The 115,343-nt window shown below is 71.4% G+C and carries 92 protein-coding genes and 1 pseudogene (2 of these 93 running past the window's edge); 55 read left to right on the top strand and 38 right to left on the bottom strand.

Features of this window, described 5'->3' with window-relative positions; translation table 11 throughout:
- From ACQVFL_RS16525 to ACQVFL_RS16510, 4 genes are all read right to left on the bottom strand, one after another.
- Positions 1-1,285, bottom strand: partial view of a hypothetical protein gene (locus tag ACQVFL_RS16525; RefSeq protein ID WP_431726904.1) — the 5' end (the start) only. It extends 1,328 nt beyond the left edge of the window; the window shows 1,285 of its 2,613 coding nt (coding positions 1-1,285); it begins with the start codon at positions 1,283-1,285; the stop codon falls past the left edge of the window.
- 27 nt (positions 1,286-1,312) lie between these two features.
- The gene (locus ACQVFL_RS16520) at positions 1,313-2,584 is read right to left on the bottom strand and encodes a DUF4407 domain-containing protein (RefSeq protein ID WP_396696923.1); all 1,272 of its coding nucleotides are present in this window, start codon (positions 2,582-2,584) and stop codon (positions 1,313-1,315) included.
- 165 nt (positions 2,585-2,749) lie between these two features.
- On the bottom strand, positions 2,750-3,898 hold the full coding sequence (locus tag ACQVFL_RS16515) for a M14 family zinc carboxypeptidase (protein WP_396698413.1): 1,149 nt from the start codon (positions 3,896-3,898) through the stop codon (positions 2,750-2,752).
- 402 nt (positions 3,899-4,300) lie between these two features.
- The gene (locus ACQVFL_RS16510) at positions 4,301-5,773 is read right to left on the bottom strand and encodes a hypothetical protein (RefSeq protein WP_431726903.1); all 1,473 of its coding nucleotides are present in this window, start codon (positions 5,771-5,773) and stop codon (positions 4,301-4,303) included.
- 261 nt (positions 5,774-6,034) lie between these two features.
- Between ACQVFL_RS16510 and ACQVFL_RS16505 the strand changes: the two genes are divergently transcribed.
- The 3 genes from ACQVFL_RS16505 (at position 6,035) to ACQVFL_RS16495 (ending at position 9,420) form a co-directional block, all read left to right on the top strand.
- Positions 6,035-6,994, top strand: a complete 960-nt coding sequence (locus tag ACQVFL_RS16505) for a TIGR03557 family F420-dependent LLM class oxidoreductase (protein WP_431726902.1) — start codon at positions 6,035-6,037, stop codon at positions 6,992-6,994.
- Positions 6,995-7,156: 162 nt separating this feature from the next.
- Positions 7,157-8,203, top strand: coding sequence for an NAD(P)-dependent alcohol dehydrogenase (locus ACQVFL_RS16500; RefSeq protein ID WP_431726901.1), 1,047 nt, complete (start codon positions 7,157-7,159; stop codon positions 8,201-8,203).
- A 110-nt stretch (positions 8,204-8,313) separates the two neighbouring features.
- Positions 8,314-9,420: a PQQ-dependent sugar dehydrogenase gene (locus ACQVFL_RS16495; RefSeq protein WP_431726900.1), complete on the top strand. Its 1,107-nt coding sequence runs from the start codon at positions 8,314-8,316 to the stop codon at positions 9,418-9,420.
- Positions 9,421-9,480: 60 nt separating this feature from the next.
- On the opposite strand, the gene ACQVFL_RS16490 is transcribed toward ACQVFL_RS16495, so the two are convergent.
- Both ACQVFL_RS16490 and ACQVFL_RS16485 read right to left on the bottom strand, forming a co-directional pair.
- Positions 9,481-10,938, bottom strand: a complete 1,458-nt coding sequence (locus ACQVFL_RS16490) for a pentapeptide repeat-containing protein (RefSeq protein WP_431726899.1) — start codon at positions 10,936-10,938, stop codon at positions 9,481-9,483.
- Between the two features lie 68 nt (positions 10,939-11,006).
- On the bottom strand, positions 11,007-11,867 hold the full coding sequence (locus ACQVFL_RS16485) for a LysR family transcriptional regulator (RefSeq protein ID WP_396698425.1): 861 nt from the start codon (positions 11,865-11,867) through the stop codon (positions 11,007-11,009).
- Between the two features lie 134 nt (positions 11,868-12,001).
- Between ACQVFL_RS16485 and ACQVFL_RS16480 the strand changes: the two genes are divergently transcribed.
- Positions 12,002-12,967 (top strand): bile acid:sodium symporter family protein, encoded by a 966-nt coding sequence (locus tag ACQVFL_RS16480; RefSeq protein WP_431726898.1) that lies wholly within the window; start codon positions 12,002-12,004, stop codon positions 12,965-12,967.
- A gap of 53 nt (positions 12,968-13,020) precedes the next feature.
- On the opposite strand, the gene ACQVFL_RS16475 is transcribed toward ACQVFL_RS16480, so the two are convergent.
- A complete protein-coding gene (locus tag ACQVFL_RS16475) occupies positions 13,021-15,453 on the bottom strand; it encodes a glycogen debranching N-terminal domain-containing protein (protein ID WP_396698429.1) in 2,433 nt (810 codons plus the stop codon).
- Between the two features lie 125 nt (positions 15,454-15,578).
- Here ACQVFL_RS16475 and ACQVFL_RS16470 point away from each other — a divergent pair, with 125 nt between their 5' ends.
- Both ACQVFL_RS16470 and ACQVFL_RS16465 read left to right on the top strand, forming a co-directional pair.
- A complete protein-coding gene (locus tag ACQVFL_RS16470) occupies positions 15,579-16,361 on the top strand; it encodes an alpha/beta fold hydrolase (protein WP_396698431.1) in 783 nt (260 codons plus the stop codon).
- Between the two features lie 92 nt (positions 16,362-16,453).
- Positions 16,454-16,891 (top strand): DUF7144 family membrane protein, encoded by a 438-nt coding sequence (locus tag ACQVFL_RS16465; protein ID WP_431726897.1) that lies wholly within the window; start codon positions 16,454-16,456, stop codon positions 16,889-16,891.
- On the opposite strand, the gene ACQVFL_RS16460 is transcribed toward ACQVFL_RS16465, so the two are convergent.
- The 5 genes from ACQVFL_RS16460 to ACQVFL_RS16440 all read right to left on the bottom strand — a co-directional run bounded on the left by ACQVFL_RS16460 (position 16,860) and on the right by ACQVFL_RS16440 (position 25,123).
- Entirely contained in the window at positions 16,860-18,479 is a 1,620-nt protein-coding gene (locus ACQVFL_RS16460; RefSeq protein WP_396698435.1) for a hypothetical protein, read from the bottom strand. The two genes, ACQVFL_RS16465 and ACQVFL_RS16460, sit on opposite strands and share 32 nt — an antisense overlap.
- Before the next feature lie 145 nt (positions 18,480-18,624).
- Complete coding sequence (locus ACQVFL_RS16455; protein ID WP_431726896.1) at positions 18,625-22,014, bottom strand: beta-L-arabinofuranosidase domain-containing protein; 3,390 nt, start codon at positions 22,012-22,014, stop codon at positions 18,625-18,627.
- A 204-nt stretch (positions 22,015-22,218) separates the two neighbouring features.
- On the bottom strand, positions 22,219-23,685 hold the full coding sequence (locus ACQVFL_RS16450; RefSeq protein WP_431726895.1) for an FAD-dependent oxidoreductase: 1,467 nt from the start codon (positions 23,683-23,685) through the stop codon (positions 22,219-22,221).
- On the bottom strand, positions 23,682-23,951 hold the full coding sequence (locus ACQVFL_RS16445; protein WP_431726894.1) for a (2Fe-2S)-binding protein: 270 nt from the start codon (positions 23,949-23,951) through the stop codon (positions 23,682-23,684). The genes ACQVFL_RS16450 and ACQVFL_RS16445 overlap by 4 nt, the downstream gene beginning before the upstream one ends.
- The gene (locus ACQVFL_RS16440; protein ID WP_431726893.1) at positions 23,948-25,123 is read right to left on the bottom strand and encodes an NAD(P)/FAD-dependent oxidoreductase; all 1,176 of its coding nucleotides are present in this window, start codon (positions 25,121-25,123) and stop codon (positions 23,948-23,950) included. The genes ACQVFL_RS16445 and ACQVFL_RS16440 overlap by 4 nt, the downstream gene beginning before the upstream one ends.
- A 173-nt stretch (positions 25,124-25,296) precedes the next feature.
- Here ACQVFL_RS16440 and ACQVFL_RS16435 point away from each other — a divergent pair, with 173 nt between their 5' ends.
- From ACQVFL_RS16435 to ACQVFL_RS16420, 4 genes are read left to right on the top strand one after another with little or no spacing between them, the layout of a single operon-like run.
- Complete coding sequence (locus ACQVFL_RS16435; protein ID WP_396698445.1) at positions 25,297-26,157, top strand: dihydrodipicolinate synthase family protein; 861 nt, start codon at positions 25,297-25,299, stop codon at positions 26,155-26,157.
- A gap of 19 nt (positions 26,158-26,176) precedes the next feature.
- Entirely contained in the window at positions 26,177-27,187 is a 1,011-nt protein-coding gene (locus ACQVFL_RS16430) for a proline racemase family protein (protein WP_396698447.1), read from the top strand.
- 17 nt (positions 27,188-27,204) lie between these two features.
- Complete coding sequence (locus ACQVFL_RS16425; RefSeq protein WP_431726892.1) at positions 27,205-27,396, top strand: aldehyde dehydrogenase family protein; 192 nt, start codon at positions 27,205-27,207, stop codon at positions 27,394-27,396.
- A complete protein-coding gene (locus ACQVFL_RS16420; protein WP_431726891.1) occupies positions 27,393-28,073 on the top strand; it encodes a GntR family transcriptional regulator in 681 nt (226 codons plus the stop codon). Before ACQVFL_RS16425 ends, ACQVFL_RS16420 begins: the two co-directional genes overlap by 4 nt.
- A 58-nt stretch (positions 28,074-28,131) precedes the next feature.
- On the opposite strand, the gene ACQVFL_RS16415 is transcribed toward ACQVFL_RS16420, so the two are convergent.
- The 11 genes from ACQVFL_RS16415 to ACQVFL_RS16365 form a co-directional block, all read right to left on the bottom strand.
- Positions 28,132-29,874 (bottom strand): ABC transporter ATP-binding protein, encoded by a 1,743-nt coding sequence (locus ACQVFL_RS16415; RefSeq protein WP_431726890.1) that lies wholly within the window; start codon positions 29,872-29,874, stop codon positions 28,132-28,134.
- Positions 29,871-31,553 carry an ABC transporter ATP-binding protein gene (locus ACQVFL_RS16410; protein ID WP_431726889.1) on the bottom strand — a complete coding sequence of 561 codons (1,683 nt, stop codon included), beginning with the start codon at positions 31,551-31,553 and terminating at the stop codon, positions 29,871-29,873. Before ACQVFL_RS16410 ends, ACQVFL_RS16415 begins: the two co-directional genes overlap by 4 nt.
- A gap of 139 nt (positions 31,554-31,692) precedes the next feature.
- Entirely contained in the window at positions 31,693-32,610 is a 918-nt protein-coding gene (locus tag ACQVFL_RS16405) for an ROK family protein (RefSeq protein ID WP_396698457.1), read from the bottom strand.
- A complete protein-coding gene (locus tag ACQVFL_RS16400; protein ID WP_431726888.1) occupies positions 32,607-34,067 on the bottom strand; it encodes an argininosuccinate lyase in 1,461 nt (486 codons plus the stop codon). Before ACQVFL_RS16400 ends, ACQVFL_RS16405 begins: the two co-directional genes overlap by 4 nt.
- Before the next feature lie 64 nt (positions 34,068-34,131).
- Positions 34,132-35,079: an amidohydrolase family protein gene (locus ACQVFL_RS16395; RefSeq protein WP_396698461.1), complete on the bottom strand. Its 948-nt coding sequence runs from the start codon at positions 35,077-35,079 to the stop codon at positions 34,132-34,134.
- Positions 35,080-35,081: 2 nt separating this feature from the next.
- On the bottom strand, positions 35,082-35,945 hold the full coding sequence (locus tag ACQVFL_RS16390) for a creatininase family protein (protein WP_431726887.1): 864 nt from the start codon (positions 35,943-35,945) through the stop codon (positions 35,082-35,084).
- Positions 35,942-37,729 (bottom strand): ABC transporter permease, encoded by a 1,788-nt coding sequence (locus tag ACQVFL_RS16385; RefSeq protein ID WP_431726886.1) that lies wholly within the window; start codon positions 37,727-37,729, stop codon positions 35,942-35,944. Before ACQVFL_RS16385 ends, ACQVFL_RS16390 begins: the two co-directional genes overlap by 4 nt.
- On the bottom strand, positions 37,726-38,799 hold the full coding sequence (locus tag ACQVFL_RS16380) for an ABC transporter ATP-binding protein (RefSeq protein WP_431726885.1): 1,074 nt from the start codon (positions 38,797-38,799) through the stop codon (positions 37,726-37,728). Before ACQVFL_RS16380 ends, ACQVFL_RS16385 begins: the two co-directional genes overlap by 4 nt.
- A 133-nt stretch (positions 38,800-38,932) precedes the next feature.
- Entirely contained in the window at positions 38,933-39,976 is a 1,044-nt protein-coding gene (locus ACQVFL_RS16375) for an extracellular solute-binding protein (protein WP_396698467.1), read from the bottom strand.
- A gap of 19 nt (positions 39,977-39,995) precedes the next feature.
- Complete coding sequence (locus ACQVFL_RS16370; protein WP_396698469.1) at positions 39,996-41,159, bottom strand: ROK family protein; 1,164 nt, start codon at positions 41,157-41,159, stop codon at positions 39,996-39,998.
- 297 nt (positions 41,160-41,456) lie between these two features.
- A complete protein-coding gene (locus ACQVFL_RS16365; protein ID WP_396698471.1) occupies positions 41,457-42,350 on the bottom strand; it encodes a LysR family transcriptional regulator in 894 nt (297 codons plus the stop codon).
- A 135-nt stretch (positions 42,351-42,485) separates the two neighbouring features.
- Here ACQVFL_RS16365 and ACQVFL_RS16360 point away from each other — a divergent pair, with 135 nt between their 5' ends.
- Both ACQVFL_RS16360 and ACQVFL_RS16355 read left to right on the top strand, forming a co-directional pair.
- On the top strand, positions 42,486-43,346 hold the full coding sequence (locus ACQVFL_RS16360; protein WP_431726884.1) for an aldo/keto reductase: 861 nt from the start codon (positions 42,486-42,488) through the stop codon (positions 43,344-43,346).
- 120 nt (positions 43,347-43,466) lie between these two features.
- Positions 43,467-45,389: a glycoside hydrolase family 5 protein gene (locus tag ACQVFL_RS16355; RefSeq protein WP_431726883.1), complete on the top strand. Its 1,923-nt coding sequence runs from the start codon at positions 43,467-43,469 to the stop codon at positions 45,387-45,389.
- 217 nt (positions 45,390-45,606) lie between these two features.
- On the opposite strand, the gene ACQVFL_RS16350 is transcribed toward ACQVFL_RS16355, so the two are convergent.
- The gene (locus ACQVFL_RS16350) at positions 45,607-46,182 is read right to left on the bottom strand and encodes a DUF5872 domain-containing protein (protein ID WP_431726882.1); all 576 of its coding nucleotides are present in this window, start codon (positions 46,180-46,182) and stop codon (positions 45,607-45,609) included.
- A gap of 99 nt (positions 46,183-46,281) precedes the next feature.
- On the opposite strand from ACQVFL_RS16350, the gene ACQVFL_RS16345 reads away from it, so the two are divergent.
- From ACQVFL_RS16345 to ACQVFL_RS16285, 13 genes are all read left to right on the top strand, one after another.
- A complete protein-coding gene (locus ACQVFL_RS16345; protein WP_431726881.1) occupies positions 46,282-46,920 on the top strand; it encodes a M23 family metallopeptidase in 639 nt (212 codons plus the stop codon).
- A gap of 48 nt (positions 46,921-46,968) precedes the next feature.
- A complete protein-coding gene (locus ACQVFL_RS16340; RefSeq protein ID WP_396698481.1) occupies positions 46,969-47,430 on the top strand; it encodes a hypothetical protein in 462 nt (153 codons plus the stop codon).
- A gap of 180 nt (positions 47,431-47,610) precedes the next feature.
- Positions 47,611-49,146 (top strand): ABC transporter substrate-binding protein, encoded by a 1,536-nt coding sequence (locus ACQVFL_RS16335; protein WP_396698483.1) that lies wholly within the window; start codon positions 47,611-47,613, stop codon positions 49,144-49,146.
- An 18-nt stretch (positions 49,147-49,164) separates the two neighbouring features.
- The gene (locus ACQVFL_RS16330) at positions 49,165-50,109 is read left to right on the top strand and encodes an ABC transporter permease (RefSeq protein ID WP_396698485.1); all 945 of its coding nucleotides are present in this window, start codon (positions 49,165-49,167) and stop codon (positions 50,107-50,109) included.
- Entirely contained in the window at positions 50,106-51,038 is a 933-nt protein-coding gene (locus ACQVFL_RS16325; RefSeq protein ID WP_431726880.1) for an ABC transporter permease, read from the top strand. Before ACQVFL_RS16330 ends, ACQVFL_RS16325 begins: the two co-directional genes overlap by 4 nt.
- A gap of 157 nt (positions 51,039-51,195) precedes the next feature.
- Positions 51,196-52,188 carry an ABC transporter ATP-binding protein gene (locus tag ACQVFL_RS16320; RefSeq protein WP_431726879.1) on the top strand — a complete coding sequence of 331 codons (993 nt, stop codon included), beginning with the start codon at positions 51,196-51,198 and terminating at the stop codon, positions 52,186-52,188.
- Positions 52,185-53,219: an ABC transporter ATP-binding protein gene (locus tag ACQVFL_RS16315; RefSeq protein WP_431726878.1), complete on the top strand. Its 1,035-nt coding sequence runs from the start codon at positions 52,185-52,187 to the stop codon at positions 53,217-53,219. The genes ACQVFL_RS16320 and ACQVFL_RS16315 overlap by 4 nt, the downstream gene beginning before the upstream one ends.
- Before the next feature lie 90 nt (positions 53,220-53,309).
- A complete protein-coding gene (locus ACQVFL_RS16310; protein ID WP_396698493.1) occupies positions 53,310-53,756 on the top strand; it encodes an RrF2 family transcriptional regulator in 447 nt (148 codons plus the stop codon).
- Positions 53,757-54,042: 286 nt separating this feature from the next.
- A complete protein-coding gene (locus ACQVFL_RS16305; protein ID WP_431726877.1) occupies positions 54,043-55,065 on the top strand; it encodes a sulfate ABC transporter substrate-binding protein in 1,023 nt (340 codons plus the stop codon).
- A complete protein-coding gene (gene cysT / locus ACQVFL_RS16300) occupies positions 55,062-55,910 on the top strand; it encodes a sulfate ABC transporter permease subunit CysT (protein WP_396698497.1) in 849 nt (282 codons plus the stop codon). Before ACQVFL_RS16305 ends, cysT begins: the two co-directional genes overlap by 4 nt.
- Positions 55,903-56,739: a sulfate ABC transporter permease gene (locus tag ACQVFL_RS16295; RefSeq protein WP_396698499.1), complete on the top strand. Its 837-nt coding sequence runs from the start codon at positions 55,903-55,905 to the stop codon at positions 56,737-56,739. The genes cysT and ACQVFL_RS16295 overlap by 8 nt, the downstream gene beginning before the upstream one ends.
- Entirely contained in the window at positions 56,736-57,746 is a 1,011-nt protein-coding gene (locus tag ACQVFL_RS16290) for a sulfate/molybdate ABC transporter ATP-binding protein (protein WP_396698501.1), read from the top strand. The genes ACQVFL_RS16295 and ACQVFL_RS16290 overlap by 4 nt, the downstream gene beginning before the upstream one ends.
- A gap of 248 nt (positions 57,747-57,994) precedes the next feature.
- Positions 57,995-59,266: an acyl-CoA dehydrogenase family protein gene (locus ACQVFL_RS16285; RefSeq protein WP_396698503.1), complete on the top strand. Its 1,272-nt coding sequence runs from the start codon at positions 57,995-57,997 to the stop codon at positions 59,264-59,266.
- Positions 59,267-59,298: 32 nt separating this feature from the next.
- Here ACQVFL_RS16285 and ACQVFL_RS16280 read toward each other — a convergent pair whose 3' ends face one another.
- From ACQVFL_RS16280 to ACQVFL_RS16270, 3 genes are read right to left on the bottom strand one after another with little or no spacing between them, the layout of a single operon-like run.
- On the bottom strand, positions 59,299-60,144 hold the full coding sequence (locus ACQVFL_RS16280) for an ABC transporter permease (RefSeq protein ID WP_396698505.1): 846 nt from the start codon (positions 60,142-60,144) through the stop codon (positions 59,299-59,301).
- Positions 60,141-61,130 (bottom strand): aliphatic sulfonate ABC transporter substrate-binding protein, encoded by a 990-nt coding sequence (locus ACQVFL_RS16275; RefSeq protein WP_396698507.1) that lies wholly within the window; start codon positions 61,128-61,130, stop codon positions 60,141-60,143. The genes ACQVFL_RS16280 and ACQVFL_RS16275 overlap by 4 nt, the downstream gene beginning before the upstream one ends.
- Positions 61,127-61,951, bottom strand: coding sequence for an ABC transporter ATP-binding protein (locus tag ACQVFL_RS16270; protein ID WP_431726876.1), 825 nt, complete (start codon positions 61,949-61,951; stop codon positions 61,127-61,129). Before ACQVFL_RS16270 ends, ACQVFL_RS16275 begins: the two co-directional genes overlap by 4 nt.
- A gap of 327 nt (positions 61,952-62,278) precedes the next feature.
- On the opposite strand from ACQVFL_RS16270, the gene ACQVFL_RS16265 reads away from it, so the two are divergent.
- The 3 genes from ACQVFL_RS16265 to ACQVFL_RS16255 all read left to right on the top strand — a co-directional run bounded on the left by ACQVFL_RS16265 (position 62,279) and on the right by ACQVFL_RS16255 (position 64,854).
- Positions 62,279-63,175, top strand: coding sequence for a DUF1684 domain-containing protein (locus ACQVFL_RS16265; protein WP_431726875.1), 897 nt, complete (start codon positions 62,279-62,281; stop codon positions 63,173-63,175).
- The gene (locus ACQVFL_RS16260) at positions 63,172-63,711 is read left to right on the top strand and encodes a flavin reductase family protein (protein ID WP_431726874.1); all 540 of its coding nucleotides are present in this window, start codon (positions 63,172-63,174) and stop codon (positions 63,709-63,711) included. The genes ACQVFL_RS16265 and ACQVFL_RS16260 overlap by 4 nt, the downstream gene beginning before the upstream one ends.
- Positions 63,712-63,891: 180 nt before the next feature.
- A complete protein-coding gene (locus ACQVFL_RS16255) occupies positions 63,892-64,854 on the top strand; it encodes a helix-turn-helix domain-containing protein (RefSeq protein WP_431726873.1) in 963 nt (320 codons plus the stop codon).
- Between the two features lie 15 nt (positions 64,855-64,869).
- Here ACQVFL_RS16255 and ACQVFL_RS16250 read toward each other — a convergent pair whose 3' ends face one another.
- The 3 genes and pseudogenes from ACQVFL_RS16250 to ACQVFL_RS16240 all read right to left on the bottom strand — a co-directional run bounded on the left by ACQVFL_RS16250 (position 64,870) and on the right by ACQVFL_RS16240 (position 67,886).
- Entirely contained in the window at positions 64,870-65,829 is a 960-nt protein-coding gene (locus ACQVFL_RS16250; protein WP_431726872.1) for a carbohydrate kinase family protein, read from the bottom strand.
- Between the two features lies 1 nt (position 65,830).
- Positions 65,831-66,790 (bottom strand): annotated as a pseudogene (locus ACQVFL_RS16245) (glycosyl hydrolase family 32); the annotation flags it as partial.
- Between the two features lie 10 nt (positions 66,791-66,800).
- Complete coding sequence (locus ACQVFL_RS16240) at positions 66,801-67,886, bottom strand: LacI family DNA-binding transcriptional regulator (RefSeq protein ID WP_396698520.1); 1,086 nt, start codon at positions 67,884-67,886, stop codon at positions 66,801-66,803.
- A gap of 372 nt (positions 67,887-68,258) precedes the next feature.
- Here ACQVFL_RS16240 and ACQVFL_RS16235 point away from each other — a divergent pair, with 372 nt between their 5' ends.
- The 4 genes from ACQVFL_RS16235 (at position 68,259) to ACQVFL_RS16220 (ending at position 72,565) form a co-directional block, all read left to right on the top strand.
- Positions 68,259-69,620, top strand: coding sequence for an ABC transporter substrate-binding protein (locus ACQVFL_RS16235; RefSeq protein ID WP_396698522.1), 1,362 nt, complete (start codon positions 68,259-68,261; stop codon positions 69,618-69,620).
- 104 nt (positions 69,621-69,724) lie between these two features.
- Entirely contained in the window at positions 69,725-70,588 is an 864-nt protein-coding gene (locus tag ACQVFL_RS16230) for a carbohydrate ABC transporter permease (protein ID WP_396698524.1), read from the top strand.
- Entirely contained in the window at positions 70,585-71,412 is an 828-nt protein-coding gene (locus tag ACQVFL_RS16225) for a carbohydrate ABC transporter permease (RefSeq protein ID WP_396698526.1), read from the top strand. The genes ACQVFL_RS16230 and ACQVFL_RS16225 overlap by 4 nt, the downstream gene beginning before the upstream one ends.
- A 4-nt stretch (positions 71,413-71,416) precedes the next feature.
- Positions 71,417-72,565: a serine hydrolase domain-containing protein gene (locus ACQVFL_RS16220; RefSeq protein WP_431726871.1), complete on the top strand. Its 1,149-nt coding sequence runs from the start codon at positions 71,417-71,419 to the stop codon at positions 72,563-72,565.
- A 50-nt stretch (positions 72,566-72,615) separates the two neighbouring features.
- Here the strand turns inward: ACQVFL_RS16220 and ACQVFL_RS16215 are convergent, their stop codons facing one another.
- Both ACQVFL_RS16215 and ACQVFL_RS16210 read right to left on the bottom strand, forming a co-directional pair.
- Complete coding sequence (locus ACQVFL_RS16215) at positions 72,616-73,224, bottom strand: DUF998 domain-containing protein (protein WP_431726870.1); 609 nt, start codon at positions 73,222-73,224, stop codon at positions 72,616-72,618.
- Between the two features lie 277 nt (positions 73,225-73,501).
- Positions 73,502-74,815 (bottom strand): hypothetical protein, encoded by a 1,314-nt coding sequence (locus ACQVFL_RS16210; protein ID WP_396698532.1) that lies wholly within the window; start codon positions 74,813-74,815, stop codon positions 73,502-73,504.
- Positions 74,816-75,447: 632 nt separating this feature from the next.
- Here ACQVFL_RS16210 and chvE point away from each other — a divergent pair.
- The 4 genes from chvE to ACQVFL_RS16190 all read left to right on the top strand — a co-directional run bounded on the left by chvE (position 75,448) and on the right by ACQVFL_RS16190 (position 80,813).
- On the top strand, positions 75,448-76,584 hold the full coding sequence (gene chvE, locus ACQVFL_RS16205) for a multiple monosaccharide ABC transporter substrate-binding protein (protein ID WP_431726869.1): 1,137 nt from the start codon (positions 75,448-75,450) through the stop codon (positions 76,582-76,584).
- A 97-nt stretch (positions 76,585-76,681) separates the two neighbouring features.
- Positions 76,682-78,220 (top strand): multiple monosaccharide ABC transporter ATP-binding protein, encoded by a 1,539-nt coding sequence (gene mmsA, locus ACQVFL_RS16200; RefSeq protein WP_431726868.1) that lies wholly within the window; start codon positions 76,682-76,684, stop codon positions 78,218-78,220.
- The gene (mmsB, locus tag ACQVFL_RS16195) at positions 78,217-79,467 is read left to right on the top strand and encodes a multiple monosaccharide ABC transporter permease (protein ID WP_396698538.1); all 1,251 of its coding nucleotides are present in this window, start codon (positions 78,217-78,219) and stop codon (positions 79,465-79,467) included. The genes mmsA and mmsB overlap by 4 nt, the downstream gene beginning before the upstream one ends.
- A gap of 95 nt (positions 79,468-79,562) precedes the next feature.
- On the top strand, positions 79,563-80,813 hold the full coding sequence (locus tag ACQVFL_RS16190; protein WP_396698541.1) for an ROK family protein: 1,251 nt from the start codon (positions 79,563-79,565) through the stop codon (positions 80,811-80,813).
- A gap of 161 nt (positions 80,814-80,974) precedes the next feature.
- Here ACQVFL_RS16190 and ACQVFL_RS16185 read toward each other — a convergent pair whose 3' ends face one another.
- Complete coding sequence (locus tag ACQVFL_RS16185) at positions 80,975-82,618, bottom strand: glycoside hydrolase family 27 protein (protein ID WP_396698543.1); 1,644 nt, start codon at positions 82,616-82,618, stop codon at positions 80,975-80,977.
- Positions 82,619-83,614: 996 nt separating this feature from the next.
- On the opposite strand from ACQVFL_RS16185, the gene araB reads away from it, so the two are divergent.
- From araB to araA, 7 genes are all read left to right on the top strand, one after another.
- A complete protein-coding gene (gene araB, locus ACQVFL_RS16180; RefSeq protein ID WP_396698545.1) occupies positions 83,615-85,297 on the top strand; it encodes a ribulokinase in 1,683 nt (560 codons plus the stop codon).
- Positions 85,294-85,986: an L-ribulose-5-phosphate 4-epimerase gene (locus tag ACQVFL_RS16175; RefSeq protein WP_396698547.1), complete on the top strand. Its 693-nt coding sequence runs from the start codon at positions 85,294-85,296 to the stop codon at positions 85,984-85,986. The genes araB and ACQVFL_RS16175 overlap by 4 nt, the downstream gene beginning before the upstream one ends.
- A gap of 127 nt (positions 85,987-86,113) precedes the next feature.
- Positions 86,114-87,118, top strand: coding sequence for an ABC transporter substrate-binding protein (locus ACQVFL_RS16170; protein WP_396698549.1), 1,005 nt, complete (start codon positions 86,114-86,116; stop codon positions 87,116-87,118).
- 186 nt (positions 87,119-87,304) lie between these two features.
- Positions 87,305-88,846, top strand: coding sequence for a sugar ABC transporter ATP-binding protein (locus ACQVFL_RS16165; protein ID WP_396698551.1), 1,542 nt, complete (start codon positions 87,305-87,307; stop codon positions 88,844-88,846).
- Positions 88,843-89,907, top strand: coding sequence for an ABC transporter permease (locus ACQVFL_RS16160; protein WP_431726867.1), 1,065 nt, complete (start codon positions 88,843-88,845; stop codon positions 89,905-89,907). The genes ACQVFL_RS16165 and ACQVFL_RS16160 overlap by 4 nt, the downstream gene beginning before the upstream one ends.
- Positions 89,908-90,063: 156 nt before the next feature.
- Positions 90,064-91,053, top strand: coding sequence for a galactofuranose ABC transporter, permease protein YjfF (yjfF, locus tag ACQVFL_RS16155; protein WP_396698555.1), 990 nt, complete (start codon positions 90,064-90,066; stop codon positions 91,051-91,053).
- A 27-nt stretch (positions 91,054-91,080) separates the two neighbouring features.
- Positions 91,081-92,583, top strand: a complete 1,503-nt coding sequence (araA, locus tag ACQVFL_RS16150) for an L-arabinose isomerase (protein ID WP_396698557.1) — start codon at positions 91,081-91,083, stop codon at positions 92,581-92,583.
- A gap of 94 nt (positions 92,584-92,677) precedes the next feature.
- On the opposite strand, the gene pip is transcribed toward araA, so the two are convergent.
- Positions 92,678-93,646, bottom strand: a complete 969-nt coding sequence (pip, locus tag ACQVFL_RS16145) for a prolyl aminopeptidase (protein ID WP_431726866.1) — start codon at positions 93,644-93,646, stop codon at positions 92,678-92,680.
- A gap of 43 nt (positions 93,647-93,689) precedes the next feature.
- Between pip and ACQVFL_RS16140 the strand changes: the two genes are divergently transcribed.
- The 3 genes from ACQVFL_RS16140 to ACQVFL_RS16130 all read left to right on the top strand — a co-directional run bounded on the left by ACQVFL_RS16140 (position 93,690) and on the right by ACQVFL_RS16130 (position 98,054).
- On the top strand, positions 93,690-94,244 hold the full coding sequence (locus tag ACQVFL_RS16140; protein WP_396695836.1) for a MarR family winged helix-turn-helix transcriptional regulator: 555 nt from the start codon (positions 93,690-93,692) through the stop codon (positions 94,242-94,244).
- A gap of 333 nt (positions 94,245-94,577) precedes the next feature.
- Positions 94,578-96,665, top strand: a complete 2,088-nt coding sequence (locus ACQVFL_RS16135; protein ID WP_431726865.1) for a family 43 glycosylhydrolase — start codon at positions 94,578-94,580, stop codon at positions 96,663-96,665.
- Positions 96,666-97,064: 399 nt separating this feature from the next.
- On the top strand, positions 97,065-98,054 hold the full coding sequence (locus tag ACQVFL_RS16130; RefSeq protein WP_396695832.1) for a LacI family DNA-binding transcriptional regulator: 990 nt from the start codon (positions 97,065-97,067) through the stop codon (positions 98,052-98,054).
- Between the two features lie 79 nt (positions 98,055-98,133).
- Here ACQVFL_RS16130 and ACQVFL_RS16125 read toward each other — a convergent pair whose 3' ends face one another.
- The gene (locus ACQVFL_RS16125; protein ID WP_431726864.1) at positions 98,134-99,510 is read right to left on the bottom strand and encodes an endo-1,4-beta-xylanase; all 1,377 of its coding nucleotides are present in this window, start codon (positions 99,508-99,510) and stop codon (positions 98,134-98,136) included.
- A gap of 582 nt (positions 99,511-100,092) precedes the next feature.
- Positions 100,093-101,436 carry an extracellular catalytic domain type 1 short-chain-length polyhydroxyalkanoate depolymerase gene (locus ACQVFL_RS16120; protein ID WP_431726863.1) on the bottom strand — a complete coding sequence of 448 codons (1,344 nt, stop codon included), beginning with the start codon at positions 101,434-101,436 and terminating at the stop codon, positions 100,093-100,095.
- A 749-nt stretch (positions 101,437-102,185) separates the two neighbouring features.
- Here ACQVFL_RS16120 and ACQVFL_RS16115 point away from each other — a divergent pair.
- Genes ACQVFL_RS16115 through ACQVFL_RS16095 form a run of 5 tightly spaced genes read left to right on the top strand, consistent with a single transcriptional unit; the run spans position 102,186 to position 108,073 of the window.
- Entirely contained in the window at positions 102,186-103,247 is a 1,062-nt protein-coding gene (locus ACQVFL_RS16115) for a sugar ABC transporter substrate-binding protein (protein WP_431726862.1), read from the top strand.
- Positions 103,244-104,785 (top strand): sugar ABC transporter ATP-binding protein, encoded by a 1,542-nt coding sequence (locus ACQVFL_RS16110; protein WP_431726861.1) that lies wholly within the window; start codon positions 103,244-103,246, stop codon positions 104,783-104,785. The genes ACQVFL_RS16115 and ACQVFL_RS16110 overlap by 4 nt, the downstream gene beginning before the upstream one ends.
- Entirely contained in the window at positions 104,778-105,815 is a 1,038-nt protein-coding gene (locus tag ACQVFL_RS16105; protein ID WP_396695822.1) for an ABC transporter permease, read from the top strand. Before ACQVFL_RS16110 ends, ACQVFL_RS16105 begins: the two co-directional genes overlap by 8 nt.
- 60 nt (positions 105,816-105,875) lie before the next feature.
- Positions 105,876-107,201: an enolase C-terminal domain-like protein gene (locus ACQVFL_RS16100; protein ID WP_396695820.1), complete on the top strand. Its 1,326-nt coding sequence runs from the start codon at positions 105,876-105,878 to the stop codon at positions 107,199-107,201.
- Complete coding sequence (locus tag ACQVFL_RS16095; protein ID WP_431726860.1) at positions 107,198-108,073, top strand: amidohydrolase family protein; 876 nt, start codon at positions 107,198-107,200, stop codon at positions 108,071-108,073. The genes ACQVFL_RS16100 and ACQVFL_RS16095 overlap by 4 nt, the downstream gene beginning before the upstream one ends.
- 15 nt (positions 108,074-108,088) lie before the next feature.
- On the opposite strand, the gene ACQVFL_RS16090 is transcribed toward ACQVFL_RS16095, so the two are convergent.
- Positions 108,089-108,784, bottom strand: coding sequence for a FadR/GntR family transcriptional regulator (locus tag ACQVFL_RS16090; protein ID WP_396695816.1), 696 nt, complete (start codon positions 108,782-108,784; stop codon positions 108,089-108,091).
- A gap of 215 nt (positions 108,785-108,999) precedes the next feature.
- Between ACQVFL_RS16090 and ACQVFL_RS16085 the strand changes: the two genes are divergently transcribed.
- The 4 genes from ACQVFL_RS16085 (at position 109,000) to ACQVFL_RS16070 (ending at position 114,976) form a co-directional block, all read left to right on the top strand.
- The gene (locus ACQVFL_RS16085) at positions 109,000-110,025 is read left to right on the top strand and encodes a zinc-dependent alcohol dehydrogenase (RefSeq protein ID WP_431726859.1); all 1,026 of its coding nucleotides are present in this window, start codon (positions 109,000-109,002) and stop codon (positions 110,023-110,025) included.
- On the top strand, positions 110,022-110,783 hold the full coding sequence (locus ACQVFL_RS16080) for an SDR family oxidoreductase (protein ID WP_431726858.1): 762 nt from the start codon (positions 110,022-110,024) through the stop codon (positions 110,781-110,783). The genes ACQVFL_RS16085 and ACQVFL_RS16080 overlap by 4 nt, the downstream gene beginning before the upstream one ends.
- Before the next feature lie 231 nt (positions 110,784-111,014).
- A complete protein-coding gene (locus tag ACQVFL_RS16075; RefSeq protein ID WP_396695810.1) occupies positions 111,015-111,593 on the top strand; it encodes a hypothetical protein in 579 nt (192 codons plus the stop codon).
- 386 nt (positions 111,594-111,979) lie between these two features.
- Positions 111,980-114,976, top strand: a complete 2,997-nt coding sequence (locus tag ACQVFL_RS16070; RefSeq protein WP_431726857.1) for a glycoside hydrolase family 95 protein — start codon at positions 111,980-111,982, stop codon at positions 114,974-114,976.
- 74 nt (positions 114,977-115,050) lie between these two features.
- Here ACQVFL_RS16070 and ACQVFL_RS16065 read toward each other — a convergent pair whose 3' ends face one another.
- A protein-coding gene (locus tag ACQVFL_RS16065; protein ID WP_431726856.1) for a hypothetical protein crosses the window boundary here: on the bottom strand, positions 115,051-115,343 show its 3' end. The gene runs 340 nt beyond the window's last position; only the last 293 of its 633 coding nucleotides appear in the window; its start codon lies off the right edge, out of view; it ends in the stop codon at positions 115,051-115,053.

Below are 115,343 nucleotides of genomic sequence, written 5' to 3'. Positions count from 1 at the left end.
CGGCCAGCTCCCGGTCCGGCCGGTACGGCAGGCGATGCACGTCGATCGCGTGCAGGAGGCTGGCCAGGGCGATCCGGTCCGGGCGCTGGCCGGTCAGCTCGTACCCGGTGCGGGCCAGGTCGCGGAAGCCGGGGTCGGTCCGGGCGAGTTGGTCGACGGTGACCGCCCCGGTGGGCGCGGCCGGTGGGGTGAGCAGGTCGAACATGGTGCCCACCACGAGTACCGAGTCGGCCAGCTCGGCCTTGCTGCGACCGTGCCCGGCCAGCAGCGCCAGGAACCTGGTGGCGACCTCGGTGCCGGGCCGTTCCGCCCGTACGGTGATGAGGATGGTGTGGGTGTCGCGCAGCAGGGCGGCCGAGAGGAAGTCGTCGCGGGCGGCACCGCGCGCGTTGAGGCCGGGGAAGTCGAGGAACTCGACCTCCTGGACGCCGGCCAGCCGGTCGACCGGCCACCGGTCCGCCGGCACCGAGACCTGGAGCGTGATCCGCCCCAGCAGGGGAAAGATCTCCCGAAGCACCGTCGCGGTCAGTTCGGTGTGCGCCGGGAGGGGGATCGCCGGTGGACGGACCGGATAGGACGACGGTGGTCTGCGGGCGCCGCCGATGGTCAGTCCCTCGGCGTACGCGCCCAGGTGCAGCGGACGTGACGCCCCGGCGTTCGTCGGGTGCACCAGTTCCCCGGCCCGGTCCAGGGCGTCACGGATGCGCAGCAGCTCCCACGCCGAGTCCCGGATGGCCAGGACGCTGGACTCGGGAAGGGTGCCCTCGGGATGCTCCGGCCAGACGTACCGGCGGCACCACGTCTCGAAGGTCGTCCAGCCGTCCCGCACCGGGTGGTAGTGGCGCAGCGTCGACACGTCGACGGGCAGGTTGGTCTCGGCGACCGTGTTGCAGATCTTGTTGAGGATGAAGGCCGCGCCGGCCGACACCTGTGCCGCCGACAGCAGGCTCACCGAGGCGGACGTCACCTCCACCGGTGAGCCCGGTGGCCCGGCACTGAGCCGTACGGCGGTGACGTTGCCGGTCGTCGCCTCCGTCGACACCGGGAGCAGCTCCGGACGACCGAGCAGAGTGCCCAGCAGAAGGGACTTGCCGGCGCTGTACTCACCCACCACGCCGATGGTCACCGGGGCCAGGCAGGCGTTCTCCAGCTCGTAGGTCCGGGCGATCAGGTCCTTGTGCAGTTCGAGGAGTTCGGCGGGCCCGGTGGCGGTCTGCGTTTGGGCGCGTACCCGCTCGGCCCATCGTCGGTACCCGTCGATCCGGTCCTGTGTGGTGTGCGACATCGGCATCTCCGCTTCGGGTGGGGCTGGTCAGCCGCCGTTCCTGAGGTGACCCAGACGGGTCGACTTGCGGTAGTTCTCCTCCTCGCGGGCGAGGTCGTAGAGGGTGTTGGCGCGTACCTGGTCGAGGTCGGCGACCTGGTCGACGGAGTCACGGCCGGCTTGCAACCACCGCGTGGTGCGATACGCCGACAGCTCGGCCTGGGCCCGGACCCGGCGGTCGTAGAGGGTCGGCGGGGCGAGCAGCTTGAGCGAGACCGGCAGCAGGTCGATGGCGAGCAGCGTCACCCGCAGGACCCAGGGGATCGCCACCACCAGCAGGTTGTCGCGGTTGTCCTGGAGGAATCGGTGCAGCGCCCGCTCCTGGGTGATCCACCCGCGGTCGGCGGTGATCGCCGCGACGCTCGCGTCGATCCTGCTCTGCCGGTCGCTGCGCAGCTTCTCGATGCGCTCGTCGAGGGTGGCGTTGGCGGTGGCGACCTCATCGCGGGTCTGCCGGGCGACCTTGCGCAGTCGCCGCAGCTCCGTCTCACGCTGCTTGGCGACCTGACCGAAGCCGGGCCGTCCACTGCCGCTGGACCCGTCCGCCTCGCCGGCCAGGGCGTCCGCCGCCTCGGTGACCGCCTGTTCGGCCGCCGTGACCCGGTCGTCGTTCGCCTGCTTCTCGGACCGCAGCGCCGCGATCTGGGTCGTCTCGCCCCGGGAGTCGACCTGCTGCGCCACCCGGACCTGGTCGGTGTGGCTGCGGTCCAGCTCGCGGCGGATCTCGGACTGGAAGAGCAGCAGCAGGACGGCCTCGGTGACCAGGAAGGCGGCACCGACGGCGATGACCACCCGGAAGCCGTACTGCGGTAGTCGGCGACCGCGCCGCGACCACCAGCCGGCGCGCCGCGTGGCGGATCCGGCGTCGACCTGACGGAGGTCGCCGTAGCTCGGCTCGGCCATGATCGAGCGATCGGCCCAGAAGATCAGCACACCCCAGCCGACGGCGAACGGGATCAGCGCGACGGTGAACCCGCCCCGGATCACGGACCCGAACAGGGCGAACATGACCGCCGACAGGGTCGCGATCAGCACGATGAACACGCCGATGCCGACGTAGCGGTACCGCTCCAGCCGGGTCTCGACGAGGGTGCGGTCCACCCCCGCGCACCACAGGAACAGCCAGGTGAACGGATTACGCCCGGCCGCCCGACCCGGCCGGGCGGCCTCCGTGGGTGGCGGTGCGGCAGTCGTCGCCGCACGCAGCGCGTCGCCGCTGTCCGGGCCGCGCCGCCATCTGTTGCCCCATCTCGTCACCATGACCGCGCCACTCCCCACGACGGGCCTGCACCGCACCGGCCGGTGCCGGCGGTCGACAGTGTGTGGGTCTCACCGGTGCGCAGTCCCGATCAGAAAGCGGGATGTGCGGTCTCAAGAGGCGTCGCCCCGGCCCACCGGGCCGGGGCGACGGTGGTCGTCCGAGGGTCAGCTCCGCGGGACGTTCATCCGCGCGGGGATCAGGTCGTACCGCGCGGGGTCGATGTCGTCCAGTGTGCCGTCGGTGATCGAGTCGACGATGCCGAAGAGTCCGTCCTCGACCTGCTTGGTCAGCATGCCGTGCTGCTTCTGGCCCCAGGACTGGGTCTGGCCACGCGTCTCGAACAGGATGGTGGCGCTGCCGCGCAGCGCGAACGAACCGAGCGCGGTGCCGGGCAGGTTCGTGTTCTGCGGGTAGAGCGTCACCTTGCTCTGCGGGGAGTTGCCGGACTGGAGCGCGTCGTAGACGGCGACGTTCACCCGGCGGGAGGCGTCGTAGTCGAACTTCGGCCAGTTGCCGTGCTGCGCGGGGTCCGTGATGAAGCGCCCGGAGATGGACAGCGTGGTGTAGTCGTCCATCCCCACACCGGTGTAGCAGGCGGCCTGGTTGTGCAGGTCGGCGAAGACGTCGACGGTGCCGAACTCCCGCTCCAGCGAGCGGTAGACGTCGCGGGCGGTCTGGGCCTCCGGGGTGATGTACCAGCCGACCGAGGCGCTGTTGCCCGGGAAGTCGGCGGACCGGGGCACGTAGTCGAGGTCGGGGTTGAAGTCGCGGTTCACGTCGAACCCGCCGACCCGGGTGTTGTAGTTCCAGGCGGTCCGGGCGTCGGTCAACTGCGGGAAGTCGGCGACGACGTCGGCCCAGGTGCGGGCGTTCTGCCGGATGTCCAGTTCGCTGCCGTCGGGGTTGAGCTTGGGGATGGCCACCACGGTGACCGCCTTGCGGATCTCCGCGGACCGCTTCGAGTTGTTGCCCAGCGTCCGCAGGGCGTCGAGCACGGCGGCCGTACCGTGCATCTCGTTGCCGTGGATCTGACTCTGGATCAGCACGACCGTGTCACCCTCGCCGACCCGGGCGGTCCAGATCTCCCGGCCGTGGTTCGAGTGGCCGGCCACGTCGACGCGGACCTTGCCGTTGCTGGTGTGTTCGATCTGTCGAAGGCTGCGGCGGAGTTCCTCGTGGCTGATGAAACCCTGGACCGACTTGTTGCCGGTCTCGTTTCCGCAGTGCGATTCGAGGGGTTGGGCGACGGCCGGTCCGGTGAGTGCCACCACGGCGCCGGGAGCGCCGATGAGTAGTGCGGCGGCAACCGCCACAGAACGCTTGACCCGACGTGTCGGTGATGCCGGCATGGCTGGGCGCATGAATGTCCTCCACAGTGATCGGGTGGATCTAGTCCGTCACCTAAGCACAGGTCAGGGCCGCTAGCAATGCGTCGAAGAGGAATCGGCCACTGATTGCGGCCGAATGTCTGGACAGTATTTTCGGCAGCGTCTCGGTCAATTGTCGAAAGGGGCCTGCACGTGGCGCTGGGCAATCTCAAGAGTTCCTCAACAGACGCTCGGGTGGCCGTCTCCCGGTTCCTTGGCCGACTATTTTCGCGCGCACGTGCACGGGTGCCCGGTAGGTGGTTCGACAATTGTCGGACATTGGCTCGGCAATTGCCGGAGCCGTTGCCCGTGATCGTGTCCGACGTCTCGACAGGTGTCGCAGAAGACTCAGTCGCCGGACGGTTTCGGCGTGCTGCAGAGCGTGGTGCCGGGCGGGATGACCTCCTCGGCGCTGTGGATGCGGTACGGCGGCGGCCCCAACCGGCCGGACGGGTTGATCGGCGTGACGTTCAGCAACCGCAGGAACTTGTTGATCACCTTCGCCACCGGGGCCAGGATCGTGTAGCCGATGCCGTACGAGGCCCAGACGCCGATACCCACCCCACGGCACACCGCCAGCGGCGCGCCCAGCGCCGACCCGATCGTCGTCCCGTAGGCCGTGGACACCTCGAAGAAGAGACCGGCCTTGAGCACGAACGCGCTGAATCCCAGGTCGAACCGGACCCGGTGCTCGATGAGCAGCCCCATCACGCCGACCGGCACCCCGCGTAGCGAGTTGATCAGGCTCTCCTTGCGATGGAAGTTCTTGCTGACCTGCGGGCCGAACGTGCCGCCCGCGTACCCGTAGCCGAGCGAGCCGGCCAGGGAGAACTCGCCGTTGCCCTTGACGGTCCCCGCCTTCGCGCCGAAGGCCGTGGTGACCTTGACCGTCTGGCTGATCGTCAGCGCCAGCGGCACGCCGATCACGGTGCCCATCGGGATGGCGAACTCGACCGGGATCGGCAGGACCGCCTTGAGGTTGTGCCCGTTCCGGATGCCCGCCTCGAAGGTGTACCGGACCCCGAAGCCACCGGCGATCGACAGCTCGGCCCGGCTCACGCTGCCGCCCCTGATGTCCAGGTGGAAACTCGCCCTGGGCTGGTCGAAGGTGAGCGCCGCCCTGCCGGACAGCTTGGTGCCGTCGCGGTCGTAGTGGAAGCTCACCTCGGCCCCGCCGTGCAGGCTGACCCCGGTGGAGAAGTTCGCCACCACCGTCGTGACCTCGCCGCCGCCCCGGACCGGTGCCGGCTGTGCCGGCCGGGGCGGCAGCGGCGCGGGCCGCAGCGGTCCGTGGCGACCGGCCCGACCCGACGGGCTGGCCAGCACCGCGTCGGCCTCCTCCTCGTCGAGCGCCCAGATCGGCTCACCGGCCCGGTAGGCGACCGGGTCGTCGATCGCGATGTCCTGTCGGGCCAGCGTGCCGTCGCGGATCACGTCGGTGACGGTCACCGGCCCGATCGTGACCAGCAGGTCCCCACCCTCGCGCCGCAGGTCGAGCACCCGGCCGACGCCACGCCCCGTGACGAACATGACCTTCCCGGGCGCGAGGTCGTCGGCGCGGGGCGCGGCGGCGTCGATGCGCCAGGTGAGGCCGTCGGCGGTCACCGAGCGCACCGCGCGGCCACCGCCGCCGACGAGCACCACGTCCGGCTGGTACGTCAGGTCGGGGTGCGGCACCGGCGCCATCCCGTACCGCAGTGCGGACTCGCCGTACGGGTCCTCGTGCGTCACACCGAAGGGGTCGAACGGTGACCTGCCGGTGCAGGCCGTGGCAGCCAGCAGCAGTACCACCGTGAGGACGACCGGGACAAGCTTGCGCACCAGGGACTCCTCGCCGCCGGGGGACACGACCCGCCGTTCCGACCGCCGACCGGCGGCGTGGTCCGGTCAGGTCGGGTCAGCGGCGGTGCGACCGACCATAGGGTCCGGTTGGCGCGGAGGAATCCGGAGTTTCCCCACCTACCGGGATCACCGACGGAGGGTGGGTCGTCGGCATCCGGGGCGTGTCCCGAAACCCCCGCCCGGTCGGCCGGACAGTGCGACAGTGGTCGAGGGAGCACGGGTCGCAGGGCGGGGGAGTCGATGCGGATCGGATACAAGCTGGCCAGCGAGGGGTTCGGGCCGACGGAGATCATCCGGCAGGCGGTCCGCGCCGAGCAGGTCGGGTTCGACTTCGTGGAGATGAGCGACCACTTCCACCCGTGGCTGGACGACCAGGGCCACTCCTCGTTCACCTGGACGGTGCTCGGCGCCGTCGCCGCGCGTACCGACCGGATCGGTCTGGCCACCGGAGTGACCTGCCCGACGGTGCGCTACCACCCGGCGATCATCGCGCAGGCCGCCGCCACCCTCGCGATCATCTCCGACAACCGGTTCACCCTCGGCGTCGGCGCCGGTGAGCGCCTCAACGAGCACGTCGTCGGCCAGGGCTTCCCCAGCGCACGCGGGCGGCACGAGCGGCTGCGCGAGGCGCTGGACATCATCCGGCTGCTCTGGTCCGGCGGCTACCACTCGTACGAGGGCAAGCACCTGCACCTGGAGGACGCGCGGGTGTTCGACCTGCCGGACCGTCCACCGGTCATCGCGGTCGCCGCCAGCGGTGGCGCGTCGGTGGCCATCGCCGCCGAGCTGGGCGACGGGCTGTTCGCCACCGAGCCGGTCGCCGACCTGGTGCAGACCTACCAGCGGATGGGCGGTCAGGGACCGCGCTACGCGGAGGTCCCGATGGCCTGGGCCACCGACGAGGAGCAGGCGGTGCGGGCCGCCTGGGAGACCAGCCGCTGGGCGGTGACCGGCTGGAAGGTGATGAGCGAACTGCCGAACCCGGTCAACTTCGAGGCCGCCGCGCGGACCGTCACCCCGGACGACATCCGCGCGCAGTTCGCCGTCGGCCCCGACCCGGACACGTACGTCCAGGCGGTCCGCACCTACGTCGACGCCGGCTTCGACCACATCGTGCTGCAGAACGCCGGCCCCGACCCGGACGGGTTCCTCGACTTCTTCCGCGACGTCCTGGCCGAGCGCCTGCGCGCAATCGGCTGACCGCCGCGCTGCCGTGCGCGCGCCGCGTACCCGCCTCGTCGCGGGCTGTCGCGGCGCGTCGTCGTGCTCTGCCCCGGTGCGCAGGCGCGGCTAGGCTCGATCATGCCGCCCTCGCCGCACCCCGTACGCGGCCTGCGTCGACCCGTCCTACCTGGGAGAGCTGTGACCCTCGTCAGCGCCTACACCGCCTCGTCCGCGACCGCGCCCCTCGCCCCGGGTCAGATCCGTCGGCGGGAGGTGGGACCGCGCGACGTGCTGATCCAGATCGCCTGGGCGGGAATCTGCCACTCCGACATCCACACCGTGCGCGGCGACTGGGGCACCGTGCCGTACCCGCTGACCGTCGGGCACGAGATCGTCGGCGTCGTCACCGAGGTCGGTGCGGAGGTGACCCGGCACGCCGTGGGCGACCGGGTCGGGGTCGGCTGCATGGTCGACTCGTGCCGGGAGTGCGCCAACTGCCAGGCCGGTCAGGAGCAGTACTGCCTGCGCGGGTTCACCGACACCTACAACGGCACCGACCGGGACGGCTCGGTCACCCAGGGCGGCTACTCGACGCACATCGTGGTGGACGAGCACTTCGTGCTGCGGATCCCCGAGTCGATCCCGTTCGAGAAGGCCGCGCCGCTGCTCTGCGCCGGCATCACCACGTACTCGCCGCTGCGGCACTGGAAGGCCGGTCCCGGCCGCCGGGTCGCGGTGGTCGGCCTCGGCGGTCTCGGCCACATGGCGGTGCAGCTCGCCGCCGCGATGGGCGCGGAGGTGACGGTGCTGTCGCAGACGCTGAACAAGCGCGACGACGGAATCCGCCTCGGTGCCGCGCACTACCACGCCACCAACGACCCGGAGACCTTCACCCGGCTGCGGTACGGCTTCGACCTGATCGTCAACACGGTGAGCGCGCAGATCGACCTGGAGGACCACCTCAACCTGCTCGCCCTGGACGGCACGCTGGTCACCGTCGGCGCGCCGCCGGAGCCGATGCCGGTCCGCATGTTCACGCTCTTCGACAACCGGCGGTCGCTGGCCGGGTCCACCATCGGCGGGATCCGCGAGACCCAGGAGATGCTCGACCTCTGCGCCGAGCGGGGGATCGCCCCCGAGGTGGAGGTGATCGAGGCCGCCCAGGTCAACGACGCCTGGGCGCGGGTGCTCGCCGCCGACGTCCGCTACCGGTTCGTGATCGACATCTCCACCCTGGCCTCGTGACCCGAGCGGTCGTCGACCGCACCAGCCCGGGTCTTTTCCTCAATTTTCGCCACCGCCTGGTTCGCTGCTCGCAGAACCGGGACGACGCAGCAGACCGTTGAAGGAGACGAATGCGATACCGAGTGTGGGCCGGATCGGCCCTGGCCGTACTGCTGGTGGCCGGGACCGCCGCGTGCGGCGACGGTGACACCGACGCCACCGGCCCGAGCCCGGTGGCCACCAGTACGGCGAGCAGTTCCCCGTCGGCGACCCCCGACCTCGACGCGGGGGAGGAGCTGGCCCGGGGCATCGACGTGCCGTGGGGCCTGGCGTTCCTGCCCGGCGGCGACGCGCTGGTCGCCGAGCGCAACACCGGCCGGGTCCTGCGGATCTCCCCGGGTGGCGGCACGCCCGACGAGGTCACCACGGTGCCCGGCGTGACCGCCGGTGGCGAGGGCGGACTGCTCGGGCTCGCCGTGTCACCGGACTTCGCCGACGACGATCTGGTCTACGCCTACTTCACCGCCGCCGACGACAACCGCATCGTGCGGTTCCGGCTCGACGGCGGCCAGCCGGAGGTGGTCTTCTCCGGCATCCCCAAGGCCGGCTTCCACAACGGCGGACGCATCGCCTTCGGACCCGACGGCATGCTGTACGTCGGCACCGGCGACGCCGGGGACACCGGCAGCTCGCAGGACCCGGCCAGCCCGGCCGGCAAGATCCTGCGGCTGACGCCGGACGGCGAACCGGCACCCGGCAACCCGACCGCCGGTTCCCCGGTCTACAGCCTCGGGCACCGCAACGTGCAGGGCCTGGCCTGGGACCCGGAGGGTCGACTCTTCGCCACCGAGTTCGGGCAGAACGACGTCGACGAGGTCAACCTGATCGAGGCCGGGCGTAACTACGGCTGGCCCGAGGTCGAGGGCGAGGGCGACACCGCGGGCGGGCGCTACACCAACCCGCTGGTCACCTGGTCCACCCGGGAGGCGTCGCCGTCCGGCATGGCGATCACCGGCGGTAACGCCTACGTCGCGGCGTTGCGCGGCGAGCGGCTCTGGGTGGTGCCGCTCGACGGCGACCGGCTCGGTGAGCCGTCCGCGCGGCTCGACGGGTACGGGCGGCTGCGCACCGTGCAGGTGGCCCCGGACGGGGCGCTCTGGGTCACCACGTCCAACACCGACGGGCGCGGCGACGTCCGAGACGGCGACGACCGGGTGCTGCGCTTCCCGGCCCGCTGACCCGTGACCCGGCGGGGCTCGGCGGCGGCACCACCACCGCCGGGCCCGCCGGATGCGGTGTCAGGCCACCGCGCCGTGCAGGACCACGTGATCCGGCGGCGCGGTGCCGAACACCACGTCACCGTGGAAGACTGCCCGCCCCGACGGCCCGTCCAGGGTGAACGAGACGTGGTCGAACCGGCTGCCGTCGAGTCGGGTGGTGCCGTGGAACTGGGCCCCGGTGAAGTCGACGTACTCCGCCTCTCCGCCGCGCAGGTCGAGGTCGACCAGGGTGGCGCCGCAGAGCCACAGGTGCACCCCGCGCCACTGTCCCGGGCCGGGCCGTAGCCGGTCGGCGAGCAACCGCTGCGCCAGCCGCCGTTCCCGCAGCAGGGCGTCCTGGCCGGCGGTACGGGCCTCGGCGTCCACCGGGAACGGCACCGGCACCCGCAGGAAGGCGCAGAACGCCGCCACGATGGGCTGCCGCAGCTCGGGCCGGTCGTCCCCGAGCCGGGCCAGGATCCGCAGCCCGGCCGCACGCACCACCGGGTCGGCGTCGGCCAACTGCCGGGAGTAGGGCGTGACCGAGGCGTCCGGCGTCAGGGGACCGCCCGTGGCGACCACCGCCCAGCCGAACGGCCACTCCGACTCGCCGTCGTCGGTCCCGCCGGCCCAGTGGGCGCCGGTCAGGTCGCTACCCGGATGGGCGAGGTGGACCCGCCCGGCGAACCGGGCACCGGCGAAGGACGCCCGCGCCCCGAACCGGGCGTGGTGGAACCAGGCCGGGCCGTCGAAGCGTACGTCCCGGAACGAGACGTCACCGGCGAACCGCGCGCCGTCGCCGCCCTCCTCCCAGTCCTGGTAGTCCTCGATCAGGACCGCCACCGGCCAGTGCGGGTCGTCCTCGTTGGGCTCGTCCCACGGTGCCGGGGTGATCTCGTCCACCGTGTCCCACGCCTCGTCCTCCTCCCACCAGGTCTCGGCGCCCCGGCCGAACCAGGCCATGCCGGCGAAGACGGCGCCGGTGAAGTCCGTCCGTGCCCGGAACCGGGTCCGGCCGAAGGCGGCGTCGCCGCCGACCCGCAGGCCGGTGAAGGTGGCGTCGTCGGCGAAGACCGCCCGTGCGAAGGACACGTCGGTGTCGACGGCGGCGCCCTCGAAGGCGGTGACCCCCGCGAACCGGGTGTCGGCGAACCGGGCCGCCCACAGCCGACAGGCCCGGAAGTCCGCGTCGTGCAGCGTCGCGCCGGACAGGTCCACACTGATCCCGTCCCAGGGCGGGGTCCTCGGGGCCGGGCCGGAGCCGCGCAGCCGATCGGTGAGCAGGCGCAGCGCCGTACGACGTTCCTCGGCGTCGTGGCCGTCCGGCGCGGGCGCGGTCCGCAGCCACGCGCAGATCGCGTCGGTGATCGGCTGTCGCCGTGCGGGGTCGGTCGCGCCGAGGGCGACCAGTGCCTGCGCCGCCGCGAACCGTGCGCCGGGCGCGGTGGTGGTGAGCCGTCGCACCGCCTCGCGGTACGCCGTCGAGGTGTCGTCCACGGCGCGAGCCTAGTACGGCGACGCCCGTCGTGATCATGGTCGACCGGGCTGCGTCGCTGCGGCGCCGCTCAGGACGCGGATGCGGTGCGGGCGCCCGCGGTCAGGATCGCCTCGGCCAGTGCGGCCACCGTGTCGGCGGGTGCGCCGTCGCGGTGCAGCAGGACGAACTCCACCTCGCCCAGCGGCGGCAGCCGGTGTCCGGTCGGGGCCGGCACCAGACCGGGCGGGACCAACTCGGCGGAGTGCGCCATCACCCCGAGACCGGCGCGGGTCGCCGCCACCAGCCCGCCCAGGCTGGTGCTGGTGCAGGCGAGCTGCCAGGCACGACCGGCCGCGCCCAACGCGTCCAGGGCCTGCGCGCGGGAGATGCTGGGCGGTGGGTACGCGACCAGCGGCACCGGCTCGTCCGGACCGAGCCGGTGACCGGGGGCGGCCAGCCAGATCAGCCGGTCCCGCCAGACCAGCCGACCCCGGTCCTGCCCGACCAGGCGCTTGGCGAAGACCACGTCCAGTTGCTGCGCGTCGAGCCGGTGGTGCAGGGTGCCGCTCAGGTCGACGGTCAGCTCCAGGTGCACCAGCGGATGCCGGTGCCGGAAGTCGCGCAGCACCCGGGGCAGGTGGGTGGAGATGAGGTCGTCGGAGACGCCGAGCCGCAGTCGGCCGCGTACCGGCCCGGTGGCGAAGTGTCGTCGGGCCCGGTCGCCCGCGTCCAGGATGTCCCGGGCGAAGGTCACCATCGCCTCGCCGTCGACGGTGAGTTCGACGCTGTGCGTGTCCCGGACGAACAGCGGTCGGCCGGTCTCGGCCTCCAATCGCCGGACGTGCTGACTCACCGTGGACTGGCGCAGGCCCAGTCGGGCGGCGGCCCGGGTGAAGCTCAGGGCCTGGGCCACCGCCAGGAAGCTCCGCAACTGCACCGGGTCGTACACCCGGCGAAGCTATCACGTTCCGTGATCACAGTCAGCATGATGATCGCCTTTCCCACTGATCCATCCGGGCCGACAATGGTCGGCAGCCGCCGAGACGCGCCGGACGGCGCGGGCGACCGGAGGGGAGAGAGGCGATGCGCTGGCCCCGTCGGCTGCCGATCGACCCGTTCATCGCGGCGCTGTTCGGCACCGTGGCGTTGGCCGCCCTGCTCCCGCTGCGCGGCACGGCCGCCGAGGCGGGACGGGTGGCGGCCCAGGTCGCGGTGGCGTTGCTCTTCTTCCTGCACGGCGCCAAGATCGCCCCGAGGGCGGCGCTCGCCGGTGCCCGGCACTGGCGGCTGCACGCGGTGGTGCTGCTCGCCACGTTCGTCCTCTTCCCGCTGCTCGGACTCGCCGCCGCGCCGCTGCGACCGGCGGTGCTGACCCCCGAGCTGTACCAGGGGCTCCTCTTCCTCTGCGCGGTGCCGTCCACGGTGCAGACCTCGATCGCGTTCACCGCCATCGCCCGGGGCAACGTGCCCGCGGCGGTCTTCACCGCCTCCTTCTCCAACATCGCCGGCATCGCCCTCACCCCGCTGCTGGTCACCCTGCTGCTCCAGAGTTCCGGCGAGGTACGCGTCGACGCCGGCTCGATCGGCACGGTGGTGCTGCAACTGCTCGTGCCCTTCGTCGCCGGGCAACTGTCCCGCCGCTGGACCGCCGGCTGGATCGAGCGGCACCGTGCACTGACCGGCCGGGTCGACCGGGGCGCGATCCTGCTGGTGGTCTACTCGGCCTTCAGCGCCGGCGTGGTGGCCGGAGTCTGGGACGAGGTCTCGCCGGGGCGGTTGGCCGCCCTGATCGCCGTCGTCGCCGGGCTGCTCGCGCTGGTGCTGGGGCTGCTGTACGGCGGTGGCCGGCTGCTCCGCTTCGACCGACCCGACCGGGTGACGATCCTGTTCTGCGGAGCCAAGAAGAGCCTGGCCACCGGGCTGCCGATGGCCGCCGTGCTGGTGCAGCCCGAGGCGCTCGGCCTGCTGGTGCTACCCCTGATGATCTACCACCAGATCCAACTGGTCGTCGGTGCGTGGATCGCCCGCCGCTGGGCCGACCGGATGTAAGGAAGGGCACCCTGCTAACGCCTCGTGTATAGCAGGGGTCCCCTCCTTACACCTCAGGGCGTCCGGCGCGCACGGAACGCGCGGCCCCGGCCCAGCGCGTCGGTGTACCCCCACCGGCCGGGTATGTCGAGCAGCTCGATCTGGCCCATCTGCTCCGGCACCCCGGCCTCCACCGCCAGGTGGTTCGCGTACGGCTCCAGGCCGAGCAGCGTCCGCACCAGCATCAGCGGCGTACCGCTGGACGGGGCGTACGGGCTGTCGGCGAGCCCGTACGGCACCGGGACCTTGGTGACGGCCCGGTCGTAGCCGGTGAGGTACGCGGGCAGCCGACCGTCGAAGTAGCGGCTCGCCTCCAGCATGCCCTCGGCGATGCGCGCCGCCTCCCGCCGGAACCCGGCCCGGCACAGGCCCCAGGCGATGATCGAGTTGTCCCAGGGCCAGACCGCTCCGGTGTGCCGCCCGAGCGGGTTGTAGCCGGGTTCGGTCTCGGCCAGCGTGCGGATGCCCCAGCCCGACCAGAGGCCGGGACCGAACAGGTGCCGCACCACGTCGTCGCGCCGCGACCTCGGGATCATGTCGCTCCAGAGCAGGTGGCCCATGTTCGAGGCCAGCCCGTCCACCGGTCGGCCGTCGGCGGACAGCGCCACCGCGTAGTGGCCCCGGTCCGGCAGCCAGAAGTCCCGGTCGAAGCGGCCCTGCAACTCGGTCGCCTCGCGGTCCAACCGGTCGGCCCACGCCGGGTCCCGCCAGAACAGGCGCGCCATCCGGGCGGCCCGCCGTTTGGCGTCGTAGGTGTAGCCCTGGACCTCGCAGGTCGCCTGGGGGAACCCGGCCGGGCGACCGTCGGCGAAACAGATCGCCTCCGCCGAACTGCGCCAGGTGCCGCCCACCTGCTCGGTGCGGCCGGTCTGACACCCGGCCCAGACGTACCCGGTGCGCAGCGGATCGGCGGGACCGTCGAGCCAGTCGATGGCCGCCCGCACCTCGTACTCGTACCCGCGGACCAGGTCGGCGTCCCCGGTCCACCGTTCGTACTCGTCGAGCAGGATGACGAAGAGCGCGGTGGTGTCGACGGCGGTGAAGTTGGCCGATTCGGGGGTGTCGTTGAAGGCGGCCGAGTCGCCGTACCGGCACTCCTGGACGATCTTGCCCGGCTGCTCACCCCGGAACGGGTCGTCCCGCGCGCCCTGGGTCAGCGCCAGGATCCGCAGCGTCCGGGCGGCCCGTTCCGGCAGGACGGGCAGCGCCTGGAAGCTGCTGATCAGGCTCTCCCGCACCAGCAGCGTCATCGACCAGGGCAGGCCGGTGGCGGGCAGCGCGTCGAGGTAGTTGAGGCCGGGGTAGTGCAGCGCGGCGAGGTCGGGCACGGACCGCTCGTACGCCTGTTGCAGCGGCGCGTAGTCGGCGCGCAGGCGGGGTGCCGACTCGGTCAGCCGGGTGATGTCGTTCAGGAGCCGGGTGTCGGGACTTCCGGTCGAACTGTTCAGCCGCTCCCGCAGGTCACGGCTGTGCAGGTCACGGACGAGGGTGAGCACCCGTAGCCGGGTGCTCCAGGCGCTCTTCGCGTCGATCGTGACCGTGAAGGTCAGACCGTCCTCGTCGATCACGGCCGGTTCGCTGGCCGTGACCACGGTCTCCCGGTGCAGGCTCTCCCGCTTGTAGTGCAGCCGCAACGTGTCCCGCTCCACCGTCGCGACCACCGGTCGGTCCCGGCGGAGCCCGCTACGGACCTCGGGGACCTCGGCGAAGTCCGCGGCGACCGCCAGCCGCATGGTGTAGCGCTTCGCGGTGGGCGCGTGGTTGAGCAGGGTGATCTCCTCCTGGAACTCCTTGTCCACCCGGCGTCGCCGCATGACCGAGGTGGTCGCGCTGACGTAGTGGGTGGGCTCGCCGGGCACCAGCCCGAAGCGGGACTCCCAGGTGTGCACCGCGTCGTGGGAGAGCACCGAGAGTTGCTCCCCGTCGAGGGTCAGGTCCCAGGTCGACAGGAACCGGGTGTCGAAGAAGTAGAGGCCCATCGGGGTGGTCGGCGTGGTCCCGACGTTCCCGTTGGCCTCGCTGATCACGAACAGGCTGCCGGCGAAGATGCGGGTGGCCTGCTGGAGCCCGACCAGACCGGGCTCGGCGAAGGTCGTGCCCGGTGCGACCGGCTCGACGGCCCCGCTGTAGGCGGCCACCGGCAGCAGGCGGCGGAACAGGTGCATCAGGACGAGGTCGCCCTCGACCGAGAGCACGCCCCGGAACAGCATGGAGACGAAGTGGTCGTGGCCGGCGAGCAGACGCTCGAAGGAGGCCCGACTCATCTCCACCCGGCAGTCGGCGTGGGTGCCGTCCCGGTGCGCGTGGGCGCGGCCGTCGGCGAGCGTGACGAACCAGGTGTCGTCGCCGTCGAAGTCGAAGCGGAGCACCCCGGTGGGGGTGGTGGGCAGGCGGCCGGGCGGAGTCTCGGCGAGGCTGGCGAAGAAGCTGTCGAGCAGTCCGTCCACCTGCCCCTCCCCGTGTACCGCCGCGCCGGCAATGCAGTAAATCGGACATACAACATATAATTGTGTCCTGGTGTGCGGTCGTGCTTCAGTGGAAGTACGGCCACATCAGTCGGGGAGGTGCGACGGTGGACGGACGGATCGCGGCAGGAATGCACTACCGCACGTACGGGCCCGGACGGGGCGGCACGTTCCTGCTCGTCCACGGCTGGTGCGGCGACCACACGTACCTGGAGCCGGTGGCCCGGCACCTGGCCGCCCGACCGGCCCGGGTGATCGCCGTCGACATGCCCGGCCACGGCGACAGCCAGCCCTCGCCCAACGGGTACGGCGTCGACCAGATGGGCGGTCACCTGCGCGCCCTGGCCGAGGCGCTGGACCTGCGCCGGGTCACGGTGATCGGGCACAGCCTCGGCGGGGTCTGGTCGTTGGCCGCCGCAGCCGCCGACCGGAGTCGGTTCACCGGCCTGGTGCTGCTCGACTCCGCGGTGGCCGGGCCGCCCGGGGCCGCCGACGCGATCGGCGAGGTGGCCGAATCCCTGCGCGACGACACGTCAGGTGCGGCGCGGGAGCAGATCGTCCGCTCGTACTTCCGGCCCTACTCCGAGCCACGCCTGGTGGAGCGGGTGGTCCGGGCGATGGGCCGACCCGCCACCCGGATCGCCTACGAGCCGATCGCCGGACTGGCCGCGTACGTGCGGCAGGGCGGCGACGTGGCGGCGCTGACCACCTGGGCCCGGCCGCTGTTGATGGTCGGCACCGACGCACCGTTCGCCGACTACGCGCACCTCAGCCGACTCGTCCCCGAGTCGCACATCGGGCAGACCGCCGGCTCCGGGCACTTCGTGCAACTGGAGGTGCCGGCACAGGTGAACGCCATGCTCGACCGCTATCTGGAGATCACCCGCTGAGCGCGCCGCACACGGGACGAGGTCGGCGGACGCCGGAGCGGACCGCGCCGACCGGACGGCCACGCCACGGTCCGGCGCACGACGGGGGAGCGGTGACGACGCACGACGTACGCAGACGGGCGCTGCTCCTGGCCGGGGTGCTGCTCGGCGCGGCCGGGATCTTCGACGCGGTGGCGGCCGGCGCCGACCTCACCGGCGACCGGTACGTCTCGATCGGCGCCGGCGTCGTCCACCAGCACGACATCACCGGGTGGGTCTGGCTGCGCCTGGCCGCCGGGGTGGGTACGGCACTGGCCGGGGCGCTCGTACCCCTCGGCCGCCGCTGGTCGGCGCTGCTCGCGCTGGCCGCGGTGGCGGTCTTCGTCGTGCTGCACCTGCTCCTGTTCACCTACCACCCGGTGCAGACGGTGCTGGTGCTCGGGCCGGCGCTGGCCGCCGCCCGGCTGATCCTCCTGCACCGCGCCCCGCTGACCCGTCGACCCGTCGAGTCAGGCCGGGTCAACGGGTCGGCAGGCAGACCTTCCCGGTGAAGGCGGGGTCCGGCTGCCGGAACCCCGCCCAGGCCGGGTTGGCGGCGATGGCCAACGGCGGCGCCTGCCACGCGGCACCGAGCCGCTGCAACAGCGGGTACTCGTCGCGCTCCTGCCGGATCGGTTCGCCGGACAGGAAGGCGACCAGCCGGTCCTCGACCAGGGCGCGGTTCAGCAGGCCGCCGTGGACCCCGGGCATCTGGAACACCGGGATGTCGGAGTAGTCGCCGGGTGGCGCCTCGGCCGCGGTCGAGGTGGGGACGAAGGCGACCATCCGTACGCCCGGCACCGGGCACATGAGCTGGTTGCGGTAGAACGGCGCGTTGTCGACCAGCGAACGGATGAACGGCTCGTCCGGTCCGGTGCCCTTGTGCAGCACGCCGAACATGAGCCGCAACTGCCATCCGGTGACCACACCCCAACCCCGGTCCTGGTGTGGCGGCGGATAGTAGGCGCGTCCCGCGTTGATCAGCGGGCTGAACATCGCCAGCGCGTCGACCGCCGGATGGGCGCCCTCCTGGAGGTAGGTACGGGCGACCATGGCCCCCTCACTCTCACCGATCAACGCGATCGGCCGACCGGTACGCCCGTGCAGCCGCTGCACCTGCTCGCCGAGCAGCCGTACGCTCTGCGCCACCGAGATCGTGGTGTCCCGCGGCCCGTACGGCAGGGGCGTGCCGTCCGGGTCCAGTCCCCGGTAGGAGAACCGCTCGACGCGGTCGTCGACCGGCGCCTCGCCGCCGTACGCGGAGCCGTAGCCGGCCAGGACGATGACCGCCTGCGGCACCTCCGGGGGCAGCGGATGATCGAGCACCACCGCCTCGGCCCGCAGGTCCTTGCCGGGGACCGCGTGCACCAGCGGCGGGATGAGCAGCGGCACCGCCAGGGCGAGCACGGCCGCGACCGGGGTCGCCGGCAGCCACGCCAACCGGACCCGGGGCGTGCACAGGGCGGCGTGCACCGTCCGGTCCCACAGCAACCCGTTCACCACCCCGGCGGCGGCGGCGACCGGCACCGTCCACCAGCCCGGCACGCTCCAGCAGACGGCTCCGGCCATGGTCAGCACCACGAAGTTCAGCAGAGACCAGCCGACCAGGGACAGCGACGGCAGGCCACGCCACCAGGGTCCCACCACGGCGGCCCGTTGCAGGAACGGCGCCAGCAGGAACATCGGCAGCAGCGAGGCCAGCAGCACCCAGGACAGCGCCACCACCGACGCGGCCACCGAGATCAACGCCCACGGTGCCACGATCACCGCCACCAGCAGGGCCAGCCCCAGACTGCGCCGCAACAGCCATCGCACCGGTGGCCGGGGCACCCCGTCCGGCCAGGCGAGCACCACCAGCACGGTGTGGAACACACCCCGCGCCGCCACCAGCACGCCCAACCAGAGCAGGAACTTCGGCCAGGACTCGTGGTAGACGTACAGCCACCGCAGGTCGTGGTAGGTGTCGTACGGCCAGACCGCCGAGGTCTGCGGCGCGAGCCCGGTGGCGGCGACGAAGCCCAGGGCGACCAGGACGGTGGCCTCGACGGTCGGCGGCACGGCGGTGAGCAGCAGCAGTCCCGCCCGCCTGCGCTGCCGCATCCCGCCTCCCCCGCCGTCTCCTCCCTGGCAGACTCCACCGGGAACGGCCGTCGTGTCGGGCAGTTCGGCAACTTCGCGGCGCGCAGGCGCCCGGCAGACCGGGTGACGACGCCCCGGCGGGCGCCGCCACCCGGCAGGACACGCACTAGTCGAGCGCCGGGTACGGGGCCTCGACCTCGGTGGTGATCTCCTCGCCGTCGACGGTGCCGGTGATCCGCACGCTGGCGGTGCCGGCCGCTACCGCCGTGCTGCGCGTGTTGAACTGCTGGAACGCGGTCCGGCCCGGGGCGACACCGGTCACCGTCCGCGAGCCGAAGGCGGTGACCAGCTCGATGGTGAGCGGCACCTGGTCGGCGTTGCGGGCGGAGACGGAGAGGTACGCGTTGGTGCCGACGCGCTGCGTCTTCGCGGTCACCTCCACCTCGAACGAGGACCCGGGGTCGAGTTCCGTCCTCGCCCGGGCGGCGTCGGCGACGATCCGGTCGCGTTGCGCGGCGGTGAAGACGTCCGCCTCGACGAACGCGTCGGCGAGGCGGGTGACGGCCGTGACGAACTGGCCGTGGCCGGCGAACGGCGCCTCGTCCCAGAGCAGGTCGAGGAAGGTCGGACCGTCGGTGCCGGGTGACGGCACGCCGGTGACCGGGACGTCGTACGCGGGCAGGCCGTCGTTGCGCTTGTGGTTGGGCACGCCGGTGTCGATAGCGCCGAACACGACCGTCGGTTCGACGCGCCGGAAGTACGACGAGACGGCCTGCGTGTCGGCGATGTAGTACGGCCGCAGGGTGAACCCGTGCGTGGCGAAGAGCTGGTCACCGGCGGCGGTGCTGCTGCTCGGGGTGATGGCGGCCCGGCTGTAGTCGCCGTCGCGCTTGAGATGGCGGTACAACGACAGCTCCCGGAACGCGCCGCCGCCGGGGTTGCCGAGGATCTGCATCAGCACCGGTCCCCAGAACACGGCCTGGGTGTCCGGGCGGTCGATGGCGCGTTCCACGCGGAGGCTGAACGGCATCCGGATGTCGACCGTGTCGCCGGAGCGCCAGGTGCGGCTCAGCGTCAGGTAGCTGCCCGGGGTGGCGGTGTGCGCGTGCGCGACCCCGTTGACGCTGACCTGGAAGCCCTTGCGCACCCAGCCCGGCACGCGCAGCTTGAGATCCAGTGGGCCGTCGCCGTCGACGGTCAGCCGGACGTGGTCCTGACGGGGGTAGTCCGTCTCCTGCACGACCGTGAGGTCCCTCTCCGACCAGGTCAGGGTCGACGGCACGTACAGGTTGACCCAGAGGGTGGAGTCGTCGGCGGACTTGAAGTAGATCGTCTCCTGGTACTTGGTGTGGTTCTCGATGCCGGTGCCGCCGCAGCAGGTGCCGGTGTTGCCGTAGCCACGGGCGGCCCCCGGAGTCAGCGGCTGGAAGTAGGTGACCTGCGGGTTGCTGACCGTGCTGGTGTCGGCGCGGGAACCGGCGATCTGGTTGATCAGGCCGCGCTCGTAGTAGTCCAGGTACGCCGGATCCTGCTCGTGCAGGAACAGGTTGCGGGCGAGTTTGATCAGGTTGTACGTGGTGCAGGTCTCGGCGCCGCCCTGGGCGATCGAGTTGGCGATGTTGTCCCGGTTCTGGAACAGCTCGATGTTGTTGTTCGAGCCGGGGTAGTTGCCGCCCGTGCCCCCGTTGGCGTACGCCCGGTGCGGCACCACCATGCCGTAGAAGTTCTTCGCGGCCTGGAAGTACTCGGTGTCGCCGCTGTGCTCGTAGACGCGCAGGTAGCCGACGAACTGCGGCACGTGCGAGTTGGCGTGCAGCCGGTCGGGGCGGCGTCGGCCCGGGTTGGTGGCCGGGGTGGTGACCAGGATGTCGCGGTTCTCCACGCAGGCGTCGAAGAGCGACTCGCGGTTGTCGAACAGCCTGGCGGTCTCCAGGTGCCGACTGTCGCCGGTGAGCGCGTAGATCTCCGGGAACACCTCGTTCGCGCCGCCGGTCTCACCGGCGATGTAGAGATCCCACATGTAGTTCAGGTTGTCCCGGGTGATCGGCCCCGGGTAGTCGGGGTGGTTCTTGTCCCCGACCGTCAACGCCAGGTGCGCCCAGTCAGCCATCCTGGTCACCACGTCGAGCGCCGTGGCGTTGTCGGTGTGGTAGTACGCGTCGAGCAGACCCCGCATGATCTTGTGCTGGGTGTACCAGGGTGCCCAGGTGTTCGTGGCCGCGTTGCTGCCGTACACCGCCCACCGGGGCGGCCCGAGCCGCAGCACCGCGTCCTCCGGGATCGCGCCGAGGTAACCGGGGTGGGTCGGCACCCACAGCTCGGTCCCGCCGCTCTGGGTGGCGACGATGCCGCCGTCGCGCCCGTTCGGCGACGAGTCCAGGATCGTCGACCCGCCCTCCTCCTCGAACCGGTACCAGGCGATCGAGCCGCCACCGGTGCTGCCGGCGGGGGAGTCCTGGAGGGAGGCGACCTCCTGGGCGCTGAGCGCCCGGTCGAAGATGTGGAACTCGTCGACGGTGGCGTTGAGCATCGGGTCGCCGTACTGCGACCGTCCGATCCACCGGTTGCCGGGGTTCCCGAGGTTCGCCGGGCTCAGCGTCATGTTGGTGTTCTGACCGGCCTGGACGCCGTTGACGTACAGCGTGCCGGTGTTCTGGGTGAGCGTGACGGCCAGGTGCACCCACTGGTTGACGGGCAACGCGGTGGTGCCGTTGATCTGCTGTTCGCCGCTGCTGCCGCCGACCGTGATGGCGAACCGGGGCGCGTTCCCGGTCGACCCGGCGCGTGGGGCGAGGAACATGTTCACCGTGCTGTTCTGACCGAAGTCGAACAGCCGGCTCCAGTTCTGCGTGGCCGCCAGGTTGACCCAGGTGGCGATGGTGAAGTCGGTGAGCTGGCTGATCGCCTCCTGGGGCAGCGTCACGTGCTCGGCCCGGCTGGGTCCGCCCAGTCGCAGGCCGCTGCCGAACCGGCCGGTCACCCGGCCGATCTCGGGCTGCTCCGGCTCCTGCGGGTCCCCGCCCGGGTCGCCGGTGCCCATCCGGGCGGTGATGGCCGCCTGGCAGGCGGCGAGTTCGCCGACCATCCAGTCGAGCTTGTTCTTGAAGATCGGTTCGCCCAGGTCGGCGTACCCCTGCGCGAGGGCGGTCATGAAGTGCCCGGCCCAGTGGCCGCTGAGCAGCCCGCCGTCCTCCCAGCCGCCGGGTGTGGTGACCCCCGCCGGGTTGGGGCGGCCCGCCTGGTTGTTGAACAGCACCAGGAAGCGCCGCTCGTCGAGCTGCCGCAGGTAGTTCTTCATCCGGTCCCGCTTCTCCTGGAGCAGGCCGTCGCCGAGCCGGACGTCACGGAGCGGGAACGGCCGGACCGGAGCGGTGCCGCCCGGACCGGGGTCGGCGACGACGCCGCCCGGGGCAGGCGAACCGGGGCTCGAACCCGGGATCGGCGTCGCCTGTGCGGCGGCCGGGAACGCAGCCGCGGTGGCGACCGCGGCCACTCCGGCGGCGGACACCTGTAGGACCTGACGTCGGCTCACGGGGATCTCAACGGATTCAGCCACTTAGGATCGTCCTTCCAGGTGGGGTACGGCTCGACCGGTGCGGTGGCGCAGAGACGGATTGTCAGCGAGTGTGAGCGTTAACTTTCCGCTCGTCAATCCCTGCGACCCGGCAAAGTGCGGACTCCGACACCTGCGGGAAACGAGGTGATGTTAGCGCTCACACGCCCGGTCAACTGGGGTTCCGGGCACTGTGGAGACGCCCTCTCAGCCGTGGTCGACGTCGGATCCGTCGTCCTCGGACGCGGCCAGCCACCCCAGCGACAGCGGCGCGGCGATCGGTCGTTCCGCGAAGGCGCGCAGGTCCGCCTCGGTGACCGCCCGGCCGGCGAACCGGGCGGTCAGGCAGGCGGTGGCGAACCCGCACACCCGGCCCTGGCACCACCCCATCCCGGGCCGGGCCAGCAGCTTGACGGTACGGGCCTCGGTGGCGCCCAACCCGGTCACGGCCTGCCGGATCTCGCCCGCGCCGACCTCCTCGCACCGGCAGACCACGGTCTCGTCGGCACACCGCGCGAGCACGTCGGCGGGGACCGGGTAGGCCCGGTGCAGCGCGGCGGCGAACCGGCGCAGGGCGCGGCGTCGCCGACGTGCCACCCGGTCGCCGGGCGGCGCCGCGAGGTCGAGCGAGCCCGCTGCCGAGGCACCGGCGATCCGGCCCTCCACGGTCGCCAGGTCGGCACCGCCGACACCGGTGACCTCACCGGCCGCCCACACCCCGGGCACGCTCGTGGTCTGATCCTCGTCGACGGAGAGCACCAGGCTCTGGTCGACGTCGACCCGGGTCGCGCAGCCGAGTTGAAGCGCCAGGTCGAGCTGCGGCGTGAACCCCCAGCCGACGGCCAGCACGTCGCAGTCGATCCGTCGCTCGGTGCCGGGGCTGATCCGCCCGTCCCGGGTGCGCCGGCCGACGACCACACCGGTCAGCCGGTCCGTGCCGGTGGCCCGCAGCACCACGTGCCGGTGCCGGACCGGCACCCGGTGCCGCAACAGCCGGACGGCGTACCCGGCGGCCTCGCCGACCTTTCCGGCCGCGCCGAGCAACGCCGGGGGATGCCGGGTCAGGGCGAGCGGACCGTTCGCCTCCAGCACCGCCGCCACCCGCGCGCCGTACCGGGCCAGACCGTCGGCGACCGGCAGCAGGAACGGGCCGGTGCCAGCCACCACCACCCGCCGTCCGGGCACCACGAGGTGGCCCTTGAGCAGGGCCTGCGCCCCGCCCGCGGTGAGCACGCCGGGCAGGTCCCAGCCGGGGAAGGGCAGTTGCCGGTCGTACGCGCCGGTGGCGAGCACCAGTCGGCGGGCGGACACGGTGACCGGGCCGGGGGTGCCGTGCTGTCGGGGCTCGGCGCCCACCAGGCAGCGCAGCGCCCAGCCGTCGTCCTCCGGCGTGACCGACCAGACGTGGTGCCCGGCCAGCCGCACGACCCGACCCGCGTCGGCCAGCGCGGCGAGACGACCCACCGTGGAGGTGAACCGCGTCCAGCCGTGGTGCAGGGTGGCCGCCCGGAACCGGCCGGTGCCGGGAGCGGGGGAGCGCCAGTACTGCCCGCCGGGGCGTACGCCCGCGTCGACGATCGCCACCCGGGCCCCGGCCTCGGCCGCGGCCAGCGCGGCGGCCAGTCCCGCCGGCCCGGCCCCGACCACCGCCACGTCCGCCTCTGTGCCCGTCATCGGCCGGTGCCCCGCTGGGTGCGGACGTCGTCGCCGGGCGTGGCCGGCACCAGGCAGGCCCGCAGCGACGGTTGTCCGTTGACGGTCACCAGGCAGTCGAAGCAGATCCCGATGCCGCAGAACAGCCCCCGGGGTCGCCCGCCGACGCGGGTGTCCCGCCAGGACAGCACCCCGGCGGCGGTGAGGGCGGCACCGACGGTCCAGCCGTCGCGGCAGGGCACCGGCGTGCCGTCGAAGAGGATCTCGAACTCGTCGGAACGGCTCACCGGGACACCTCCGGGTCGAACCGGTCCGGCCGGAACGGAGTCAGGTCCAGCTCGGGCGGGGTGCCGAGCAGGGTCTGCGTGACCAGACGCGCGGTGCCCGGGGCCAGACCGATCCCGGCGCCCTCGTGACCGCAGGCGTGGTGCAGCCCGGGTGCGCGCGGATCCGGGCCGATCACCGGCAGGTGGTCGGGACAGTACGGCCGGAAGCCCCGGTACGCGCGGATCACCGCGACGTCGCGCAGCACCGGGAAGAGGCGGACCGCACCGGCGGCGAGCTGCCGCAGGGCCGGGATCGAGACGCTCCGGTCGAAACCGACGCGTTCCCGGCTGGCGCCGATGAGCACGGTGCCGGCCCGGGTGCCCTCGACCACCGTGGACGTCCGCAGCGCGGCCGAGTCGCTGGCCACGTCGGCGACGTAGTCGGCGAGGTACACCTTGTGCCGGATCAGCGCCGGGAGCGGCTCGGTCACCAGGATGTAGCCGCGTCGGGGCGCGATCGGCAGCGCGACACCGGCCAGCGCGGCGACCTGACCGGCCCAGGAGCCGGCGGCGTTGAGCACGGCGGCGGCGGGGAGGTCGCGTCGGGGCGTTCGCACGCCGACCACCCGTGGACCGTCGCGCAGCAGGCCGGTGACCGGCTCGTGCGGCAGCACGGTGACGCCGTCGTGGCGGGCCAGCCGCAGCAGGTGGGCGGCGGCGAGCATCGGCTGCACCTGCATGTCCTGCGGGTAGCGGTAGCCGCCGGTGAGGTCGTCGCCCAGGTGCGGTTCGTGTTCCCGCAGTCGGTCCCGGTCGACCGCGACCGCCTCGACACCGAGGTCGCGTTGTCGCGTGGCGAGCCGGGCCAGGCCGTCCAGGGACGCCCGGTCGGTGGCGACCACCAGCCCGCCCTTGGCCTCCATCTCCACCAGCTCACCGAAGGTCGTGTCCTGCACCGGCAGGTCGGCCAGGGCGCGCCACTGCCGGTGCGAGTGCAGCGCGAGGTCGAGTTCCGGGCCCGGCTCCTTGTCGGAGACGAGGATGTTCCCCTCGCCCGCCCCGGTGGTGCCGCCGACGATCGGTCCACTGTCGACGACGGTGACCGACATGCCCGCCCGGCTCGCGTGGTGTGCGCAGGCCGCGCCGACGATGCCCGCGCCCACCACGACCAGGTCCACCGCTCCGCTACGCACGCGACCACCGGAGGGATCGGCCGGTGCCGCAGGGGCGGGGCGCAGGCATGGCACCTCCGACGTCGAGGGCTGGAGGGTGGTGGGACGCCGTTGTAGTGTGTGACATTGTACTGGCCGAACCGGATAGGAGCACCCCGATGCCCCCTCGGTCCAGACCATGGCACGGTGTCCTGGTGGCCACCACGGTGCCGCTCGACGAGCGACTCGCGGTCGACGTCGACCGGTACGCCGCGCACGTCCGCTGGCTCGCCGACGAGGGCTGCGACGGGGTCGTGCCGAACGGCTCGCTCGGCGAGTACCAGACCCTCACCCCCGAGGAGCGCAGCACGCTGGTCCGGGTCGCGGTCGACGCGGCACCCGACGGCTTCACCGTGATGCCCGGCATCTCCGCGTACGGCGCGATCGAGGCGCGGCGGTGGGCCGAGGACGCCGCCGAGGCCGGCTGCGCGGCGGTGATGCTGCTGCCGCCGAACGCCTACCGGGCCGACGAGCGGGCCGTGGTCGCGCACTACCGCGAGGTCGCCAGGGTCGGCGTGCCGGTGGTGGCGTACAACAACCCGATCGACACCAAGGTCGACCTCACCCCGGAGTTGCTCGCCCGGCTGCACGGCGAGGGCCTGATCGTCGGCGTCAAGGAGTTCACCGGCGACGTGCGCCGCGCCTACCGGCTCGCCGAGGCGGCACCCGACCTGGACCTGATCGTCGGCGCCGACGACGTCACCCTGGAACTCGCGGTGGCCGGTGCGCCCGGCTGGATCGCCGGGTACGTCAACGCGCTGCCCCGGGTCTGCGTCCGGCTGTTCGACGCGGCGGCCGACGGTGACCTGGCCACCGCGCTGCCGCTCTACCGCACGCTGCACCCGTTGCTGCGCTGGGACTCCCGGACCGAGTTCGTGCAGGCGATCAAGCTCTCGATGGACCTCGTCGGGCGCTACGGTGGGCCGTGCCGCCCGCCGCGGGTGCCCCTCACGCCGGAACAGGAGCGCATCGTCCGGGAGGCCACCGAGAGGGCGGTGGCGGCCGTCGGCCGGTGACCGGAAGGGCGGTAGGGCGATGCGCAGCACCCGGGTGTTCCACGCGGTCGACTCGCACACCGAGGGCATGCCGACGCGGGTGATCACCGGCGGGATCGGTGTGGTCCCCGGCGACTCGATGGCGCAGCGGCGGCGGCACTTCGTCGCGCACCTCGACCACCTCCGCACCCTGCTGATGTGCGAGCCGCGTGGACACGCCGCGATGAGCGGGGCGATCCTGCAACCGCCCACCCGGCCCGACGCCGACTGGGGCGTGCTCTTCATCGAGGTCAGCGGCTGCCTGCCGATGTGCGGGCACGGCACCATCGGGGTCGCCACCGTGCTGGTGGAGACCGGCATGGTGACCGTCACCGAGCCGGTCACCGCGATCCGGCTCGACACCCCGGCCGGGCTGGTGACGGTCGACGTGGCGGTCCGCGACGGGCACGCCGAGTCGGTGACCCTGCGCAACGTACCCGCCTTCGTGTCGGAGCTGGACGCCACGGTCGACGTGCCCGGGTACGGACCGGTCACCCTCGACCTCGCCTTCGGCGGCAACTTCTACGCCGTCGTCGACCTCGACCGGCTCGGCATCGCCTTCACGCCCACCGACCCGCAGGCCCGGCAGCGGATGCTCGACGCCGGGCTGGCCGTCATGGACGCGGTCACCGACCAGCTCCGACCGGTGCATCCGGAGGACCCGACGATCGCCGGCTGCCACCACGTCTACCTCGCCGCACCGGGCTCGGACGCCCGGCACTCGCGGCACGCCATGGCCATCCACCCCGGCTGGTTCGACCGCTCGCCCTGCGGCACCGGCACCTCCGCGCGGATGGCCCAACTGCACGCCCGGGGCGAGCTGGCGCTGGGCGCCGACTTCGTCAACGAGTCGCTGATCGGCAGCCGTTTCGTCGGCAGGCTGCTGGAGCGCACCACCGTGGCCGGTCGACCGGCCGTGGTCCCGACGGTCACCGGCCGCGCCTGGATCACCGGCACCGCCCAGTACCTCCTCGACCCCACCGACCCGTTCCCCGCCGGCTTCCAGCTCTGACCAGCACCGGAGTTCTCATGTCCGTCGTCGTGTCCGCCTGCCCCCAGCGTCCCGAGGACGTCGTCGTCTCGCTGCCCGCCGCGACCGCCGAGGACGTCGGCACGGCCGCCGAGGCGGCCCGCGCCGCGCAGTCCGGCTGGGCGGCGGCACCACCCGCCGGGCGGTCGGCGGCGCTGCACGCCGCCGCCGAGAAGGAGACGTGGTGGTGACGGACGCCCTGGAGTTGCCGGCGCTGGGGGCGCGTACGAGCCTGCGCGGGCAGGTCGCGCACGCCCTGCGGGCCGCGCTGGTGGCCGGCCGGATGCGCCCCGGCGAGGTCTACTCCGCACCGACGCTCGCCGCGCGACTCGGCGTCTCCGCCACACCGGTCCGCGAGGCGATGCTCGACCTGGTCAAGGAGGGCCTGGTCGAGACCGTGCGGAACAAGGGTTTCCGGGTCACCGAACTGTCCGACCGGGAACTCGACAACCTGACCGAGATCCGGCGGTTGATCGAGGTGCCGACCACCCTGCGGGTGATCGGCGTGGCCACCGCCGAGGACGTCGCGCGGCTGCGGCCGGTCGCCCACCGGATCGTCGAGGTCGCCGAGCGCCGGGACCTGATCGCCTACATCGAGCACGACCGCCGGTTCCACCTGGAACTGCTCGCGCTGGCCGGCAACAGCCATCTGGTCTCGCTCGTCGGTGAGCTGCGGGCGAGGTCGCGGCTGTTCGGCCTGGCCCGGCTCGCCGAGACCGGGGAACTGGTGCCGTCCGCCCGCGAGCACGTCGAGATGCTCGACCTGATCGAGGCGGGCGACCGGGTCGGCCTGGAACGGCTGATGCGCGTGCACATCGGCCACGTACGCGGCCGGTGGGCCGGTCGGGCGGAACCGGCCGCCGACTGACCGCCCCCGCCGGACGACCCTGACCTTCGCCGGACGACCCTGACCGGCGGCCGTACGGTCAGCGTTGCCAGGCGGCCCAGAGTTCGGCGTACCGGCCGCCCGCGGCGACGAGTTCCGCCGGGGTGCCCAGCTCGACGATCCGCCCGTGTGCCATCACCGCGATCCGGTCACAGCTCTGCGCCTGGGTGAGCCGGTGCGCGACCACCACCGCGGTGCGTCCCCGCACCAGGGCGGCACTGGCCAGCTCCAGTTGCCGGGCCCCGGCACTGCCCGCCTCGGCACTCGCCTCGTCCAGCACCACGATCGGCGGGTCGAGCAACGCGACCCGGGCCAGCGCCACCTGTTGCGCCTGCCCCGGGGTGACCGGGTGCTCGCCCTCGCCGACCCGGGTGTGCAGCCCCTCCGGCAGGGCGGCGACCCAGTGGTCGGCACCGACCAGCCGCAGCGCGTCCCACATCTGCTCCTCGGCCGCGTGCGGCACCGCCAACCGCAGGTCGTCGGCGAGAGTGCCGGCGAAGACGTGCACCTCCTGGGTGACGACGCCGACGGTACGACGCAGTTCCACCGGATCGAGGTCGGCGATCGGCCGCCCGCCGAGCAGCACCTCGCCCTCGGCGGCCGGGAACACCCCGCCGAGGATGGCCGCCAGCGTCGTCTTGCCCGCACCGCTCTCGCCGACCACGGCCAGTGACTCGCCCTCGGCGATCTCCACCGACACGTCGTGCACGACGGTGGGCCCGCCGGGGTAGCGGTGCCCGATCGACTTCGCGCCGATCCCGCCCGCCGGCCGGTCCCCGGCACGCGGGCGCGACGCCGGGACGTCGAGTCCGGTGATGCCGACCAGCCGGGCGAGCGCGGCACCGGCCGACTGGACGTCGTTGAACGAGATCAGCAGCATGCCGAGCGGGCCGAAGAGGCGGTGGAACAGCAGCGCGGCGGCGGTGACGTCACCCACGCTGCTCTCGCCCGCGCGGACCAGCAGGAAGCCGGTCAGCAGCACGGCGGTGAGGCCGATCGCCTCCGCGTAGTTCATCATGTTCGCGAACCACAGGAATCCGCGTACCGCCCGCAGCCGGGCGGTGACCGCCTTGCGTGACGCCCCGTCCACCCGCTGGCCCTGCCGCTGTGCCATGCCGTAGGCGTGCACCGTCCGGGCACCGGTGAACGTGGTCAGCAGGCTCTGCGTCCGCTCCGCCGCCGCCTCGCGCTCGGCGGCGTAGAGCCGCTTCGCCTGGGGCACGAACCGGCGCAGGCTGAGCACGTGCACCGGGAAGACGACCAGGAACGCGAGCGCGATCCGCCAGTCCAGGGTGGCGAAACCGGCGAACGTGATGACGACGGTGACCAGGGCGGTGAAGATCCCGGCGGCCAGCCGCACCGAGTCGGTGACCTGTTCCACGTCGTCGGTGACCCGGGCGGCGACGTCGCCGGAGCCGGCGCTCTCCAACCGGGCCGAGTCCATCCGCAGGGCCCGGTCGAGCACCTCCTCCCGCAGGTCGGCGCAGGCCCGCATGCCCCACTCGGTGACCAGCCACCGGGACACGCCGGTCAGCACCGCGGCCAGCAGGCCGATGCCGAGGATCCAGGCCGAGGTCACCAGCAGCGCGTCGACGGTGCCGCCCGCGACGACCAGGTCGACCAGGCGACCGAGCAGGATCGGCACCACCACGGCCGCACCGCTGGCCGCGACGGATGTCAGGACCGACGCCCAGGCCAGCAGCGGATAGCGGCGCAGGTTGCGCCAGAAGGTGGCCAGGGTCTCCCGGCCGGAGGCGACCGGCAGCATCGTCGTCGCGCTCATCGCAGGACCACCTCGGCGTACGCGGACTGGGTGAGCAGGTCCCGGTGCGATCCGACGGCGGCCACCCGCCCGGCGTCGAGGAAGACGACGCGGTCACACCGGTCGAGCAGGGGAGCGCTGGTGGTGACCAGCACGGTGGCGCGTTCGTCCCCGGACCGGCGGGAGCGGATCCCCTCGGCGATGGCGTGCTCGGTGACCGCGTCGACCGCCGTCGTCGGATCGCGGAACACGGTGACCGGCCGGTCCGCGAGCAGCGCCCGGGCCAGGGCGATCCGCTGCCGTTGCCCGCCGGAGAGGTTCAGCCCGTGGTCGAGCAGTTCACGGTCCAGGCCGGTGCCGCCCTCGGCGAGCAGGTCGTCGACGGAGGCCGCCGCCATGCTCTGCCGCAGTGCCGCGTCGTCCCGGTCGTCCCCGCTCTGCAGCACCTCGCGCAGGGTGCCGCCGAACAGGTCGACCGCGTGCGGCTCGACGAGCACCACCTGCCGCAGCGAGGCGACGTCGAGGTCGCCGAACGGTGTGCCGGCCAGGGTCACCTTGCCCCGCTCCGGTGCCCGTGCCCCGGCCAGCAGGTCGGTGACGTCGTCGGCGGTGGTGGTCTGCCCGGTGACCACTCCGAGCACCTCCCCGGGACGCACCTCGAGAGTGGCACCGTCCAGGCCCGGGGTGTGCACCTCGGCGAGGACCAGCGGGCCGGGCTGCGCCGCCCGTACGCCGGAGGCGGCACGCTCGGGCGCGGCCAGCACCTCGGCGACCCGGGTCGCGCTGGCCCGCGCGGTGGCCAGCCGGAAGACGCAGTCGGCCAGGTTCAGCACCGGGTCGGTGATGAACGCGGCCAGGCCGACGATGGTGATGAGCTGCCCGACCGTGATCCGCCCCTCCAGGGCGAACCAACCGGCCAGGGCGGCCACGACGGTGATCAGCAGGCCGGTGGTGAAGGTCGACACGCCGACGAACGCGGCACCGGCCTTGACCGCGCCGACGTTGGCGCGCAGCGAGGTGCGGCTGGCGCTGCGGTAACGCCGCGACGCCTCGTCGACGCCGCCGAACCCGCGCAGCGGTCGTAGCCCGCGCAGCAGGTCCGACGCGGTCGCGGCAGCCCGGCCGATGGCCTGCTGCTGCGCCGAGGTGTGGCGTTCCACTACCGGCCCGAGCGCGTGCAGGCCGAGCACCAGCACCGGGATGCCGATGACCAGCCCGAGCCCGAGCGTCCAGTCGATCCGCAGCAGGACGATCGTGGAGACGACCAACCCGAGCAGCGCGGAGACCACCCGGCTGCCCAGCTCCAGTGAGTCGGCGGCGGCCTGGGTGTCGGTGGTGGCGATGGAGAGCAGCTCACCGCTCTGCCGACCGGTGCGGATGCCCTGCCCGCCCAGCAGGCGCCGGACCACACGCATCCGCAGCAGGTGCGACTCCTCGGTCACCGCCTTGGACAGGAACCAGAACCCGGACCGCCAGCCCATGGTCAACGCGGTGAACAACGCGAAGATCCCGAGGACGGACCAGATCATCGCCGAGGTGGACCCGGTGCTCACCGCCTGGTCGATGACCAGGCCGATGGCCACCGGGACCAGTGCCTCGCACACCTGGTGCAGCGACCAGAAGGCGGTGCAGAGCGCGGTGTCCCGGCGCTGCCGCCAGAACATCTCGCCGAACAACCGGCCGGTCGGGCTGATCCGCACGGTCACCTCACCCGCCGTCGGTCGGTGCGGCGGACCTCCGCCGTCGGCTGTGCCATCTCGCCTCACTCTCCACAAGTTAGGTTAGGCTAACCTGTGGTTGTGGCTCGACGCCATCCGGTAGCGGGTGTCGTCCCGGCGGTCAGCCGGTGACCACCACCGCTTCCCGCGCGAGCGTGACCGCGCCCAGCAGGGCGGCGTCGTCGGCGAACCGGGACAGTACCACCTCCGGCCGGTGCGGCAGCACCTCGGTGAGCCGGTCGACGAGCAGTTCCCGGATCAGCGCGCTGCCGGCCACCCCGCCGACCAGCACCACCCGCTGCGGGTCCAGCAGCAGGCAACTCGTCACCAGGTGCCGGGCCAACTCGTCGAGCCGGGCGGTCAACGCCCGCCGTTCCGGCCCGGGGCGTCCGGCCGCCTCGGTGAGAGCCGCCGCGCCGCCGACCAGTCCCAGTTCGGCGGCGAGCCCGTCCAGGGCCCGGCCGGAGAAGTCCAGCTCCAGCATGGTGCCCGGCCACGGGCCGCCGGAGACCGCGTACCCGATCTCACCGGCCGCGCCCCGGTGGCCGGAGACCACCGCGCCGCCGACCGTGATCGCCGCGGCAACCCCGGTGCCCAACCCCAGCACCAGGCCCGGGTCGGCGTCGCGCAGCGCACCGAGCCGCAGTTCGGCCAGGGCGGCGGCGTTGAGGTCGTTGTCCACCGCCACCTCGGTCACGCCGAGCGCCTCCCGGACCGCGTCGGCCAGCCGCAGTCCCTCCCAGCCGGGGACGTTCGGCGCCAGCTCGATGCCGTCCGGCCGGATCACCCCGGGCGAGGCCACCCCGGCGGCCAGCAGCGGGCCGCCCACCTCGGCCACCAACCGGGCGGCCAGGTGCAACGCCCGTTCCAGCGCCTGCGGCGCACTGCGCTCGGCGTACGTGGGGACCCGCTCCCGGGCCACCAGCCGGCCCCGCCGGTCGGCCACCCCGACGGCCATCTTGGTCCCGCCGAAGTCGATGCCGAGCAGCAGCCCGTCGGTGTGCGCGCCCGCCTCGGGCCGCGCCAGTTGCACGCTCATCGGGCCGCCAGTTCGGCGGCGACCGCGTCCAGCGTTGCGTCGGCCCGGTCGAGTCGGTCGCGGACCGCCGCCAGCCGTGCCCGTGCCGCGTCGAAGCCGCTCCGCAGCGTCGACACCTGGGCGCGCACCGCGTCGCTGCCCGGCCCGTCGGCTTGGGCGCGGCCCAGCACCAGCTCCGGTCGGACGGCGGCGGCGATCAGGTCGTCCACGGCGGCGTCAGCGAGCCCGCCGGGCACCAGCCCCTCGGCGGCGGCCCGCACCTCGTCGGCGGTCCAGCCCTGCGGATCACCACCGCGCACCAGTCGACCCACCACCGAGTGCGCGGCCCGGAACGGCACACCGTGCCGGGTCAGGGCGTCGGCGGCGGCGGTCGTGGTGGCCCCGGAGGCGACGATCTCGGCCGCCGACGGCGGCGTCAACGGCGCGATCTCGGCGAGGAAGCCGCCGAGCAGGGCGAAGAAGCGGTCCGCCCGGTCGTTGCTCTCCCAGAGCCGCACCTGCACGTCGGTGGTGGCGTTGTTCGAGTCCTCCCACCAGGCCGCGCCCACGTTGTTCAGCACCGAGGCGGCGTCGGCGGCGGCCTGCCCGGCGTACGAGACCAGGTGTTCCAGCACCACCGGGTTGCGCTTCTGCGGCATGATGCTGCTGCCCTGGGTGAAGTCACCCGGCGTGGTCACCCACTGCCAGCTCAGCCAGTCCATCAGGGTACGGGCCAGCCGTGCCCCGGTGGCCAGCGCCTGGGCGTTGAGGGTGCCGACCCGCACCAGGTGGTCGGCGCCGGCCACCGCCTCGTACGAGTTGGTCACCAGGGCGGCGAAACCGAGCAGCTCGGCCACCCGGGCGGGGGAGATGTCCAGGTCGGTGCCGGCGAACGCGCAGGACCCCAACGGGGAGACGTTGAGCGCCTCGATCAGGTCGGCGTAGGCGACCGCCTCCCCGGCCAGCGCCTCGGCGTACCCGGCCAGGGCGTGCCCGATGGTGGTCGGCTGGGCCGGACGCCGGTGGGTGTAACCGGTGATCACCACGTCCGCGTACCGGTCCGCGGCGTCCAGCGCGACCGTCCCGGCGTCCAGCACCCGGTCGAGCACCCCGGCCACCTGGTCGCGCAGCAGCATCCGGAACACCCCGGCGTCGAGGTCGTTGCGGCTGCGCGCCATCTGCACGTCCAGCTCCGAGGTGGGCACCCCGCAGGCCGCCGCGAGGCGCTTCTCCACCAGGTAGTACGTGTCCTCGAAGGTGCCGTCGAAGGGCGGCGTGTCGGCCTGGTCGGCGCGCAGCTCGGCCAGTCCGCGCAGCAACCGGGCGCCCCGCTCGGCGGGGACCAGTCCCTGCTCGGTCAGCATCACCACGTGTGCCTGGCTGGCCCGCACCATCGCCGGGAAGAGGTGCCCGACGTGGTGGTCGTAGGTGGGGCGCAGGTGGTGCCGCTGGTAGGTGGTCAGCGCGGGTGTGCTCATGACGGAGTTCCTTATTCCTCTCCAGGCCGGGCCGGCGTGGTGGCCGTCCCGGACGGTCGGCCGGTCAGTCGTCGAGGCCGAGCAGGCGCTCGGCGTTACCGGCGAAGATCGCACGCAGGTGCTCGTCGGGCAGGCCCAGTTCCCGGCAGATGCGGAGCTGGTCGTCGAGGTAGCGGGTGACGTACCCGCGCGGGAACCACGACGAGTCGCTGCCGAACACGATCCGCTGCGGGCCGATGGTCTCGTAGCAGCGCCGGAACAGGTCCTCCAGCGTCAGCTTGTACGGCATCCAGCGCACCCACTGGTTGGAGCCGGAGGTGTCGACGTGCACGTTCGGGCAGCCCCAGGCGGTGAAGAGCAGCTCCTGCACGTACTGCACGCCGAAGTGCGGCACCACCACCGGCAGCTCCGGGAACCGGCGGGCCATCCGGGCCAGTTCCTCCGGGCCGCCGTGCCGGCCGAAGGTGAGGCCACCGGCGCTGCCGTAGTGCCCGATGTGGATCAGCACCGGCACACCGAGTCGCTGCGCGGTGCCCCAGAGCGGATCGAGGTCCGGCCCGTCGAGCGGTCCGCGCAGCAACGGCGCGAACAGCTTCAACCCGCGCAGGCCGCGTTCGGTGACCGCCCGTTCCAGCTCGGCGGCGGCGTCCGGCGCGTACGGGTCGTGGTGGGCGAAGCCCAGCAGCAGGTCCGGGTGCCGGTCGACCACGTCGGCCACCGCGTCGTTGCCGCCGCCGGTGACGAACACCGCCCGGCGTACGCCGACCCGGCGCAACTCGTCGGCCCAGCGGTCGGCCTCGTCCGGCCAGTGCGCGGCGGGCGGCTCCGGCTCCGGGAACGACCACGCCTGTCGCCAGGCCCGCGCGTACGGGGCGGAGGCGGCGGCGCGGGCGGCCCGCTCGGACGCCCCGCCGGGATGCATCCCGGCGGCCTCCTCGCAGGCGTGGACCGTCTCGTCGGCGCCGATGCGGAAGTGCAGGTGGAAGTCGACGACGTCCAGTCCCCGGTCCACGGTCACCCCTCCTCCCCGGACAGCGGATCACCGGACGGCGGCGGATCGGTCGGCAGCGGATCGGCGGTGGGCGGCGCGGGTGGCGGCGCGGCGACCCAGGCGGCCACGATCTCCCGCAGCCGGGCACCGGCGAGGTGCCGGACCCGTTCGCCGCGCGCCACGTCGGCCAGCGAGATGTGCCCGGACCAGCCCTGCCACGGGTCGGGCCGGGACTCCACCAGCACGTACGGGTGCGCCACCGGCAGCTTCGGCTTCGGCGGCAGGTCCTCGACCGCGTCCAGGCGTACCGCGTCGGGGTCGAAACCGAGCACGCCGGAGGTCTCGTACGCCCCGCCGTGCCCACGCGCGGGCAGCTCGCCGTAGAGCTGGGTGGTCTCCGCCGGGGTGACCAACTGGAACCAGTTGACCAGCAGCAGGCTGGCCTGGCGGCGGCCGGAGACCCACTCCATCGCGGCCCGGACGGTGGACATGTTGGCGTCGTGCCCGTTGACGATCAGCAGCCGGGGGAAACCGGCGGCGACGATCCCCTCGATCACGTCGGCCAGGTAGCCGACCGCGATCTCCGGGCGGATCGCCACCGTCCCCGGCCAGGGGCGGGTCTGCCCCGGGCAGGCCGCGTACGGCACGGCGGGGAAGAGCACCCCGCGCGGACCGTCGCCGCTCGCGCCGCTCTCGGCGGCGAACCCCTCGGCCAGGATCAGGTCGGTGCCCAGCGGCAGGTGCGGGCCGTGCCATTCGACCGCGCCGACCGGCAGCACCGCGAAGTCCGCGGCGGCGGCCACCGCCGCCAGTTCGCCACCGGGCACCCGGCCGACCGGCAGCAGGCCGGACTCCGGCCAGCTCACCGTCACCTCGGTGTGCGTCACGCCGTCCACTTCGCCGCCTCCCGGGACGCCGACCGGCCGCTCTGCAACCGACCGGAGACCACCATCACCACGAAGATCAGCGCCACCTGGAGCATGCCGTACGCGGCGGCGGTGCCGACCTCGAACGAGTACATCCGATTGTTGATCTCGACTGAGATCGGTGCCGTCTGCGACGTGTAGATCAGCACCGAGGCGACGAACTCGCCGACGCCGTTGACGAAGGCCAGCAGCGCCCCGGCCGCCACCCCGGGGACCATCAGCCGCAGGGTGACCGTGCCGAACGCCCGCCACCACGAGGCGCCCAGGTTGCGGGCCGCCTCCTCCAGCGAGGGGTCGATCTGCGCCAGCGTGGCCGAACTGGACCGGAACACCAGCGGCAGGAACCGCACGAAGTACGCCAGCGGCATGATCCAGAAGGTGCCGATCAGCACCTGCCCGAAGCTGAACGCGTTGCCGGTGCTGAACGCCGAGATCAGGTTGATCGCCACCACCGTGCCGGGCAGCGCCCACGCCAGCATGACCGCCACGTCCAGCAGCGCCCGGCCCCGGAAGTCCAACCGCCGCACCGCGTACGCGATGAGCACGCCGACCACCACGCACGCGACCGTGGCGATCAGGCTCATCTGCAACGAGTTGAGGATCGGCTGGAACGCCCTCGGGTCGGAGAAGATGGTGACGAAGTTCTGCCAGGTGTACGCCGACGGGATCACCTCGGTCGTCCACGAGCCGTCCTCGGAGAACGCCACCAGCCCGATCGTGCCCACCGGCGCCAGCAGCACCACCGTGGCCAGGATCGAGGCGGCCAACGCGGCCCACTTGCCGAACGGGTTGGTGATCTCCCGCCGGTGCGCGGCGACACCCTTGGACTGCGAGCGGTAGCTGCGCCGCCCCTCGTACCAGCGCATACCGAGCAGGAACAGGATCGACACCACCGCCAGCACCGAGGCGTACGTGGAGGCCATCGGCAGGTCGCCGTTGGTGCGGTTGATGTAGATCTGCATGGTCATCGTGCGGTCCACCCCGAACAGCAGCGGAGCGGTGTACGACGCCAGCGAGGTCATGAACACCAGCAGCGACGCCGAGACCAGCGCCGGGGTGAGCATCGGCAGCAGCACGGTACGCCACACCCGGACCCGACCGGCGCCCAGGTTGTACGCGGCCTCCTCCACCGACGGGTCCATCCCGGCCAGCGCGGCCGAGGCGGCGAGATAGAAGAACGGGTACATGGTGAAGGTGTGCACCACCAGCACACCGGCGATACCGGTGAACGGCAGCACCGGGCTCTCGGTGCCGAACAACTGCTGGAGCCCGCGCGGCAGGATGCCGGTCTCGCTGTAGAGCAACTGGAACGAGATGGCGCCGATCAGCGGCGGCAACGCGGCCGGCACCAGGATGATCGCCTCGATCAACCGGCGGCCGGGGAACTGGAAGCGCTTGAGCAGGAACGCCATCGCCACGCCGACGATCCCGCAGAGCAGCACGCTGGCCGCCGAGATGCCCAACGAGGTGAGCAGCGACGAGCGGGCCACGCCCTCGCCGCGCAGGAACTCGGTGTAGTTGGCCACCCCGTCCACCCCGACGCTCTCGGCGAAGGTGGCGAACATCGGCTGGACCACGTATCCGAACAGGATCAGCGCCAGCGGGAACACCAGCGCGTACGGGAACCAGCGGGAGCTGGCGCCACCGGCGAAGCGTCCGCCCAGCCGGGGACGACGACCGCCTCCGGCCGGGGTCGGGTCCTCGGTGATCGGCGGGACGGTGGCGGCGCTGGGTGCGGCCGTCACGGGTGCACCACCCACATGCGCTCCCGGTTGAGCCGCAGCCCGATCTGGTCGCCGACGGCGATGCCGGACGGCACGTCGATGGCGGCCACCTGCACCGACTCACCGGCCACCTCGACCACCAGGTTGGTGGCCATGCCGGTGAACTCCAGCTCGGTCACCCGGCCGGGCAGTGCGCCCGCCTCGGTGGCCGAGGTGAGGCCGATGTGCTCCGGGCGTACCGACACCAGCGCGGCCTCGCCGGGCCGCAGGCCGTGCCCGACCGGCGCGGCCACCGCGATCTCGGTGCCGTCCGGGCGGCCGACGGTGACCGTCTCGTCGGTGACCGCCGTGACCGGCAGCGACAGCACGTTGCTGCGGCCGATGAACCGGGCCACGAAGGCGTTGGTCGGCCGGTGGTAGATCTCCTGCGGGGCGCCGATCTGCTGCACCCGGCCGGACTCCATCACCGCGATCCGGTCCGACATCGCCATCGCCTCGGCCTGGTCGTGGGTGACGTAGATGGCGGTGGTGCCGCTCTCCTTCTGGATGCGGCGGATCTCGGTGCGGGTTTCCTCGCGCAGCTTCGCGTCGAGGTTGGACAGCGGCTCGTCGAGCAGCAGCGTACGCGGCCGGATGACCAGTGCCCGGGCCAACGCCACGCGCTGCTGCTGACCGCCGGAGAGCTGGTCGATGCGCCGCTCGCCGTACCCGCCCAGGTGCACCTCGCCCAGCGCCTCCTCGACACGTCGCCGGGACTCGGCCCGCCCGACCTTGCGGATCTTCAGCCCGTACGCGACGTTCTGCGCCACCGACATGTGCGGGAACAGTGCGTAGTTCTGGAACACCATGCCGGTGTCGCGTTTGTTCGGCGGGCGACGGGTGACGTCCTCGGTGCCGAAGCGGATCCGGCCGGAGGTCGGGAAGTAAAACCCGGCCACCATGCGCAGGGTGGTGGTCTTGCCGCAGCCGCTCGGGCCGAGCAGGGTGAAGAACTCACCGGCGGCGATGCTGATGTCGACGTCGTCGACGGCCGCGGTGTCGCCGGCGCGGGCGAATCGCTTGCTCACCGACTCCAGCGTGACATCGATCATGATGTCCTCCTTCTCGTGCTGCCGGCCGCGATGAAAGGAAGGGACCCTTCCTAACGCCTCCGGTATAGGAAGGGACCCCTCCTTGCATCGGCGGCCGGGCCGGGTACGCGTACCCGGCCCGGTACCGACAGGGTCAGCCCTTGTTCTTGATCTGGCTGTTCCAGTGGTTGATCCACTCGGTCTCGTGCTCGGCGATCACGTTCCAGTCGACGTTCATCGGGCGCAGGTCGAGCTGGGCCAGCCACTCCGGCTGGTCGGCGATCTCGATGGCGGGGATCTGGAAGAAGTCCTTGGCCAGATCGGCCCGGAGCCCGTCGTCGAAGAGGAACTCGATGAACTTCTGCGCACCCTCGGAGTTGCCGCCCTTGACCGCGGCGAGGCCGTCGACCAGCACCGGCGCGCCCGAGGTGGGCATCACGTAGCCGAAGGGCATGTTCGACTGGTTGGCCTGCAAGAGCACGTCCTGCAGGTTCCAGGCGCTGAGCGTGCCCTGCTGGCGGGAGAGCTTCAGGTACAGGTCGGCCGGGTTGGCCGCGTACGAGCCGGTGTTGGCGTCGAGGCGCTTGAGCCAGTCGTACCCGGGCTGCGGGTTGCTGCCGTCGGGGGAGAGACGCTGGATCATCGAGGCGTAGATCGACCGCATGGTGCCGGACGCGGCCACGTCCCGGATGATGATCTTGTCTTTCCACTGCGGGTCGAGCAGGTCGTCCCAGTCCTTCGGGGCCTGCTCCGGGGTCAGCGCCGCGTTGTTGTACATGATGACCTCGGGCAGCAGGATCTCCCCGAACCAGCGGCCCTCGGCGTCCTTGTACTGCTCGTCCATCTGCTCGGCGAACGACGGCTGCCAGGGGGCCAGCAGATCCTCGGCCGCGCCTGCGGACAGGCCCTGCTGGGTGCCGCCCCACCAGACGTCCGCCTGCGGGTTGGCCTTCTCGGCACGGACCCGCTCCAGGATCTCCTGCGCGCCGATGTTGAGGATCTCGACCTTGCCCTGGTACTCGGGGTACTTCGCGGTGAACTTCTCCACCACGAAGTCGGTGACCTTCTTGTCCCGAGCCGTATAGATGGTGAGCTGCTGAACGTCACCGGCGGCGTCGTCCGAGCCGCCACCGCCGCAGGCGGTGCCGACGGCGAGCACCGAGGCGAGCGCCCCGGCCAGGAGAAGTCGACGTTTCATGAGGTACCTCCGGAGGGGATCAAGGGGTGGGAAGGAGCTGGGGTGTGCCGGCCGCCGCGGCGGCCAGGGCGTAACTGATCGCGCCGTGTAACACCGCGCGGTCGCCGAGGACCGCCCGGCGTACCTCGGTGGCGGCGGGCGCGGAGGCGTCGACGAGCGTCTGGAGGCGGGCCACGGCGTCGTCGTCGAGCTGGGCGGCGGCACCGCTGAGCAGGACCCGGCCCGGGTCGACCACGCAGGCGCAGGAGACGATCAGCCGGGACCAGGCGGCCAACACCTCGTCCAGGTAGGCCGTCGCCCGCGCGTCGGTGCGGGCCAGCTCGACCAGGGCGGCCACCGGTTCGTCCGGCCGTCGGCCGGGGGCCAGCGCGACGACCCGTTCGGCGACGGCGTTCTCCGACCACCGGGCCTCGAACGGGCCTATCCCGTCGTGACCCCGGTCGGTCGGGTCCAGCGGCAGGAAGCCGACCTCGCCGGCCGCGCCACCGGCGCCCCGGCGGACCTGACCGTCCAGCACCAGTCCGGCGCCGATGCCGTCGGCGACGTGCAACAGCAGCAGATCGGCCACGTCGCTGCCGGCCCCGGCGGCGTGCTCGCCGGCCGCCATCAGGTTGACGTCGTTGTCCACCACGACCGGTACGCCGAGGTGGCGTTGCACCGATTCGCCTATCTGCCGGCCCTCGACCAGCCCCACCGAGGGGGCGAGCCGGACCGTGCCGCCCGAGGAGACACCCGGCGCGGCGATCGCCACCCCACGCAGCGCGGGCAGCCCGTCGCCGGCCAGTTCGGGGACGGAGCGGCAGATGGTCTCGACGATGTCCCCGCTGAGCCGGACCGCCCGGTGGGCGATGACGGCGCCGTCGCTGTCGGCGATCTCGCAACTGATCCGGGTGGGTTCCAGCGCCACCGCGGCGACCAGTTCGGCGCGCGGGTTGAACTCCAGCATGGCCCGGGGGCGGCCGGCCCGGGAGGTGCCCGGGCCGCGTTCGATCAGGTAGCCCTCGGCGATCAGTTCCCGCACGAGGGGCGTGAGCGTGGCGGGGCTCAACCCGGTCAGCTCGGTCAGCTCGGCGCGGGAGAGCAGCCGCACCTGGCGGGCGGTGGAGATCACCGAGAGGCGCTTGATCTCCTTCGACCGCTCCCGGCTCACCGGGCTCGTTGGTGGCGTCACCACGTCAGTCACACTTCCTTCCTACGGCGAACGAACTATTGAGTCAAGTAACGAGTTGGTATCGGGCGGCCGTGAACACCACTGCGAACAGGGCGGATGCCCGTTTCGTGGCGGTGGTTCGAGGGGTGTCGGGAGGGGTGCCGCTGCCCTGAGAAGGCGGAGATTATTTATTCCGCGTACAAACGAAGCGGCGTGCGGCATCCGGTCGTCCTGGTGTCGTCAGGCATGACCATCCAGTGTGTACGGACCGCTTCGGTGCCGTGCGTCGGGTCGGCGCGCGGACGTACCGTAGCGCCGACCCGGCGTCGGTCAGGCCGGTCGGCTCGTCGCGGCGGCCCGGATGTCGTCCAGGCCGAGCAGCGCCGTCGCGGCGGTGCTGGGATGCCGGCCGCCCGCGGTCGCCACCGCGAGCTGCCAGTGCGGCGGGTCGGTGAGCGGCACGAAACGCGCGGCCGTCCGCTTGCCCTGGAAGACCTGCGGTACGACGGCGACGCCGAGCCCGTGACCGACCAGGTCGAGCAACCAGTGCACGTCGTTGACCTCGAACGCGACGCGCCGCTCCACCCCGGCGGCGGCCATCGCCTGGTCGACGGCGTCGCGACTGATCCAGCCGGGGGAGAAGTCGACGAACGTCTCGCCCGGCAACTCCCGTAGGTCGACCGCGGCGCGGTCCCGCAGTGGATGGGCGGGCCCACACGCCAGCACCAGCGGCTCGGCCCGGAACGGGGCCAACGCGACGCCGGGCACCGCGCTCGCGGGCGCGGAGACGAACGCCAGGTCGAGGTCGCCGGTGCGGACCCGTTCGATCAGGTCGGGTGAGCCGCCCTGACGCAACCGGATCTCGACACCGGGGTGGGCGGCGTGGAACCGGGCCAACGTCGCCGCGAGGTCGACCGCGCCGAGGCACTGGAGGGTGCCGATGGCGAGCGTGCCGCGCAGCAGTCCGCGTACGGCGGCCACCGCGTCCTTGGCGGCGGCCACGTTGGCCAGGGCGTGCCGGGCCTGGCTGAGCAGTGCCCGGCCCTCGTCGGTCAGCTCCACGCTGCGGGTGTTGCGGACGAACAGGCTGGCGCCCAGCTCACGTTCCAGCGAGCGGATGGAGGTGGAGAGGCCGGACTGCGCCACGTGCAGCCGCTCGGCGGCGCGGGTGAAGTGCCGTTCCTCGGCGACCGCCACGAAGTACTCAAGCTGGCGCAACTCCACGATTCATCACCGTCACCGATTGCTGGAATCAGATTCTTCTGTTGGACAGCTTAGCTATCGGGGTAGAAGGTGGAATCCGGGCGTTGCGGGCCACCGCCCGCCCGCCGAACCACACCGCTTCGAGGAGGAGCCTGTATGCAGACCCGCCGTATCGGTGACGTCGCCGTCGGCGCGATCGGCCTCGGCGCCATGCCGATGTCGATCGAGGGCCGTCCCGACGAACAGCGTTCGATCGCCACGATCCATGCCGCGCTGGACGCCGGGGTCACGCTGATCGACACCGCGGACGCCTACCACCTGGGCCCCGCCGACGCCGGTCACAACGAGTCGTTGATCGCCAGCGCCGTGGCGAGCTACGGCGGCGACACGTCCGACGTGCTGATCGCCACGAAGGGCGGCCACGTACGCCCCGGCGACGGCCTCTGGACGCTGAACGGCAGGCCGGAGCACCTCAGGGAGGCGGTCGAGGCGTCACTCAAGCGGCTCGGGGGCGAGGCGATCGGCCTCTACCAGTTCCACCGCCCCGACCCGAACACCCCGTACGCGGACTCCATCGGGGCGCTGCGCGACCTGCTCGACGCCGGGAAGATCCGGATGGCCGGCATCTCCAACGCCGACCCCGACCAGATCAGGCAGGCCAACGAGATCCTCGGCGGTCGACTGGTCAGCGTGCAGAACCAGTTCTCTCCCGCCTTCCGGTCCAGCGAACCGGAGCTGACGCTCTGCGCCGAACTCGGCATCGCGTTCCTGCCCTGGAGTCCGCTCGGCGGCATCTCCAACGCCGCCGAACTGGGCTCCCGGTTCGCGGTCTTCGCCGAGGTCGCCCGGGAGCGCGGGGTCAGCCCGCAGCAGGTCTGCCTGGCCTGGATGCTGGCGAAGTCGCCCACGGTCATCCCGATTCCCGGCTCGTCGCGCCCGGAGACGATCCGGGACTCCGTCGGCGCGGCCGACCTGGAACTCTCGGCCGAGGAACTGGCCCGTCTCGACGCGGCCTGACCGACCGGCACCGCGAGCCCGCCCACCGGTCTCCGTGCCGTGGGCGGGCTCGCGGCCGGTGCGTGCACCTGATCGACCGTCTACTATCTACGGTGATCAGGTCGGCGTCGGGAGGTCGCCATGCGCAGGTCGATGCTGTGCCTCGTCACCGTGTCCGGCCTGCTGGCCGGGTTCCTCCTGGTGGTCACGCCGCCCGCCGCAGGCAGCGCCCGCGCGTCCACCCCGGCGGGCAGCGCCCGCACCCCGACCACCCCGACCACGGCGGGCAGCGACCTCGCCGCCTCCTGGACCGGCCCGCTCAGCACCCGGGGTCGGTACGTGGTCGACGTCCACGGCAACCGCTTCAAGCTCAAGTCCGGCAACTGGCACGGTGCCAGCGGCACCTGGACCGGCAGCGGCGACCGCGCCGACCCGGCCGACCACCACGCCGGGGAGATGGCCGACCAGATCCCGATCGGCCTGGACCGCGCCCCGATGGCCGACATCCTCGCCGGCTTCCACGAACTCGGCCTCAACAGCGTCCGGCTGCCGTTCTCCAACGAGATGATCCGCGACACCCGCCCGGTGCCGGACGCCGCCGTCCGCGCCAACCCGCAGCTCCGCGGCCGTACCCCGCTCCAGGTGTACGACGAGACGGTCCGGGCGCTGACCGCCGAGGGATTCGCCGTCATCCTCAACAACCACACCAACACCTCGCGCTGGTGCTGCGGAGTCGACGGCAACGAACGCTGGAACGCCAGCCAGAGCACCGCCCAGTGGGAACAGGACTGGCTGTCGATGGCCCGCCGGTACGTCGGCAACCCCCGGGTCGTCGGCGCCGACCTCTACAACGAGGTACGCCGCACCGTCCTTGACGACCCGAACTGGGGACTCGGTGACCGGCACGACTGGCACGCCGCCGCCCAGCGGGCCGGTGACCGGATCCTCACCGAGGCCAACCCCCACCTGCTGATCATCATCGAGGGCATCAACTGGTACGGCCTGCCGGTGGACGGGTTCCCGCACGGGCGCCCCACCCTCGAACCGGTCGGCCGGCTCTCACACACCCTCGTGCGCTCCCACAAACTGGTCTACTCGGCGCACTTCTACGGCTACACCGGCCCGAATCACAGCGGCGCGACCGGCATCGGTGAGACCAGCGACCCCCGCTACCAGGACCTCACCCGCGACCAGCTCGTGGAGACCGTCCGCCGGCAGGCGACGTACGTGGCGCTCGACGCCGATCGGCACTTCACCGCACCGGTCTGGATCAGCGAGTTCGGTGTCGGTGGCCGGGACAACACCGATCAGCGCTCGCGGGACTGGTTCCACCACTTCGTCGACCACCTGATCGCCGTCGACGCCGACTTCGCGTACTGGCCCCTGGTCGGCTGGCACGACAACCGGCGCGGCAACGGCTGGGCGCTGCTGCACTGGGACGCCACCGGCCACCGGATGGGTCTCTACGACGGCGACGACTGGCGGGCCGACACCTGGCGTCGCCTGGTCTCCGGTGGCCGGACCGGTCCGATCGCCCCGGTGCGGGAATGGTCGATGCTGACCCTCGACCACGCCGACCTGAACCAGTCGGTGCGGATGCGCGCCGTACCGGACTGGGACGCCGGCGCCCGCAAGGCGGTCTGCCCCGACGACCAACGGCTGATCGGCCTGAGCCGTACCGGCAACCGGGGCCTGTGCACCGACGCCCCGGACACCGGCGGTCACGTGGTGGTCCGCGACGAGTCGTACGTCGACGTCGACTGGGCCTCCGGCTTCACCAAGCTGCAGTGCCCGCCGCACCAGACGGTCGTCGGGTACGCCGTCCGTGGCGCCAACCTGTCGTCGGTGCTCTGCCGCGACGCGGGCACCACCGTCGGCGGCACCCGACGAACGGTCTGGTTCGACCGTGGCGACAACCGGCCGACCGGCAGCCCGGGCGGCGACTTCGCCACCGGCCACCACAAGGGACAGTGTGCCGTCGGTGAGCACCTCGTCGGGGTCGCCTACCGCGCCTGGATCTGGTCTCCCGGCAGGGAACCCGACGCCCTGCTGTGCCGTAGCTGATCGCTCGGCTCAGCTCACCCCGAGGGTGGCGGCCAGCGAGACGACCGTCCCGGGCGCGTCGGGATGGCGGATCGTGTCGGCGAGTGCGTCCCGGACTGCGCGCCCGCGCCTTGCGCCCTGCGCCCGCGAGAATGTAAGGAAGGGTCCCCTGCTATGCACCAGGCGTTAGCAGGGGACCCTTCCTTGCACCAATGCGCGTCCGAGGGACGCGTGCGCATCAGCGGCGGTCGAGTTCCGACTGGAGGCGTTGCAGGAGGGTCTTGCGGGCCTTGCCGCCGCGTTCGCGTCGCAGCGCCGCCCGGAGCTGGTTCTTGTCCAGGCCGGGTACGAGTCGACTGGCCTCGGGGACCGTCAGCTCCGTCAGCTGCTCGGCCGAGGTGGCAGCCCGGCCTCGGGGCGAGGTCACCTCCTTGCGGGCACGTTTGGCCGGTCCGGTGTTGGCGACGAACTGCCGACCGGTTCGCGACGCCTGCCGCTTCTTGGCCTCGGTGTCGCGCTTCTGCTCGTCCGAGAGCTTGTCCCACGCCTTCTTCGGCAGGTAGCGTGCCGTTTCGTTGCCCTTGCGGGCCCGGGTGGAGCCGGAGCTGGTCTGCCACTTCTCCGCGCCCCAGCGCTCCAACGACCGCTGCCGCGAGTCCTTCGGCCCCAGGAAGCCTCCGCCGCGCCGCTCGTACTCCTTGGTGAGCAGTTGCGACTTGCGGGCCGACCACTGGCCGGGGCGTCCGCCCCGGTCGGAGGCCATGATCTCCGCCTTGATCTGCTCCCGGAGCTCCGGTTTCGTGTACCGCGCCATACCGGGGCGTTACCCGAACTCGGCCCCGTCGAACGTGGCCGTCGCGGTCCGGCCCGGCAGCGGTGGGGCCACTCGTCGGGCTCTGCCATGCTTGGCAGGGTGACGACCGGCCATCCCCGCACCCATCGTCGTACCCGCCGTCCCTGGCGGCTCCTGCTCGCGCTCGGTGCCGTCGCGGCCCTGGGCGCGGTCGCCTACGTGGTGGTGCCGCAACTGCTGCCGCCAGGTCCGCGCCCGCTGTTCCAGATGCCGGTGGGCTGCGGCGAGACGTGGCAGGTGGGCACCTACCCCGGCCACGGCGAGTACGACGTCGACTTCTTCCCGCTTCAGGGTGAGCAGTGGGGGCAGCCGGTGCTCGCCTCGTACGGGGGCACCGTCACGGTGGCCGGCATCAACGGGTCGCTGGGTGGGCGTACTCCGGAGAACCCGGACGGCCCCCGGGGTCGGGGCGGCGGCTACTGGGTCAAGATCGATCACGGCGGACGCTGGGAGACGCAGTACCTGCACCTGCTCGAACCGCCGTTGGTCGAGAAAGGGCAGCGGGTCGCCCAGGGTGAGCAGATCGGGCGGATCGGCAGCACCGGCAACTCGGGCGCCCCGCACCTGCACTACGAGCAGCGGGTGGGCTGGCAGAAGGTGGAGACCTGGTTCGACGGCGTGCCGTCCGGCATCACCAGCGACGACGCCGAGTACACGATGAAGCTGACCAGCAACAACTGCCCCGACGGGCAACCCTGAGGAAGCTGCGAGGACGGCAGTGTCGGACCCCTCTGCTGGGATACCGGCATGGGTGTTCTGTACGACTACTTTCGCGCGGCCGACGACGCCGCGGCGGTGCGGCTGATGGCGGAGATCGACGGCGGGCCGGTCGTCGTGGCCGACGGACGACCCGGGGTCGACGCGATCGACTGCAAGGGCATCGACCCGTCGGCGACGCTGGGGGAGCTGGTGGCTCTCGTGCGAGGTCCGGCCGAGGCCGACGACCTGGTGGAGGACCGGCTGGTGTGGAGCGGCGCCGAGGACGGCCCCTGGTTGACCGTGCTCGACGATGCGACCCGGGACACGCTGGCGTCGATCACCGCCGACCAGGTGCCGGAGCTGTCGGCCCGGTGGGGGAGCGGTGCGGAACTCGCCTGGGACGGGCCGCTCCCCGACGACCAGATGCAGCCGGTGATCGAGGAGGTCAGCGCGCTCGCCCGACGGGCCCGGGACGCCGACGAACACCTCTACTGCTGGTCCTGCCTGTGATCCCGCCGCCGTACGCGTCCTGCCGTCACGGCCGTTTGCGGTTAGCGTGATGTCCAGGAGGGAGCCGGCGGCACCGCGTCCTGCCAGATGTACCCCGATTTATGTTGACAACCGCCGGAGAGCAGGCCAGACTCGCCAAAATCTTTCAGTAGTAGCCGGGAAAGAATCCAGGGGAGGACCATGTCCAGCACCAGATTCCGGTTGGCCGGCGCCACCTTCACCCTGATGCTCGTCGCGGTCGCGGGCTGCACCACGGGCGAGGGGGTCGACGTCGACGGGGCCGACGGGGCGAACGCGGGCGGCGTCCTCAACGCCGCCATCGGCGGTGAGCCCGACCAACTCGACCCGCACAAGACCTCCGCCTACTACAGCTTCCAGGTCCTGGAGAACGTCTACGACACCCTGGTCGAGCCGGACGCGAACCTGGAGATGCAGCCCGCGCTGGCCACCGGGTGGACCACCAGCGACGACCAGCTCACCTGGACGTTCACCCTCCGCGAGGGCGTCAAGTTCTCCGACGGGTCACCGCTGACCGCCGAGGACGTCGTCTACTCGTACACCCGGATCATCGACGAGAAGCTGAACACCGCGTACAAGTTCGGCACCGTCAAGTCGGTGACCGCGCCCGATCCCACCACGGTGGTCGTCGCGCTGACCGCCCCCACCCCGAACCTGCTCGCCAACCTGGGCGGTTTCAAGGGCGTGGCGATCGTGCAGAAGGCCAACGTCGAGTCCGGTGAGGTGACCACCAAGCCGGTCGGCAGCGGCCCCTTCGCGATCGGCTCCTACACCAGTGGCGACAGCATCCGGCTGGTCCGCAACGACCACTACTGGGGCGAGAAGCCCAAGGTGGACGGGGTGCACTTCACCTTCGTCAGCGATCCCACCGTGGCCCTGCAGAACCTGCGCGGCGGTGAGGTCCACTGGACCGACAACCTGCCGCCGCAGCAGGTGCCCGCGCTGCTCGACGCCGACGAGCTGACGGTGCGCTCGGTGCCGTCCACCGACTACTGGTACCTCGCCCTCAACCAGGCCCGTAAGCCGTACGACAACGTCGCCGTGCGCCGGGCGATCGCCTTCGCTCTGGACCGGGAGGCGATCACCAAGGCCGCCAAGTTCGGGCTGGCCACCGTCAACCAGACCGCCATCCCGCAGAACAGCGCCTACCACTACGAGTACGCGCCGTACACGCACGATGTGAACCAGGCCCGGCAACTGCTGGACCAGGCCGGTGTCAGCGGGCTGACCCTGGACCTGATGGTCACCAGCGAGTACCCGGAGACCGTCACCGCCGCCCAGGTGATCGCCTCACAGTTGGCGGAGGTCGGCGTCACCGTCAAGATCCGTACGCTGGACTTCGCGCAGTGGCTCGACGAGCAGGGCAACGGCAACTTCGACGCGTTCATGCTCGGCTGGCTGGGCAACATCGACCCGGACGAGTTCTACTACGCCCAGCACCACAGCGGCGGCACCTTCAACTTCCACAAGTACGCCAACCCCACGGTGGACCGACTGCTCGACCAGGCCCGCACCGAGACCGACCAGGGCGCCCGCAAGCAGCGGTACGAGCAGGTGGCCAAGCAGATCGTCGACGACGCCAGCTACATCTACCTCTACAACCCGGACGTGGCGCAGGGCTGGTCCAGCGGTCTGACCGGCTACGAGGTACGCACCGACCGGGCGATCCGGTTCCGCGACGCGGCGCTGGCGAAGTGACCGGGGCGGGGACCGCAGGTGGCCCGCTTCGTGATCCGCCGGCTGGTGCAGTCCGGTGTCGTGCTGATCGGCGTGACCCTGGTGGTGTTCCTGCTGATCCAACTGGTGCCGGGTGACCCGGTACGCGTCGCGCTGGGCACCCGGTTCGACCAGGAGACGTACGAGGCGCTGCGGGCCCGGTCCGGGCTGGACAAGCCACTGGTCCCGCAGTACTTCGACTACCTCTTCCGGGCGCTGACCGGCGACCTCGGCGTCAGCTTCCGCAGTGGCCGACCGGTCACCGCGATCCTGTTGGAACGGCTGCCGGCGACGCTGTCGCTGGCGCTCACCGCGGTGCTGTTCGCGATGCTCGTGGCGTTCCCGCTCGGGATCGTCTCGGCCATCCGCCGGGGCACGCTGGTCGACCAGGCGGTTCGCGTGTTCAGCCAGTTCGGGGTCTCGGTGCCCGACTTCTGGATGGGCATCATGGGCATCCTGCTCTTCGCCGGGGTGCTCGGGTGGTTCCCGCCGTCGGGGTACGTGGCGCTGACCGAGGACCCGGCACGGTGGGCCTCGCACGTGGTCCTTCCCGCCGCCACGATCGGCCTGGTCACCGCCTCGATCCTGACCCGTTTCATCCGTTCCTCGATGCTGGAGGTGCTCTCCGAGGACTACGTCCGCACCGCCGAGGCGAAGGGGTTGCGGGCCCGGGTGGTGGTGCTGCGGCACGTGCTGCGCAACGCGCTCATCCCGGTGGTGACCGTCGTCGCGGTGCAACTGGCCAGCCTGCTCGGCGGTGTGATCGTGATCGAGGTGCTGTTCGCCTGGCCCGGCATCGGCCGGCTCACCTTCGACGCGGTCCGGGCCCGGGACTATCCGGTGCTACAGGGCGCGGTGCTGCTGGTCGCGGCACTGTTCCTGCTGGTCAACCTGCTGGTGGACGTTCTCTACGCCCGCCTCGACCCGAGGATCAGGGTCCGATGAGCGGGCGGCTCGGACGATTCGTACCGCCGTGGACCGGCCGGGGCGTGCGAGGCGGCGGCGGTGACGGTCAGGTGCGTCGCGCGTTGTCGGCGCTGTGGCGCGATCCGCTGGCGCTGAGCGGCAGCGCGGTGCTCGTCCTGCTGGTCGTGGTGGGGGTGGCCGGTCCCTGGCTGGCACCGTCGGGCATCAACGACGTGGACGTCGACCGGATGTTCCAGCCGCCGAGTTGGTCGCACCCGTTCGGCACCGACGAGTTGGGTCGCGACGTGCTCAGTCGGGTCATGGTCGCGGCCCGGGTGTCGCTCCAAGTGGGGCTGGTCAGCGTCGGGATCGCCCTGGCCGTCGGGGTGACCCTCGGGCTGCTCGCCGGCTACTACGGCGGCTGGCTGGACAACATCCTGATGCGGTGCATGGATGTGCTGTTCGCGTTCCCGGTGCTGCTGCTCGCGGTGGCGATCGTGGCGGTGCTCGGCCCCGGGTTGCTCACCGCGATGATCGCGATCGGGGTGGTCTACACCCCGATCTTCGCCCGGGTCACCCGGGCCGGGGTGCTCTCGGTGCGGGAGCAGGTCTTCGTCCGGGCGGCGGTCTCCATCGGTGCGTCGGACCTGCGCATCATGGGTCAACACGTGCTGCCCAACATCGCGGCGCCGCTGATCGTGCAGACCTCGTTGTCGCTGGCCTTCGCGATCCTCTCCGAGGCGGCGCTCTCCTTCCTCGGTCTCGGCGTGCAGCCGCCGGAACCGGCCTGGGGCCGGATGCTCTTCGACGGCCGGGAGTTCGTCACCGACGCGTGGTGGCTGGGTGTCTTCCCGGGGGCCGCGATCTTCCTCACCGTCCTGGCGTTCAACCTGGTCGGCGACGCGCTGCGGGACGTGCTCGATCCCCGACAGCTCACCGTCGCCGAAGCCCGAAGGAGCACCTCATGAGCGAGCGTCAGCGAGCGAATCATCAGGTTCAGCGCGGTGGTGCCTCGTGGCGGCGCGGAGCGCAGCGGAGTGCCGGCATGAGCGAGCGTCAGCGAGTGAATCGTCGGTGCGGTGTGGTGGTGCCTCATGGCGGCGCGGAGCGTAGCGGAGTGCCGGCGTGAGCGAGCGGAGTGAGGTGCTGCGGATCGAGGACCTCACCGTGACGATCGGTACCCGCCGGGGACCGGCGCGGGCGGTCGTCGGGGTGCACTGGTCGGTGCGGGCGGGGGAGACGCTGGCCCTGGTCGGCGAGTCGGGCAGCGGCAAGAGCATGAGCGTGTTGGCCGCGACCGGGCTCGCGCCGCGCTCGGCCCGGGTGACCGGGCGGGTGCACCTGCTCGGTACGGAGCTCACCGGGCTGCGGGAGGCGCAGCGTCGTCGGTTGCGTGGGCGGCACGTGGGTTTCGTGTTCCAGGATCCGATGACGTCGCTCAACCCCGTGTTGACGGTGGGCCGGCAGGTGGCCGAGGCGAGCGAGGAGCATCTCGGCCTGAGTCGGCAGGCGGCCCGGGCCCGCGCCGTCGAACTGCTCGACATGGTCGGCATCCCGTCGGCGCAGCGGCGGGTGGACGCGTACCCGCACCAGTTCTCCGGTGGTATGCGGCAGCGGGTGGTGATCGCGATGGCGTTGGCCTGCGAGCCGGATCTGCTGATCGCCGACGAGCCGACCACCGCGTTGGACGTGACCACGCAGGCGCAGATCGTGGAGCTGGTGGCGGACCTGCGGCGACGACTCGGCACGGCGGTCGTCTGGATCACCCACGACCTGGGCGTGGTCGCCGGGATCGCGGACACGGTGGCGGTCATGTACGCCGGCCGCATCGTCGAGCAGGGGCCGGTCGACGCGGTGTTCGGCCGGCCGGCACACCCGTACACGAGCGCGCTGTTGGCGGCGCGGCCGGACCCGGCGGCGGGCGGCGGCGAACTGGTCACCATCCGGGGTGCCCCGCCGAGTCCGCTTGACCTGCCGCCCGGGTGTGCCTTCTGGCCTCGCTGTCCGGTGCGGGGTGACGCCCGCTGTGAACACGAGCCGCCGCCGCTGGTGCCGGTGTCGGCGCGGCACGAGGTGCGCACCTTCTATCCGCGACGGCACGACGGGGAGGCCCGATGACGGCGGAGCGGACCGAGCCGCACCTGACCGGCCATCGGCCCGGCGGGCCGGCTGACGTGGTCGCCGAACTCGACGACCTGACGGTGTGGTTCCCGACCCCGGCGGGCGTGGTCCGCGCGGTGGACGGGGTGTCGTTGCGGGTACGCCGGGGCGAGACGCTGGGTCTGGTCGGTGAGTCGGGCAGCGGCAAGTCGACCACCGGGCTGGCGTTGCTGCGGCTGGTCGACCCGACCTCGGGCACGGTGCGGGTGGCCGGAGAAGACGTGACCGACTGGTCGCGGCGGCGGTTGCGCGCGCTGCGTCGCCGGGTGGCGATGGTCTTCCAGGATCCGCAGGCGTCTCTCGATCCGCGCCGTACGGTGGGCGCGAGCATCGCCGAACCGCTGGCCGTGCACCGGCTCACCGATCGGGGCACCGCGCGACGGCGGCGGGTCGAGGAACTGCTGGACATGGTCGGGTTGCGTGCTGATCTCGCCGACCGGCATCCGCACGAGCTCTCCGGCGGTCAGCGGCAGCGGGTCGGCATCGCGCGCGCCCTGGCCGGTGAGCCCGACCTGATCGTGTTGGACGAGCCGATCGCCTCGCTGGACCTCAGTGTGCAGGCGCAGATCATGAACCTGCTGCGGGGGCTGCAACGGGACCTGGGGTTGACCTATCTGTTCATCGCGCACGACCTGGCCGCCGTGGAGCACATGAGCGATCGGATGGCGGTGATGTACCTGGGGCGGATCGTGGAGTCCGGTACGCCGGCCCGGGTCTGGCAGCAGCCGGCGCATCCGTACACTGCGGCGCTGCTGTCGGCGATCCCGGTGGCGGATCCGCAGGTCGAGCGGGCCCGGCGGCGGATCATCCTGGGTGGTGACATCCCGAGCCCGGTGGACCCGCCGGAGGGCTGCCGTTTCCGGACGCGGTGTCCGCAGGCCCGGCCGGACTGCGCCGAGACCGATCCGCCGCCGGTCGAGGTCGCTCCGGGGCACCGGGCCGCCTGCCTGTTCGCCGGGGAGGCGGTCCGCGCGATGCGCGCCGAGTAGCCGACCCGGCCCGACACCTTGACGGACCGCCTCCGACTGTCCACCATTCCTATATGTTTGATGGATTATGTAGGGTGCTGGTGGGGTGACGTGTACGTCTCAGCGCGATCGGACTACGCCGTGCGGGCGATGTTGGCGGTGGCCGAGCGTCACCCGGCGGTGGTGAAGGCGGCGGTGCTGGCCGCGAGCCAGGACATTCCGTACTCCTTCCTTCAGGGCATCCTGCTGGACCTGCGTCGGGCCGGCCTGCTGCACAGCCTGCGCGGCGCGGACGGCGGCTACGCGTTGACCGGCCCGCCGGAGGGGATCACCGTGGGCGACGTGCTGCGCGCCACGGGTGGGGCGCTGACGACGGTCCGGGGTGCGCCCGCCGAGGTGGCCAGCTATCACGGCGTGGCCGCCGGGCTGGGTGAGGTGTGGCTGTCGGTGCACCGGGCGATCGAGGACGTGGTCGACCACGCCACTCTGGCGGATCTGCTCGCGCCCGCCGACGGGCGGGGGCGGGAGGCCGTCGATCGGCCGCCCCGGGTGGCGTGACGGATCGCCGCGTCGAGCCTGTCGGTCACCCCGGTCCCCCAAGGCTTGAAAACCTGTCGAGTTAGTGGGATATTCGGTGCGCGGTCGGCGCGGACGATCAGACCTGCCGCGCCCGATGTGGAGTCGGGTGCGACGGGGATCGGCGTCGTGCCGGCCGGGCATCGACGCCCGGTCCGTGGCCGCACCCACCACTGCTCGGTCCACGGCAACTCAAAACGGGCATATTCCCTATTTAATCGGTCGGATTTATGTAGTGCGGTCACGCACTGGAGGAGGACGGCTTCCGATGAGGCACCGGATCAGAGCGGCCATCGCTCTCGCCATGGTCACCGGCATGGCGCTGTCGGGCTGCGGCGGCGGTGAGGCGGCCGGCGGCGGTTCCGCCACGCTGAGCATCGTCGGCTTCGCGGTACCCGAGGCGGCCAACAAGGCCATCGCCGCCGAGTGGAACAAGACCGAGGCCGGCAAGGGGGTCCGGTTCCGGACCTCGTACGGCGCCTCCGGCGACCAGAGCCGCGCCGTGGTGGCCGGCCTGAAGACCGACTACGTGCACTTCTCCGTCAGCAGCGACGTGACCCGCCTGGTCGACGCCGGACTGGTCGACCAGACCTGGGACGACGGCCCGACCAAGGGCATCGTCTCGTCGTCGGTGGTGGTGCTCGCCGTCCGCGAGGGCAACCCCAAGAACATCCAGGGCTGGGACGACCTGATCAAGCCGGGCATCGGCATCGTCACCCCGAACCCGGCCTCCTCGGGTGCGGCCCGGTGGAACGCCCTGGCCGCCTGGGGGCACATCGCCGCCAACGGCGGCACCGAGGCCCAGGCCCAGGAGTACGTGACCAAGCTGTTCGGCAACGTCGTGTCGCTGCCCAACAGCGGGCGGGACGCCACCACCGCGTTCCTCGGCGGCACCGGTGACGTGCTGCTCGCGTACGAGAACGAGACGATCCTGGCCCGGCAGAACGGCGAGAAGCTGGACTGGGTCCTGCCGGAGACCACGATGCTGATCGAGAACCCGGGCGCGATCCTCAAGGACGCCGACCCGAAGGCGAAGGAGTGGCTGGACTTCGTGCTCGGCCCGCAGGGGCAGCGGCAGTTCGCGCTGACCGGCTTCCGGCCGATCATCGACGGCGTCGACACCAGCGGCGTCGAGGGCGCGATCGACCCGAACAACCCGTTCCCGGCCCCGCAGAAGCTGCTGACCGTGGAGAAGGACTTCGAGAGCTGGTCGGCGCTGTCCAAGAAGTTCTTCGACGAGAGTGACGGCATCGTAACCAAGATCATCGCAGCCTCCGGCAAGGCGAAGTGACCTCGGCGACCCTGGTTCCGGACCGACCGGCGGGCAACCGCCGGTCGGCCCGGGCCGGCCTCCCGCTCACCCGGGTCTCCGGACTCGGGCTCGGCGTGGCGATGGTCTGGTTCAGCCTGCTGGTCCTCATCCCGCTCGCCGCCGTCGTGGTGACCGCCTCGGAAGGCGGCTGGGGCGGATTCTGGCGGACGGTCACCAACGAGCAGACCGCCGCCACGCTCCGGCTGACCGTCGGCGCCGCACTGCTGGTCACGCTGGTCAACGTCGTGATGGGTACGCTGATCGCCTGGGTGCTGGTGCGGGACCGCTTCTTCGGCAAACGGGCACTGGAGATCCTGATCGACGTCCCGTTCGCCCTGCCGACGATCGTCGCGGGCCTGGTGCTGCTGTCGCTGTACGGGCCGGACAGCCCGCTCGGCGTCAACATCGCCAACACCCGGATCGCGGTCTTCCTCGCCTTCCTCTTCGTCACGCTGCCGTTCATCGTGCGCACCGTGCAACCGGTGCTGTCCGAACTCGACCCGGACGCCGAGGAGGCGGCGGCGTCGCTGGGCGCGAGCCGGTTCACCACCTTCCGGCGGATCATCCTGCCCAGTCTCACCCCGGCCATCGCGGCGGGCGCCGCGTTGTCGTTCGCCCGCGCCGTCGGTGAGTACGGGTCGCTGGTCCTGCTCACCGGCAATCTGCCGATGCGGACCGAGGTGGCCTCGGTGCGCATCCTCAGCAGCATCGAGAACGACAACCCCGACAGCGCGGCAGCGGTCGCGGTGGTGCTGCTGGCCGTCTCGTTGGCCGTCATCGTCGTACTCGACGTCATTCAGCGGAGGGTGATGCGCCGTGGCTGAGCGCTCCACCGGCACCCGGACCCGGGTCGGCCGACGTCCCGGCCGGTACGTCCTGCGGTTCGTCGTGACGACGTACCTGTTCTTCCTGGTGGCCTGGCCGTTGTACCTGGTCGGACGCAACGCGTTCGCGGACGGCTTCGTCAACCTCAACGACATCCTGACCGACCCCGACGTGATCCACGCGCTGCAACTGACCGTCCTCGTCGCGGTCGTCGCGGTGGTCATCAACACCGTCTTCGGCGTCGGCATCTCGCTCCTGCTGGTCCGCTACGACTTCCCCGGCAAACGGACGCTGAACGCCCTGCTCGACATGCCGCTGTCGGTGTCACCGATCGTCGTCGGCCTGGCGCTGATCCTGGTCTACGGCGGCCGGGACGGCTGGTTCGGCCCGACGCTCGAAGCGGCCGGGCTCCAGATCATCTTCGCCGTGCCGGGCATGGTGATGGCCACCGTGTTCGTGGCGCTGCCGCTGGTCATCCGGGAGGTCGTCCCGGTCCTCGAGGAGGTCGGCGACGAGCAGGAGCAGGCCGCCCGCAGTCTCGGCGCGAACGCCGTGCAGACGTTCCGCCGGATCACCCTGCCGTCGATCAAGTGGGGCGTGATCTACGGCGTCGTGCTCAGTCTGGCCCGCTCGCTCGGTGAGTTCGGCGCGGTCAAGATCGTCTCCGGCAACGTGCTCGGGGCGACCCGGACGGCCACCCTCGTGGTCGAGGAGAAGTACCTCAACTTCGACAAGGGCGGGTCGTACGCCACCGCCTTCCTCCTCGCCCTCGTCGCCGTGGCCTGCATCATCGTCGTATCCGTCCTCAGGCCGAAGGAAGACCGTTGAGCATCGAGATTTCCCAGGTCGGCAAGCGTTTCGGAGACTTCGTCGCGCTCGACGACGTATCGGTCAGCATCCCCGCCGGTCGGCTCACGGCGCTGCTCGGTCCCTCCGGCGGCGGAAAGTCCACGCTGCTGCGGATCGTCGCGGGACTGGAACGTGCCGACACCGGGCGGGTCGAGATCGACGGCGTGGACGCCACCAACCTGCCGCCGCAGAAACGCAACGTCGGCTTCGTGTTCCAGCACTACGCGGCGTTCAAGCACCTGACCGTCCGGCGCAACGTGGCCTTCGGGCTGGAGATCCGCAAGCGCACCAAGGACGAGATCACCCGGCGGGTGGACGAGCTGTTGGCGCTCGTCCACCTCGGACAGTTCGCCGAACGGCTGCCGTCGCAGCTCTCCGGCGGCCAGCGCCAGCGGATGGCGCTGGCCCGCGCGCTGGCCGTCGAGCCCACCGTGTTGCTGCTCGACGAGCCGTTCGGCGCGCTGGACGCCAAGGTCCGTAAGGAACTGCGCGACTGGCTGCGCCGGCTGCACGACGAGGTGCACGTCACCACCGTCTTCGTCACCCACGACCAGGAGGAGGCCCTGGAGGTCGCCGACGAGATCGTGGTGATCAACGAGGGGCGGGTGGAGCAGATCGGCTCGCCCGACGACCTGTACGACCGTCCGGCCAACGAGTTCGTGATGCGTTTCCTCGGTCCGGTCACCCAGCTCGGCGACGAGTTGGTGCGTCCGCACGACCTCCAGCTCACCGCCGACGGCGGCGACAGCGCGGGCGTGGTCGGCCGGGTCACCCGGATCACCCGGATCGGTTTCGAGATCCGGGTCGAGGTGACCACCTCCGGCGGTCAGCCGGTGATCGTGACGCTCACCCGCAACGAGTTCCACGCGCTCGGGATCCAGGTCGACTCGCCGGTGCGGATCCGGATCACGCCGGGCAGCCCCACCACCACGGTCACCGCGCCCGCCCAGCGCTCGGAGGAACCGACCCTCGCGCCGTCGCACTAGCGAGCGCCTCGTCGATCCCGACGCGTACCGCGCAAGATCGTGCTCGATCCCGGATCGAGTGGCCTCCCCACGACCATGAGACCACTCGATCCGGGATCGGGTGCTGTCCGAGCTGGCGGTGAGATCACGTCGGAACGGCAGCGCGGTCTGGTGGTACGGCGGAATTGACGCCAGGCGCCGCCGAGGGCGAGACTAACCCTATTCAACCGATAGGATTCACAGTCTTCGGTGGGAAGGTGGTCGGCGGGATGACGCGTGTGATCCGGACGGACGAGGAGGCCGTCGAGGTCGCCCGGAAACTGGCGGCCGTCTTCGCCGACGAGGCCGGCGTCCGGGACCGGGACCGACGACTGCCCGAGGCCGAGGTGGACGAGCTGTCCGCCTCCGGTCTGCTGGGCGTCACGGTGCCCGCCGAGTTCGGTGGCGCCGAGGTGTCGGTCGCCACGCTGACCGAGGTGTTCCGGACGCTCGCGGCGGCCGACGCCAGCCTCGCCCAGATCCCGCACAGTCACGTCGTCTTCCTCCAGGCGCTGCGCCTGCAGGGCACCGAGGAGCAGCAGCGGCGCTACTTCGCCGCCGCGTTGGCCGGGCAGCGGTTCGCCAACGCCCAGTCCGAGCGCGGCGGGCGGACCGTCGCCGACGACGCCACCACTCTGCGCCGCCGGGCCGACGGCGGATACGTGCTGCACGGCGAGAAGTTCTACTGCACGGGTGCGCTGTTCGCCGACTGGCTGGTGGTCCGGGCCGTACTGGCCGACCCGGCCGAGCCCGACGGTCACGCGGCGTCCGACAATCCTGCTGCGCTCCGTGACTCCGGCGCGAACGGCGACCCGGCGGCGAACGGCGGCCCACCCGCGAAGGTGCTGGCCTACCTGCCTCGGGACACCCCGGGGGTGACGGTGCGCGACGACTGGGACGGGATGGGGCAGCGCACCACCGCCAGCGGGACGGTGCTGCTGGAGCAGGTGCCGGTGGACGAGACGCAGGTGGTGCCGTACACGTCGATCTTCGGTGCGGCGACCACCTACGGCGCGCGGGCCCAGGTGCTGCACGCCGCCCTGGACACCGGGATCGCCCGGGGCGCGCTGGACGCCGCGGTGGCGCAGGTGGCCCGGGCGCGGCCGTGGTTCGAGTCCGGTGTCGACCGGGCCGCCGACGAGCCGCTGCTCGTCCAGCAGGCCGGGGAGCTGGAGATCCTGGTACGCGGCGCGGAGGCGCTGCTGCGTGAGGCGGCGACCGCGATCGACGCGGCCGAGGCGGACCTGACCGACGACAGTACGGCCCGCGCCTCGGTGGCGACCGCCGTGGCGAAGGTGGCCGGTGCCCGCGCCTCGGTGGAGGTCTCCTCGGCGCTGTTCGAACTCGGCGGCACCCGCTCGGCCGCCGGCGCGCTGAACCTGTCCCGGTACTGGCGCGACGCGCGTACCCACACGCTGCACGATCCCACTCGGTGGAAGGTCCAGCACATCGGTCGGTGGCTGCTCGACGGCACTCCACCGCCGCGTCACGGCCAGCTCTGACCGGCCCGGCGCCTCGTCCGTCCGACGGCGGGTCACGTCCAGACCGCGAGGAAACGCCGCTCCAGCAGGCCGAGTAGGGTGTCGGCGAGCTTGCCCAGCACCGCCAGCAGCACGATCGCGAGCAGGATCACGTCGGTGCGGCCGGTGTTCTGGCTGTCGATGAGCAGGAAACCCAACCCCATCGACGAGGCGATCAGCTCGGCCGCGACCAGGAAGAGCCACGACTGCGCCATCGCCAGACGCAGCCCGGCCAGCACCGGCGGTGTGGCAGCGGGCAGCAGCACCGTGCCGAGCAGCCGTACGCCGGAACGGCCGTACGCCCGGCCCAACTCGACCAGATGCGGGTCGACGTGCCGCAGCGCGGCGGCCACGGTCGTGTAGACCGGGAAGAACGCCCCGATCGCAACCAGGGTGATCTTCGGCGTCTCGCCGATGCCGAACCAGAGCAGCAGCAGCGGCACCCAGGCCAGCGACGGGATGGCCCGGACCGCCTGGATGGTCGGGCCGACCAGCGAGCGGGCTGCCCGGGAGAGCCCCACCAGGGCACCCAGCGCCAGTCCCGCGACGGATCCGGCGGTGAACCCGAGCAGGACCCGCTGCACGCTGATCGCCAGGTGCTGCCACAGCTCACCCCGGGCGAGGAGTTCCCGCAGCGCCAGCAGCACGTCGTACGGGGGCGGCAGTTGTGCGCGGGAGTAGCCGCCGGAGGTGGCCAGCAGGTGCCAGCCGACGAGCAGCGCCAACGGAAGCAGCAGCCCGGCGACGGCGTACCCCATCCGGGTGGTCCAGCCCCGGCCGGTTCCGGCGGTGGCCGGGGCCGGCGGCTCGACCGGGCGGGCCGGTGGCGGCTGCACCGCCACCGGACTGCCCGCGCTCACGGCTCGGCCCGCGCCTGGGCGAAGCGGGGCTCGAAGATGCTGTCCAGCGCCGCGCGGGCCTCGGTGTCGGTGCGGACGTTGCCGTCGGCGACCAGGATGGGCAGCACCCGCTCGAAGACCTGTCGTTGCGCCGGGCCCGGCACCGGGTCGACGTCGAACCGGGTGCGTTCGGCGAGCACCACCCGGGCGACGGCGGGAGACACCTTCGACTCGCGGGCCAGCAGCTCCACCGCCTGGTCCGGGTTCGCGACGATCCACTGGCGGGCCCGTTCGTAGGCGTTCACCACCCGCTGCACCAGCTCGGGCTGGCGGGAGACGAACTCCTCACGGGCGTTGAGCACGCCGTAGGTGTTGAAGGCGACATTGCGGTAGAGCAGGGTGGAGCCGGCGTCCACCTGGGTCTGGGCCATGTGCGGGTCGAGGCCGGCCCAGGCGTCCACGTCCCCGCGCTCCAGTGCGGTCTTGCCGTCGGCGTGCTGGAGGTTGACCACGGTGACGTCGCCCGGTGCCAGCCCGGCCTCGTCGAGCGCCTGCAACAGGAAGAAGTACGGGTCGGTGCCCTTCGTCGCGGCGATCTTGCGACCCTTGAGCTGCGCGACCGACGTGATCGAGGAGCCCTCGGCGACCACGATCGCAGCCCACTCCGGCTGGCTGAACACGCCGACGGTCTTGATCGGTGAACCGTTGGCCCGGGCCACCAGCGCGGCGACTCCGGCGGTCGAGCCGATGTCGAGCGCTCCGGCGCGCAGGTTCTCGTTGGCCTTGTTGCTGCCGGCGGACTGTAACCAGCTCACCGACACCCCCTCGTCGGCCAACTCCTCCTCCAGCCAGCGCTGCTCGCGCAGCACCAGGCTCGCCGGGTTCCAGTACGCGTAGTCGAGCCGCAGTTGGCTGCCGCCGGCCGCCGAGCCGCCGCTGTCCTCTCCGGCGACACAGCCGGTGAGCAGCAGGGCGGCGGCCAGCACGACGGCGACGGTCCTTCTCATGAACTCCTGCTTCCTTCGGGGGAGACGCCGAGACGGTCGAGTAGTGCGGTGCGCAGGGCGGCCGAGGCCGGCGAGCCGAGGTCCCGGGGCCGGGTCCCCGATACGGCGGTGACGTGCTGGACGGTCGACCCCTGCCCGGGCGGGTCGGCGGGACCGAGGACGACGATCCGGTCGGCCAGCCGCAGCGCCTCGTCGACGTCGTGGGTGACCAGCAGCACCGTGCTGCCGGCGGCGCGTTGCACCTGGTCGACCAGATCCTGCATGCGCAGGCGGGTGAGCGCGTCCAGGGCGGCGAACGGCTCGTCGAGCAGCAGGACACCGGGTCGCCGGGCGAGTGCCCGGGCGAGCGCGGTGCGCTGGGCCATCCCGCCGGAGACCTGCCGGGGGCGGTGCTCGGCGAAGGCGCCCAGCCCGACCACTTCCAGCCAGGCCCGGACGTCGTGACGGGCGGCCGTGCGGTCGTGGCCGGGTGCGAGACCGAAGGCCACGTTGCCGGCCAGCGTCCGCCACGGCAGCAGGCGGGGATCCTGGAAGACCATGGCGGTGCGGTCGGCCACCCCGCGCACCGGTCGACCGTCCACGGTGATCTCGCCGGCACTCGGTCGGTCCAGCCCGCCGACCAGGCGCAGCAGTGTCGACTTACCGCACCCGGAGGCGCCGAGCAGTGCGACGACCTCGCCGGCCTCGATCCGCAGGGTGACGTCGTCCAGCACCCGGTGCGTGCCGCGACGGCCGACGAATGCGCGCCCGACCTGGCGTATCGAGACGGGCGCGGGGTCCGTGTGCAGCCCCGGCGCGAGCCGCGCGGCGCTCGTCGCCATGCCACCTCCTTGCCTCGTCCGGTGGGTCGGCTCACAATACCCATATAACCAACCGGATGAGTAGGGTATATCTCGTGCGGCCGGGAGGGGCGCTCCGAGAGGCGGGCACTGTGCCCGGTCTCGGGTGGTTCCCGACGGAGGAGCGAGGTAGGGGGAGTGGCCTGTGAACGCGGTCACTGGCAGGGTGACGGTGTGGACACCCCGCGCCACCGTCCTGCCGCCGATCGGGCAGCGTCGCCCGGCGACCCGGCACCTCCCACGCTCCCGGTCGCCCGAGACGGTCGGGCGGACGCCTGCCGCATCCACTCTCGACGGAGGGAACCCGACATGACCCGGCCTCATCCGCACCCGGCAGCGGACGCGTCCGAGGGCGACGACCAGCAGCCCGACGCCTTCACCCGGGAGTGGCAGGCGTGGCACCGCCGCCACGAGGAGAACCTGGCCGCCCCGCACGGCTTCCTCGCCGTGACCGGGTTGTACTGGCTCACCGACCGCCCCGAGCGCGTCGCCGACCTGCCCGGTCGGTGGCACACCGGTGCGGACGGCGTGGTGGTCGACCTCGCCGAGGGTGAGGAACTCCTGGTCGACGGGCGACCGGTGACCGGCCGCCACGAGTTCGGCCCGATCGCGGAACGCGGCGGCGTCACCGTCGGGTTCGACGGCGGAGTGCTGGAGATCGCCCGCCGGGGCGGGTACGACATCCTGCGTCCCCGCCGCCCCGACCACCCGCTACGGACCGCCTTCCGGGGCACCCCGGCGTACCCGCCGTCGACCCGTTGGGTCCTGGTCGGACGGTTCGTCCCCTTCGACAGTCCGCGACCGACCACCGTCGGCGCCGCCGTCGAGGGACTCCAGCACGTCTACGACGCCCTCGGCACGATCGAGTTCAGCGTGGACGGTGTGCCACTGCGCCTCACCGCGTTCGACGGCTGGACGCCGGGGAGCCTGTCGGTGCTGTTCACCGACGAGACCTCCGGCGTGACCACGTACGCCGCCAACCGGGCCCTGACCGTCGACCCGCCCGACGAGCAGGGCCGGGTCGTCGTGGACTTCAACCGCGCCACCAACCTGCCCTGCGCGTACACCGACTTCGCGACCTGCCCCCTGCCGCCACCGGAGAACCGCCTGCCGATCGCTGTCGAGGCCGGCGAGAAGATCCCGTACGAGCGGTCGGCGGACGGGGTGTCCCAGCCGCAGCGCACCATCTCCGGGAGGAACCCGTGACACCGCCCACCGAGGACCGGCCGCCCCTCGACGCCGAGACCGACGAGATCCGGACCCTGCTGCGGCACCAGGCCAGCACGGTCACCGTGGTGACCGCGCCGGGGAAGCCGGCGGTCGGGTTCACCGCCACGTCCTTCACGTCGGTGTCGTTGTCGCCGCCGGTCGTGTCGTTCTGTCTCCACCTCGGCTCGTCCAGTTGGCCCACCGTCGCCACCGCCCGACACGTCGGCGTCCACCTGCTCGCCCAGCACCAGCAGGATCTCGCCCGCACCTTCGCCACCAGCGGCATCGACCGGTTCGCCGCGCCGACCCGGTGGCAGGTCGGCCCCGAGGGCGTACCGATCCTCGACGACACCCTCGCCTGGCTGCTGTGCCGGGTGATCGACCGGGTGACGGTCGGCAGCCACGCCATCGTGCTGGCCGAACCGGAAGTGGTGCACAGTCCCGCCGCCGGCTCGCCGTTGCTCTACCACCGGGGCGGCTACACCGGCCTCGTGTCCGGCACCGACGGCTGGACCGGGTCGGTCGCCGCCTGACCACCGGCGCCGCACCCTGTGCCCGCATCGCCCGAGAGCGTCAGGGATTCTCTGCTTCGTAACGCCGGCATGGGATCCTTGGACCGTCCGGTGTGCCGGTGCCGGGCCTTGCGCGGGCATTGACGCCCGTCGACCCGATACCCCGGCAGCCGGCCCGGTTCGAGCCGACGAGGTGAGCTGATGGCCGTCGTCCTGGACACCGCGCAGCTACCGCTCCGCGACCGGGTCGAGGCGGTGCACGCCACGATGGCGTACGCCTCCGCGCCGTGCCACGTGATCCACGAGGACCCGGACGGCGACGTGTACGCCCGGATGGCCGTCTGGGACCTCGGCGGCGTCTCGGTCTTCACCACCGAGTCGTCCGGGATCCGGCTGCTGCGCACCGCCCGGCAGACCCGGCAGGACGTGTCACCGGTGGTGGCGCTCTCCGTGCAGCGGCGTGCCGACGGCCGGCAGGAGCAGGGGGGCCGCCAGGCGTTGGTCCCGCCCGGCGGACTGATGGGGATGGACCTGTCCGCGCCGTACGACTTCTCCTGGTCCGGCGACGGGGCTGCCGGGTGCCTCCAGTTCCCGATCGACCGGCTCGCCCTGCCGGTGGACGTGATCCGGCGGGCCCTGGGGAACCTGCCGGCCAGCCCGCTCTATCCGCTGGTCACCCGGCACGTCGTCGACGTGGTGAAGCGAGCGGACCGGCTCGGCACCGATCCGGCGGCACCGGTGCTGGGCGCGGCGAGCGTCGAGCTGGCCCGGGCGCTGCTCACCTCGGCGGCGTACGGCGGCGCACGGGACGCCCGGGTCGACGGGGCCGGTACGCTGCTGACCCTCGTCCGGGCGTACGTCCGGCAGCACCTGGCCGATCCCGACCTGCGTCCGGCCACCATCGCCATGGCGCACAACGTCTCCCTGCGGCACCTGTACAAGGTCTGTGCCCAGGCCGACTTCAGCCTGGCGCAGTGGATCATCGGAGAGCGCCTGAAGGGTGCCGGTGAGGAACTGCTCCGGCCGCAGAGCCGCAACCTGACGATCGCCGTGGTGGCCCGCCGCTGGGGGTTCAGCGACCCGACCCACTTCGCCCGGCGTTTCCGTGCCGCCTACGGCCGCACCCCGGGACAGTGGCGGCGGATGCACGCCGACCTGCCGTGAGCCACCGAATGCGGCTCAGGACCCGGTCGGGAAGCGGCTCGCCATCTCGTGCCGGTACGGCGGGTCGGCACCGGCCCGGGTACAGGTCACGGCGGCCACCTCGACGCCGTACCGCAACGCGGCCCGCACGTCGTGCTCGGACCATCCGGGCGCGACGCCGGACAGGGCGGCGAGCAGCCCGGCGGTGAACGCGTCACCGGCGCCGATGGTGTCGGCCACCGCGACGACCGGGGCCGGCTGCCGGAACCCACGGGTGCCGCAGGCGGCGGCCACGCCTCCGGCACCGAGGGTGACCACGGCGAGCGTCACGCCGAGGTCCCGCCAGTGCCGCAGGACGTCGTCGGTCGTGCGACCCGGGTAGAGCCAGGCGACGTCCTCCTCGCTGGCCTTGAGCACGTGTGCGACGCGGGCCAGCTCGTCGACGCGGTCCCGGGCCGAGGTCGGGCTGCCGATCAGGCCGGGCCGGATGTTCGGGTCGACGCTGACGAGCGCGCCCCGCCCGCGTGCGGCCCGGAGGGTGTCGGTCAACCGGTCGGCGCCCGGGCGCAGGAACGCGGCCAGCGAGCCGGTGTGCACGATGCCTCGCCCGACGACCACCGGGTCCAGCTCCTCGGCGCGCCATTGCCAGTCGGCGGTGCCGTCGACGTAGAAGTCGTACGTGGCCACCCCGGTTCCGGTCAGCGTGGCGATCCCCAGGGTGGCGGGCTCGTCGGCGTCGACGGCGTGCCGCAGGTCGACGCCGTTGGTCTCGGCGTGCGCGCGCAGTCGCCGGCCGAAACGGTTGGTGGAGAAGCGGGCGAGCAACGCGGTCGGTACGCCCAGCCGCGCCAGCCCCACGGCCACGTTGAGCGGGCTGCCACCGGGATGGGCGGTGTACCGGCCGTCCGGCTCCTGCACCAGGTCGACGACGGCCTCACCGATTACGGTCACCGCCGGTGCGGCCGACGACGGCCCCGGGTCGGCCCCGACCTGCACCTCAGGCACCACCGGTGGCCGGCAGCGGCTCGCGTGCCACCAGGCCGGCGGCGGGTTCGTAGCGGACCGGCACCGGGTCGCTGATCTCGCCGACGAACGTCCCGTCGCCGTGCTCGACGAAACCGAGCAGTGCCCAGCCGTCGTCGGTCGACACCAGGCGGGGCGCGTACAGGTGCGGCTGGTCGATCGGCCGGGCGGCGGTGATGTCCCAGGGTCCGCGTACCGTGGGCGCGGTGGCCAGCCAGAGCCGTTCCCGGGACTCGCCGGGCGCGGTCGAGGGGTTGGTGCAGAACAACAGCAACGGCTGTCCGTCCACCACGGCGACCTGCGGCACTTCGAGGTGCCCGAATCCGGCCGGCGTGGACAGTGGCGGCCGGACGGTCCAGTTCAGCAGGTCGGGCGAGGTCGCGTGACCGACGACGCCGCGTTCGGCGGCCGGCCCCTGGTTACCGCGGGCGGTGATCAGCATGTGCCAGCCGTCGCCGTCCGGGTCGGCGAAGACCCACGGGTCGCGCCACGCCTGCTCGTACCACGCGTCCAGGTCGAGCAGCTCGTACCAGGTCGGGTCGGCCTCCAGCAGCGGGGTGTCGCCGTGCCGGTGCCAGGTGACCATGTCGTCGGAGACGGCCAGGCCGATGCGCTGGACCAGCCCGTCCTCGGCGCGTCCGACGCCGGTGTAGAAGAGATACCACCGCCCGTCCGGCCCGCGTACGGTGCTGCCGGTCCAGGTGGCCAGGTCGTCCCAGCCCGGTGAGTCGGCGGGCACCAACGCGTCCGGGAGCAGCTGCCACTCGCGCAGGTCGGTGGAGACGGCGTGGCCGATCGTGGCGCGGCGGTGGCGACGGTCCGGGTCGAGGAGGGCCCGGGAGGCGCGCAGGAAGAACGAGTGCCACCGGCCGTCGTCGTCCTTGGCGTACCAGCTGTCCCACACCCAGTGGTCGGGCAGACGAAGCATGGCGGGGAAGGTATCACTAAATCGGTTTAGCCCGCGACCTCGGGGTGGCGTCGCTCTCGGCGCGCGGCAGCGGCGTCCGCCCGGCCGGAGCCGCGACCGACCGGCGACGGCGCAGCGGCATCGGCACCAGGGCCGGGCCGGAGTCGTCCTTGTCGAGCAGCAGCTCCACCGCCCGGCGGCCCATCTGCTCGTGCGGGATGGCGGCCGTGGACAGCCCCGGGCGCAGCCAGGAGGCGATCGGGTCGTCGTCGAAGGAGATCACCGAGATGTCGTCCGGGATCGTCAGGCCGGCCTCCCCGAGCGCCTGGTACGCCCCGAAGGCCAGCCGGTCGTTCATGCAGATGATCGCGCTCGGCCGGTCCGGACGACCGAGCAGGGCCTGCGTGGCGGTGTAGCCGTGCTCCGGCAGCCACTCGGTGCAGAAGCCCTCGACGAACAGCGCGACCCCGGCGGCGGCGAGCGTGCCCCGGATGCCGCGCAGCCGCGCCTCGGCGGCGAGGGAGATCTCCGGGTCGCGTTCCTTGGGCCGGTTGCGACCGATCAGCGCGATGCGGTCCCGGTGGCCCCGGGCGAGCAGGGCCTCGGCGATCGTGGCGCCGGCCAACTCGTCGTCCGGCAGCACGCTGGGCAACTCCTCCGAGCTGGTGGCGTTGAGCAGCACCACCGGGCCGTTCAGGATCGCCTTCGGCACGGTCAGTCGGCGGGTGGCCATCGCCGCGTAGATCACGCCGTCCACCTGGCGGTCGAGGATCGCCTCGATGGCGTACTGCTCGAACGCCGCGTCGCCCTGGGTCTCGGTGATCAGCAGGACGTGGTCCCGCTCGCGGGCGGCGTCCAGGGCGCCCCGGATCAGGCCACCGGCGAAGCGGGTGGTGGCGACGATGTCCGAGACGAAGGCGATGGTGGCCGTCTTGCGGGTACGCAGACTGCGGGCGGCCACGTTGGGTCGGTAGCCGAGTTCCTCCGCCGCCGCGAAGACACGCTGGTGCGCCTCGGCGGAGAGTCGGGTGCCCTCGCGCCCGTTGAGCACCATCGAGGCTGCGGTCTTGGACAGCCCAGCCCGTCGGGCGACATCGGCCAGTGTTGCCCTGTTGCGGCCCATCAGTCCTCCGTTCGCGGTCGTCCGTACGACGCCGCCGTTGCCCATCATGATGGGTCGAGTCGCGTTCCGGCTCACCGGTGACCGTCCGGGTGTCGGTGAAGTCCCCTGGTGAACCGCTTGTTTCCGGACCGTTGCCAACTCGTCCTTGACAGGCCGGGGTGCCGCGCGCATGCTCTGCTAAATCAGTTTAGCGACGTTGTTTCGCCACTGCGGAGGACGCTGTCGACAGCGACCTCCGAGGTCATATCGGATACCGCGAGCCGAGGTCCGGTGCGCGACGCGCGAGCGTGGCGTTCACCGACCGTGGTGGCGAGCGTACTCGCCGGTCGCCGACCGGCGTGGACGTGCGGATGAGTCAAGGGAGCCATTGACGTGCGGGAGTTGTCCACCAGATTCACCCGTCGCCGGCTGGCACTGATGGTGCCACTACTCGCCGTCGGTCTGACGGCCACCGCCTGTAGTGCTCCGGGTTCGGAGCCGACCGCGCCGGAGGACTCCGGCGCCCCGGTCAGCACCGAACTCGGGACCGACCCGATCACCCTGGAGATGTACGCGGAGACCGGCTTCCCGCTGGCCAAGGCGCTCGCCGACGAGTTCACCAAGCAGCACCCGAACGTCACGTTCAACATCCGCGAGGACCAGTTCACGGTCATCGTGGAGAACGCGCCCCGGGTGCTCGCCTCGGACAACGCGCCCGACATCATCCGGCTGCCCACCATGGTCGACCTGGTCAAGGACGGCCTGCTGAAGAACCTCGACCCGTACTTCGACGCGTACGGCTGGGACAAGTTCCCCGCCTCCCAGCTCGTCCAGCTCCGGCTGACCGAGGGCGGCGGCGAGCGCGGCACCGGTTCGCTGTACGGCATGGGCCTCGGCTACAGCGTGACCGGCGTGTTCTACAACAAGAAGCAGGCCGAGCAGGTCGGCATGACCCAGCCGCCGGCCACCATCGCCGAGTTCGAGGACCTGCTGGCCAAGGCCAAGACCGCCGGCCTCCAGCCGATCATGCAGTTCAACAAGAACACCGCCGGCATCAACTTCCCGTACCAGGCGTTGCAGAACCAGTTCGGCGACCCGGGCCCGATCGCGGACTGGATCTTCCAGAAGCCGGGCGCCACCTTCGACACCCCCGCCTCGCTGAAGGCCGCGCAGACCATCGAGAAGTGGGCCAAGGACGGCTACTTCCCGAAGGACGCCAACGCCATCGACTACACCGCGATGATGGGCGAGTTCCAGAAGGGCAACGGCCTGTTCATGTTCAACGGCGACTGGGAGTCGGCGAACCTGGACAAGAACATGGCCGGTGACGTCGGGTTCTTCCTCTTCCCCGGTGAGACCGCCGAGGCGAAGAACGTGGCGATGTCCGCGCCGAACACCTTCGGTGTCGGTGCGCGGGCCAAGAACGCCGACGCCGCGGCCTTCTTCCTGAACTGGGTGCACACCAACGACAAGGCCCGCGAGATCTCGGTCAACGTCGGCGGCTCGCACCCGGGCGGCCCGGCCGACCTGGCGCTGCCGCCGGTGACCGAGGGCACCGTACTGGCCGAGACCCTGAAGGCGTCCCAGCAGCTCGGCGCCGACAACGGCGCGGTGGACTTCACCGCCAACGCCACCGGTGGCATCTTCGCCGCCGCCATCACCCCCGAGATGCAGAAGCTGATCGCCGGCCAGCAGAACCCGGAGGGCTACGTCAAGGCGGTCCAGGCCGAGTACGAGAAGGAACTGTCCCGATGACGTCTGCCCTCGGCAGCGTTCCCGCCGGGTCGGGCACCACTGCCCGGCCCGGCGGGGCGGACCCCCGTCCCGCCACGCGGCCCCACCGGAAGCGGTGGGGCCGCGTGGCGCGGTGGAGCGGCTGGCTCTGGGTCCTGCCCGCCCTGGCCATGTACGGCTTCTTCGTCCTGCGCCCGCTCGTGCTGACCGTGCAGTACTCGCTCTACCGCTGGAACGGCATCGGGGCGGCCACCTGGGTCGGCCTGGACAACTACGTCACCGTCTTCACCGACAGCGACCTACTGAAGATCATCGGTAACGCCTTCGTGCTGATCATCTTCTTCAGCTTCATCCCGGTCGCCCTCGGCCTGCTGGTGGCCAGCCTGGTCCGGCGGATCACCACCGGCCCCGGCGGCACGCTGGTCCGGACCGTGCTGTTCCTGCCGCAGGTGATCCCGCTGGTGGCGGCCGGCATCGCGTGGAGCTGGGTGCTGTCCAGCAACGGTCTGGTCAACCAGGTGCTGCGCGCCGTCGGGCTGGACGGCATCACCCGCGCCTGGCTCGGCGAGTTCAGCACCGCGTTGCCGTCGGTCGGCGTGATCGGCACCTGGATCATGCTCGGCCTCTGCACGATCCTGCTGGTCACCGGCATGAGCAAGATCGACCCGTCGCTGTACGAGGCGGCCCGGATGGACGGCGCCGGTCCGATCCGTGAGTTCTTCGCGGTGACCCTGCCCAGCCTCCGCCAGGAGATCGGCGTCTGCCTCACCGTGACCATCATCGCGGCGCTGGCCAGCTTCGACATCGTCTACATCTCGACCAGCGGCGGCCCGGGTATCCAGACCACCGTGCCGGGCCTGGAGATCTACCGGCTGGCCTTCTCCCAGCGCCAGGTCGGGCTCGCCTCGGCCCTGGGCGTGGTGCTGATGCTGCTGGTGCTGATCTGCGTGCTGCCCATCCAGCGGCTGACCCGGGGGGAGAAGCCATGAACATGACCACCCGCAGCGAGCGGCTGACCGGACGCGTCTTCCTGATCGCCCTGGTCGTGGTCACCCTGCTGCCGTTCCTGAGCATGCTCTCGGCGGCCCTGCAACCACGTGGCACCGTACCCACCGGTCTGGCCTGGCCGTCCGATCCACAGTGGGGCAACTTCGTCGACGCCTTCACCGCCGCGAACATGGGCGCCCTGCTGGTGTCCAGCATGCTGATCGTGGCCGGGGTGGTGCCGTTCGGGGTGCTCATCGCGACCATGGCCGGGTTCGGCCTCGGGCACCTGCGGGTGGCCGGCGGACACATCGCCTTCGGGCTGCTGCTGCTCGGCCTCACGCTGCCCTTCGAGGCGGTGGTGACCCCGCTGTACTACCAGATGCGGGACCTCGGCCTGCTGAACACCCGCTGGGCCATCATCCTGCCGCTGATCGGCCTCTACATGCCGTTCGCGGTCTTCTGGATGCGCGCCCACTTCACCAACGTGCCGCGCGAACTCTCCGAGGCGGCGCGGGTCGACGGCAGCAACACCTGGCAGTTGTTCTGGCGGGTGCACGTGCCGCTGGCCCGCCCGGCCATCGCCTCGCTGACCATCCTGCTGTTCCTCTGGACCTGGAACCAGTTCCTGCTCGCCATCGTCATGGTCGACGACGCCACCAAACGGACCATGGCCGGTGCCCTCGGCGCGTTCCAGGGACAGTGGGGAACCGATCTGGTCTTGCTCTGCGCCGGATCGTTGCTCATCCTCACACCGACGCTCATCGTGTTCCTGATCTTCCAGCGCCAGTTCATCAAGGCCCTCCTGCAGGGCTCCGTGAAGGGATGACGGGTTGAACGACACCCCGATCCACGGCCACGCCGACGAGGGCTTCGGGCCCGTCGCCGACGTGTTCCGGGACAACTTCGTCCACCGTGGGGAGGTCGGCGCGGCAGTCGCCGTCTACCTGCGGGGCAACAAGGTCGTGGACCTGTACGGCGGGCTGGCCGACCCGCGCTCCGGTCGGCCCTGGACCGCCGACACCCCGGCCGTGGTCTTCTCGGTGACCAAGGGGATCATGGCGATCTGCGCCTACCTCCTGGTCCAGCAGGGCCGACTCGACCTGGAGGCCCCGGTCATCCGGTACTGGCCCGAGTTCGGTCGGCACGGCAAGGCCGAGATCCCGGTCCGCTGGCTGCTCACCCACCAGTCCGGACTGCCCACACTGGACCGCTCCTTCACCCGGGCGGAGGTGCTCGCCTGGGATCCGGTGATCGAGGCGATCGAGGAGCAGGCCCCGCTGTGGCAGCCGGGTACGGCCCACAGCTACCACCCGATCACCTACGGCTGGTTGATCGGCGAGGTGATCCGCCGGATCACCGGGGAGACGCCCGGCGCGTACCTCGCCCGCACCCTCGCCGAGCCGCTCGGCCTGCGTACCTGGGTCGGCCTGCCGGCCGCCGAGCGCGACGCGGTCGCCTGGATGCTGGCGCCGCTCGGCGAACCCTTCCCGGCCGGCGACCCGGTCGCCGAGCGCGGGATCACCATGGGCGGCGCGTTCGCCTTCCCCGCCGACTCCGACGGCCTGGTCAGCTTCAACGACCCGGCCATCCAGGCCGCCCAGGTCCCCGGCGCGGGCGGGATCAGCACCGCCGAGTCACTGGCCCGCCTCTACGCCGCCTGCGTCTCCGAGGTCGGCGGCGGACCGCTGCTCACCACCGTGTCCGTCGACGACGCCGTCACCGTCCGCGTCGCCGGTCAGCAGGTATACGGACTCCCCGACGTCGGACACCGCTGGGGGACCGGCTTCCTCGTCCACTCGACGCCGCGCCCGATGCTCGGCGCGCGCAGCTTCGGCCACGACGGCGCGGGCGGACACCTCGCCTTCGGCGACGACCAGCACCGGGTCGGTTTCGGCTACGTGGTCAACCAGATGGGCGGCGTCGTCGACGAGCGGGCCAACCTGCTCGCCGCCGCCCTGCTCTCCTGCCTGAGCGACTAGGCGGACCGGGTCGACGTCACGGCCGGCGAGCCGTGGCGTCGACCCCGCCGTCACTTGTTTGGCGCAGTGCGGCCCGTCCGGCCCGTCCGACCTGACCGGCCCGTGCGGCGCAGTGCGGTGACCACCAACAGAGGTGCGAACGCCTCCGCTCCGGCCGCCACCCGCTCGGCCAGACCGACCCGCCCACCGTCGACCGCCATCTCGGCCACGAACCAGGCCACCGGCAGCAGCAACCCGACCGCCAGCGCCACCCACGGCGCCCGTCGCCCTGCTGCCCGTGCTAATGCCGGCCAGAGCGCCAGCGCGCCGAAGGCGACGGCGGCGGCGAGCGTGTGGGGCACCGACCCGCCACCGTCGGCCGGAAGCGGGAACACCGCCACCGCCAGGGTCGCCACCCCGCCGAGGGCCAGCAGCGCTCGCCCGGCGGGTGCGAGGGGACGCAGCCCGGCGGCGGTCACACAGTGGCACAGCCCGAGCCCGGCCAGCGCGACCGTCATGATCCACCGGTCGGTCGCGCCGACGGCGGCGAGTGCGCTGATCGTCCCGGTGACCTGGTCGAACCCGCCCGGTTGGCGGGCCGCGCCGAGCGTCCACCCACCGATCAGGAGGACCGGCGCGACCACGGCGGAGACCAACGCCCATCCCGGTACGACTCGCATCACCGCACCGTACGTGCTGCCCCGCCAATCGGGCACCACCGGCCTGCCCCGGCCGTGTCGATCCTGCGCGTTCCCGGACCGCACAGCGCGGTTCACCACGTCGATCATGGAGTTTTGGCGCTCACAAAAGCCGCCTACGGTGCATTTCCTCAGCCACAACTCCATGATCGCGAGGCCAGGGGTCGACCTTGGTGCGGAGCGGCCCCTCCGAGGGAGGGGAGAGAGCGGGCTCGCCGGCCACGACGGGGGTGTCGTGGCCGGCGAGCTTCTCCAGGGGTCAGCCCTTGCGTTGGGCCAGCAGCCACTGGAGGATGCTGCGGTCCTCGTACGTCGGACCGTAGGCGGCGTGGTAGTCGGGCAGCGAGAACGCCTCGTTGCCGTACTCGGTGTAGCGCAGCAGCTTGGCGATCTGCGCGGGCGTCTTGCCCTGGGCCTCGTAGGCCGCGCGCAGGGCGGTGTGCGTGTTGCGGGCCAGCGAGATGTTGAGCAGGTGGTCGTTGACGCCGTGGGTGATCCAGAGCGGCACCTCACCGGCGGCGATGGCCTTGGCCTGGTCGGCACCGACCTGGAAACCGCCGGTCACCAGTCCACCGGCGAACAGGTCGGGACGCTTGGCGAACGCCTCCCAGAGCAGCCGGGAGCCGTACGACACGGTGGTGGCGTAGACCCGGTCGGTGTCCACCGCGTGGTCCTTGACGAACTGGTCGACCAGCCGGATCAGCAGGTCGCCCTCGGCGGGCAGGCCGACCCGCTGGTTCTGCGGGGCGAGCACGATGACGTCCTCGCGGCTGCCGGTCCAGCTCGACTGGAGCCAGGCGGTGGCCGGGATGTCGGCGGCGATCTGGACGCCCAGGTTGTCGCCGTCCCAGCCCATGCCGTGCCCGGGCAGGACGACCATCAGCGGGTACTTCTTGCCGGGCTGGTAGTTCTTCGGCAGGTGGTAGTGGTAGGGCAGCACCATGCCGTTGCTCAGGTACGAGCCGTACGTGAAGTCGTCGACGAGCAGGTTCACCGGCTTCTCGGTGACCCCGCGCGGGGTCTTCGGGGCGGCCTTGGCCTGCACCGGGCCCTTGCCCTTGCCCTTGCCGGGCTGGGCGTGCACGTCCTTGCGCTGGGTCACCCGGGTGGGCAGCTCGGTGTTGACCTTCACGCTGCACAGGAAGGTCGGGCACTTGGAGACGATGACGGTCCAGCCGAGGTTCTCGGCGGGGTCCAGCTCGACGATGACGTACCGGCCGTCCACCGAACGACGGTCCGCGCGGGTGGTGGGCGCGTTGTTCGTGTAGGTGTGGGTGACCTTGCGGTCGGCCAGCTTGGGCAGGTCGTCCATCGGGTTGAAGCGGAAGTTGTAGACGGTGTCGGAGACCGAGAAGGTGGAGTTGTCGAGCTCGCGGGGGTTGACCGTCTGCGGGTACTCGACGGCGACGGCGGAGACCTTCTGGCCGTACGTGTAGACGGTGGTGATCGGTGTGACACTGCGGATGCCACCGGTGTCGCCACCGGGACCCTTCGACGCCGCGTACGCGGCTGTGCCGGAGGTGGCGAGAAGTGCTACCGCCGCCATGGCGGTGAGCGTCCTTCGCAGTCTCATCGGCCCTCCTTGTTGGACGCGTCCGGCTGCCGTGGGCAGATCCCGTGGCAGCGCCCCGGACCGGTTGGGGTGGTGTGGGGGAGGACGGGCGCTAAACTGATTTAGCAGAGCATCGGCGTCCGGCTGGTCGATGTCAAGACTGTGCCGGTGACGGCGCGGGGACCGACCGTGCGCCCGGGTGGCGTCGATGGCCGCCACGGGTCGGTCCCGATCCGCTGCGCCGTGGCGGCTCCCGGAGAGGATGGTCCGTTGTGGAGTCGGCGGCTCGATCGGTCACGGTGCGTGAGCACCCGGTGGGTGTGCGTCGACCGGATGCCTCGTTTCCCTTTGCGGGTCGACGGATGTGCACAGCGGGTGTCCGGGCGGTCGCCCCGGGCCGCGAGTTGGCGTATTCTCTGCTCTCGATGGACGTTATTCGGGTGGCCGGCGCGAATGCTCGACTTCCTTCGATGTGCAACCCCTTGACCTGCGGCGATTCGGCCGACCGGTGGAGCCTCGGCTTCGTTACGAGAACGTGACCGCTGGATTTCCGGCGAGGTGTTGACCCGGGCAATGTGAGCGCTAACACTTGGGCCCCGAAGTGCGATCCACGCAGCCGGTGCGACGGCGCGAGTTCCAGATTGGGGAAGCCAGTGAGCAGAAGAATTCTGGCCGCTCTCGGTAGCGCCGCCCTGGCGCTGAGTATGGCGGCGTGTAGTGGCGACGGTGCCGGAAGCGGCAACACCAGCGACGAGAAGCCGTCCGACCTCACCATCGGCGTCTCGATGCCGACCCAGACCTCCGAGCGGTGGATCGCCGACGGCAACTCCGTCAAGGAGAAGCTGGAGGCCAAGGGCTACAAGGTCGACCTCCAGTACGCCGGTGACGACATCCCGACCCAGTCGCAGCAGGTCGACCAGATGATCACGCGCGGCGCCAACGTACTGATCATCGCCGCGATCGACGGCACCGCCCTCAGTGGGCAGCTCCAGGCGGCGGCCGACGCCAAGATCCCGGTCATCGCCTACGACCGACTCATCCGGGACAGCCCGAACGTCGACTTCTACGTCAGCTTCGACAACTACAAGGTCGGCGTGGCCCAGGCCAGCGCGCTCCTGGTCGGCCTCGGCCTGCAGACCAAGGACGGCGGCAAGGGCGAGGCGACCGGGCCGTTCAACATCGAGTTGTTCGCCGGGTCGCTGGACGACAACAACGCCCACTTCTTCTTCAACGGCGCGATGGACACCCTCAAGCCGTTCATCGACGCGGGCACGCTCAAGGTGAAGTCCGGGCAGACCAAGATCGAGCAGGTGGCGATCCTGCGCTGGCAGCAGGAGGCCGCGCAGAAGCGGATGGAGGACCTGCTCACCTCCAGCTACAACGACAACAGCAAGGTGGACGGCGTGCTGTCGCCGTACGACGGCATCTCGCGCGGCATCATCACCGCGCTGCAGAACGCCGGCTACCGGGGCGCCGACGAGATCCCGGTGGTCACCGGGCAGGACGCCGAGATCGCCTCGGTCAAGCTGATCAACGACGGCATCCAGAGCTCCACCATCTTCAAGGACACCCGCCTGCTGGCCGAGCAGGCCGTGGTCGCCGGTGAGGCGTTCCTCCAGGAGAAGACGCCCGAGGCCAACGACAGCGAGACCTACAACAACGGGGTCAAGGTCGTCCCGTCGTACCTGCTGCCGGTCGAGACCGTCTTCAAGGACGAGATCCAGAAGGTGCTGATCGACTCCGGCTACTTCACCGCCGAGGAGGTCGCCTCCGGCCAGTCCAGGAACTGACGGCGGCACCCGGGGGCTCGGCGGCGGTGTCCGCCGCCGGGCCCCACCCTCTCGACCCAGTACAGACCTCACGACACAGATCGCCAGGACGGTGCAGATGGACGACCACATCCTCGAGATGCGTCACATCACCAAGACGTTCCCCGGGGTGGCGGCGCTGCAGGACGTCTCGCTCGCCGTGCGCCGGGGGGAGATCCACGCCATCTGCGGCGAGAACGGCGCCGGCAAGTCCACCCTGATGAAGGTGTTGTCGGGCGTCTACCCGTCCGGCAGCTACGACGGCGAGATCCTCTTCGACGGCGCACCGGCGAACTTCCGTGGCATCCGGGACAGCGAGGACCGGGGCATCGTCATCATCCACCAGGAACTCGCCCTGGTGCCGTATCTGTCGATCGCCGAGAACATCTTCCTCGGCAACGAGCGCCGGGGGCGTACCGGCCTGATCGACTGGAACCGCACCAACGCCGAGGCCGCGGAACTGCTCGCCTCGGTCGGGCTGCCGGAGAACCCGGTGACCCCGGTGGTGCAGCTCGGCGTCGGCAAGCAGCAGCTTGTCGAGATCGCCAAGGCGATCTCGAAGAAGGTCCGGCTGCTCATCCTGGACGAACCGACCGCGGCGCTCAACGACATCGACTCGGCGCACCTGCTCGACCTGATGCGGCGGCTGCGCGACCAGGGCATCACCTGCATCATGATCTCGCACAAGCTCAACGAGATCACCGCCATCGCCGACTCGACCACCGTGCTGCGCGACGGCCGGACCGTGGAACGGCTGGAGATGGCCTCCGGCGAGGTGACCCAGGAGCGGATCATCCGCGGCATGGTCGGCCGCGACCTGGACAGCTTCTATCCCGACCGGGTCTCGTCGCCGGGCGCGGAGGTGCTGCGGATCGAGGACTGGTCGGTGCGGCATCCGACGCAGGACCGGCTGGTCGTCCAGAACGCCGCCCTGAACGTGCGCGCCGGCGAGGTGGTCGGCATCGCCGGGCTGATGGGCGCCGGACGGACCGAGCTGGCGATGAGCGTCTTCGGCCGGTCGTACGGCCGGGACATCTCCGGCCGGTTGTTCATGCACGGCCGCGAGGTCCGGGCGCGGTCCGTCGCGGAGGCGATCCGCAACGGCATCGCGTACGCCACCGAGGACCGCAAACGGTACGGCCTCAACCTGATCGACGACATCCGGCACAACGTCTCCGCCGCCGGACTGCGCAAGCTCGCCCGTCTCGGCTGGGTGCACGACAACGAGGAGACCAAGGTCGCCGAGACCAGCCGGCGCGACATGCACATCAAGGCGCCGAGCGTGATGTCGGCGGTGGGCAAGCTCTCCGGCGGCAACCAGCAGAAGGTCGTGCTGTCGAAGTGGCTGTTCACCGACCCGGACGTGTTGATCCTGGACGAGCCGACGCGGGGCATCGACGTCGGCGCGAAGTTCGAGATCTACACCATCGTCAACCAGTTGGTCGCCGCCGGTAAGGCGGTCATCATCATCAGCTCGGAGCTGCCCGAGCTGCTCGGCATGTGCGACCGCGTCTACACGATGTCGGCGGGGCGGATCACCGGCATGGTGCCGGTCGGCGAGGCCACCCAGGAGAAGCTGATGGAACTCATGGCGAAGGACAAGGAAACCGTCGGATGACCAGCACCAAGCCCTCCTCGGTGTCGAAGGGCCCGTCGACCGAGAGCGCTCCCGCCGCCGCGCTGCACGTGGGCAGCAGCGACCCCCGTACGCTCATCATGAACAACCTGCGACAGAGCGGCATCTTCGTCGCCCTCGTCGTCATCGTCGCCCTCTTCGCGTTCCTCACCGACGGACTCTCGCTGAGCCCGGGCAACATCACCAACATCGTCCTCCAGTATTCGTACATCCTGGTGCTCGCGATCGGCATGGTCATCGTGATCATCGGCGGGCACATCGACCTGTCGGTCGGCTCGGTGGTCGCGTTGACCGGCGCGGTCTCCGCCGTGGTGGTGATCCGGGAGGGTCAACCCTGGTGGATGGGGGTGGTGGCCGCGCTGGTGGTCGGCCTGGCGGTCGGCGCGTGGCACGGCTTCTGGGTCGCGTACGTCGGCATCCCCGCCTTCATCGTGACCCTGGCCGGCATGCTGCTGTTCCGCGGTCTGACCCTGCGGGTGCTGGACAACATCTCGCTGTCGCCGTTCCCGGCCGAGTACAACAGGATCGCCGCCGGCTTCCTCAACGGACTCATCGGCGGTGACGGGTACGACGCCTTCACCCTGCTCATCGGCGCCATCGCGGTGGCCGGTTACGTGGTGAGCTGCTTCCGGACCCGGGTGGCGCGGATCCGCTACCAGCAGCCGGTCGAGTCGTTCGCGCTGTTCGTCGCGCGGATGGCGCTGGTCGGTGCGGTGGTCATGTACTTCGCCTGGCAGCTCGCGCAGGCCCGGGGCCTGCCCATCGTGCTGATCATCCTGGCCGCGCTGGTGCTGGTCTACGGGATGCTCACCCGGCGGACGGTCTTCGGCCGGCAGGTGTACGCCATCGGCGGCAACCTGCCCGCGGCGATGCTGTCCGGCGTCAAGGTGAAGACCGTCAACTTCTGGATCTTCGTCAACATGGGCTTCCTGTCGGCGGTGGCCGGCATCATCTTCTCCTCGCGGTCCAACGGCGCACAGCCCGCCGCCGGCAACATGTTCGAGCTCGACGCGATCGCGGCGGCCTTCATCGGCGGCGCCGCCGTCACCGGCGGCGTCGGCACGGTCGTCGGCGCGATGGTCGGTGGCCTGATCATGGCCGTGATGAGCAACGGCATGCAGTTGATGGGTGTGGACCAGTCGATGCAGTCGGTGGTGAAGGGCCTGGTGCTGCTCGTCGCCGTCGCCTTCGACGTCTACAACAAGCGGCGGGCGGGCGCGACCCGCTAGGGGTGTCGGTTCGGCCCGCGCTTGACGTCGTCCCACTGCTTGGACACACTCCCTCCGGTCGGCCGTACGCACCGTCGCTGAAGCCGGAGGTCGGGTTGGTCCAGGAGGAGATCCGTCGGCGCAACGCCGGTACGCTGCTGCGGCACGTGCACCTGGACGGCCCGACGTCCCGCGCCGGGCTGGCCGAGCGGATGGGCCTCAACCGCAGCACCATCATGGCGTTGACCACCGGGTTGAGCCGGGTGGGCCTGGTCCACGAGGAACCGCCGACCGACACCGGCCGCGCGGGCCGTCCCTCGCTGATGGTCCGACCCTCGGCCGACCGGTTCTATGTGCTGGCCTTCGACGTGGCGGTGGACCGGCTGGTGGCGGCGCGGGTCGGCCTGGGCGGGGCGATCCTGGACCGACGCGAGGCGGTACGCCCACGGGCCGGGCCGGACCTGCACCGCGTGGTGGCGGTGCTGGCCCGGTTCGGCCGCCAGTTGCACCGTGCCGCGCCGCCGCGGGCGCGATGCGTGGGCATCGGTGCCTCGTACTGCGGGATGATCCGGCCCGGCGACGGGATGGTCCGCTTCGGACCGGACCTGGGCTGGGTGGACCAGGACTTCGGTGCGGAACTCGGCCGCCGTCTCGGGCTCGGCCTGCCGGTCGCGGTCGGCAACGAGGCCCATCTCGGCGCCCAGGCCGAGCAGTGGCGCGGCGCGGGTGTCGGCTTCGACAACCTGATCTACCTGCACGGTGACGTGGGTGTCGGTGGCGGCATCATCGTCGGTGGCCGGCTGCTCGGCGGCCACGGCGGTTACGGCTGCGAGCTGGGGCACATGGTGGTGAACCCGTACGACGGGCGGCCGTGCGGCTGCGGCTCGTCCGGGTGCCTGGAGGCGGAGGTGGGCGAGCGGGCCCTGCTCGACGTCGCGGGCCGTCCCGCCGAGACGTTCGGTCGTGCGGCGATCCGGTCGGTCGCCGACGACGCCGATCGCGGTGACCCGGCCGCGCGGGAGGCGTTCCGGCGGATCGGGGACTGGCTCGGCATCGGCGTGGCCAACCTGATCAACCTGTTCAACCCGGGCATGGTCGTCTTCGGCGGGATGCTGTGCGACGTGTACCCGGGTGCGGCGGCCCAGGTGCGCAGCCGGATCGCCCGTAACGTGCTGCCGGTGGCGCGGGAGAGCGTGCGCCTGCGTACTGCCGCGCTCGGTGACGACGCGACGTTGGTGGGTGCCGCCGAACTCGGGTTCGCCCCACTGCTCGACGACCCGTTGGGCGTGCTCACGTCGGGTGGCGCCGCCGGTCGCTGTGCCACACCGACCACGGCCCGCCGGGAGCCGCCCGCCCGCTGCGTCTGAACGCCTGGCCTGACTCCCGCACGCCGACGCTGCGTCTCGCGCGTCGGGGCGTACCCGTCGAGGTGTGGACGCCGGGCGCGGCGGACCGGGCGGGTGTCGGGGCACCCGCCCGGCCCGTCACCCGGTCGTGCCGGGCGACGGGTCCGCGTCGATGCTCCGGGTCAGGCCCGGCTCCACCGTTGGTTGGCGGCGGTGTGGCAGTTCCAGACCAGCACCGTGGTGCCGTTCGCGGTGCCGTTGTTGTTCACGTCCAGGCAGAGGTTCGGGAACCGCACGCTGCTGATCGTGCCGTTGCCGTTGAAGGTCCACTGCTGGTTGGTGCCCCCGTTGCAGTCCCAGATCTGCACCGGGCTGCCGGCGGTGGCGGTGGTGGAGACGTCCAGGCACTTGCCGAGCACCTGGAGGGTCTGACCGTTCTGGGTGAAGCTCTGGTTGCTGTTGTTGTGGCAGTCCCAGATCAGCGTGGCCGTGCCGTTGGCGGTGCCGCCGTTGTTGACGTCGAGGCACCGGCCGGAGGACTCGCTGCGCAGCCGGAAGGTGGTCGGCGGGTTGGTCGTCCCGCCGCCGCTGACCCGGAAGACCGCCGTGCCGTGCGCCGGGACGCTGGCGGAGATCGTGCCGGTGCTGGTCGAGGTGCCGTTGGTCCAGGCGTCGCGGAGCGTGAACGAGCTGCCGGACTTGCCGATCGCCGCCGCCGTGGTGGACACGGTGGTGGTGGACGAGCCCTGGTTGAGCAGGGCCACCGCGACGTCGCCGTTGGCCAGCCGCTTGGCCAGCACCCGGCGGGTGCCGTCGTTGGACACCTGCACGGCCTGGAGGGCGAGCGGATCCTGGTTGATCGCGATGAGCTGCTGGTTGCGCAGGATGGCCAGGGTCGCCGCGTTGGCGTTGCGGATGTCGTTGCCGGCGATCAACGGCGAGGCCATGATCGACCAGAGCGCGAAGTGGCTGCGCATCTCGGTGTCGTTCATGCCCCCGTTGCCGACCACCATCATGTCCTGGTCGTTGAAGGCGCCCGGTGCGGCGTACGGGGCGAGGGGCACGGTGACGTTGATGATGTTCTGCACGCCCATCGGGTAGCCGTTGGTCTGCCCGGTGTTCCACGAGTTGGTGATGTCCTCGGTGGTCCGCCACATGTTGGCGATGTCGCCCCAGTTGCGCTGCGGGCCGGTCTTCTCGTGGATGCTGTTCGGGTTGATGCTGTAGACGATCGGCCGGCCGGTGGCGGCCAGCGCGTCACGCATCAGAGCGAACCCGGCCACCTGGTCGTTGATGGTGCCCCAGGGCGAACACCAGTCGTACTTGAGGAAGTCCACGCCCCAGGCGGCGAACTGGCGGGCGTCCTGGTATTCGTGTCCGAGGCTGCCGGTGGAGCCCGGCCACGCGCCGAAGTACTGGGCGCAAGTCTTCTCCCGGGGCACCTGGTAGATCCCGAAGAGCAGACCCCGGGCGTGCAGGTAGTCGCCGAGGGCCTTCATGCCGCTGGGGAACCGGCCGGCGTGGGCCTGGAGGTTGCCCTGAGCGTCGCGGTTCGGGTCGAACCAGCAGTCGTCGACGACGACGTACTTGTAGCCGAGGTCGCGCATCCCGGTGGAGACGATCGCGTCAGCCATCTGATGGATCAGCGCCTCGTTGATGTTGCACCCGAACGTGTTCCAGGTGTTCCAGCCCATCGGTGGGGTACGGGCCACCCCGTTGTTGAGCGCCTGGGCGGGTTTCGGCGAGTGGAGCCCGTCGACGACGACGGCCGTGAACGCCAACATCAGGACGCTCAGGACGGCCAACCATCGTGGTCGTGCGCGCATGCGGATCTCCTTCAAGGTCAGGGGGCAACAGGTGTCGTTCGTCGATGACCGACCACGAGGTGCCCGTGCGGTGATGGGGCGGTGCGGGGTGCCTGGTGCGTCGTCGGGCGGGCGCACCGGTGGTGGCAGGGCAGCGGCCGGGCGAGGGTGCGCCGGTGACCGGCGGCGGTGGGCCCGTTCGCCGTCGGCCGTGGCCGCATGGAGTCCTCAGCCGGCCACGCTCAGCATCGATGTCGCGAATGTTATCGCTGACATTCAATTCTGTAAATCACTGTGCGGGGTGGTCGAGGGTGGGTCGGGCGGGCTTGCGGGAGGGCGGTCCGGCGTGACCCGAATGACTGTGCACGTCAGTGAGGGGTGGTGCGGTGTGATCGAGGCGGGGATCGGCATGATCGAGGGCGTCGCCAACACCTCGCCTTGATCGTCTGATGAATCGGTGATGTTAACGCTCATCTCGGGGTCCATCGAACGGGCCGGTTCCCGGGGCTGGACGGTCCCGGGTCGTCTCTCGGACGGCTGCCGGGTGTCGGCCTCCGGGTGCCGTCCACGATGCCCGGTGCGCGTACGGATGTGCGCAGCTCGCACGGGAGGGTCCGGCCCGTGCGAGCGGATGGTCGGCGGGTCGGCGGGAGGTGTGCGGCGTGACGGCCACCGTACGTGCCGGTCGGTTTCGGCTGGGTCGTCTCGGCAAGCGCTCCGAGCAGGCCGAAGAGGCTTGCGAGGGGTGCCGGTGCCGCGTCGTCCCGCCCTCCGGTACGGCCTGCCGCGCGCCCCGCGTCGGCGTGCTCGGCGTCCGGTCCCGTGCGGGTCGCCGCGCCGATCGGCCGGACACGTGGTGACCTGGGGCGGGGGCACCGTCGCCCGGCATCCTTCGGTAGCCTGTTGACGGCGGTCTATTTCTCGGTGTACTCCGTTACGGAGCTGTTGCCGGCAGGTGTCTTGACGGCGCAGGATGTGAGCGTTAACACTGAGGTCCGTCATCGGCCGGAGGTGAAGATGAGCGGAGTGGACGAAGCAGGCGACCGGTACGTCGTCGGCGTCGACTACGGCACCCTGTCGGGACGGGCCCTGGTGGTCCGGGTCCGCGACGGTGCCGAGTTGGGGACTGCGGTGCACGAGTACCGCAGGGCGGTCATCAGCACCGCCCTACCGGACGGCGGCACTCCGCTGCCGCCCGACTGGGCGTTGCAGGACCCCGAGGACTACCGCGACGTGCTGCGCCACGCCGTGCCGGCGGCGGTGACCGCCGCCGGGATCGACCCGGCCGACGTGGTCGGCATCGGCATCGACTTCACCGCCTGCACGGTGCTACCGACGCTCGCCGACGGCACGCCGCTGTGCGAGGTGCCGGAGCTGCGTCAGCGCCCGCACGCCTGGGTCAAGCTCTGGAAGCACCACGCCGCGCAGCCGCACGCCGACCGGATCAACGCGCTTGCCCACCAGCGGGGCGAACCCTGGATCGGCCGCTACGGCGGCAAGATCTCGGCCGAGTGGCAGTTCGCCAAGGGCCTGCAGATCCTGGAGGAGGACCCGGAGGTCTACCGCCGGGCCGAGCGCTTCGTCGAGGCCGCCGACTGGATCGTGTGGCAACTGTGCGGCGTCGAGACCCGCAACGTCTGCACCGCCGGTTACAAGGGCATCCTCCAGGACGGCAACTACCCGTCGGTGGACTACCTGACCGCGCTGAACCCCGGCTTCGGCGACTTCGTGGCCAAGCTGGACGGTCCGCTGATGCCGCTGGGCGCGAAGGCGGGCGGGCTCACCGCCACCGCCGCGGCCTGGACCGGGCTGCCGGAGGGCGTCGCGGTCGCCGTCGGCAACGTCGACGCGCACGTGACCGCGGCCTCCGCCCAGGCGATCGAGCCGGGCCGGCTGGTGGCCATCATGGGCACCTCGACCTGCCACGTGGTCAACGGCACGGCTCCGGCCGAGGTGGCCGGCATGTGCGGGGTCGTCGACGGTGGCATCAGCGACGGCGCGTGGGGCTACGAGGCCGGGCAGAGCGGGGTCGGCGACATCTTCGGATGGTTCGTCGACCACGCCGCCCCGGCCGGGCTCGACTCGCACGAGCGGCTCACCGAGCTGGCCGCCGCCCAGCCGGTCGGTGCCCACGGACTGGTCGCGCTGGACTGGTGGAACGGCAACCGGTCGCTGCTGGTCAACCACGACCTGAGCGGGATGATCGTCGGCCTGACCCTGGCCACCCGGCCGGAGGACATCTACCGCGCGCTGCTCGAATCGACCGCGTACGGCACCAGGATGATCGTCGAGGCGTTCGTCGACGCGGGTGTCCCCGTCCACGATCTGGTGATCGCCGGTGGACTCACCTCGAACAAGCTGCTCATGCAGATCTACGCCGACGTCACCAACCGACCGCTGGGCATCATCGGCTCGGCCCAGGGCCCGGCGCTCGGCTCGGCGATCCACGCGGCCGTCGCCGCCGGTGCGTACCCCTCGATCACGGCGGCGGCGCAGGTCATGGGCCGCGTGCACGAGGCCGTCTACCAACCGGACCCGGAGCGGGTGCGCGCCTACGACGCCCTCTACGCCGAGTACCGCGCGCTGCACGACCACTTCGGTCGGGGCGCCAACGACGTGATGCTGCGCCTACGGGCGATCCGCAACGCGGCGGTCGAGTCGACCGGGGCGCCGCAGGAGACGGTGGAGGTGCCGGCATGAGCGACGACCTGACCGCACTGGTGACCGAGTTGCGCGCCAGCGTCGCCCGGCTGCACGGCGAGCTGACCCGCTACGGGTTGGTCGCCTGGACGGCCGGCAACGTCTCCGCCCGCGTACCGGGCCACGACCTCATGGTCATCAAGCCCAGCGGCGTCGACTACGACGACCTCTCGGCCGAGAACATGGTGCTCTGCGACCTGGACGGCGTACCCGTCGAGGGAGAGCTGTCGCCCTCCAGCGACACCGCGGCGCACGCGTACGTCTACCGTGCCATGCCCGAGGTGGGCGGCGTCGTGCACACCCACAGCACGTACGCCACCGCCTGGGCGGCGCGCGGCGAGTCGATCCCCTGCCACCTCACCGCGCAGGCCGACGAGTTCGGCGGGGAGATCCCGGTGGGCCCGTTCGCGCTGATCGGCGGCGACGACATCGGCAAGGGCATCGTCAGCACGCTGACCGGGCACCGATCGCCCGCGGTGCTGATGCGCAACCACGGCGTCTTCACCATCGGGCGCAACGCCCGGTCCGCGGTCAAGGCCGCGGTGATGTGCGAGGACGTCGCCCGGACCGCGCACCTGGCGCGTGCTCTCGGGCAACCGGTGCCGATGGCGCAGGCCGACATCGACGCGCTCTACGACCGCTACCAGAACGTCTACGGACAACGCCCCTCGCCTCCGGCGAGCTCCTGACCGATCGCGGGTCCCGGCGACCCGCGATCTGATTCGCACCACCCGCACAGGATCCGCACCACCGACTCAGGCCGCCCGTGCAGCACGGCGGGCGGCGTGGACAACCGCACCCACTCGAGGAGATCCGATGAGGAACATGCGAATGCCGATGGCGCGTCGTCGCGCCATCGCGGTCGCCGCCGCCGTGCTGCTCGCCGGCAGCGTGGCGGCCTGCGGTAACAGCGACACCGGTGGCGACGCCGGTGGTGACGACGGCAAGCTCGTCCTGGGCTTCTCCCAGGTCGGCGCGGAGAGCGGCTGGCGGACCGCCAACACCAACTCCATCAAGGAGTCGGCGGCGGAGGCGGGCATCGAGCTGAAGTTCGACGACGCCCAGCAGAAGCAGGAAAACCAGATCAAGGCCATCCGCAACTACATCCAGCAGAAGGTCGACGTGATCGCCTTCTCGCCGGTGGTGGAGTCGGGCTGGGACACGGTGCTCAAGGAGGCCAAGGACGCCGGCATTCCGGTCATCCTGACCGACCGCGCGGTGGACTCGGCGGACACGTCGCTGTACAAGACCTTCCTCGGCTCGGACTTCGTCAAGGAGGGCCGGCTCTCCGGTGAGTGGCTGGTCGAGGAGAAGAAGGCCGCAAGCGGCGACGTGAACATCGTCGAGCTCCAGGGCACCACCGGCTCCGCGCCGGCCAACGACCGCAAGAAGGGCTTCGCCGAGGCGATCGCCGCCGACCCCAAGCTCAAGGTCATCGCCTCCCAGTCGGGTGACTTCACCCGGGCCGGCGGCAAGCAGGTCATGGAGCAGTTCCTGAAGGCCCACCCGAAGATCGACGTGCTCTTCGCGCACAACGACGACATGGGTCTGGGTGCCCTCGAAGCGATCACCGCGGCCGGCAAGGTGCCCGGCCAGGACATCACCATCATCACCATCGACGCGGTCAAGGACGGCATGCAGGCCCTGGCCGACGGCAAGTTCAACTTCATCGCGGAGTGCAGCCCGCTGCTCGGCCCACAGCTGATGGACCTGGCCAAGAAGGTCAAGGCGGGTGAGGAGGTGCCGCCGCGGATCGAGACCGAGGAGACCACCTTCACCCAGGAGCAGGCCAAGGAGGCCCTGCCCAACCGCAAGTACTGATCGACGCCCGGGGTCGCCGCGTGACGTGGCGGCCCCGCCGCGTCGCCCATTTCCCGACGGACTGGGCGCCTGGCCCGCCACCCCCGTGCCACGTCCGCCCGGTCGGCCCCTCGGCTGACCGGGCGGACGCCACGGGGGCTCCGTGGCCCTTCCCTCCAGCGAGAACCCAGAAGAGGATCTGATGGGATGACGGATAGCCGTCCGGTCCTGACGATGACCGGGATCAGCAAGTCCTTTCCCGGGGTGCGTGCACTCCACAACGTCGACTTCCGGCTCTACCCCGGCGAGGTGCACGCCCTGATGGGCGAGAACGGCGCCGGCAAGTCGACCCTGATCAAGGTGTTGACCGGCGTCTACGGCATCGACGAGGGCACCATCACGCTCGACGGCGAGCAGGTCGCCTTCAACGGGCCGATGCAGGCCGCCTCGGCCGGCGTCAGCACCGTCTACCAGGAGGTCAATCTCTGCCCCAACCTCTCGGTGGCGGAGAACATCTTCATCGGCCGGGAGCCGCGTCGCTTCGGCGCCGTCCGCTGGGGCGAGGTCCGGCGGCGGGCCCGGGCGCTGCTGGCCCGCCTGGAGCTCGACATCGACGTCTCCGCGCCGGTCGCGAGTTTCTCGTTGGCCGTGCAGCAGATGGTGGCGATCGCCCGGGCGATCGACGTGCAGGCCCGGGTGCTCATCCTCGACGAGCCGACGTCCAGCCTGGACGCCGGGGAGGTGGCACAGCTCTTCCGGATCATGCGGCAACTGCGCGACGAGGGCATCGCGATCCTCTTCGTCACCCACTTCCTCGACCAGGTGTACGGGATCGCCGACCGGATCACCGTGCTGCGCAACGGCACGCTGGTGGGGGAGTACCCGACCGCCGAGCTGCCGCAGCTCGCGCTCGTGGAGAAGATGATCGGCAAAGAACTCGACGTCCTCGAACGCATCGAGGAGCACCCCCGACGGGAACTGGCGGTCCTGGAGGGCGGCACGCCCTTCGTCGAGGTGTCCGACCTCGGGCGCAAGGGTGCGGTCGCCCCGTTCAGCCTGACCATCCACGCCGGAGAGGTGGTCGGCCTGGCCGGTCTGCTCGGCTCCGGCCGTACCGAGGTGGCCCGGCTGCTGTTCGGCGCGGACCGTGCCGACCGGGGCCAGGTGGCGGTCAGCGGCAAGGCGTCCGGCCTGCGCAACCCGGTGCAGGCCATCGACCACGGCATCGGCTTCTGCTCGGAGAACCGCCGCGCGGAGGGGATCATCGGTGACCTGTCGGTCCGGGAGAACATGATCCTGGCCATGCAGGCGGCCCGGGGCTGGCTGCGGCCCATCCCGCGCCGTCGACAGGACGAACTGGTCGACAAGTACATCAAGGCGTTGAGCATCCGGCCGCCCAACCCCGAGGTGCCGGTCCGCAACCTCTCCGGCGGCAACCAGCAGAAGGTGCTGCTGGCCCGGTGGCTGATCACCGAGCCCCGGCTGCTCATCCTGGACGAACCGACCCGGGGCATCGACATCGGCGCCAAGGCGGAGATCCAGAAGCTGGTCGTTCAGCTCTCCGACGGTGGGATGGCGGTGCTGTTCATCTCCGCCGAGTTGGAGGAGGTGCTGCGACTCAGCCACAAGATCGCGGTCATGCGGGACCGGGAGATGGTCGCGCACCTGACCAACGACGACACGGTGGACGCCGACCGGGTCATGCAGACCATTGCCAGCGGCACCCCCGGGGAGGGGACAGAGTCATGAGCGAACGGATCCGGCCCCTGCTCGGGCACCGGCTGTTCTGGCCGATCGCCGTCCTGGTGGTGATGCTGGCGGCGAACACGGTCTACCGCCCCGGCTTCCTGTCGATCGAGATGAACAACGGCCACCTGTACGGCACCCCGATCGACATCCTCCGGCTGAGCGCACCGCTGATCCTGGTCGCGCTCGGCATGACCCTGGTCATCTCCACCGGCGGCATCGACCTGTCGGTCGGGTCGATCTGCGCCATCAGCGGTGCGATCGCCTGCCTGCACATCAGTCAGGCGCCGGACCAGAACAGCTTCGTCACGGTGGCGACCGCGCTGGCGATGGCGCTCGGGGTGGCGCTGGTCCTCGGTGCCTGGAACGGCGTACTGGTCTCGGTGATCGGTATTCAGCCGATCATCGCCACGCTGATCCTGATGGTGGCCGGTCGCGGGCTGGCGCAGTTGATCACCGAGGGTCAGATCATCACGATCAACTCCGGGCCGTACCGGGCGATCGGGTTGGGTCACTTCCTCACCCTGCCGTTGGCGATCTTCATCGCGCTCGGAGCGGCGCTGCTGGTCGCGGCCTTCACCCGCCGTACCGCGCTCGGCATGATCATCGAGTCGGTGGGCGGCAACCGGGAGGCCAGCCGGTTGGCCGGTATCCGGTCGGGCCGGATCGTCTTCCTGGTCTACGTGGTCAGCGCGGCCTGCGCGGCGGTCGCCGGCTTCATGATGACGGCCAACGTGTCCAGTGCCGACGGCAACGCCGCCGGCCTCTGGGTGGAGCTGGACGCCATCCTCGCGGTCGTCATCGGGGGCACCGCGCTGGCCGGCGGGCGGTTCTATCTCAGCGGCACCATCCTCGGCGCGCTGATCATCCAGACGCTCACCACCACGGTGTACGCCATGAACATCTCGCCGCAGACGGCGTTGCTGTTCAAGGCGGTCGTCGTGATCGCGGTCTGCCTCATCCAGGCCCCGGCGTTCCGCGCCACGTTCAACCGCCGCAAGCGCGGCACCCCACCCCCGCCGGCCCCGACGCCGCAGCGCCAGAAGGAGGAGGTGACGGCATGAGCGAGCAGAGCGAGCGAATCATCAGGCGCGGTGCAATGAGGTCTCATGGCGGCACGCAGCGAAGCGGAGTGACGGCATGAGCGAGCGGATGCGAGCGAATCATCGGTTCAGTGCGGTGGAGCCTCATGGCGGCACGCAGCGAAGCGGAGTGACGGCATGAGCAGTACGTCGTTGACCACCGGGCCGAGTTGGGCGCGGCTGCCCCGGCGGCACGTGCCGGTGCTGGCCACGCTGGCCCTGCTGCTGGTCATGTACGCCATCGGCGTGTCCCAGTACCGTGCCTTCTCCAACATCCAGGTCATCTTCAACGTCTTCATCGACAACGGTTTCCTCCTCGTCGTCGCGGTGGGGATGACCTTCGTGATCCTCACCGGCGGCATCGACCTCTCCGTGGGGTCGGTGGTCGCGATGACCGCGATGGTCTCGGCGTGGCTGCTCGAGGCGGGTCTGCCCGCGTTGCCGGTGCTGGTCATCGCGTTGCTCATCGGGCCGACGCTCGGGTTCCTGATGGGCTGTGCGATCCATTTCTTCGACATCCAGCCGTTCATCGTCACGCTCGCCGGGATGTTCTTCGCCCGGGGCATGTGTACGTTCATCAGTGACTCGTCGATCCGGATCACCGACGGTTTCTGGACCACGATGGCGCAGCACCGGATCGGCGATCCGGGCGGCAACTTCGTCTCGGTGAGCGTGCTGGTCGCCTTCGCGGTGGTGCTCGTCGGCGCGTACGTGCTGGCGTACACCCGGTTGGGGCGCAACGTGTACGCGATCGGCGGCAACCCGCAGTCGGCGCTGCTGATGGGGCTGCCGGTGGGGCGTACCCGGATCGCGGTCTACACGATCAGCGGCCTGTGCTCGGCGATCGGCGGGATCCTGCTCTCGTTCTACACGCTCTCCGGGGCGCCGCTGATCGGGATCGGGATGGAGCTCGACGTAATCGCGGCCGTGGTGATCGGTGGCACGGTGCTCACCGGCGGATCGGGGTATGTCTTCGGCACGGTGCTCGGTGTGCTGGTGCTCGGCGTGATCCAGACGCTGATCACTTTCGACGGTAGCCTCAACTCCTGGTGGACCAAGATCGTAATTGGCGGCCTGCTCTTCGCGTTCATCCTGCTCCAGCGCCTCATCGGCATCCGCTACAAGTGACCGCCCCTCTCGCGGAAGGCAACTCCCATGGCAACGCATCCTGAACCCGAGGTCTGGTTCCTCACCGGAAGCCAGGCGATGTACGGCGAGGACACCCTCCGGCAGGTGGCCGAGCAGTCCCGTCAGATCGCCGCCCTGCTCGACGACTCGCCGCACATCCCGGCCCGGGTGGTCTGGAAGCCGGTGCTGACCACCAGCGCGGACATCCTGGAGGTCTGCCGGGACGCCGCGGTGCAGGGTGCGGTCGGGGTCATCGCGTGGATGCACACCTTCTCGCCCGCGAAGATGTGGATCTCGGGTCTGGACGCGCTGCGTACCCCGTTGCTGCACCTGCACACGCAGGCCAACGTCCGGCTGCCGTGGGACGAGATCGACATGGACTTCATGAACCTGAACCAGGCCGCGCACGGCGACCGGGAGTTCGGCTTCATCCAGACCCGGCTCGGGGTGGCCCGCAAGACCGTCGCCGGCCACGTCAGCGATCCTCGCGTGGTCACCCGCGTCGGCTCGTGGACCCGGGCGGCGATCGGCTGGTCGGCGATGCGTTCGCTGCGTCTGGCGCGCTTCGGCGACAACATGCGCGACGTCGCGGTGACCGAGGGGGACAAGGTCGAGGCGGAGCTGCGCTTCGGCGTCTCGGTGAACACCTACGGGGTCAACGACCTGGTGCGGGTGGTCGACGAGGTCGCCGACGCGCAGATCGACGACCTGGTCAAGGAGTACGACGACACCTTCCGGGTCGCCGCCGAGCTGCGGCCCGGCGGTGAGCGGCACGACTCGCTGCGGTACGCCGCACGGCTGGAACTGGGCATGCGGACCTTCCTGGACGCGGGTGGGTTCCGGGCCTTCACCACCAACTTCGAGGACCTCGGCGGGCTGCGTCAACTGCCCGGCATCGCGGTGCAGCGGCTGATGGCCGACGGCTACGGCTTCGGTGGCGAGGGCGACTGGAAGACCTCGGTGCTGGTCCACACGCTCAAGGCGATGTCGGCCGGCGCGCAGGGCGGCACCTCGTTCATGGAGGACTACACCTACGACCTGACGCCGGGCGAGGAGCTGATCCTCGGCGCGCACATGCTGGAGGTGTGCCCCACGATCGCGGCGGACAAGCCGAACGTGGAGATCCACCCGTTGAGCATCGGCGGTCGCGAGGACCCGGTCCGGTTGGTCTTCGACGCCGAGCCGGGACCGGCGGTGGTGCTCGGCCTGGCGGACATGGGGGAGCGGTTCCGGCTGGTCGCCAACGAGGTGGACGTGGTACCCCCGCCGCAGCCGCTGCGCCGGTTGCCGGTGGCCCGGGCGGTCTGGCGGCCCCGTCCGCACCTGGCCGGCTCGGCCGAGGCATGGATCACCGCCGGCGCCCCGCACCACACCGTGCTCTCGCACGCGGTGGGGGTGGAGGAGCTGCACGACCTCGCCGAGATGAGCCGTACCGAGCTGGTCGTCATCGACGCGAACACCGAGTCTCGCCGGTTTGCCGACGAGTTGCGCTGGAACCAGGCGTACTACCGCCTCGCCCGGGGCTTCTGACCTCGGCACCCACGGTGCGTCGGTGCCGCCCGTCCGACGGGCGGCACCGACGCACGCGCCCGGGTCCCCGCATCCCCCGTGGCGCGGGTCGGGTCTAGGTGCGTGCCATCGTGTCCGCCGCCTCGGACAGGACGCGCCGCATGGTCTCGCTGCCGGTGTGCCCCGCGTCCCCGACGACGTGCAGGCGTGCCTCGGGCCACGCCTGCGCGATCTCCCACGGTGTGATCGCCGGTCCGCTCACGTCGTTACGACCGTGCACCAGCACACCCGGGATGCCGGCCAGCTTCGGAACGTTGCGCAGGATCTCGCCGTCGGCCAGGAACGCGCCGTTGCCGAAGTAGTGCGCGCAGATCCGGGTCATGGTGAGCCGCTGTCGCAGCTCCCCGGCGGAGTACTGGCCGGGTCTGCCGTTGCTCTCCTCGGAGATCAGCGCGTCCTCCCACGCGCACCATTCCTCGGCCGCCCGTTCGCGTACCGCCGGGTCCGGGTCGGCGAGGAGTTGGCCGTAGCGCAGCAGGACCGGTTCGATCGGTGGTTGGCTGTCGGTCGGCAGCGCGTAGCCCGGCAGGCCCGCGTGGGCGACGAATCGTTGCCACGCCTCGGGGAAGAACCGCCCGCCGCCCCGGTACAGCCAGTCCACCTCGGACCGTCGGGTCATGGTCACCGCGACGAGCACCATGCCGCGTACCCGGTCGGGATGGTGCGTCGCGTACGCCAGCGCGAGCGTCGCGCCCCACGAGCCGCCGTACACCACCCAGCGGGCGATGCCGAGGTGCTCGCGCAACCGCTCGATGTCGGCGACGAGATGGGCGGTGGTGTTGGCGCGCAGATCGGTGCTCGGGTCGGCCGCCGACGGGGTGCTGCGCCCGCAGTTGCGCTGGTCGAAGAGCACGACGCGGAACCGCTCCGGGGCGAGCGCCCGTCGGTGCCGGGTCGTGCTGCCGCTGCCGGGACCACCGTGCAGGACGACGGCGGGGACGCCCTCGGGGTTGCCACTGACCTCCCAGTAGACCTGGTTGCCGTCGCCGACGTCGAGCATCCCGGTGTCGTACGGCTCGATCATGGTGCGCTCCTCACGATATGACAGCGCTGTTACAGTATCCGCCATGGCAACCCCCGATCCCGGGCCCGGCGTCCTCGGCACGAGACTCGCGACGCTCATGGAGCTGCTCGACGGCGGCATCGGCCAGGTGTACGCCGAGATCGGCCTTCCCGGTCTGCGCGCGCGGTTCGCGCCGGTGCTCCTGGTGGTGGCCGACGACGGGCCGTGCTCGATCCGGGCCGTCGCGACCGCGATCGACGTGACCCATTCGGCGGCCAGCCAGACGGTCGCCGCGATGGCGCGTGCCGGGCTCGTGGAGACGATCCCCGGCCGCGACGCGCGCACCAGGATGGTCACGCTCACCGACGAGGGGCGGCGGGTCCTGCCGGCGTTGCGGGCCGAGGTCGCCGCCACCACCACGGCGACCCGCGAGCTGGAGACCGAGCTGTCGATGCCGTTGCACGTGCTCGTGGACGAGGCGCTGGCCGCGCTCGCCCGACGCCCGATGCGCGATCGGATCATCGCCGCCGACCCTGGCCTGCTCGGTGTTCGGGGCGGGGACGCCGGGACGGGCGGTCGCCGCCCGGGCGGCCCGCCGGACCCGCCGCCTCGACGGTGATCGGCTCCATCCCTGCCGCCACACCGCCCGGCGTGGACGACACCTCCGCGCCGCCCCGTCGGGCGGCGTCCTCGTCGTGTCCGGGTGCGTGATCCGGCCCCGCGCAAGTCGTCGGTGTTACGTCTTGACTAAGGATCTGTTATCGCTCACAGTCGATAGTGAAGACGGACGATATCTGCGGCCGACCGGGCCAGGCGCGTTCCGCTTCGTAGTAAACGATCACGACGCCGCACGTGGGCACGGCGGCGGTTGTTAGCGATCACACCACGCGGGACGCATCTACCCCGCGACCGTCCCCTGTGGTCGCTCCACTCTCTTCTCCCAAGGAGGATCATGGGTACCTTCGAGGTCCCCCGCATCGTTCCGCGTCGGCTTGGGTGGTTGTCCCGGGCCGTCGCGGCGGTGGCGGCGGTCGTGGTGGGCGGCACGCTGGTGGCGGTGGCACCCTCGCCGGCAGCGGCGGCGACGGTCGACACCAACGCGTGGTACGTGCTGGTCAACCGCAACAGCGGCAAGGCGTTGGACGTCTACAACCTGGCCACGAACGACGGCGCGCGGATCACCCAGTGGACGCGCAACAACGGCAACCAGCAGCAGTGGCAGTTCGTCGACTCCGGTGGCGGCTACTACCGGCTGAAGTCCCGGCACTCGGGCAAGGTGCTCGACGTCTACAACTTCTCCACCGCCAACGGCGCGTCCATCGTGCAGTGGACCGACGGCAACGGCACCAACCAGCAGTTCCGGCTCGCCGACTCCGACGGCGGGTACGTCCGCCTGATCAACCGCAACAGCAACAAGGCGGTGGAGGTGCAGAACGCCTCCACCGCCGACGGCGGCAACATCGTCCAGTACGACGACTGGGGCGGCACCAACCAGCAGTGGCAACTGGTCCGCGTCGGTGACACCGGCAACCCGGGCACCCCCGGCGGCAACTTCACCAACCCGGTGGTCTGGCAGGACTTCGCCGACGTCGACATCATCCGGGTCGGCGACGTCTACTACATGTCCGCCTCGACCATGCACTACTCGCCGGGCGCGCCGGTGCTGCGCTCGTACGACCTGGTGAACTGGGAGTTCGCCGGACACTCGGTGCCCCGGCTGGACTTCGGCACCAAGTACGACCTGCCCAGCGGGCAACACGCGTACGTCAACGGGATCTGGGCCTCGACGCTCAACTACCGGCCCAGCAACCGGACGTACTACTGGGCCGGGTGCATCGACTTCGCCCAGACCCACATCTACACCGCCTCCGCCGTGGACGGCACCTGGAGTCGGCACGCCACCATCCCCAACTGCTACTACGACGCCGGCATGTTGATCGACGACAACGACACCATGTACGTCGCGTACGGCAACGGCACCATCAGCGTGGCGCAGCTCTCCGCCGACGGGCGCTCCCAGGTGCGGGCCCAGCAGGTCTACCAGACGCCGTCGAGCATCGGCACGCTGGAGGGGGCGCGCTTCTACAAGCGCAACGGCGCCTACTACATCTGGCTGACCCGTCCGGCCAACGGCCAGTACGTGCTCAAGTCGACCAACGGTCCGTTCGGCCCGTACGAGCAGCGGCAGGTGCTGCTCAACATGCAGGGGCCGATCTCCGGCGGCGGCGTACCGCACCAGGGCGGACTGGTCCAGACCCAGAACGGCGCCTGGTACTACATGGCGTTCACCGACGCGTACCCGGGCGGCCGGATGCCGACGCTCGCGCCGATCACCTGGACCGCCGACGGCTGGCCGCAGGTGCAGACCGTCAACGGCGCCTGGGGCGTGAACTACCCCAACCCGCTGCCGCTGCGGCCGGTCAAGCCGCTCACCGGAGTGGACACGTTCGCCGGCACCCAGCTCGGCGTGCAGTGGGAGTGGAACCACAACCCCGACACCAGCCGGTTCTCGGTGAACAACGGACTGCGCCTGCAGACCGCCACCGTCACCAACGACCTCTACCGGGCCCGCAACACGGTCACGCACCGTATCCAGGGTCCGACCTCGACCGCGACGGTCGAGCTGGACTACTCCACCATGCGCGACGGGGACCGCACCGGCCTGGCCATGCTGCGGGACTCCTCGGCCTGGATCGGTGTCCGGCGCGACAACGGGGCCACCCGGGTGGTGATGACCAACGGCCTGACCATGGGCAACAACTGGAGCACCACCAGCACCGGCACCGAGATCGCCAGTGCTGCGGTGTCCGGCGGTCGGATCTGGCTACGGGCCAACGCCGATATCAGACCCGGCTCCGGGCGGCAGGCGCGCTTCTCGTACAGCACCGACGGGGTCACCTTCGTCCCGCTGGGCAACGCCCTGACGCTCAACAACAACTGGACGTTCTTCATGGGGTACCGGTTCGGCATCTTCAACTTCGCCACCAGCGCCCTTGGTGGTGCGGTGACGGTGCGACGCTTCGAGTTGGCCACGCCCTGACCTCGATGTCACGGCGCCCTCGGGGCGGGTGCGGCGCGAACCTCCGACCGCGCCGCCCGCCGGTACGGACGGTCACCGCGCTCCGGTGACCGAGGGGTGGTGCCCGGCGACCGGCCGGGCACCACCCGCGTCCCGGCACGGACACCATGCGCGATCCCGGTGTACGCCGTCGACCGCGGAGCCTCGGCGCGACGCCAATTCGGCCGCACGGCCTGGCAACGATCGGGATCGGCGCTGACGTAGACTGTGCGTGATCGAGCGCTCTCCACTCGGACGGCACGGGCCGGTGTGGGTACCGCGAGAGGGGATCTTTGTACCCTAGCCGTTCCAGTCAGCGTCGACCGGTCGCGGCGCCGACCGACATGCGGGGAGTCTGAGATGGCCGTACGCGATCCTGCGATGACGGACGTGGCTCGCCTCGCTGGTGTCTCGCACCAGACGGTGTCACGAGTGCTCAACGGCCACCCGAACGTCCGCGAACAGACCCGGCTGCGGGTCCAGGCGGCCATCGCCGAGCTCGGTTACCGCCCCAACCGGGCGGCGCGCGCGTTGGTCACCGGTCGTTCGCAGGTGATCGGCGTGGTCGCCCAGAACACCACCCTCTACGGTCCGGCATCGTTGCTCACCGCGCTGGAACAGGTCGCCGCCGAGTCCGGCTTCGCGGTCAGCGTGGGCAGCGTCCGCGACCTCGACCACCGGTCCATCTCGGCTGCGGTGGAGCGGCACCTGGCCCACCGGGTCGCCGGCATCGTGGTGATCGCGCCGGTGGAGTCGGCCGGCGAGGCGCTGGAGCGCCTGCCGAAGGACGTCCCACTGGTCACCGTCGACGGGGATCCGCGCCGACCGATGCCACTGGTGACGGTGGACCAGGCCGCCGGTGCCCGGGCCGCCACCCAGCACCTGCTCGACGCCGGGCACCGCACGGTGTGGCACGTCTCCGGTCCGTCCGACTGGTTCGACAGCGCGGGCCGGATCGAGGGCTGGCGGGAGGCGCTGCTCGCGGCCGGGGCGGAGATCCCGCCGCTGGTGCCCGCCGACTGGTCCGCTGCGGCCGGTTACCGCTGCGGGCAGATGCTGGCCCGGATGCCCGACGTCACCGCCGTCTTCACCGCCAACGACCACCTCGCGCTCGGGGTGCTGCGGGCGCTGCACGAGCACGGTCGCCGGGTGCCGGACGACATCAGCGTGGTCGGCTTCGACGACGTGCCGGAGGCCGCGTACTTCATCCCGCCGCTGACCACCGTGCGACCGGACTTCGACGCGGTGGCCCGGGCCAGCCTGGAGATGCTGCTGACCCAGATCGAGTCGGCCAGCGGGGGAGCGTTGCGCGAGACGGTCGCGCCGACCCTGGTCTCCCGGCAGAGCGTGGGTCGGCCGCCGGTCCGCTGAGGCGGCCCGGCCCGCATCCCTCGGCGACGGGCAGGGCCCGGCCCGGCGATGCCGGACCGGACCCGCCGCCGGTGGGCGGTCAGCTCGCCGTGCAGGTCGGGGTGCCGGACGGACCCGTTCCGGTGCCCTGGAAACCGAACTCGGTATTGCCACCGGCACCGAGTTGGCCGTTGTAGCTCACGTTGGCGAAGTTCACCGTGCCACTGCTGCCGCTGGCCTGGGCGTTCCAGGTGCCGGTGACCGCGGTCCCGCCGGGCAGCGCGACCCGCACCGTCCAGCCACGGATCGCCGAGTTGCCGGCGGTGACCTTGACGGTGGCCACGAAGCCGCCGTTCCACGAGTTCAGCGACACCGACGCGGTGCATCCGCCACCGGTCGGCGGGGGCGCGGTGGTGGTGGGCGGCGGGGTGGTCGGGTTCGGTCCGCTGACGCTGTTCAGCGCGTTGAGCACCGACTGGTACGCCGCCTTCTTGTTGCCGTTGGCGTCGAACAGCAGCGGGTTCTCGTTGCGCCGCCACGAGTCGCTGTCCCGTACGCCCCACACGGTGATGCCGGTGCACCGGGCCACCGCCAGGCAGGCGCGGGTGACCCGCTCGTAGATGCTCGCCTGGTTGGACCCCTGGGCGACGTCCAACTCGGTGATCTGCACGTCCACGCCGAGGTCGGCGAAGCGTTGCAGGTTGGCCTGGTAGTCACCGGCCAGCGTGGTGCCCAGGTGGGACTGGAAGCCCACGCAGTCGATCGGCACGCCACGGGCCTTGAAGTCGCGCACCATGTTGTAGATGCCGGTCGACTTCGCGTTGATCCCGTCGGTGTTGTAGTCGTTGTAGCAGAGCTTGGCGCCCGGGTCGGCGGCCCGCGCGGTCCGGAACGCGACCTCGATCCAGTCGTTGCCGGTGCGCTGGAGGTTGGAGTCACGCCGACCGCCGCCACCGCCGTCGGCGAACGCCTCGTTCACCACGTCCCACGAGTGGATCTGGCCCCGGAAGTGACCGGCGACCCGGGTGATGTGGTTGGTCATCGCGTTGCGCAGCGCGGTGCCGGAGAGGTTCTGCGCCCATCCCGGCTGCTGGGCGTGCCAGACCAGCGCGTGCCCGCGTACCGACATGCCGTTGGCCCGGGCGTGGGCGACGAGCCGGTCCCCGCCGGTGAAGTTGAAGCCGTTCTGCTGGGGTTCGGTGGCGTCCCACTTCATCTCGTTCTCGGCCACGATGGAGTTGAACTCGCGGTTGAGGATCGTGGTGTGCTGGCTGTTGGAGAACATGAACGAGCTGGTGGCGGCGCCGAAGTAGCGTCCGCTCTGGGCAGCGGCGGCGCCGAGCGTGCTGGCGGCGGCGTTGGCGGCGGGAACGACGAGCATGGTCGAGGCGAGCAGCGCGGTGCCCGCCGCGAGGGACAGCAGCAGGACGCGCGGCCGGATGGCCGGACCTCTGCCGTCGGTGGATCTGCGATTCATGACAGACCTCTCGTGGTGGTGGTCGGTACGCCCCTCGGCCCCAGGGCGAGTGGCGAGGAACACCCGGGGGCGGCCATGGCACGGCCCGTCGGGTGCTGGGGCGATCGGTGGAGTTCGTGCGGGCGCGGTGACCCGGCCGTGGTGAACGGGATCCGGTGCCGCCTGTGGTCGGGGCGGCTCGGACGGCCGACGCGCTGCGCCTTGTCGGCGGGCCCGGACAGGTCACCGGCGGGTGCGATCGTCGGTCGGCGTGCCCTGCCGGCCGGTTCGGTGACCTCGAAGGAGCGTGCCCTGCACCCCTCGACCGGAAGTTAGCATGTTATCGATAACACGCTCAAGTGACCGCGGTAAATATGCTCTGGTCGCCTGGTCGGGCACCCCGTCGCCCCGGTGGTCGGCGGGTGCCGGTGGGCACGAGCACAACGAGTGGGCCCGGTGTCGCGGGCGCGGGTGGCGCGCCCGCGGCACCGGGCCGCGTACTCGGTGACGGCCGGTCGCCGTCGGGTGTGGATCAGATCCGGATGCCACCGCCGGTCGACGTCGTGGCACCCGCGTCGGGGCCCGGTCGTCGGCCGGCGTCGCTCACTGGCAGCCGAGCCCGTTGAGGGTGAAGCCGGTGGGTGGGTTGTTGGTGCCGCTGTGGGTGGCCTGGAAACCGAAGCTGACGCTCTGGTTGCCGGCGATCGTGGCGTTCCAGGCGACGTTGCGTGCGGTCGCCTGGCTGCCGCTCTGGGTCACCGTGGCGTTCCACGCGCTGGTGACCTGCTGGCCGTTCGGCCAGGTCCACTGCAACGTCCAGCCGTTGACCGGGTTCGGGGTGTTGTTGGTGACGGTCACCGTGGCGACGAGACCGTTGTTCCACGAGTCGGTCGAGTACTGCACCCGGCAGGTCGTGGTGCCCGGCGGCGGGGTGGTGGGCGGGGGAGTCGTGGGCGGAGGCGTGGTCGGCGGCGGCGTGGTGGGCGGCGGCGTGGTCGGCGGCGGGGTGGAGGTCAGGCCGAAGAAGTCGATGGCGACCCGGGCCATGCCCGTCGACGGCAGCGTGTGCCCGGCGCCCTGGATGCTGTACGCCTCGACCTGCACGGTGCCGGCGGAGTTGGCGAACCGGCGACGGTTCCAGTTGGCCTGCGGGGTGTCCGAGGACGTCGGCGTCTGGCTCAATCCGAAGACGTTGGTCCACTGCTCGACCCCCTCCTGCAGGAGTTGGAACGGGATGAGCGTGTCGTTGGTGCCGTGCCAGAGCTGGATGCGGGGGCGCGGACCGCTGTAGCCGGGGTACGCCTGCCGTACCGCGTCGCCCCACTGCTGCGGGGTGCGGTCCATCCGGCCGTTGACGCACTGGCTGTTGGTGGGCGGGAAGTCGGCGGCGTTGGCGAAGCAGTTGAACGGCACGCCCATGAAGGCCGCGCCGGCCTTGAAGACGTCCGGGTAGAGGGCGAGCAGGGCCTGGGTGGCCATGCCGCCGGAGGAACTGCCGGTGGCGTAGACCCGCTGCGGGTCGCCGCCGTACTGGCGTTGGGCGTAACCGACCATGGACATGATGGAGACCGGGTCGCTGCCCCCGTCGCGGCGCTTGGAGGCCGCTGACCACACGTCGAAGCAGTTGCCGAAGCCGGCCTGCTGGGTCGCGGTGGGGTAGATGACCAGGAAGCCGTACTGGTCGGCGAGCCGGGCGAACTCGCTGCTGGAGTAGAAGCCGGTGCCGGAACCGCCGCACCCGTGCATGGCGACCACGATCGCCGGGTTGGCGGGTCGGTTGTCCGGCGCGTAGATGTGCATGCGCATGTTGCCCGGGTTGTTGCCGAAGCTGGTCACCTCGACCAGCGACGCGGCGACGGCCGGTGACGGGGACAGGGCCACGCCCGCCACGGCGAGAAGTAACGCGGTGGCCAGGGATGCCAGCAGCCCCGCTCTCGTTCGGGTCATGTTCACCTCCGGTGGTAGGGGCGACGCCGGAATCCGGGCACGGTGGACGTCGGGGTCAGCCGACATCGACCGGGGACGGGGGCCGGGCGTCGCGATGCGGGAGGTGCTGCCCTGCGGAGGGGATCCGCTCACCTCGCCGTGACGATGACACTTTCGTGCCGATTCGCGGCTCGCGCGCAAGCCAAAGTATGGAGTCGCGCCGAGAGGGCCAGCAACACGATGGCATTGATCGATATTTTCGGTCGGCCGCTGCTCGGGTGGCCGTGGTGACACCCTCCGCCCCCAGGGCTTCCGGGGGTGCCGCCACGGGCGCGAAACACGCTAGCAACACGAGGGGCGTCGATGTTAACGTTCGCAGGACTGTCGATGTGCGGACGTGGCGGCGATCGAGCGCCGTCGTGTGATCGCCAACATCGGTCCAGCCCGCCGGTCTGACCCGCCGTCGTCGGGCGAGTCGCCGCGTCGGGGTATTGATGTGATGTATCCATTCCGCTGACCCGATGCTCGGCCGCAGATTCCTGCCGATAGCCCGATATCAACGCAGATCTAGGCGTTGACGCTGCGCGCCGGAAACGAATAACGTCTGATGTCTAGGCCGTCTTCGTCCCGAACCACCCGAGGGGCGTCCGCACCTGCCCGCTGTGGACGTCACCGCCGCCCGATCGCATCTGTTCCGCCGGTCGTCCGTCGCCGCGCCCGGTGGTCGCGGTGCCCAGCCTCCGGCGGCATCCCGATACGGAGGACACACGATGGAACGTAGAGCTCTGTTGAGCGTGGGACTGACCGTGCTGCTCGGTGCCTCGGCCACCCTCGCGGCCGGGTGCGGCGACGACGGCACCGGCTCGGGCGGTTCGGCGCAGCTCGTCGGCGTCGACTACCCGCGTTCGGACACCGACTTCTGGAACTCCTACATCAGGTACGTGCCGCAGTTCGCCGACGAGCTGGACGTCGAGACCAAGACGACCAACTCGCAGAACGACATCGCCAACCTGATCTCCAACACCCAGGCCTTCATGAGCCAGGGGGTCAAGGGCGTGGTGATGGCGCCGCAGGACACCGCCGCCATCGGACCGACGCTGACCCAGTTGGAGAGCCGGGACATCCCGGTGGTCACCATCGACACCCGACCGGACACCGGCCGGGTGTTCATGGTCGTCCGCGCCGACAACCGGGCCTACGGCATCAAGGCGTGCCAGTTCCTCGGCACGAAGCTCGGCGGCACGGGCAAGGTCGTGATGCTCCAGGGCGGCCTCGACTCGATCAACGGCCGGGACCGCACCGAGGCGTTCAACGAGTGCATGCGCAAGGACTTCCCCGGCATCACCGTCTTCGGCGAGGCCACCGACTGGAAGGCCGACGTGGCGGCGTCGAAGCTGCAGACCCGCTTCGCCTCGGACCCGGACGTCAGGGGCATCTACATGCAGTCCTCGTTCGCACTGTCCGGCACGTTGCAGATCCTCAAGCAGCGCGGTCTCCAGGTGCCGCCGAGCGACCCGAAGCACGTCTTCGTGGTCTCCAACGACGGCATCCCGGAGGAGCTGAAGAACATCGGTGAAGGTCTGATCGACGCCACCGTCAGCCAGCCCGCCGACCTGTACGCCAGGTACGGCCTGGAGTACGTGAAGGCGGCGATGGACGGCAAGACCTTCCAGCCCGGCCCGACCGACCACGGCAGCACCATCATCCAGGTCCGCGACGGCCTGCTGGAGGACCAGCTCCCGGCGCCACTGGTGACCCTGGACGGTGCGCCGATCGCGGGTGAGCCGACGCTGACGTTCGACGACGCCTCCCTGTGGGGCAACAACGCATGACCACCGTCGCGCACCACCCGGCCGACGGCGCGGCCGGCGGCGCCCGGCCCGTCGTCGAGGCGGTGCACATCACCAAGCGCTTCGGGTCGATGGTGGCCCTGCTCGACGCGGGCATCGTGGTCCGGCCCGGCGAGACGCACGCCCTGGTCGGACGCAACGGCGCCGGCAAGTCGACCCTTGTCGGCATCCTCACCGGACTCCAGGCCGCCGACGGCGGCGCGGTGGCGTTCGACGGTCGGCCCGCCCCGCCGTTGGGTGACCGCGACGCGTGGCGGAAGCGGGTGGCCTGCGTCTACCAGAAGTCCACCATCATCGGCACCCTCACCGTGGCGGAGAACCTGTTCCTCCACCGCCACGCCCGGGGCCCGGCCGGGCTGATCCGGTGGTCGAGGCTGCGCCGACAGGCCGAGGAACTGCTCGCGACCTGGTCGGTCGAGGTCGACGTACGTCAACCCGCCGCGGCGCTCTCGGTCGAGCAGCGGCAGTTCGTGGAGATCGCCCGAGCCCTCTCCTTCGGTGCCCGGTTCATCATCCTGGACGAACCGACCGCCCAGCTCGACGGCGCGGGCATCAACCGCCTGTTCACCCGCATCCGGGATCTGCGGGCGCAGGGCGTGACGTTCCTGTTCATCAGCCACCACCTCCAGGAGATCTACGAGATCTGCGACCAGGTGACGGTCTTCCGCGACGCGCGGCACATCCTGACCGCGCCGGTGGCGCAGTTCGGCAGGTCGGACCTGGTCGCCGCGATGACCGGTGAGGACGTGACGATGCCGGAGGCGGATCACCGGCCCCTCGCGGCCGACGCGTCGGTGCTGCTGTCGGTGCGTGACCTGACCACCGCCTCCGGTGCGCGACTGTCGCTCGATGCCCGGGCCGGCGAGGTGGTCGGCATCGCGGGCGGCGGCGGCAGCGGGAAGGTCGAGGTCGCCGAGGCGATCGTCGGTCTGGCCCGCGCGGCCGGGGGAACGGTCGTGGTGGACGGTCGCACGCTGCGGCCGGGTAGCGTGCCGGACGCCCTCGACGCCGGGGTCGGACTGGTGCCGCAGGACCGGCACCGGGAGGGACTGGTGCCGCTGCTGTCCATCGCGGAGAACGTCACGATGACCGTGCCCGACCGGGTCGTGCGACGCGGTCTCATCTCACCGGCCCGGCGTGACGCGCTGGCCCGCGACACCATCGCCGACCTGGCGATCAAGGCGTCCGGGCCGCAGGTGCCGGTCTCCGACCTCTCCGGCGGCAACCAGCAGAAGGTGGTAATGGGCCGGGCGTTGGCCAGCGAGCCGAAGGTGCTGGTGCTCATCACCCCGACCGCCGGTGTCGACGTGCGGTCCAAGCAGACGCTGCTCGGTGTCGTCGACGAGGTCCGTCGACGCGGCACCACCGTGCTGGTGGTCTCGGACGAACTCGACGACCTGCGGATCTGCGACCGCGTGCTGGTGATGTTCCAGGGCCGGGTCGTCGGCGAGACGGCGCGCGGCTGGCGCGACAACGATCTGGTAGCCGCCATGGAAGGGGTGGATCTCCACCATGTCTGAGACGCTGACGCCCACCACACAGCCGTCGGCGGCACCGCCGCCGTCCCGGTCCGCGTCGCGGAGTCTGGCCGTCGCCCGGTTGCGCGACCTGGCGCTGGTGCCGGCGATCATCGCGGTCGCCATCGTCGGGTCGATCGTCAACCCGGTCTTCCTGAGCAGCGACAACATCATCAACGTGCTGCAGAGCATGTCGGAGATAGCCATCGTGGTGCTCGCCCAGACCATCGTGCTGATCACCGGCAAGATGGACCTGTCGCTGGAGTCCACCTTCGGCCTGGCGCCCGGCATCGCCGCCTGGCTGGTCATCGACCCCGCCCTCACCCGGGGTCTCGGGCTCGACGTGGTGCCGGACGCCTGGGCGGTTCCGGTGGTCCTGCTCGTCGGGGCGCTCGTCGGGGCGTTCAACGGTCTGCTCATCGTCCGGTTCGGCCTCAACGGCTTCATCGTCACGCTGGGCATGCTGATCGTCCTGCGCGGCCTGCTCACCGGCATCTCCGGTGGCCAGACCTTCTTCGCGCTGCCGGAGTCGATGACCTACCTGGGCTCCGCCACCTGGTTCGGGGTGCCGGCCTCGATCTGGGTGTCGCTGCTGCTGGTCGCCGTCGGAATCGTGGTGCTCGGATACACCCGTGCCGGCCGGGCGCTCTACGCCATCGGTGGCAACGCCGACGCGGCCCGGGCGGCGGGCATCCGTACCGACCGGGTGCTGTGGGTCGCCCTCATCGTGGCCAGCGTGCTCGCCGCCCTCGCCGGCCTGCTGATCAGTGGCCGGCTGGCGGCGGTGCCGGCGGCCCAGGGCAGCGGCGCGATCTTCCAGGTCTTCGCGGCGGCGGTGATCGGCGGGGTCAGCCTCAACGGCGGCAGGGGCAGCGTCTTCGGCGCCTTCACCGGCGTCCTGCTGCTGTTCATGATCATCAACGTGTTGACCCTGGCCGGGGTGCCCGCACAGTGGACGAACTTCCTCAACGGCACCGTCATCCTGGTGGCCCTGGTGGTCTCCCGCATCACCGGAGGCAAGGCACAGACATGAGGCCGGCGGGCCGCCGCACGACGCAGACCGAGTCAGCCGTACGACCCCCCAGGAGTTTCGGTGAGTGAGCGCATCTCGTCCGTAGAGACCATCGACGTACGGTTCCCCACGTCCCGGCACCGCGACGGGTCGGACGCCATGAACCCGTTCCCGGACTACTCCGCCGCGTACCTGATCCTGCGGACATCGACCGGCGCGGAGGGGCACGGACTGGTCTTCACCGTCGGACGTGGCACCGAGATCCAGGTCGCGGCCGTGCAGTCGCTGGCCTCGATGGTGGTCGGTCAGCCGGTCGACGAGGTGCTCGCGGACCCCGGTGCGCTGGCCCGTCGGCTCGTCGGCGACAGTCAGATCCGCTGGCTCGGCCCGGAGAAGGGGGTCGTGCACATGGCGGCCGGCGGGCTGGTCAACGCGGTCTGGGATCTCGCCGCCCGCCGGGCGGAGAAACCGCTGTGGAAGCTGCTCGCCGACCTCACCCCGGAGCAACTCGTCGCGCAGGTCGACTTCCGCTACCTGCGCGACGCGCTCACCGAGGACGAGGCGCGGGACCTGTTGCGGGCCGCCGAGGGCGGGCGCGCGGCGCGGGAGCAGCGTCTGCTGGCCGAGGGGTACCCCGCGTACACCACCACCCCGGGCTGGCTGGGCTACACCGACGAGAAGCTCGCCCGGCTCTGCCGGGAGGCGGTCGACGACGGGTACCGACTGATCAAGCTCAAGGTCGGCGGGAACCTGGCCGACGACGTCCGCCGGATGGGCATCGCCCGACGCGCGGTCGGGCCGGACGTCCGCATCGCGGTCGACGCCAACCAGATCTGGGGGGTGCCCGAGGCCATCGCGTGGATGCGGGAGCTGGCACCGTTCGACCCGTACTGGATCGAGGAGCCGACGTCCCCGGACGACGTGCTCGGACACGCCGCCGTGCGCAACGCCCTCGCTCCGGTCCGGGTGGCCACCGGCGAGCACGTACACAACGCGGTGATGTTCAAGCAGCTCCTGCAGGCCGACGCCGTGGACGTGGTGCAGATCGACGCCTGCCGGGTCGCGGGGGTCAACGAGAACCTGGCGATCATGCTGCTCGCCGCGAAGTTCGGGGTGCCGGTCTGCCCGCACGCCGGTGGCGTGGGGCTGTGCGAGTTGGTGCAGCACCTGGCCATGTTCGACTTCGTGGCACTCAGCGGCAGCACCGACGACCGGGCCATCGAGTACGTCGACCACCTGCACGAGCACTTCGCCGACCCGGTCCGTGTGCGGCGTGGACGTTACCTCGCGCCGCGGACGCCGGGCATGAGCGCCCAGATCGTCCCGGCTGCGCTGACCGACTACCGGTTCCCCGACGGCCCGGAGTGGACCGCCGCGCCGGTCCAGGCGGGAGCGCCGGCTGCATGATCATCGATGCGCACCACCACCTGTGGCAGCCGGAGCACGGCTACACCTGGCTGGACGATCCCGCCCTGGCCGCGATCCGTCGACCGTTCACCCCGGCGGACCTCACCACCGAACTGGTGGCGACCGGCGTGGACGGCACCGTGCTGGTGGAGGGCGGTCGCTGCCACCCCGACGAGGCGGCCGGGTTCCTCGGGCACGCCGCCGACACACCGCCGATCCTCGGGGTGGTGGCCTGGCTCGACGTCGCGGCCGGTGACGTCGGGGCCACCATCGCGCGCTACCGCCGGCTGCGCGGCGGTGAGCTGCTGGTCGGGGTACGCCCGCAGGTGCAGGGGGAGCCCGATCCCGACTACCTCGACCGGCCCGACGTGCGACGGGGACTCGCCGAGGTGGCCGCCGCCGGGCTGGTGTTCGACCTGGTGATCCGGGCCGACCAGTTGCCGTCGGCGGCCCGGGCGGCGCGGGCCGTACCGCAGCTCCGGTTCGTCCTCGACCACCTCGGCAAGCCCCGGATCGACGCGGGGGAGGCGGGTCTGCGGTCCTGGCGTGACCCGTTCGCCGCGCTGGCCGCCAACCCGAACGTCACCGCCAAGCTGTCCGGGCTGGTCACCGAGGCCCGACCGGACTGGTCGCCGGCCGACCTGAGCCCGTTCGTCGCGGTCGCGGTCGACGAGTTCGGTCCGGGTCGTCTGATGTTTGGTTCGGACTGGCCGGTCTGTCTGCTCAGGTCGGACTATCCGGGCGTGCGTCGGGCGCTGGAGGCCGCCCTGCCGCCGCTGTCGGTGCCGGACCGGCAGGAGGTCTTCGCCGGCACCGCCGTGCGCACCTACGGACTGACCCGGCGGTCCGCGCCCGCCGACGCGGCCGGGTGATCCGGCGTGCGGGGATCAGGCGTCCGTCGCCTTGGCGGCGAGCACCGTACGCAGCCACGCCTCGGAGGTGTTGACGTGCATCAGGGCACTGGCCTGCGCGAGCAGTTGATCACGGGAGCGCAGGGCGAGATAGATCGCGTGGTGCTCGTCGATCGTCTTGTGGGCCGCGTTGCCCTCGATCAGCCCGCGCCACACCCGGGCCCGCAGCGTCTGGCTGGACAGCCCGTCCAGCAGCGACGTCAGCGTCTCGTTCCCGGTGGTCGCGATGACCGTGTGGTGGAAGGCGGTGTCGAACTGGATCAGCTTCTCGGCGTCGTCGGCGGCGGCCCGCATGTCCTCCAGGATCCGGGCGAGCTCGTCGAGGTCGGTGTCGGTCATCCGCAACGCGGCCAGGCCGGTCGCCACCGGCTCCAGCATCCGCCGGACCTCCATCACCTCCAGCAGCGTGTCGTCGCGCAGCAGTTCCACCGCGACGCCGAGGCCCTCCAGCAGCAGGCGCGGGGCGAGGCTGGTGACGTACGTGCCGTCGCCGCGACGCACGTCGAGCACCCGGGCCGACTCCAGCACCTTGACCGCCTCGCGGACCCCGCTACGCGACAACCCCATCTGTGCGGCCAGTTGCGGCTCCGGTGGCAGCCGTGCGCCCGGCGGCAGCTCACCACTCTGGATCATGCTGCGGATCTTCGCGATCGCGTCGTCGGTCAGTGCCATCCACGCCCCCTTCGGACCGGCCCGCCACCGCCTGCGCCCGACACCGGCAGCCCTCACCACTATAGAGACGTCGGACGTTTGACGCCCTCGCGGCACCCTCGGCCGGCACCGGTGTCCGGGTCCGGCCGCACCATCCACCGGCGGCGGCCCGTCGCCGTCCGGCCCCCGGTCGCGCAGGCGCTGCGCGACGGCGGGCACCCGACCGAGGAGGCGGCGTGAATCGCAGCGCACAGTACGTCGGCGAGAACACCTTCGTCGTCGCGGAGACCCCCGTCGTGCCGCCCGGCCCCGGCCAGGTGCGCCTCGACGTCGCGTACACCGGGATCTGCGGCACGGACCTGCACATCGCGCACGGGGCGATGGACCAGCGGGTACGCGTGCCGGCGGTGATCGGGCACGAGATGTCCGGCCGGGTGGCCGAGGTCGGTGCGGGCGTCGAGGACCACCGGGTGGGCGACCCGGTCACCGTGATGCCGCTGGACTGGTGCGGTGAGTGTCCCGCCTGCCGTGCCGGGCACCCGCACATCTGCCACCGGCTCGACTTCGTCGGCATCGACTCGCCCGGCGCGATGCAGCGATCGTGGACCGTACCCGCGCGGATCCTGGTGCCGCTGCCGCCGGACCTGTCGTTGGTCCACGCCGCGCTCGTCGAACCGACCGCGGTGGCGGTGCACGACGTACGCCGCTCCCGCCTGGTCGCGGGCGAGCACGCGGTGGTCGTCGGCGCAGGTCCGGTCGGCCTGCTCATCGGCACGGTCGCCCGGGCCGTGGGCGCCGAGGTGACCGTGCTCGAACTCGACCCGCGACGTCGGGAACTCGCCGCCGACCTCGGCCTCACCGCCGTCGATCCGGCGACGGTCGACGTCGCGCGCCACGTCCGCGAGGTGACCGCCGAGGCCGGCGCGGACGTGGTCTTCGAGGTCTCCGGCTCGGCCGCAGGCGTCCGGACCGCGACCGACCTGCTCGCGGTCCGGGGACGGCTCGTCGTCGTCGCGATCCACCCCACCCCCCGCGAGGTGGACCTGCACCGGATCTTCTGGCGCGAACTGGAGGTGATCGGGGTACGGGTCTACGAGCGCGCGGACTACGTGGAGGCGGTCCGTCTGGTGCACACCGGTCAGGTGCCCGCCGACCGGCTCGTCTCCCGGATCGTGCCGCTGGCCGAGGTGGCACGGGCCTTCGAGGCGCTCGCCGCCGGTGGTGACGTCAAGGTGCTCGTCGACTGCGGAGGCAACGCGTGAACCTGTTCGACCTGAGTGGCCGGTTGGCCGTGGTCACCGGCGCCCGGCGCGGCATCGGGCTGGCGATGGCGGAGGCCCTGGCGACTGCCGGCGCGGACGTGATCGGGGTGAGTGCGTCGCTGGAGGAGACCGGCAGCGAGGTCGCCGAGCGGGTGGCGGCGCAGGGACGCGGGTTCGTGCCGTACCGGGCGGACCTGTCCGACCGCGCCGCCGTCCGTGCGCTCGGCGACTGGCTGGTCGGGTACGACCAGCCCGTCGACATCCTGGTCAACAACGCCGGCACGATCCGGCGTGCGCCCGCCGCCGAGCATTCCGACTCCGACTGGGACCACGTGCTGGAGGTCGACCTGTCGGCACCGTTCGTCCTCGCCCGGGAGTTGGGTCGGGACATGATCCGGCGGGGCCGGGGAAAGATCATCTTCACCGCGTCGATGCTGAGCTTCCAGGGCGGCGTGACGGTGCCCGGGTACGCCGCCGCGAAGTCGGGGATCGCCGGGCTGACCCGGGCGCTGGCCAACGAGTGGGCGCCGCACGGGGTCAACGTCAACGCGATCGCCCCGGGTTACATCGGCACGGACAACACCCAGGCGCTGCGCGACGCGCCGGAACGCAATCGGGCGATCCTGGAGCGGATCCCGGCCGGACGCTGGGGGCGCCCCGATGACCTCGCCGGAGTCACCGTCTTCCTCGCCTCCGACGCGTCCGCGTACGTGCACGGCGCCGTCATCCCGGTCGACGGCGGCTGGCTGGCGCGGTGACCTGCGTCGACCTCATGTCAAGAACATCTACACCTTGCTATGTTATCGCTCACAGACTACCTTTTGCCGTCAAGAGTGCAGGCTTCCGCTCACTCGCGACGTGCTCACCCGGGTTCTCGGCGTCCACCGTCCCGGCCGGCCGAGCCGGTCCCGCGACGCCCACCGGTCCGCGTACGCGGCGGCGGGTGCCTGCCACCACGCGACCTGACGTCTGAGGAAGGGGGGCCTGTCATGCGACTTCCTGCCACCACCGCGTCCGTCGGCGCCCGCACCGACCGGCACCCGTCGGCAAGCCCGGTCCGATCGTCCGACACCGCCGAGGTGGTGGACCGCGCCGATCGGATGGAACGCCTGCTCAGTACGGTGATCGACGAGGCCGGCGGACCGGAGTCGGCCGCCGAGCAGCGGGTCGGCTGCCCCACCCTCGACCTGTCTGGTGAGTCGGTCGGCGTCGACCCGGCGGCGTCCCTGCTCGCCGCCTTCGATCTCGCCTACCGCGATCTGCCGGCCAGTGGGCAACGGCTGGTCCGGTACCTCGGCCTGCACCCCGGCCCGGACTTCGACGCCGACGCCGCGGCGGCGCTGTGCAACCTGACCCTGGTGCAGGTCCGGCGCGGTCTGGGGGAGTTGCGCGACCGTCGGCTGGTCATCCGATGCGGCGCTCGCTACCGCTTCCCGGACCGGGTGGCCGACCACGTACGCCGCCTCGCCCTCGCCGAGTCCGCGGTCGACCGTGACGCGGCCCTGGCGCGGCTCGGCGACGCCTGTCCGGGTGTGGCGCTCCAAGGGCGTTCGACCGTCCGGCGCTGATCCGGCCGACGTCGCCCGCCACCATTCCGCCACGTCGATACATGTGATGTATCTGGACGCCGTCGAGGGCGCCCTGTCGGGTGCCGCATTCGTCCGCCTGCTCGCCGAACCGCCTCCGCGCGAGCCCATCACCTGCTGCGTCGTGTGAGAAACGCCTGATCGGCAGCGAATTGACGGCGGGTGCGACCAGTCGTCATCGACCATTGCCTATTTTGTCGTCGCGGAGTAACCTTCGCGAAACACATCAGATGTCTGGCTGTCTCTGTGGCGCCTCGGGTTCCGCCCGACAGACGCCCGCCCGACGTCACCGAGCAGCTCCGGCAGATCGGCTTTCACCCTGTTCGCGCGCACCGGCGTGGCCCCTCGGGTCACCGGTTGGAGGATCGATGTCAGACCTGACCCGACGGCAGGCTCTCAAGATCGGCGCGGCCGGCGCGGGCGGTGCCCTGCTGCCGCTGCCGTGGACCGCACTGGCCCGCGCCGACTCCGCCCCACCGGCCCAGGTGCTCGCCGCCGGTGACCTGGCCCTCTGGTACGACGAGTCCGCCGGCACCGACTGGCTGCGCGCGCTGCCGATCGGCAACGGTCGGCTCGGCGCCATGGTGTTCGGCAACGTCGACGCCGAACGGCTGCAACTCAACGAGGACACCGTCTGGGCCGGCGGCCCCCACGACCCGAGCAACCCCCGGGGGCTGGCGGCGCTCGCGGAGATCCGGCGGTTGGTCTTCGCCAACCAGTGGACGCAGGCGCAGAACCTGATCAACCAGAACATGCTCGGCAACCCGGTCGGGCAGTTGGCGTACCAGCTCGTCGGCAACCTGCGGCTGACGTTCCCCACCTCGGGCGGGGCGTCGCAGTACGAGCGGCAGCTCGACCTGACCACCGCGACCAGTTCGGTCAGCTACGTGATGAACGGCATCCGCCACCAGCGCGAGGTCTTCGCCAGCGCGCCGGACCAGGTCATCGCGATGCGTCTGACCGCCGACCGGACCGGGTCGATCTCCTTCACCGCCACCTTCGACAGTCCGCAGCGCACGACGCTCGCCAGCCCCGACGGCAGCACGATCGCCCTCGACGGTGTCTCCGGCAACCAGGAGGGCGTCACCGGCGCGGTGCGGTTCCTGGCCCTGGCCAACGCCACCGTCAGCGGCGGCACCGTGACCAGTTCCGGTGGCACGCTGCGGGTCGCCAACGCCACCAGCGTGACCCTGCTGATCTCGATCGGGTCCAGCTACGTCACCTACCGCAACGTGGGCGGTGACTACCAGGGCATCGCGCGGCGGCACCTGACCGCCGCCCGGGCCAGCAGCTACGACCAGCTCCGCAGTCGACACGTGGCCGACTACCAGGCGCTGTTCAACCGGGTCAGCCTGGACCTCGGCCGGACCGCCGCCGCCGACCAGCCGACCGACGTGCGGATCGCGCAGCACAACAGCGTCAACGACCCGCAGTTCTCCGCGCTGCTGTTCCAGTTCGGCCGGTACCTGCTGATCTCGTCCTCCCGGCCGGGCACCCAGCCGGCCAACCTCCAGGGCATCTGGAACGACTCGCTGACCCCGGCGTGGGACTCGAAGTACACGATCAACGCCAACCTGCCGATGAACTACTGGCCGGCCAACACCACCAACCTGGCAGAGTGCCACGCACCGGTCTTCGACATGGTCCGGGACCTCGCGGTCAGCGGCGCCCGTACCGCGCAGGTGCAGTACGGCGCGGGCGGTTGGGTCACCCACCACAACACCGACGCCTGGCGGGCCACCTCCGTGGTGGACGGTGCGTTCTGGGGCATGTGGCAGACCGGCGGCGCGTGGCTGGCCACCCTGATCTGGGACCACTACCTGTTCAACGGCGACGTCGAGTTCCTGCGGGCGAACTACCCGGCGATGAAGGGTGCCGCACAGTTCTTCCTCGACACGTTGGTGACCGAGCCGACTCTCGGCTACCTGGTCACCAACCCGTCGAATTCGCCGGAGATCGGCCACCACACCGACGCCAGCGTGTGCGCCGGCCCGACCATGGACAACCAGATCCTGCGGGACCTCTTCGACGGCTGCGCCCGGGCCAGCGAGATCCTCGGCGTGGACGCCACGTTCCGGTCCCAGGTCCGGGCGACCCGGGACCGGTTGGCCCCGACCCGGATCGGCTCCCGGGGCAACGTCATGGAGTGGCTCTACGACTGGGTGGAGACCGAACGCAACCACCGGCACATCTCGCACCTGTACGGCCTCGCACCGAGCAACCAGATCACCCGGCGCGGCACCCCGCAGTTGTTCGAGGCGGCCCGGCGCACCCTGGAGATCCGGGGCGACGACGGCACCGGCTGGTCACTCGCCTGGAAGATCAACTTCTGGGCTCGGATGGAGGAGGGCAACCGCGCCCACGACCTGATCCGCTTCCTCGCCACCCCGGCCCGGCTCGCGCCGAACATGTTCGACCTGCACCCGCCGTTCCAGATCGACGGCAACTTCGGTGCCACCGCCGGTGTCGCCGAGATGCTGCTCCAGAGCCACGCCGGTGAACTGCACGTGCTGCCGGCCCTACCGACCGCCTGGCCGAACGGGCGGGTGTCCGGCCTGCGTGCCCGGGGCGGACACACCGTCGGCATCACGTGGAGCAACGGCCAGGCCGGCGAGATCCTGGTCCGTCCGGACCGGGCCGGCACGGTACGGCTGCGCGGTCGACTGTTCGCCACCACGTACACGGTGGTCGACGTCGCCGACGGCACCCCCGCGCGCACCACGCGGATCGAGACCGACCTGGTCGAGGTGACCGTCCAGGCCGGGCGCACCTACCGGGCCACCGGGCCGGGCGTCGCCGTCCCGACGCTGGAGCAGAGCTTCACCAACGTCAGCACCAGCAACGACACCAACACCGGCGTCGGCAACTTCGACGGCAACGGCGCCTCGCTCTCCGCGCAGGCCCTGGCCGCAGCGGGCGTCACCCCCGGCGCCACGCTGAGCCGCAACGGGGTGATCTTCCGCTGGCCCACCGTCGCGGCGGGTGGGGCGGACAACGCCATCGCCTCCGGGCAGGCGATCAGCGTCACCGGCACCGGTCGTACGCTCGGCTTCCTCGCCACCGGGACGTACGGTGCGGTGTCCGGCACCGGCACGGTGGTGTACGCCGACGGCGCCCGCCAGACCTTCACGCTGAGCACCCCGGACTGGTACGGCGGGCCGCACAGCGGAGCCACCGCGGCCGTGGTCACCGCCTACCAGAACCGGCCCGGCAACCAGCGGCAGAACACGGCCGCCTGCGTCTACTTCGTCGGTGTGACGTTGCAGAACAAGGCGGTCGCCCGGGTCGAGCTGCCCAACATCAGTGCCCGACCGGCGGCCAACGTGCCCACCATGCACGTCTTCGCGATCGCGATCGGGGCCTGAGTCGCCGGCTCCGGCCGGCTCGACGGGGGACGAGGGCGGGACCGCCGTGGCTCGGCGGCCCCGCCCTCGGTGGATCACTCGAACAGGGACAGGGTCAGCGTCGAGGTGTACTCACCCGCGGCCACGTCCGCCGGGGTCCGCAGGAACAGATCCGCGTCGACCGAGTACGCCCCACCCGCGACCGCACCCGAGTCGAACGTCGAGACCAGCAACTCCTGGTCGACCAGACCCACGTTGTTACCCGGCTGCGTCGGCTCGTCCAACACCGTCACCACCTCTTCACCCTCGCTGACCAGACCGGTGTCACCACCGTCGACCAGACGCGGCCTCCACCCCAGGTGCCCGGCACCGATCGGCTCCTGACCCG

The organism is Verrucosispora sp. TAA-831, from assembly GCF_050780145.1.
In the GTDB taxonomy this organism is placed as follows: Bacteria; Actinomycetota; Actinomycetes; order Mycobacteriales; family Micromonosporaceae; genus Micromonospora.
Note: the sequence above shows the minus strand (reverse complement) of the source record. Positions and strands in the feature narration are given on the sequence as shown.

What these genes read in the sequence shown, in the direction of transcription:
- ACQVFL_RS16360 (WP_431726884.1), top strand. Translation starts at nt 42,486, where the DNA reads ATGCAGACCCGCCGTATCGGTGACGTCGCCGTCGGCGCGATCGGCCTC.
- yjfF (WP_396698555.1), top strand. Translation starts at nt 90,064, where the DNA reads ATGAGCAGTACGTCGTTGACCACCGGGCCGAGTTGGGCGCGGCTGCCC.
- ACQVFL_RS16175 (WP_396698547.1), top strand. Translation starts at nt 85,294, where the DNA reads ATGAGCGACGACCTGACCGCACTGGTGACCGAGTTGCGCGCCAGCGTC.
- ACQVFL_RS16095 (WP_431726860.1), top strand. Translation starts at nt 107,198, where the DNA reads ATGATCATCGATGCGCACCACCACCTGTGGCAGCCGGAGCACGGCTAC.
- ACQVFL_RS16125 (WP_431726864.1), bottom strand. Translation starts at nt 99,510, where the DNA reads ATGAATCGCAGATCCACCGACGGCAGAGGTCCGGCCATCCGGCCGCGC.
- ACQVFL_RS16335 (WP_396698483.1), top strand. Translation starts at nt 47,611, where the DNA reads ATGTCCAGCACCAGATTCCGGTTGGCCGGCGCCACCTTCACCCTGATG.
- araB (WP_396698545.1), top strand. Translation starts at nt 83,615, where the DNA reads ATGAGCGGAGTGGACGAAGCAGGCGACCGGTACGTCGTCGGCGTCGAC.
- ACQVFL_RS16120 (WP_431726863.1), bottom strand. Translation starts at nt 101,436, where the DNA reads ATGACCCGAACGAGAGCGGGGCTGCTGGCATCCCTGGCCACCGCGTTA.
- ACQVFL_RS16305 (WP_431726877.1), top strand. Translation starts at nt 54,043, where the DNA reads ATGAGGCACCGGATCAGAGCGGCCATCGCTCTCGCCATGGTCACCGGC.
- ACQVFL_RS16325 (WP_431726880.1), top strand. Translation starts at nt 50,106, where the DNA reads ATGAGCGGGCGGCTCGGACGATTCGTACCGCCGTGGACCGGCCGGGGC.
- ACQVFL_RS16090 (WP_396695816.1), bottom strand. Translation starts at nt 108,784, where the DNA reads ATGGCACTGACCGACGACGCGATCGCGAAGATCCGCAGCATGATCCAG.
- araA (WP_396698557.1), top strand. Translation starts at nt 91,081, where the DNA reads ATGGCAACGCATCCTGAACCCGAGGTCTGGTTCCTCACCGGAAGCCAG.
- ACQVFL_RS16415 (WP_431726890.1), bottom strand. Translation starts at nt 29,874, where the DNA reads ATGAGCGCGACGACGATGCTGCCGGTCGCCTCCGGCCGGGAGACCCTG.
- ACQVFL_RS16070 (WP_431726857.1), top strand. Translation starts at nt 111,980, where the DNA reads ATGTCAGACCTGACCCGACGGCAGGCTCTCAAGATCGGCGCGGCCGGC.
- ACQVFL_RS16105 (WP_396695822.1), top strand. Translation starts at nt 104,778, where the DNA reads ATGTCTGAGACGCTGACGCCCACCACACAGCCGTCGGCGGCACCGCCG.
- ACQVFL_RS16340 (WP_396698481.1), top strand. Translation starts at nt 46,969, where the DNA reads ATGGGTGTTCTGTACGACTACTTTCGCGCGGCCGACGACGCCGCGGCG.
- ACQVFL_RS16285 (WP_396698503.1), top strand. Translation starts at nt 57,995, where the DNA reads ATGACGCGTGTGATCCGGACGGACGAGGAGGCCGTCGAGGTCGCCCGG.
- ACQVFL_RS16400 (WP_431726888.1), bottom strand. Translation starts at nt 34,067, where the DNA reads ATGAGCACACCCGCGCTGACCACCTACCAGCGGCACCACCTGCGCCCC.
- ACQVFL_RS16460 (WP_396698435.1), bottom strand. Translation starts at nt 18,479, where the DNA reads ATGCGGCAGCGCAGGCGGGCGGGACTGCTGCTGCTCACCGCCGTGCCG.
- ACQVFL_RS16255 (WP_431726873.1), top strand. Translation starts at nt 63,892, where the DNA reads ATGGCCGTCGTCCTGGACACCGCGCAGCTACCGCTCCGCGACCGGGTC.
- mmsB (WP_396698538.1), top strand. Translation starts at nt 78,217, where the DNA reads ATGACCAGCACCAAGCCCTCCTCGGTGTCGAAGGGCCCGTCGACCGAG.
- ACQVFL_RS16115 (WP_431726862.1), top strand. Translation starts at nt 102,186, where the DNA reads ATGGAACGTAGAGCTCTGTTGAGCGTGGGACTGACCGTGCTGCTCGGT.
- ACQVFL_RS16350 (WP_431726882.1), bottom strand. Translation starts at nt 46,182, where the DNA reads ATGGCGCGGTACACGAAACCGGAGCTCCGGGAGCAGATCAAGGCGGAG.
- ACQVFL_RS16480 (WP_431726898.1), top strand. Translation starts at nt 12,002, where the DNA reads ATGCGCTGGCCCCGTCGGCTGCCGATCGACCCGTTCATCGCGGCGCTG.
- ACQVFL_RS16170 (WP_396698549.1), top strand. Translation starts at nt 86,114, where the DNA reads ATGAGGAACATGCGAATGCCGATGGCGCGTCGTCGCGCCATCGCGGTC.
- ACQVFL_RS16375 (WP_396698467.1), bottom strand. Translation starts at nt 39,976, where the DNA reads ATGAAACGTCGACTTCTCCTGGCCGGGGCGCTCGCCTCGGTGCTCGCC.
- ACQVFL_RS16185 (WP_396698543.1), bottom strand. Translation starts at nt 82,618, where the DNA reads ATGCGCGCACGACCACGATGGTTGGCCGTCCTGAGCGTCCTGATGTTG.
- ACQVFL_RS16130 (WP_396695832.1), top strand. Translation starts at nt 97,065, where the DNA reads ATGACGGACGTGGCTCGCCTCGCTGGTGTCTCGCACCAGACGGTGTCA.
- ACQVFL_RS16265 (WP_431726875.1), top strand. Translation starts at nt 62,279, where the DNA reads ATGACCCGGCCTCATCCGCACCCGGCAGCGGACGCGTCCGAGGGCGAC.
- ACQVFL_RS16140 (WP_396695836.1), top strand. Translation starts at nt 93,690, where the DNA reads ATGGCAACCCCCGATCCCGGGCCCGGCGTCCTCGGCACGAGACTCGCG.
- ACQVFL_RS16520 (WP_396696923.1), bottom strand. Translation starts at nt 2,584, where the DNA reads ATGGTGACGAGATGGGGCAACAGATGGCGGCGCGGCCCGGACAGCGGC.
- ACQVFL_RS16225 (WP_396698526.1), top strand. Translation starts at nt 70,585, where the DNA reads ATGAACATGACCACCCGCAGCGAGCGGCTGACCGGACGCGTCTTCCTG.
- ACQVFL_RS16315 (WP_431726878.1), top strand. Translation starts at nt 52,185, where the DNA reads ATGACGGCGGAGCGGACCGAGCCGCACCTGACCGGCCATCGGCCCGGC.
- ACQVFL_RS16430 (WP_396698447.1), top strand. Translation starts at nt 26,177, where the DNA reads ATGCGCAGCACCCGGGTGTTCCACGCGGTCGACTCGCACACCGAGGGC.
- ACQVFL_RS16240 (WP_396698520.1), bottom strand. Translation starts at nt 67,886, where the DNA reads ATGGGCCGCAACAGGGCAACACTGGCCGATGTCGCCCGACGGGCTGGG.
- ACQVFL_RS16450 (WP_431726895.1), bottom strand. Translation starts at nt 23,685, where the DNA reads ATGACGGGCACAGAGGCGGACGTGGCGGTGGTCGGGGCCGGGCCGGCG.
- ACQVFL_RS16355 (WP_431726883.1), top strand. Translation starts at nt 43,467, where the DNA reads ATGCGCAGGTCGATGCTGTGCCTCGTCACCGTGTCCGGCCTGCTGGCC.
- ACQVFL_RS16380 (WP_431726885.1), bottom strand. Translation starts at nt 38,799, where the DNA reads ATGATCGATGTCACGCTGGAGTCGGTGAGCAAGCGATTCGCCCGCGCC.
- ACQVFL_RS16405 (WP_396698457.1), bottom strand. Translation starts at nt 32,610, where the DNA reads ATGAGCGTGCAACTGGCGCGGCCCGAGGCGGGCGCGCACACCGACGGG.
- pip (WP_431726866.1), bottom strand. Translation starts at nt 93,646, where the DNA reads ATGATCGAGCCGTACGACACCGGGATGCTCGACGTCGGCGACGGCAAC.
- ACQVFL_RS16505 (WP_431726902.1), top strand. Translation starts at nt 6,035, where the DNA reads ATGCGGATCGGATACAAGCTGGCCAGCGAGGGGTTCGGGCCGACGGAG.
- ACQVFL_RS16135 (WP_431726865.1), top strand. Translation starts at nt 94,578, where the DNA reads ATGGGTACCTTCGAGGTCCCCCGCATCGTTCCGCGTCGGCTTGGGTGG.
- ACQVFL_RS16075 (WP_396695810.1), top strand. Translation starts at nt 111,015, where the DNA reads ATGCGACTTCCTGCCACCACCGCGTCCGTCGGCGCCCGCACCGACCGG.
- ACQVFL_RS16275 (WP_396698507.1), bottom strand. Translation starts at nt 61,130, where the DNA reads ATGAGAAGGACCGTCGCCGTCGTGCTGGCCGCCGCCCTGCTGCTCACC.
- ACQVFL_RS16215 (WP_431726870.1), bottom strand. Translation starts at nt 73,224, where the DNA reads ATGCGAGTCGTACCGGGATGGGCGTTGGTCTCCGCCGTGGTCGCGCCG.
- ACQVFL_RS16425 (WP_431726892.1), top strand. Translation starts at nt 27,205, where the DNA reads ATGTCCGTCGTCGTGTCCGCCTGCCCCCAGCGTCCCGAGGACGTCGTC.
- mmsA (WP_431726868.1), top strand. Translation starts at nt 76,682, where the DNA reads ATGGACGACCACATCCTCGAGATGCGTCACATCACCAAGACGTTCCCC.
- ACQVFL_RS16165 (WP_396698551.1), top strand. Translation starts at nt 87,305, where the DNA reads ATGACGGATAGCCGTCCGGTCCTGACGATGACCGGGATCAGCAAGTCC.
- ACQVFL_RS16210 (WP_396698532.1), bottom strand. Translation starts at nt 74,815, where the DNA reads ATGAGACTGCGAAGGACGCTCACCGCCATGGCGGCGGTAGCACTTCTC.
- ACQVFL_RS16110 (WP_431726861.1), top strand. Translation starts at nt 103,244, where the DNA reads ATGACCACCGTCGCGCACCACCCGGCCGACGGCGCGGCCGGCGGCGCC.
- ACQVFL_RS16160 (WP_431726867.1), top strand. Translation starts at nt 88,843, where the DNA reads ATGAGCGAACGGATCCGGCCCCTGCTCGGGCACCGGCTGTTCTGGCCG.
- ACQVFL_RS16495 (WP_431726900.1), top strand. Translation starts at nt 8,314, where the DNA reads ATGCGATACCGAGTGTGGGCCGGATCGGCCCTGGCCGTACTGCTGGTG.
- ACQVFL_RS16270 (WP_431726876.1), bottom strand. Translation starts at nt 61,951, where the DNA reads ATGGCGACGAGCGCCGCGCGGCTCGCGCCGGGGCTGCACACGGACCCC.